The following is a 115,343-nucleotide window of genomic DNA, read 5'->3' as shown; positions in this document are numbered from 1 at the left end:
TCCCTTATGCAGCACTCGCCTTCAGCATGGGTTAAGTTGCGCTCTTTCGCAGCCACCCAATATATATTACTCATTAGAAGTCATTAATTTCGTGAAAATTGTCAGAATTTGTACCATAATTTATAAAAAATTCGTAATCCTGACTAAGCAATTATATTTACAACGAAATTTTGTAGCACCTCTAACGTTTGTAGATTTATTTCATGCCCCATGTCAAATTCGTGGTATTCTACCGCCACTTTTAGAGACTTTAGAGTTTCTCGTGCCTTCAAAGCAGCTTGTAGTGGGACAACTTCATCATATCTCCCGTGGCTGATTAAAATCGGCGGAATCCCTTTTTGATCTGCCGTTACTGCATCAGGATGTAAATACCCACTCATGATAGCTAAACCTGCTAGGGGCAATTTTGAGCCGACATCTAAAGTCATTGCCCCGCCTTGAGAAAATCCACTTAAAATAGTGCGTGACAAAGGTACGCCAGTGGTACTTTCTAAAGATTGCAAAAAATCTATTAGCAGTTGCCGACTTTCTGCCAATCCTTGATACATATTCTCCACTCGCAGGTCATACCATGCCCTGCCTACTGGAGAATAGGGATAAGGATAAGGTGCGTTGGGTAATACAAATTGATAATCGGGTAAGTTGAGCAAGGGTAACAAAGATGCTACATCTTCAGCATTAGCACCCCAACCATGCAAAGTGACAATTAAGCCTGCGGGGGGTTGAGAATCTCTCTTAACGGTGATAGCTTGTAAAGACAGAGGTTTACTCCTAAAATTCTACACTTTTCATAGATCCTATCTCTTCAAGTGGACTTAGTATTTAGCGGCATTTGCTGCTTGCCTAAAGAATGCCTACGTCGTCAAGTAATTTATGGAAAACACAAATCGGCAGTTTTGAGTTAACCGCGATTTACATCGACGATAGTGGTGAAATCATGATCCGCCAAGAAGACTTTATTTTAAAGCCAGCCAATGATGCTTCTGTAGTTTTTCGCACCCAAAGCTTTTTAGGACGGGAGTACCAATCTGACTTTTCACGGCATGTGGAAAAGGCCATTTTGAGGGTTTTCCAAACCCTGATTTTTCCGTTAGCTATTTTCATTAACTTAAAGCTATTGACAATTAGGCTGTAGAAAAAGTCACGTTTTTTCGAGGCTTGAAGACTTCCCGTGAAAAGTCAGAGTACCAATATTGTTTACAAACTCCCTCTGGTAAAGAACTCCACGCGCGATCGCTGGCTATAATAGCATTGAAAAATCGGATGCGAGTTGCTATTTTAGACACCTCGCAATCCGACCATTTCCTATTTTCTCTGCTTAGAGTGATAGAGCGCTAATCACAATTAAACAACCACAAAATTGTTTTTGGTTAGTGACAACCCACTCGAAAGTTGTCCAAATTGTACCTGAGTAAAGGCGATCGCACTGCCATCTTGGTCAAAGAACAATGCACCTGTAACATCGTTGTAAATAAATCGCTGAGTGCTAGTGGTTGCAGATGCTCCGATGCTAAACTGATTTGTCTTAAGTGAACCTGGTGATAACCCGCCACCAAAACCAGCAGCCGATACCCGAATGAGTTCATTAGTCGCGTTGAAGTCATAAATTCCATCAATGCCTTCATTGAAACTATTGAAAGCAAAGGTATCAGTACCAGATCCTCCAATTAGGCTATCATTACCTTTGCCACCTATGAGAGTATCATTGCCACTACCACCGTTGAGAGTATCATTCCCATTGCTCCCCAGAATCAAGTCATCGTACTGTGTACCTGTGATCTCTAATCGTTCGATATTCTTGTAGCTAACCTGATTCGTGCCAGCCGTAATTGCTCCTTCGTTAGTGATAGCATTGAATGTCGAAGTGATTCCCTCGCCCTCGGTATCACCGCTATCATTGACAATCAACAAATCGTCACCTTTGCCCCCATCTATTGTGTCATTGCCACGAATAACCTCAACGCTGGAATATTCACGATACCCGACATAGAAAGTAAAGTTTCCTATTATCCTATCGTTGCCATTGCTCCCCACAATATTGTCATCGGACTCTGTACCTGCGATCTCTAATCGTTCGATATTCTTGTAACTAACCCGATTCCTGCCTGCCGTAATTAAGCCAGTATTAGTGGTAACATCGAAAGTTGAAGTGATTCCCTCGCTACTATTGGCGGTATATGACAACAAATCGTCACCTCTGCCCCCATCTATCGTATCATTGCCATTACCGAACGTGGAGAGCGTATCATTGCCATTGCTCCCCACAATCAAGTCATCGTAGGATGTACCTGTGATATCTAATCGCTCGATATTTTTGTAGCTAACCCGACTCGCGCCCGCCGTAATTGTTCCAGTATTAGTAGTAGCATTGAATGTCGAAGTGATTCCCTCGCTACCATAGTTCAAAAACTTCAACAAATCGTCACCTGTTCCCCCATCTACCGTATCATTACCACTCCTGCCCGGATCGAGCGTATCGTTCCCATTGTTCCCCACAATCAAGTCATCGTCGAATCCACCTGTGATATTTAATCGTTCGATATTTTTGTAGCTAACTAGTCTCGTGGCTTCCGTAATTAAGCCAGTATTAGTGGTAGCATCGAAAGTTGAAGTGATTCCCTCGCTAGTATTGGCGGTATAGGACAACAAATCGTCACCTTTGCCCCCATCTATCGTATCATTGCCACTATAGCCCGGGTCGAGCATATCGTTGCCGTTGCTCCCCACAATCAAGTCATTGTACTCTGTACCTTTGATTTCTAATCGTTCGATATCTTTGTAGCTAACTCGGTTCGTGCCTAGCGTAATTGAGCCAATGTTAGTAATAGTATTAAAAGTCGAAGTGATTCCCCCGGTAATATCGTAGGAACTATCACTGGTGTCATAGGACAGCAAATCGTCACCTTTACCTCCATCTATCGTATCATTGCCACTGAAGTTCTTGAAAAACGTATCGTTGCCGTCACCACCATTGAGTAGGTTATTGGCTTTTGAAAAGTTAACAATCAAGTAATCGTCACCAGCGCCACCGTTGAGAGTGTTGTTACCAGAGGAGTAATTGTTGTTCCCGTTGCGGCTTTCGTAGCCTGAGGCAGAGAGACTATCGTTGCCATCACCCCCAGAGAGCAGCTGATCGCCTCCTACAAAAAAATCAAGATTTGAAGAACCAACATCCAAGCGATCGTCACCACTACCACCAAGAAGGGTATCATTGTCCGTACCACCAAGAAGGTTGTCATTGCCCGCATCACCCGACAACAGGTCATCCCCTTCACCACCGTTGAAGGAGTCATTCCCTTCACCACCGTTGAGGGAGTCATCCCCTTCACCACCGTTGAGGTAGTCATTTCCTTCACCACCAATGAGAGTATCATTGCCCGTACCACCGCGCAGCAGGTCGTTACCACTCAAGCCATCGATTTTATCATTACCCGCCTGACCATTCACCACATCATTTGAGTTGTCTAAACCTGTAATGTTGTTGTCAAGGTCATTGAGGAATGTCACTGTGTTCTTATTGAACAGGTTAGTTTGAGTGGAGTTGGCATTAAACACATCAAAACTGTCGGCGATGCTGGTTTGTCCATCAAACAGGATATTGCCAATAGCAGGTCGTGAAGAAATTGCTGGCAGATTATTCAGGTTTTCTAATTTGAAGTTTTGAAGGATGACTTTTGAATAAGCCTCCCCTTCAAAGGTGATTTCCAGATTGCTGCCGTTCTGAGTAAGCAGCAGATTTTGGGGAGTAAAATAATAGCCTTGGAATTGGATGGTATCCACTTCGGCAATGACTGCTGCTGAGGGAGTTACGCCTTTACCTACGCCACCGAAATCAGTAATAGTATCAGTATTGCTACTAGAGTAATAGTTTAAGTTGTAGACAAATTTATCCTTGCCACCGCCACCAGTCAGACTATCGTTGTCCTGATCAAATGAGTCGTTACCATTACCATTAATCGTATCTGCGCTGTTAGTGCCCAGTAGGGTATCATTCCCGTTGATTCCAATGATATTTGCCATAATTTTTTCCTACCTGAATCGATTTTTCGAGTAAATTAGGTTCTCAAGTTGCAGTTAGCGCTGTTTGAACGCCCAAAAATTCGCCAAATGTTGACGTTTCGACGTTCTTTCATGTCACCCTTGAGTCAGCTTAATCCAAGCACAAGCGAAATGTAACATCGCTAAGTAGTTACAGCAGATTGCAACAGGCGTGAGGTACAGATATTGTAGGGGCACAACATGTTGTGCCCCTACCCGTGTACTTCATTTACCTGAAATACGCTGTATCTACCTTCTTCTCCTTGCTAGCCCAAATTTTTCAATTACGGAGAACCTGTCTACCTCCTTTTGTTGCCACGCCACTACCGGATCTCAGAATGATGCCGAAAAGTCTTGAAGTGAACCAAGGCTTATGTAAAACTTGAGATCCTTCGCTTCTGGCCTACTTTTAAGGAATTGATCAATGGCGCGTCTAGCCCTGCTGAGTGTATCTAACAAAACTGGTTTAATTGACCTAGCCCGTAGCTTGGTTGAAGAATTCGACTTTGATTTAATCAGCAGTGGGGGAACAGCCCAAGCACTCAAAGATGCGGGACTCCCTGTTACCAAAGTTGCAGATTATACAGGTTCTCCAGAAATTTTAGGTGGTCGAGTCAAAACCCTACATCCCCGAATTCATGGCGGAATTTTGGCGCGGCGAGATGTTCCCGAAGATATTACAGATTTAGAAAATAACCAAATTCGCCCGATTGATTTAGTGGTGGTGAATCTATATCCTTTTGAGGAAACGATCGCTAAACCAGGGGTAACATTATCCCAAGCTGTTGAACAAATTGATATCGGTGGCCCTGCTATGCTAAGGGCATCATCGAAAAACTTCGCCCATCTGGCTGTATTATGCGATCCAGCCCAGTATGACGAGTATTTACAGGAATTGCGGCAAAATAACGGCGAAGCTTCCCTAGAGTTTCGGCAAAAGGCGGCTTTAAAAGGATTTTTACATACTGCTAGTTATGATCAAGCGATAGCGCAAGCGCTGACTTGTCAGTTCGCATCTTACGTGGCAGGAACACAACAGTACACCCTTAGCGGTACACAATTGCAATCTCTGCGTTACGGCGAAAATCCCCATCAAGCCGCCACCTGGTATCAAACTGGTACTACTCCAACAGGATGGACATCTGCGACAAAACTGCAAGGCAAAGAACTTAGTTACAATAACTTAGTTGATTTAGAAGCCGCACGCCGAATTATTGCTGAATTCACTGATACTCCAGCTGCAACAATTATCAAACATACAAATCCCTGTGGTACGGCATTGGGAAGCACTATTTCAGAAGCTTACCAAAAAGCTTTCAACGCTGATTCTACTTCTGCCTTTGGTGGTATTGTCGCGCTCAACCGCCCAATTGATGCAGCTACAGCTAGCGAGTTAACTAAAACATTTTTAGAATGTGTGGTTGCACCAAGTTGTGATGCAGAAGCTCAAGAAATCCTTGCCAAAAAATCTAACGTGCGGGTTTTGACTCTAGCTGATTTGAGCAGTGGCCCTAAGGATACAGTGAAAGCGATCGCAGGTGGTTTCCTTGTCCAAGCTAGTGATGACGTGATTGCTGATACCAGTCAATGGCAAATAGTCACCGAACGTCAACCCACACCCGACGAATTAGCCGAATTGCTGTTTGCGTGGAAAGTTTGCAAACATGTTAAATCTAATGCCATTGTTGTGACAAGCGATCGCACTACACTAGGAGTAGGTGCTGGTCAAATGAACCGCGTCGGCTCAGTTAAAATTGCCCTAGAACAAGCTCAAGAAAAAGCCAAAGGTGCAACTCTCGCCAGCGATGGATTCTTCCCCTTCGATGATTCTGTGAAAACAGCCGCAGCAGCAGGAATTACAGCTATTGTCCAACCAGGGGGAAGTTTGCGCGATAAAGATTCTATCATTGCTGCTAACGAACTGGGTTTGGTGATGGTCTTAACTGGGGTACGTCACTTTTTACACTAAATTATTGCTCATTAGGTGTGCAGTTTATAAAGTGTCACACAATATGCTTGCTTTTTGATTGAATTAATGATATGTTTTAGTCGTGTGTGAGGAGCAAGTTAAAAGTAAAAAGCGCCTGGGGTGGAAACACGGCAACACTCCCAAGCGCTTTTTAATTTGTCAAAAATTTCACTCAATATACTTGCCATTTGATAGAAGTAGTGATAATCTTTATTTGTGTGTGAGGAGCAAGTTGAGAATAAAAAATGCCTGGGGTGGAAACACGGCAACACTCCCAGGCATTTTTTAATTTATATATAGAAATATAAAAATTGGATTGTAGGTGCAGTTTTGAAAGTGTCACTCAATATACTCCCCTTTTGATAGAAGCAGTGATATTATCTAATTGTGTGAGGAGCAAGTTAAAAATAAAAAGCGTTTGGGGTGGAAACACGGCAACACTCCCAGGCGCTTTTTAATTGGTATGCAAAAAAAGTCCTTGCAGATTCGCCAGAATTATTGAGATAATCACCTAAAGTCCAAAATCCAGTCAACCCCACCCCCAATCAGAAATCATAGGTGCAAATTAATCGGCTGATATCATGTCCGCATAAATAGTTACGCTAACCACAGTCATTACACCCCACCCCCAACCCCTAAGAGCTCTTCGGGAGGGGAGACAAAGCATAGCTTTGGCGGGGTGGGGTTCTTCGGGTTTAATAAGTAATCAAGCGGACATGATATGACTCAACAAATTCAGTTCATCATCGAGATTGATAAATTGAAACAAGTGATGCGCCAAACCCTACTCACTGATGGGTCACGCCGAGAAAATAGTGCAGAACATTCTTGGCATTTAGCGGTGATGGCAAGTGTATTAGCAGAATATGCCCCGGAGGGTGTTGATATATTCCATGCCATCAAAATGCTACTAATTCACGATTTGGTAGAAATTAATGCAGGTGATACCTTCTGCTACGATGTGCAGGGTAATGACAGCAAGGCAGAACGAGAAGCACAAGCAGCGTTACGCTTATTTGGACTTTTGCCAGCAGATCAAGCTAGGGAGTTGCGTTTACTCTGGGATGAGTTTGAAGCAGGGGAAACACCCACCGCCAAGTTTGCCGCAGCTCTAGACCGTATACAGCCTTTACTGCACAATCAACAAACTCAAGGTGGGACTTGGCGCATTCATGGCATTAGGCGCGATCAGGTGATGAAACGGGTAGCGGTAGTAGAAACAGGTGCGCCGGAACTGTGGCCGTTTGTCATGCAATTGATTGATGATTGTGTGACAGCAGGGTATCTTAAAGATAATACTGCACTAATTACTCAGGATTTTCGCGTTGAAAATTATTAGCTATTTCCCAAGTATATAGGTTCTAAAATCGTTTCTTTAACTGTCTTATCTACTCTTTCTAAACAATAAGCTTTGGGTTGCAAACGTGAACTCACAACTTTTTCCAATTGCTCTCCAACAAAATGGAGAGCAACCCCATCGTCTACAGCATATCCAGAGCTAATAAGTCCTTCTGATAAAAGTTGATGGTAAGCAGGTTTTCTTCTTGGCTCACCGTCGTAATGAGGACAGTTACTACCTTTTAGAAAGCCAAGGCACTGTAATACAGTCATGTTCCCAGGAATAGAGTCTGTCACTCCCTCTTCAAACCAACAAATAGAGCCTGCACTCAAGCCAGAAAGAATAACGCCACTTTCCCAAGCTTCTCTCAAAATATGGTCAAGTCCCCACTCTTTCCAAAGAGCAATTAGGTTTTTAGTGTTTCCACCTCCTACATAAATAATGTCCTGCTCAAGAACAAAAGACCTAAAGTCCGATGTAAATGGGTTAAACAAGGACAAATGAGATGGCTGACATAGAAGCTGCACAAAAGCTGAGTAGAATTTAACAATATATTTGTCAGAATCACCACTTGCTGTAGGGATAAAACAAATCTTCGGTCTTTTCTTTTTGCATAATCCCAAGATATATCGATCCAGCAGAGGGTTTTCAGGTTCCATTGAAAAGCCTCCACCGCCCATTGCAATGATTTGTTTAGGAACTGAATTTGTACTCATTTTTAAATCCTGTTCTAAGTAGGTAGGCATGATTAAATATAAGATGTCATTGCGAGCGAAGCGAAGCAATCGCAAAGTCTCTGGGATTGCTTCGCTTCGCTGGCAATGACAGAACATATTATATTTATTTACGCCCATTTACTTATTTCTATCCCATTAAATGACCTGAGAACCAGCCTCCGAAATCGGTTTCGCCAAAATTTCCTCCCACTCAGACGGCGAGAGGGGTTTCACCTCTATCTGCATATCAAAACAATCACTAGCTGCGGCAACTAAAGCTGCAATAATCTTTTCAATACTCAGATTTTGAGGCAGTTGTACAGTCATAAAAGATTCTGCACCAAATACTTGAGTAAACAGTTCAGCATCCGGTTGCAAACGGATAGAACCATGTTGCAGAATTACCCCACCGCGTCGCAGTTGAGCGCTACCAATGAGTTTGGTACTATCTGGCAAAACTAAATCTGCACTGGTTGCTGTGCCAAAACAGTTAGGGTTGTGGATGTAACTTCGCCCAGCCGTACCGTAATGTAATTCTACGCCGAGCGATCGCCACCCTTGAATCAAAAACTCACAAATTTTCTCATACACTTGGAGGCGATTACCCGTAAGTCCAGATGTGACTACAGCGTAAGTTAAATCACCTTGGTGTAACACAGCCCGTCCACCAGTAGGACGCCGCACTAAATCCAGTTTTTGCCCTTGCCAAGTTAAATGTTGCCAATGTTCAGGGAATTGGCGTTGATGATAGCCGAGAGAAATGGCAGGTGGCGACCAGGTATAAAAGCGCAGAGTTGGCGGGTGCTTTCTTGAATAGTGCTGTTCTAGCAACCATCGGTCAATCGCCATCTGCACATTGCCGTCTGCCTCTAGCAAAGGAATTAGTCGCCAAACCTGGTTGCTATGCATCCGATGCAGCAGTTGCCCAATCTAAAATCCAAGTTGCGCTGAAAGCGCACCAAAGGTGCGACCTAAAATCGTTCGACTGAGCGTAGCCGTTCGCGTAGCGTTCCGCAGGAAAGTCCAAAATCGAAAATTCTTTAAGTTGCACCAAATTCAGTTTGTAAAGCTTCATCGTTATTATCAGCGATCGTTGCCACAATGGTAATGAGTCGAGATACTTCGCCAGGAGATAATTCCGCTAAGGTACGTGTTGAAATCACAACCACTCGGTTTTCAATAATACCGAAACGCGCTTCAAAGGTACTAGAACAGTTTAACTCCAAAAGATACCGCATCAACTTAGGTTCATCTTTGGCGGGTAAATTTAGCACCGTAGACCAAACCGTGATGGTGTCTTCATCGGTTGTCCCGTTGAGTTGGACAAATACTTCCACACTTCCATACTTAAACTTCCAGAGATAACCACCCTCTGGAGTGTGGCTAACCATCGCACTGTCATCTTGTTCCAAAGAATCGATGACATTTTCAATTACCTCCACATGGTTAATGCTTGCCGTCTCGGCGATTAGCTCATTAATGGATTCGTTACTAGGTATGGTTTCTTGGTAGCTTGTCATAGAGATTTTTTCCTCAACATACTTGCTGTCTTATCTACACATACTTTATAACTTGTGGAGGCAGTTAGTTTGAGCTTCCTTTTGGCCTACTTTCCAAATGCCTAAAGTGTGGGGCTGCGATTGCGATCGCCAGTTTATCCAAATACTTGTATAGCCTGACAAAGAATTTTTTCACCTTGGAACTGGTACTTGATTAATTACCGACGCAATTACCGCATCCATTTGTAAACCATCCAGCATCGCTTCTGGTTTCAAAATGAGGCGATGACATAGCAGTGGCGATGCAACTGCTTTAACATCATCTGGTGTGACAAAATCTCTTCCAGCCAACCACGCTAGGGCTTGAGATGTCTGCAACCAAGCACCGGCGGCGCGAGGGGATGCACCCAAAGTTAAATCAGGATATTGACGCGATGTTCTCACCAACGCCAATAAATAATCAACGATCGCTTCTGATACTTTAACCTCTTTGACTGCAAGTCGTGCTTGCAAAATGTCGGCTACTGTTGCGATTGGTTTCAAACGGCTAATATCCAAACGCCGTGCTGCAAAACCCGCCTGACGATTCAGCAACATTTGCTTTTCGGCAGCTTGATCTGGGTAATCTACCACCAGTTTAAATAAAAATCTGTCCAACTGCGCCTCTGGTAAGGGATAAGTCCCCTCAAATTCTAGGGGATTTTGGGTTGCAATCACCCAAAATAAATCTGGTAAGGGCAAACTTTCACCATCCAATGTTACCTGCATCTCTTCCATCGCTTCCAGTAGCGCCGCTTGTGTCTTGGGAGGAGTTCGGTTGATTTCGTCTGCTAGCAGCACTTCGCTAAATATTGGCCCTTTTTTTAAAGTGAAATTGCGGCTATTCAAGTCAAAAATATTTGTACCAGTAATATCTGAAGGTAAAACATCTGGTGTTAGTTGAATCCGGCGAAAATCCCCTTGGATTAACTGCGCCAACACTTTTACTAGGAGGGTTTTACCAGTTCCCGGTACTCCTTCTAAAATTACGTGTCCACCCGCTAGCAGTGCTACTAAAAGTTGTTGTATTAGGCTCGATTGTCCGACAATTACTTGATTAAGACCTTGACCAAGGCGAATTAAGATAGGATGAGTTTTGCTCATATTTTTTTATTGATAATTAACTAACGCAGAAATATAGCGCTTCTGGGTTGAGTCCAATACAGACCTAACCCCCAACCCCTTCCCTGCAAGGGAAGGGGAGTAAGATTCAAAGCCTTTCTCCTTTTAGGAGAGAGGTTAGAGTGTATTGTATACAAACGAGAACCGCTATATTATGCATAATTCTAAAAGCATTTCTAAGAAATAAATTATCCAAATTAACAAACCACTCCAGACGCAGAGAACACAGGGAGGAGAAATAGAGAGTATTTTTGTGTCAGTTTTGGGATATTTTTTATTTGGAAGTCCCAAAAAATTAATTACGAATTACGAATTAATCTAATGTTTCGCCATTTCCCCAACCAGCTTAACAGTTCTCGTTCACTGATGGATTGTTTGCGAGATTGTAGCTTTAAAACTGCATCTAGTTCTGCTGCACTTGCGCCTGTTTTTTGTATCCAGAAGTTGATCAAGGCTTCACGTTCTAAAGGTACTTGCCCTAATCCCAAGGCTTTTTGGAGTTGTAGTTGTTCTTGTTTACCCACTATCTCTACAACAAAGTCGGTGGTATCAGCTTTCTGCAACACTCCGGCTAAAGCTTGGATGTATGCCTCGCTGTTATCTACAACTGGTGTATCTAAAGCTACTGGCTTGCCAAAGCGGCGATTCTGCGCCCAGATTAACACTAATAGCAGGATACCTACTTGCAGCAATATTGGAAATACAGGAGTTTTAGCAAAAAAACTAGATAAATCTCCTTCGCTTTCTTTCTTCCTGACATCGGCATCTTTATAGCCGTGGATGTATTCATCGACAAATACTGTGTTACTTTTTTCAGTAACCAAATTGGCTAAATACTTGAAATTACTTAAATAATCTTGGTAGGCGTTGGCGGCTAAATAAGGAGTGGTAGAAAAAATTACCTTTCCCTTTTTGTAATTTTCTTCCCAGACAACAGCACCAAAGCGATCGCCTAAATCAACTTGCTTGGAGTTAGCTTTTTTATATCGTCTACGTGTATCAATTTTAATATCACCTTGGGGAGATTTTTGCATAGTGCTAAACTGGGCTTCTGTAACCCGCGCCCCCGCACCCAAAATTACTAAAGTATTTCCTTTTTCTACCCATTCACGCTTTTGACTATCCAGTGTCGTCTCCCTTAGATCGCTGCTTACCTGTAGGAAGGTAACAGGGTTGTTATCTGGCTGAATATCACTAAAAGGCTTTTGCCAGCGCTTGATAGAAATTCCCTGCTGTTGCATAAAAGCATACCAAGCACCATAGCCATCGGAGGCGCGGTTATAGGTAGAGCCAGTGTTAATTTTAGTATTATTGGGAGCCGCAAACAAACTAAGTAAAACGATCGCAGCGAGTGCGATCGCGGACATCCAAGCAAGGCGATTTGAACGTTTCATTTTTGACTTTCACTATAACTACTTCGTTTCAGTAAGCTGATATGCGTCTAAATTATATAAACATTCTTTATAATCGTTGACGGTTGACGGTTGACGGTTACCGGTCATCAGTCAACGGTCAACAGTCATCAGTCATCAGGTAAATGTACAAGTTAAATACGTAACGGTATATATAAGTTTTAATATTTACTTACTTTTCAGGTAAAGTCAAAAATATAATTAATTTTATCTCAGTTTCCCAGCATTACGCGCTTTCTATATGTGACTGCGATCTATGACATTTTACAGTATTCCCAAGAAAGCTTTCAGAGCAGTTTTATACCTCTTCTTCAACCGCTTGGAGACTAAACCACCTTGCTGAATCTGTGTAATAACAGCCATCGAACAAGTCCCTTTCGGAATAGGGCTACCAATGGTAATCAATCCAGCTAGTTGAGTAGCATCCATCTCACGAGCAAACTGATAAGCTATTACCGACTCATGGACTATAAAGCTTGGTATACCTGAACCTGGTAGGAGAACACAGGAAGTTTCAGAATTAGGTCTGCGGGTAGTGACATTGACGAACAGATAGTTGCTTTCAGAAGTTTGTGCAATTGCGATGTAGAGGTGTTCACTGTTGGGAGGCGTATCCAGCAAAAATGCATCTCCCAAATTAATGGTGATGCTAACCATTCAAAACCCCATCTAGATATGCTTCTCGAATGGCTTCTTGCTGAATTTCCCCGATTTCCTCGTCACTCTTGCCCACATTTTTGAGAATATCCTCTACCAAAATCGGAATGGCAGAGCCATGAGGGTTTTTCCACTCTGGAAGGTCATGAGTCCACTCAGCAACTTCAATTGGATCAAGATGCCCAAAAGTTTCATAAACCTGCTGAATGATTTCCTCTTCATCTTCACAAAGGTCTTCGTCTCCCGGATCACGCAACAAGGAAACATGATTTTCATTAAGAGGAGAAATGAACTTAGACCAGAGAGGTAAGGCATCATCAACGGGTTTTCCCTTGATTAGGTCATAAACGCCGCTTAGGACAGGGCCGTAATCCATCGACACATAATGATCACCAGTAATCGGTTGTTCCATGCGTTTCAATGCAACACGGTCAGCTATGTAAAGCATCTTAAGTAACCCTAAATACTTCATAGGCTTACCGTGCAGCTTTAAGAGTATCGCTGCGGCTTCAACGGCTTTTTCAGGATGAAACCGAAACTGGATTAGCATAAGCATTCTGAAGCGACTGCTTCACACTAGTACAATTTTATTGTAAACCCTTGCGATCGCTGATATCATGTTCGCATAATTAGTTATGATTTCCACAGTCATTGCACCCCACCCCTTAATCCCCTCCCCGCTTGCGGGGAGGGGAGACGAAGCGTAGCTTTGGCGGGGTGGGGTTCTTCGGGTTTAATAAGTAATCAAGCGAACATGATATGACACATTGCCAAGGGCAGGGAAATTTTCATTCTCGGTAACAGAAAAGGTTAAACTCGTTGTCGTTTCCATACGACAACGAGAAGAAAAACCTACCTAAGCCTCTCTTTACAGGCGGGTTTAACGGGGATACTATGGCTATTTAACCGCGCATAATATCACTCAAATTGCACAAGCGATCGCCCCGATACAATAATAAAACCGACAGAATCAAGCCTAATTTGGGGCTGACGAATTCCTTCTAGAATGGCTGCATTTAAAGCAGTTTCTATCTTCAATTCTTCAGCTAATGCATTATCCCAACTTTGCTGGTTCAGACGCAGCCGTAATTGTTCTACTCTATTGGCTAATTTCTTTTCGGCAACCTTAGCACAACTTTGGCATAAGTCAATAAAATCTGGACGATTAGAGAGTAATTCTGAAGAAGTATTACGCACTTGATAGCAGAAATTTTGCCATTTACTAGGGTCAACAAAATCGTCAATAATTCCTAAGCGCTCTTTTGCTAGATTGTAATCTCGTCCTTGATTGTTGTTTTTATCTTTATATGGACGTTGCAGGATACTTAAGAGCGCTTTATCTTCAACAGTGCGTATTGGCTCCTTGCGACCATCAACATAGATAGTTTCTATAATTGGTGGAAATAGAGCATCGACACGTCGCTGCAAGTTTTTGAATTGAGAATTATCTAGTTTGTTATCTAGTAAAACTTGTTTGGCAATTCTTAAATTTGCTTCGACTACATAATTGCATTGGAAACCGAACCACTCCTTTCCTTCTTTAGAGTCCCAAGATGCATCAGTGCGCCACATCGCAAAGGCTTCACCTCGGTCATCCCAGTTTATATAGTTCCAGAGTGCTTCAATAAATCCTTCCCCAACTCGAAAGAGTTTAATACCAGCATTCTGGTTTGCTACCCTGCGATTATAAGTACCAAATTGGTCTAGGGAACTCTCAGCAAAACGGTTTTTTAAGTCATTTATGGGAACCAATGTCCGCGTTGTCGGTTGATAACGTCGCATCTCTGATGAATCTGGATTATTGAGTCCTCTGAATCCCAGCGCGTCACAAATCCAGCCTTCAATTGCTCGTTTAATTTCTAAATGACAAGCATCGTAATTATCTAAATCTTGAAAATACTCGGTGGCAATTTCATCGTTAGCGTCAATTTCATCTAGAGCATTCTGTTCGCTAATTTTTGCTATTTCAGCTTCAATTTGCTGTTGAATTGGCAAAATCATCTCTAACAATCCAGCAGCACTTGATTGAAACAAAACTGTTTCTAATTCTGCAAGTTTCTCATCCACATAAAACTGGAGACTGGCAATTGATTGTTGGAATATACCAAACCCATCTTTCAATACTTTATACCAAGCATTGTGAGGGCTATCTTCCAAGTAGGGGCCAATTAAGGCACTAGATTGGACTCCAATTTTGCTGCCAATGCGGTCAAGTCTGCCAATTCTCTGTTCTAATTGATTAGGCGACCAAGGAAGGTCAAAATGAATTAACCAATCGGCAAACTGGAGGTTACGTCCTTCTTCTCCAGAGCGATCGCATACTAGAATAAAGCAGTTTGGGTTATTCTTGAACCTATTTAAGCCTTCCTCAACCTTGTCTGGTGATTCTCCAAATTGATGGCTGGCTACTGTCTCTGCACCAAAGCTATCAGATAAATACCGGACGATTTCACCACAAGTTTGCACAAAACTGGTAAATACAACAAATTTGGGCAGAATATCGCCAGTAATTGGTCTCTTGATTCTCTGCTGTATCCTCGTGATGAATTCCTTTTGATTCTTCCGAACGTTTGCGGGAATTTTGAAGTATGTACCTAGCTGATTCACCAGCACTGTTTTCAAATTCTCTGTCCGTTGTCCGTCCTCTTGAGGTTGACGAATAATTTTTAGCAAGGATTGCAGAATCTCTTCTTCGCCTGAGAATTTGAGGGTTGTAGTTAATAGGCGAATATCATCTTCTCTAAACTCGTGGATGAGTTTAGCATGAGGTTTACCAGTTAACCGGGCGGTAATTACCTGCTCTAAAATCCCTAACCAAGTACCAGAAGCTAGGAATAACAACAGAAAAATTCGCTGATATTGCTTTTCACCAGGGGCAACACTACGCCATTGATTGAGCAGTTGGTGGATATCAAGCGATCGCTCGTCTAAATCATACTCTTCTTTCGGCGTAAAATTGCGGTCAAATATCACATCCTCCACCGCAGCGCGACGGTTGCGAAGCATTCGCCGGTGTAGTCGATAGATATCGCTGACGTGGACACGAATCGCTTGCAGGATTTGCTCTTGCTCGGTAGAATTTGCTGGTAAATTTTCTAAATCATCCGCCAGCTTCAGTAAATACTCATCCTCAGCAAAGAGGTTTCGTAGTTGCTGCAAGTTGCTTTTGAGAACAAGGGGTTCCGCATCTTCTTTAAAAGAAAGGAGAACTTTACCAATTTGCTGACGGCTTTCAACTTTGGCGCGAAAACCTGCTAAATCACCAAGTTTATAGGTTGTCGGGTCGAGCAAGTGCAACATAGCCAGAAAATCTTGCTCATGGTTGAGAACAGGAGTGGCAGATAATAAGAGTAAGCGATCGCTTTTATGAGCAAGTTCTTTGCAAGTCTGAAAACGCTGGCGTACTGCTGCATCCTTAGAGGTCGCCATTGCTGCAATATGATGGGCTTCATCTAAAATTAAGCAGCCTATCTTCGCTTTCAGGTTGATTTTATGGATATCTTCAACCGCCAGCACCGCTACCCGTTTAGGGAAGTGGGAAATGTAAAACTTGTTTTCTAACTCAGTTCGCCATTGTTTGAGCAAATATTGCGGAACTATCACCACCGCACCTTTTTTCGGTTCATCGAGAAGAAATTGACGCAGAATCGCACCTGCTTCGATGGTTTTTCCGAGTCCCACCTCATCTGCTAGCAAGTAACGTTGAATTGGATCTTCCAGTACCCGCCGCACAACTTCAACTTGGTGAGGATAAAGATTAATATTTGCCGAAATTAGTCCTGTCATCCCACGACTGACAGCGCGTTGCTTAATCAAGGATTTGACGAAAGCCAATCTTTTGTCGTGGAAGTAGGGCGTTTCGTGACCCTTCATCGCCAGAGTTTCGATGGGGTCTGTGTTCGGTAGATTACAACGAACGTAAATGTCTTCTTCAGATGCGATCGCAGTTTTCTTATCTGGTAAATCAATTTGATACATTTCTGTATCTTCATCCCAGATGAAAACTCTGCCAACTATCCATTTATCCTGGGTTTGGGACTTAATATAGCATCGAGCCTGGGGTTCAAGCCTGACCTGAGAGAGCGAATTTAAAGGTAAAGTTTTTTGCAGACGTTGCCCTATGGAGCAGAAATACTCAACGTTTGCATTGGTATCAGATATTTCCGTAACTTTTCCTATACCCAAATAGTTATTCTGGGACTGTACCAATAAACCGAGCTTAATCATAGATCCAGTCCCCTGAACATACTAAAATAACCTTCCAGACTAGTTTGTTCGCCTATATCTGGCAGTTTTGTCGATCAACATTATAGATAATAAACTGGCATCACAGCTTTTTGTCATAGCGATCGCCATAGCCTAATACTTTTCGGTTAAGCAGGAAAGGCAAAGGGTTTAAATTTACCTTTATCCCTTATCCTTTAAGCTTTTTTCAGACCAAAAGGAAGATTGTTAGGCTTATCCGAAAAGTATTGCACAACAGCCAATTAGTAAAATCAGCCCAAACGTTGATTTTCGTTCTAAAAGTTTATAGGACTTACGCAAAAAACCTCTCAAACTCTTATTCCTCCGTGTCGCGCCAGTTGCTTCAAGTCGGGGAACCGCAAGGGCGCACTGGCTTCTCTGCGTCGCGCCAGTTGCTTCAAGTCGGGGAACCGCAAGGGCGCACTGGCTTCTCTGTGGTTCGATTTTCCATTCCTTGTACATAAGTCCTGGTTTATTTAAGCAGTAGCATTTTTAAATACAGGGCGGCGCATTGGCATTGTCAGGCAACGCATTGGCATTGTCAGGCGACGCATTGGCATTGTCAGGCGACGCATTGGCATTCTCAGGCGACACATTGGCATTGTCAGGCAACGCATTGGCAAATTTAATTCGCAACGAATTAATGAAATACTGTACTTAGGTGATTATGTGGCGCAATATATTCACGCTTTGCCTTGATCGCGCCACGATACAATTAAGATGATGTAGTTTTATTTACTATGAAGAAAATCAGAGACAACACAATTAAGTTAAATCAATATTTAAAGTTGATGGGTATAGTGCCAAGTGGAGGACAAGCCAAGCTGATGATTCAAGGTGGCGATGTCCAAGTAAACGGTATGCTAGAAACCCGACGAGGGCGGCGACTAGTACCGGGTGATAAAGTGACAATAGAAGGAAAGACTTTAGAGGTGAATTTGGACAACAATAAAGACCAAGACGTAGTAATAGATTCTCCCGAAGAAACTGAGTAAAGGATTTTTATCCTAAATTGAAAAGTTCCTCTTTTACCTTGTGAGTAATGCTGCAAATTTCCAACAAAGTTATTATCCCACAGAGTGAGATTGAAATTAGTGCAATTCGTTCGCAAGGAGCAGGAGGCCAAAATGTGAATAAGGTTTCCACTGCGATTCACTTGCGCTTCGATATTGCGGCTTCATCATTACCCGATTATTATAAAGAACAGCTTTTAAAGCTGAATGATCGACGCATCACCCAGGACGGAGTTGTTGTAATCAAAGCGCAGGAACACCGAAGCCAAGAGAACAATCGGGAGTCAGCTTTGAAACGACTTCAAGAACTCATTCAAAGCGCAGTTGTAGTGACGATAAAACGCAAACCCACGAAACCAACTCGCAGTTCTCAAAGAAAGCGCGTTGACTACAAAACTAAGCGCGGACAGGTTAAGTCTAACAGAGGGCAAGTGACAGATTATTGATTATAAATCAATACGCTTGGGTTAAAGATAATCGTAGGTTGGGTTGAGGCAATGCGTTACCCAACAATTATAATGCTTAATGCCTGATGTTGGGTTTCGTTCCTCAACCCAACCTACACAGGTTAAGGTTTTTTATGGCTAACTGAACGGTATTGGATTATAAATTAGACTTTGGCGCTCAATTTGGTTTCAAAATCTTACCAGAGAACTAAGAATAATTCCTTCTATTGACTGTGGTCAAGTTCATGACTTAGCTGGTTAGCTTGAGAGTAGCAACTATAAAAGGTGAAAAAGATGAATAAGACATTACTAACGATTTTGATGCTTGCACTCTTACTCTTATTCATCATCTCTCCTTTTGCTGCCCTTGCTAGTCTAATGCTGATAGTGTTCGTTTCGGCATTTTTCTCTTTACTAGGAAACTTGTTCCAAGTAATAATTGGTGGTGACACCGATCCTAAAGGCTCATAAAAGCAAAATTCCAAATGAAGATAGAGATTTCACAACTATTGTGATGTTACACGAAAAAGCCGCTTGCAAGCTGCGATCGCTTTGGCGGCTTTCTTATTTACACTCCCTACAATTGACGAGCTTTGAGCTTAAAAATCAATTTTCATCTTAAAAGAGATGCTACCAACTCGATTGATTGTCTCACTGTGAGCAAGAACTTCCCAGCCAAATCGTTTATATAAACCTACAGCTGGATTTGTCGCTCTGGTACTAAGTGATATTGATGGATAAGATGTTTTAGCTGTTGCTAACAAATGTGTGAGTAACTGCGTTCCTATACCTTTATTTCTATGTTGAGGAAGAATGGCAATAGCTAGTTCAGGAGTTTGATCATTAACATAGCCATATCCTTTATTTTCACCTGTCAATAGACGCAGCCATGCCGCTCCTACTGGTTGATTACTACTTTCTAAAATAGCGACAAAGCCGCTATCATCTTTATGTCCCCAATCTTTAACATATTTTGCTAAATCAGGATTATTTATTGCATCCTGCACTGTCAAATTACCTTCTTCTACCAGATGGGCTGCTTCGTAAAGCATTCGCCAAAGGAAAGGCTCATCTTCTTGTCTGAGTGGACGAATAGAATAATCCATAACTCATGCTACAAAGTCCGTTTTTGTAAAATTTAAGATAATTTACTCAGTGGTGTGGGTAAACCGTCAATGCTGACGAGATTTTTTTGTTGTTGATATTCTCGAACTCCCTCTTCACCTCTTTTACTAGCCCAGTTTACTAAAGTCTGGCGCTGACCTTGATATTCATAAAGTGGTACGCCAAAACCACAGGAAGTCTGTATTTTTTCAATGTCGGCGACGATAATTTGACGAGTTCCAGGCATCGGCACAAACAAAGAGTACAAGGAGTCCCAATCTGGAGAACTCGGTAAAATCGTCTTTCCTTGACCGTAAAGACGCAATATACAGGCGGGTTCCTCAAAGGCGCAAAACATGAAGGTTATTCGCCCATTCTCTTGCAAGTGGGCTGATGTTTCGTTACCACTACCTGTAAGGTCTACGTAACCTACTCGGTTGGGAGAGAGGATGCGAAAACAGTCTAAACCTTTAGGAGAGAGGTTAACATGACCCGTAGGACTCAAGGGTGCAGAGCCAACAAAGAAAAGGTGTTGGGCTGCAATAAAGTCTTGCAGTTGCTCGGTAATACAGTCAAAAAATTTAGACATAGACTGTCTGATTTATATTTGCAAATTTCTCATCTTCTCAGCCTATGTCTTAGCTAAATATCTAGCAAGGGCTAATTGCCGATGTCTAAGGGAGTGGGGAGTGGGGAGTGGGGAGTGGGGAGTGGGGAGTTAGGAGTTAGGAGTTAGGAGTTAGGAGCGGGGAGTGGGGAGTGGGGGTTAAGAAGTGTTACCTTTGCATATATCGACTAGCCATTTGGATGGCATCAGCGATATCGACATCACCATCGCCGTCAGCATCCAAGAAAGAATTCAGTACAGAATTCCCGCCAGCTTGCGGATTTTGAGCATTTGCACCTGATTGCAAAAAATTCAGTACTAAAGGTACTGCTAAAGGCAGCAATTGTTGAACCATACCAGCATCCAATCCAGTGCGCCCGGCAGCAACCTGAGCTACCTGTTGTTGTATCTGAGGAGAAAACAGCGAATTGACGGCTTGGGGGTTAGGTGAAGTCCCAGCATATTGATTAACTAGACTTTGTGCGGCTTCATTACCATCTGTGGCTTGCTTTTGTTGTAAAGCAGAACGCACTTGACTACCGACTATTGATAAAACTGATTGGATGGTAGACGGGTTTGTGCCAGTGCGATCGCTCAACTGCTGTACAGTGTTAACAATACTTCCCAATTGACCTAAGCTACCCTGTTGATTGGGATTAGCAACAGCACCAAGAATTTGATCGAAAAGTCCCATAAGTTTGTTTCTCTCTTTGTTCTCAAAAAAGTTGCCAAAACTGGCGTAAGTCCACTAAAAAGTTAGAAAACGCAAGCTTTATAATGAACGAATAAAATTTCAAAAGCTACTAGCTTAAGGATGATAAATCGGTTAAGCGATACCTGCGGTGGGTAGAGCCAACACAAACTCTGTACCTCGATTCAACTCAGATTGGCAAGTTATTTTACCCTGATGTTTTTCTACCACAATCTGATGTGCGACGCCGAATAGCCCGCCGCAGGCATCGCTAGCCCCAAACCAGTACCAATACCTCGTGGTTTGGTTGTGAAATCTGAACAACATCCCGCCCAGAACTTCAGTTCTGGGCTGAGAGCGAAAGTCCACTCAAGTGGACTAAACAAGCAATTCAGTCCACTTGAGTGGACTTCAGCTATGAGACTCGGAATGAATTCCGAGGTGGGCTAGAAACGCAGTGCAAGATTTAAAATTTTGTTACTCAAGGAGATGAGCGTTCTTGGTTGAATCAAAAGCTGCTTCTGACTACTCTGGTAAAAAATACTGAAACTATTAAAATCAGAAGCATCTGCCTACTGAATATCCACTAATATTTCCCAGCCATGCCTCTGTCACGCATAGTAACGCTGATTGTTGGTCTGATTGTCATTTTGGGACTAGCCCTATGGGTAATTGATTCTCTATCGCGCCTCTATTGGCAATTGTCCTATTCGCCGTTGCTAGGCAATTTGCTGCTGTTGCTGCTGATTGTCCTCATTGGAGCGTTGGTTGCCGCTTTTGTCTATTATGTATTGGTGATTCAATCTGGGGAAAAGCGATCGCGCCGCAACCCGAAGCGAGTAACTGCGGCGCAAATTCCTGCTGACAAATCTGACGCTGCTTCTACAACTCTCCAGGCTGTGCGCCAACAGGTAGCGCAAATTCAAGATGAAGTAACACGCCAAGCTTTATTAAGTAAATCACGAGAGATTGAAGCGAACTTAGCACGCGGTGAAATTCAAGTAGTGGTATTTGGTACGGGGAGTGCTGGCAAAACTTCTCTAGTTAATGCGATTATGGGACGCATGGTCGGTCAGGTGGATGCACCGATGGGTACAACCCAGGTGGGAGAAACTTATTGTCTGCGGTTGAAGGGATTAGAACGCAAGATTTTAATTACGGATACGCCAGGGATTTTAGAAGCGGGGGTGGCGGGAACGGAACGGGAACAAATGGCGCGAGAACTGGCGACGGAAGCCGATTTACTCTTGTTTGTGGTAGATAATGACTTACGGCGCTCAGAATATGAGCCGTTGCGGGGATTAGCAGAAATTGGGAAGCGATCGCTTCTAGTTCTCAATAAAACTGATTTATATACAGATGAAGATAAAGAATCTATCCTTGCAAGGTTGCGTCAACGGGTACGGGGATTTATTGCTACTAATGATGTGGTGGCGATCGCTGCTAATCCCCAACCTGCACAACTAGAAACTGGCGAAACCTTCCAGCCGGAACCCGATATTGTCCCTTTGCTGCGGCGCACGGCTGCTGTTTTACGGGCTGAGGGTGAAGATTTGGTGGCAGATAATATTCTTTTGCAATCTCTGCGATTGGGAGACGAGGCGCGAAAACTCATTGATGGCCAGCGTCGCCGTCAAGCTGACAAAATCGTAGAACGCTTTCAATGGATTGGTGCTGGCGTGGTATCAGTTACGCCTATACCAGTGGTAGATTTACTAGCGACAGCTGCTGTTAATGCTCAAATGGTTGTGGAAATTGGCAGAGTCTACGGCTGTGAATTGAATATGGAACGGGGACGAGAGTTAGCCCTTTCTTTAGCGAAAACCATCGCTAGTTTGGGCATTGTTAAAGGAGCAATTCAATTATTATCTACAGCTTTGCAACTCAATGTTGCCACCTTTATTATTGGTAGAGCAATTCAAGGTGTGACAGCAGCTTACTTAACGCGAATTGCTGGTAAAAGTTTTATTGAATATTTTCGTCATGACCAAGATTGGGGTGATGGTGGAATGACAGAAGTTGTGCAGCGACAGTTTCAAATTAATCGCAGAGATGAATTTATTAAAGCTTTTATTCAAGAAGCGATCGCGCGGGTAGTGAAGCCGTTAACAGATAAATCTGAAGCGATCGAAGAACAAGAAAGTAGAGAAGAACCTCACTAACTATAAACTTAAAAATTTTTATTAGTAATCTAAAAATTTATCGAAATATTAATATCTGAGAAGTTTAATAAATTTTGATAAAGTAAAATACGATTTTTTTAAGTAAAAGTACTGAAATAAATCAAGTTTGCATCCAAGTAGTTAAGTTCAGTAATATGATGTCCGCTTGATTACTTATTAAACGCGAAGAACCCCACCCCGCCAAAGCTGTGCTTTGTCTCCCCTCCCCGCAGGCTCTTAGGGGTTGGGGGTGGGGTGTAATGATCGTGGTTAGCATAACTATCTATGCGGACATGATATAAATCTATTTTTCAAGCATTCCGGAAACAGGAGGGAATGGCAGAAAAACTAAATAAAAGGACTTACTGAGTAACCAGGTCATGACCTACCACATAATCGGTAAATTACTACAAGGGCGTTACAAAATTATCCAAAACCTGGGTGCAGGGGTGTTTGGACAAACATACATAGCTGTAGACGTGGATTATCCAGAGCATCCCAAATGCGTTGTTAAGCAGATTAAGGTTAACAGTTCCGAATCTGGCTACTTGGAGATGCTGAGGTTACTGTTTCAGACTGAAACCCAAACCCTCAAGCTTTTGGGAAGCCATCACCAAATTCCTGAATTTATCGCCTGCTTTGAAGAAAACGAGCGATTTTATTTAGTCCAAGAGTGGATTGAAGGACATGCGCTGGCTGCGGAATTGCCCATCGATCAACAATGGGGGTGTCTGTGGAGTGAAAGGGAAGTTGTAGAATTTCTGATAGATGTCTTAGGTATTCTAGAATTTGTTCACTCTCAAGGCGTGATCCATTGCGACATCAAACCGGAAAACTTGATTAGACGTAATAGCGATGCGCTACGCAAGTTAGTTTTGATTGACTTTGGCTCAATCCAGTCTATCGATTTTGGCATAGGTGCGGAATTGCCCATTTATAGAATTCCCGTCACTTCATTAGGGTATATACCGCCAGAGCAATTTATTGGACAAACACAGCCCAGCAGTGATATTTATGCTTTGGGTATGATTGCTATCCAGGCTTTAACAGGGTTAGAACCACTACAATTAAAAGCTGATCCTTATACTAATGAAATTGTTTGGCGTTCTGAAAACACGCCAGTTAACGATTATTTAGCTGCTGTTCTCAGCCAAATGATCCGCTACGATTATCAAAACCGCTTCCAGTCTGCGGGTGAGGTGTTGCGGGTACTCAAACAAATAACATGGGAACAGCCACCAGAAATATTAGAAGCAGATGATCATTTTTTTATAGAGGCGGCGGTTGAAAATGATAATCCTACATCTGGGAAATCATCTCCGTTATTAACAGGAATGAAAGTAGGACTGGCGGCTAATTCTTTAGTGATGGGATTTGGTGTATATTCTTTAATTAATGCTGCACCTGCATACTCAGAAACAGAAACTTTATCTAAAGCCACACAAGAATATCAAGCAGGAGATTTACAAGAGGCGATCGCACTTGTTAAATCAATTCCCTCCCACAGCAATGTTTATCCAGAAGCGCAAGCCACTATTGAAGAATGGCAAGAGCAATGGCAAGTAGCTGCACAGCAATACCAAATAGCTCAAACAGCTTTCCATGATAGCCGATGGTCAGATGTTCTTGATGCTGTTGCTAAAATTCCAAATATTTTATATTGGCAATCTAAAACAGATAAACTAGTTCAGCAAGCATACGTCAACATTGAAGCACAGACGCAAGATTTATTAGCAAAAGCTTACGAAAGTGCCGATACAAAAGATTTTTCTACTGCATTACAATATCTGCGGCAAATTCCTAAAGAAAGTCGTGCGGGTGCTTTAGTTCAAGACAAGTTGGCTGAGTACAATCGAAAGCGCCAGATTAGAGCAGCTTACTTTTTACAGAAAGCCTATAAACAAGCATTTGTTGGTGATTTTGATCAGGCTGTAAAATTTCTCCGAAATATTCCTAACGATACTCTAGTTTATGCTCAAGCTCAAGTCAAATTAAATGAGTATACTCAAAAACAACGCCTGCTGGCTGGCAATCAAAAGGTAGCTTCTGCAAAAATAAAAAATTCATTTGTCTCTAAAAAATCAGCTACTAACATTGAATATCTGCAAGGAGTAAATTACCTGCAAGAGGTGAATATTCGCTAATCACAACAATTTTTTGATTCATAGACTGGTTAGATATAACACAATACACTTGGGTTAAGGATTTTTGGTATTGATTTTAGGTATGTAGAGACTAGCAATTGCTAGTCTCTTGCATTGGATTTGGGGCTTAACTGAACTGTACTAACATACAGCGTATTTCAGGTAAATGAAGTACACGGGTAGGGGCACAACATGTTGTGCCCCTACGATTATCTGTACCTCACGCCTGTTGCAATCTGCTGTATATAGGACTTATATGATGTCCGGGCAATTAAGCATAATACCCGAAACCCCACCCCGCAAAAGCTACGCTTTCACTCCCCTCCTGCTTGCGGGGAGGGGTTGGGTTCTTTTATTATGGGTAACTTGGCGGACATGATATTACGCATTGGCAGAAAACGCCAAAAATGCGAGTAAGGGCACAATATATTGTGCCCCTACGTGTTTCTTTTATGTAGTTTGCAAATTCTCATTTATCGGATGGGTAGTTCAATGATAAACTCTATGCCTTCACCTGGTTTGGAATGGTATGTGAGCTTGCCGTGATGATTATTAACCACAATTTGGTAAGCAATAGATAGACCTAGCCCTGTTCCTTTACCGACGGGTTTTGTTGTGTAAAAAGCATCGAATATTTTTGTTGTATCTGCGTTGTTTATGAACCGCAGAGGCACAGAGAACACACAGATAAAGAGAGAAAGATTACTAAAACTTGGTTTACTTAAGCATTGTTGACTTGATAGACCACTAGGGTGTGGTTTGCGGTGAATTAGTAGCATTAGGAAATGGGAGAACTGGCACAATTACAGGTTTAGGCTTTGATATTTCGCCTTGTAGTTGAATTTGGGCTTGATTGCGCCCGTCTATTGCTTGTTGGTAATTAGGCTTGTATTTTATTGCTTGATCGTAAGACGCGATCGCATCTTTAAACTGTTTCACATTTAATAACGCATTACCTCTGCTATACCAGCTTTCGGAATGGTCTGGTTTATAACGAACTGCCTTATTATAAGACGCGATCGCATCTTCGTATTTTTGCAAAATGTATTGCGAATTCCCTAAATTATACCATATTTTATAGTCTTTTTGCTTAAGTGTTGCTGCTTTTTTATAAGCTTTTATTGCTTCTTCATAGCGTTGGGTTTGATGCAGCGACCAACCCAGATTATACCATGCTTGATAATTACTGGGATTATATTTGATTACTTGATTAAAAGATTCAATCGCTTCTGGATAACGTTGTAAATTCAGCAGTACATTACCTCTCGATAACCAGGCTTGATAATAATTTGGCTTGTATTGCACAGCTTTATCATAAGCTGTAAATGCGTCTCGGTAGCGTCGCAAATTGACTAAGGAATTTCCCCAATTATACCAGGCTTGCTCGTAGTCTGGTTTTAAAGCCACGACTTTTTCATAAGCTGCGATCGCTTCTTCGTATCGGTTAGAATTTTGGAAAGCTAATCCTTTTTTATACCACGCTTCATAATTATCTGGTTTAAATTCAATCGCTTTTTCATAAGATTGAATTGCTTGGTCATATTGATTTAAGTTACTGAAAGCTTCACCCTTAGCATTCCAGACTTCCGAGCTTTCATTATTTAATTGTAAGGCTTTATCAAAAGAGGCGATCGCTTCTTGATATCGCTGTAAATTTCCTAATACAAAGCCTCGTCCACTCCAAGCTTCAAAATAATCTGGCTGAATTTGAATTGCTTTATCATACGCCGCTAGCGCATCTTTGTATTTTTTTAATTTATACAGCGTTTTGCCTTGACCATTCCATCCTTGAGCATAATCTGGTCTAATATTAACGGCTTTTTCATATACTTCTAATGCGTCTTGATAGCGTTGCAAATCAAAAAGGGTATTTCCTTGTTTGGATAATTCTATGGCGTTATTTGAATTAATGTTATTTAAAATAAATATTGATGCTACTCCGCTAACTCCAATTAAAAATATTGCTAGTAAAATTTTACCCAAAATACCTTTTTTCGGTTGAGGTTTGTTGATATTTTTTGGTGGAGAAATAGGAGTTAATGCAATTGTCTGGGTGGGTGGTTGTGTTAACTCTTTCAGTGCTTGTAATGCCACCGTTGCCGAAGCATAGCGTTGGCGAAAGTCGTAGCACACCATCTTATCTAAGAATTGAGCGAATTCTGGCGTTACCGTGGCTTGATTGTGCCAGATAATTTCATTAGTATCGGCATCTTTTACTATTTCCTCTGGTGATAATCCACTGAGAGCTTGAATAGCTATTATTCCCGTAGCATAGATATCACTGCTTAATTTTGGCGTACCATGAGCTTGTTCTCCAGGAATATATCCAGGCGTACCTATAGCAACAGTACCTTTAATTGAGCCTTCGGGAAGAATTACCTGAGTAGTAATTTGTTTAACTGCACCAAAATCAATTAAAATTAATTTGCCATCGGGATGGCGTCTGAGGATATTTCGCGGATTGACATCACGGTGAATTACATTCTGTTGATGGACAAATTCTAAGATTGTCAAAAGCTCTTGTAAAAGTGAAATTACTTGCTCTTGACTCCAAGTTTTACCTGGGATTAATTCTAGACTCAAGTCATGCCCTTCGATCAATTCCTGTACGAGATAAAATTCGGCGTTCTCCTCAAAGTAAGCTAAAAGTTGGGGAATGCGATCGTGAGTTCCTAATTTATACAGAACTTGTGCTTCTGTATCAAATAAACGCCTAGCTGTCTCCAAAGTTACGGGATCACTTGCCTGGGGTTTAAGTTTCTTAACGACACATGGAGGTGAACCGGGTAATTGGGTATCACTTGCCACAAAAGTTTCACCAAAACCCCCACCTCCCAAGTTACTAATAATTTGGTATCTTCCTACAAGTGTGTTTCCTAGCATCTCGTTTGCCTAGTTAAGTGCGATGCGATCTGATTTCAATCTTGCCACACGTTAAGGAGTGGGGGGATGAGGGAGATGAGGGGGATGAGGGAGATGAGGGAGATGAGGGAGAAGGGGAAGAAGAACTATTGATTATTGCCCAATGCCCAATGCCCAATGCCCCATGCCCAATGCCCCATGCCCAATGCCCAATGCCCAATGCCCCTAATCAATATGATTCCTATTAGTGATAATATTCGTTGTCGGAATAAACCGATTATTAATTACTGGCTGATTGGTATTAATGTTGCCGTATTTTTATGGGAGCTTCAACTAGAATTTAGTGGTGGATTAGGTTATTTTGTTAATATTTGGGGTGTAATTCCAGCCCAGATTAGTGGGGCAATTACAAATGCATTCTTATTCAATAACAATGCTGCTTGGATAATTGTAATTTGGCGGACATTTTCACTACTTATAGCAATATTCCTACATGGCAGTTTTAGTCAAATATTGGGAAATCTGTTATTTTTATGGGTTTTTGGTAAGACTGTCGAAAATATTCTAGGGCATAGACGGTATCTCGGATTGTATCTGGCTGCTGGCGCGATCGCTTCTTGTGTGCAAATTCTCGCGGAACCGAGTTTGACAGTACCATTGATTGGGGGCAATGGCGCGATCGCAGCTGTTTTAGGAGCATATATTATAAAGTTTCCTAAAGCTAAAATTGACACAATTTTACCGCTAATAATCTTGTATATCCCAATCCAACTTCCAGCTTTTTTCTATCTATTTTGGTGGTTTGTGCAACAATTATTTTATGGCATCGGCAGTTTAAATATTCCTCCTGTTGGCGTAAACCAATCGGGTGTTGTCTTCTGGGGACAGGTCGTGGCATTATTAATGGGTGCAGGTTTTATGCGTTTGAAGAGATAATTCTTTATTGAATGCAAAGTGTCTTGTCATCTGACATAGCTCTTAATCTCAGAAGATGTCTTTTGGTTAAAAGCTTATGCGCCTTTTGACAGATTACATTTTTTAGCTTAAAAATCGATACTGTTAAAGCTAGGGGATGCCTACTCTTCAAATCGGTATTGTTTAGTTATAAGCGGTGTGCAAGATGCCAAATGTTGATAAAATTAATTTTAAAGTCACTGATGAATTAGCAGCTCTGCGGCAGCGTGTAGCTGAGTTAGAGCAATCAGAAATATTTTATCAGCAAAGGCAAGCTGCGCTTGAGGGGCAAGTAATAGAGCTAGAAAAAAAACTGGCACTTGCATTAGAATATCCCCATATTCAAGCTGTCGAATATGATATCAAGCGGCATTTTGAACAGGGGACATCCACAACCTTAAATGTGTCAACAAATGTGGCAGTAACTTTAGAACAACTCCAACAAGAAATTGCACAGCGACAGCAGGTAGAAGCGTCGCTGAGGGAGAGTGAAGAACGGCTCAGGCTAGCCCTAGAGGTTTCCCAGATGGGCTTGTGGGATTGGAATATTGTTACCAATCAAGTCATCTGGTCTGAAAACTATGAATTGCTTTTTGGTGTGCTTCCAGGTAGTTTTGACGGGCCTTACGAAACGTTTCAGAAGTGCGTTTATCCTGAAGACAGGCAATCTGTAATGCAAGGGATCGCCCACGCTTTAAAACAAAAGACTGACTACAACGATGAATTTCGCATAGTTCGCTCAGATAAAAGTGTACATTGGATTTCTGCCAAGGGAAAATTTATCTATGACGATCGCAAACAAGCGGTGCGAATGATCGGCGTTTGTATGGAAACTACTGTCTGCAAGCAAGCAGAAGAAAGTACTCGAGAACTCACAACCCAAGTGCAAGAACAGGCAAATATTTTAAATGCCATCCTCACCGCCTCAGTTGATCACATTTACATCTTTAATCACAGAGGTTGCTATCAGTTTGTAAGTCATGATGGAGCTACCGTATTAGGCTTAAAGCCCCAGGATCTTGTCGGAAAAACTTTGCAAGAAGTGGATTTACCCGCAGACCTTGTAGAACAGGTAGATAATCAACGACAAGCTGTGATGAAAACTGGGCAGCCAATCAAGGATGAGTGTAAATATGTTACTGCTGATGGGGTGCATTATTATGAATACATCCTCTCACCATTACGCAATTCCCACCAAAATATTGAAGGCGTAATTACTGTTTCTCGTGACATTACCGAACACAAACGGGCAGAAAAATCATTACGCGAAAGTGAAGCCAGATTTCGGCGTTTGTTTGAATCCAACCTAATCGGGGTCGCTTTTTGGAATGTGGATGGCTTTATTGTTGATGCCAATGATGCCTTTCTCCAGCTAGCGGGCTACACTCGTGATGATGCCACCTTGGGTAGAATTAATTGGAGAGAACTTACTCCTATTGAGTATAAAGATTTAGACGATCGCGCCCTTTTGGAAGTGCAAACCACTGGAGTTTCCAGAATTTATGAGAAAGAGTATCTCCAACGCAACGGGAAACGAGTCCCAATTGTTTTGGGGATGGCCTTACTGAATAACTCCAAAAATAATGGTGTTGCTTTTGTACTAGATATCACCGCTCGCAAATCAGTTGAAAAAGAATGCGATCGCCTCCTCGAACGAGAAATGAAAGCACGCAAAGAAGCAGAAATCGCCAACACACTCAAAGATGAATTTCTGGCGGTTCTCTCCCATGAACTGCGAACCCCACTCAACTCTGTCCTGGGGTGGTCAAAATTGCTGCGGACTCGTAATTTCGATGAAAAAACCACTAAGCACGCCTTAGAAACCATTGAACGCAACGCCAAGTTACAAACTCAGCTAATTGAAGATTTGTTGGATGTGTCTCGCATCCTCCAAGGAAAATTAAACTTGAATATCTGTCCAGTGAACTTGGTAATGGTGGTTGAAGCCGCACTAGAGACAGTACAACTCGCAGCACAAGCTAAATCAATTCAAATTCAGACGATATTTGATCCCACTTTGGGACAAGTGATGGGCGACCCAAATCGACTTGGGCAAGTTGTGTGGAATCTACTCTCCAATGCGGTAAAATTTACACCAGCAGGCGGACAGGTAGAAATTCGACTCATGGAAGTAGGGAACCAAGCTCAAATTAAAGTCAGCGATACAGGTAAGGGAATTAGCCCAGAGTTTTTGCCTTATGTGTTCGATTACTTTCGCCAAGCTGATAGCACAATTACGCGGGCATTTGGTGGACTAGGTTTAGGATTAGCGATCGTGCGTAAGGTTATAGAGATGCATGGGGGAAGAGTTCAAGCCGAAAGTCCTGGAGAAGGATGGGGTAGCACCTTCACTGTTGAGCTACCGCTTTTAGTCAGAAGTGAACAGGTGACGCGTGAAGAGAATGAGTCTCTAGATTGTGAGCCTGAATCCTCGCTCCTTTCCGATACTCAAATTTTGGTCGTAGACGATGAACCAGATATCCGCGACTTAGTTAGCTTTATTTTGCAAGACTACGGTGTACAAGTAACTGCCGTATCTTCAGCACAGGAAGCATTAGAAGCGCTGTCTGAGTCAGTACCAGATGTTTTAATTAGCGATATTGGAATGCCAAAGACAGACGGTTATATGCTGATGCGTGAAGTGAGAGCGCGATCGCCTCAACAAGGAGGACGCGTACCAGCGATCGCTCTGACGGCTTATGCAGGCGAAATGAATCAGCAGCAAGCAATAGCAGCAGGATTTCAAATGCATATTTCTAAACCAGTAGATCCAGATGTATTGGTGAAAGCGATCGTTGATTTGATTAAGTAGTCATTAGTCATTGGTCATTGGTCATTTGTCATTGTTTTTTGGTACATACCGAGTGTTTCGTTGGCAAGAAAAACTTTTTTAAGGACTTATTCAAACCACGTTCAAGAGTGGGTGTGGTATATCAAGGGCTAATCTCTGGCGTTGCGGTTTGATTGAGCCAAGCTGATAGCTGATATAGGTAAACATCCGACTGGCTGTCCATCAGGGAGCATCCCAATGCAAGCAAATTTACCAAGATGATAGATTGTCATTGCGAATGAAGCGTTCGCCCTTGGCGTTCCCGTTGGCGCAGCCTCTCGTAGAGAAGGGTAGCGGAATGACAAAATATGTTTTTATATATCATGTTCGGCAAATCACTTATAATATGTCATTGCGTTCGCCCCTGGCGTTCCCGAAGGGTATGCAACGAAGTGGAATGAAGCAATCGCAAAGGTTTGGGATTGCCACGCTCCGCTCGCAATGACATAAGTATTAAGTCGAACATGATATTACACATTTGGGATGATCCCGTCCATCACGTTAATGTTGTGCCATATCTACTGCTTTCCTGCTAGACTCTGGATAGTCCCTATGCTCTTAGTAATTATGGCATCTGTTGAGCAAGTTATGAAAGAAGCCTTAGCTCTGCCCAGTGCAGCGAGAGCATTGTTGGCAGAAAAGCTGGTTGAAAGTCTTGAATTTGATGTAGACGAAACACTTCAAATACTGTGGACAGATGAAGCCAAGAAGCGTAGAGATGAAGTTCGCAGTGGTGCAATTGAACCCATTCCTGGAGAGGAAGCCCTAGCTAGGGTAAAACAATTTTTGGAGCAATGAAATACGTTTTTCATCCAGCAGCATTAATTGAATACGGTGAAGCAGTCAAGTTTTACGCAGAGCGTCGAGTTGAATTAGCACAAGCATTTATTAATGCGGTTGAGGATGCAATTTTCCGAATTATCCAGTCACCGACTCGCTGGGCTGTTGTTGACGAAGACATTCGTCGATGTCTAACGCGCAAATTTCCCTATGGAATTTTATACACCATTGAGGAAGATTACGTTTTAATTTTGGCGGTGATGCACTGTAGCCGCGAACCGGGATACTGGAAAGAGCGCCTCATAGACTAGCAGCAAGATTTCAAATGCATATTTCTAAATCGGTAGATCCAGATATATTGGCGAAGGCAATCGCTGATTTGATTGAGCCAAGCTGATAGCTGATATAGGTAAGCTTCTGTCAGCTGTCCATAACTTTAGTTTTGTATTAACATTGTAAGCCGAAACAATTGCATTGTTAGTCAAAACAATGGCATTGTCAGCCGTAACAATGGCATTGTCAGTCGAAACAATGGCATTGTCAGTCGAAACAATGGCATTGTCAGTCGAAACAATAGCATTGTCAGTCGATACAATAATTTCCCTTGCTAGCTTCTTTTACGGCGGCGGTTCGTTTAGGATTGTGAGACACCGCTACCTCCAAAACGCGATCGCCCAAGTTGATACACTACTAACGGTACTAGTTATCCCTTTGAGAATCGCTATAAGATGAGTAAAAGGGTCTTCTAGGTTTAGATGGAAATGACTGAGCAACGTGATTCTCAGCAATTGAGTGAACCGACCGATAAAGCAACTACCAAATCGGTCGATAATTCCTGGACAAACCGCATTGGCGGTGTCTGGAATAAAGCAACAACACATCTAACGCAACTCCTACCCGTAGAACAACTGGCACAGACGGTTGTTGAATGGTTTAGTGTGAGCGAAACTCAGGTTGCCGAGATTTTAGAGAAAATCCGAACCGAACTGCCAACTACAGAAGCGCTGCTGATTGGTAAACCCCAAGCTGGAAAAAGTTCAATTGTCCGGGGATTGACGGGAGTTTCTGCCGAAATTGTCGGTCAGGGATTTCGTCCTCACACGCAACATACAGAGCGCTATGCCTATCCTTCCAATGACCTGCCGTTACTGATTTTTACTGATACGGTGGGACTTGGTGATGTTAAACAAGATACTCAATTAATTATTCAGGAGTTAGTTGGCGATTTAAAAAAGGAGACTCGTTCCGCTAGAATCCTGCTTCTCACGGTCAAAATCAATGATTTTGCAACTGACACGCTACGACAAATTGCTCAACAGTTGCGCCAGCAGTATCCAAATATTCCCTGTTTGCTGGTAGTTACTTGCTTGCATGAGGTTTATCCTGTCGATACCGTCGATCATCCTGCCTATCCACCAGATTATCAAGAAGTCAACCGCGCATTTGCCGCAATGCAGCAAGCCTTTGCAGGAATAAGCGATCGCTCTGTACTCATTGACTTTACCCTAGAAGAAGATGGCTATAATCCGGTATTTTATGGCTTAGAAGCACTGCGAGATTCCTTAGCAGAAGTACTTCCAGAAGCAGAAGCCCAGGCGATTTATCAACTATTAGATCAAGAAGAAGCTGGGAAGCAACTTGGTAATCTTTACCGAGATGCTGCACGCCGTTATATTTTGCCATTTTCGATTATGTCTGCCACCCTGGCGGCTGTACCTTTGCCATTTGCGACAATGCCAGTACTCACTGCTTTGCAAGTATCAATGGTAGGACTGTTGGGTAAATTATATGGGCAGACAGTTACTCCATCTCAGGCGGGAGGCGTTGTGAGTGCGATCGCAGGTGGTTTTTTAGCACAGGCAATAGCACGGGAGTTAATTAAATTTATACCAGGTTTTGGTAGTGCGATCGCAGCCTCTTGGGCAGCCGCTTACACCTGGGCATTAGGGGAAGCAGCCTGCGTTTACTTTGGTGATTTAATGGGAGGTAAGAAACCCGATCCCCAAAGAATTCAGTTGGTAATGCAAGAAGCGTTTCAGGCGGCGCAAGAACGGTTTAAGGGAATCAAACGTTAAAACTCAAGAATCCGTTTCAGCAAACACTCACTGGATTTCCCACATAACGCCTATAGGCTGCTATGGGTTGATAACTCGCAGATTTATATAGCAGTCCTATTTGATTCGTGAAAAATATAAAATTTGAAAACGAACCGCAAAGTATTGGCTTTGGGCGCAAAGGGAAGAAAGAAGAAAGAGATATATAATTTTCACAAATGATTTAGGACTGCTATATGACCGAATCGCAGGTGGTTTCGATATGAGATTATCTGTGTGTGGAAAACAATAAAATCATGCAAAACCGAACTTGGCAACCACCGGAATTTCTTCAACTTAACGGTGAATTTGTAACACTCAAGCCCTTAATTCCCGAAAGGGATGTGGATACCTTGTATGCAGCTTCACACGGCACTCCTGAAAAGGAAGCCGTCTGGAATTATCTATTTTACGGCCCATTTGATCACCCTTCGACGATGAAAGACTGGATAGAAACGAACCTAGTAAGTAAATCTGACCCTCTTACTTGGACAGTCTTTGAAAACTCAACAAATATTCAAGTGGGAATTGTAGCATTACTTGCGATCGCACCAAATAATGGTCGTGCTGAAATTGGTCATGTATGGTTTACTCCCGCAGTCCACAAAAGTAAAGTCAATACAGAATCACAGTTTTTGCTACTTCAGCATCTTTTTGAGCATCATTCTTATCGTCGAGTTGAGTGGAAATGTGATTCCCTCAATCATGCGAGTCGAACTACCGCTACAAGGATGGGATTCATTTATGAAGGACGTTTTCGACAACACATGTTTGTTCGTGGAAGAAACAGAGATACCGATTGGTTCGCAATGACAGATAAAGAATGGTTACGCTGTAAAAGCAATTTTGAAAAATGGCTTTATTCCCACGAAAATATTTCATTAATGGAACTAAACAACAGCTAGGTCTATACGTGGCTTTGTTTCAGTCTGGGTCTAAATCCCCGACTGAAACAGTCTTTAATATCATGTCCGCATAAATAGTTACGCTAACCACAGTCATTACACCCCACCCCCAACCCCTAAGAGCTTGCGGGGAGGGGAGACAAAGCATAGCTTTGGCGGGGTGGGGTTCTTCGGGTTTCATAAGTAATCAAGCGGACATGATATAACTTACCAATTACGTTAGCGAGTATTTCGTACTCCTGCCCAGAAGCAAGCTACGCGCAGTACCTCGTAGAGAGCGTCATTACGAATTATTTTAAAGGAATTAAACGTTAGGGGTAGTTGTTTGGGTTTTCAACAAGTAGACCTTCACTTGCTGCGGCTGCATTCAATTCGGAATCAGCAGATACAAATGTCACCAGAGGTAAACTGTTAGCTATGCAGAGGGCGTTTACTGCACAGCCAGCCCCTAGCTGAACTGCATCGTAGCCTCGTAACCCATATACTTGAGCTAATACCATTGCAGAGTTGATGATACTCTTTGTGATTTCGACAACTTGGTATTCAGACCGTAGATCACTTTTGAACTGATTACATACTGCGATCGCATCAGTAGCAATGATACTTCCACCACGCGATCGCCGTGTAATTGCAGCGACAATTTCAACACTAGTAATAGCAGCAATCAGTACATCATTTTTCCGTAACGGGTCAAATAAACTCAAAACCCATGCTGAACCTATCTCACTGACGTAGCGTTTGACCAGCGCACTGCTATCTAAATAATAAGCTGCCATCTAGCAGCGTTCCTCAATGATTGTTTCAGAAATAGGCTTACCCTCTACCTGAATAAGTCGCTGTTCAGTTTGCTGATTGTAAACTGGTTGCTTGAGTTGTTTTACTAACCCAGAAGTTAACAGTGCTTCGTGAAATGTTGTCCGTTGAGTAACTTGTTTTTGTTCAACAAGATATCTCTGGATAGCCTGATTCAGCTGCTGTAGCTCCTCTGGCTCTAAGATATCAAGCTGATTGAGGATTTGGTTAAGGATTGCCTGTGGCATAGGCTTCTACTGTTTACCAGGGCTAGTTTGTCTACTATTCTACGGTGGATATAGCCCTACTTAATCATTTGTGAACAACTTGTAGAGGCGCACAGCAGTAGCAGTGCGCCCAAAGCGCGTGTTGCATCCAAAGGAGAACCACTATATTGTCTCTCCTACACTTTCTCCTTTGCTGCTGGCACAATCCCAAACTTATTTAAACCTGTATCGATTTCCTTAAGTAGTTTAAAATCCTCCTCTGGCAAGGGATAGCTACTACTGCTGAACAAACCCGCACTGACAGCAGGCTGCTTTTCCAAAAAAGAGAAAGCTTGGCGAAACTGATGCGGCCCGGCTTTAATCGGTGAATCAAAGTGGCAGGGAATAATCCACTCGAAGTCCCAACTTGCAACTTTATCAGCCCAGTCGATGGTTTCTTTCGGTGCGCGGTTGAGAATCAGCGTCTGTAAAATTGGTGCGACAAACAAACGCCCATCACCTCGCAGAGCATTAAACGATCGCTGCCAATCTGGATGCCATTTAAAGGGATACAATCCAAAATAAGCTTTCTTTGAGCGTTCTGGTGCTTTCAAGGCATCTTGCAATACCTGACTCCATTGGCGGATATTTAGTGCGTTTGGTTGAAAGTACAAAGCAAACAACGAGATACGCTGCCAACCCTTACGGCGATTTACTTGAATGTCTGCAACAATATCAGTAGCATGATCCTTGGCATGGAATAGTAAGGGATATGGATCTAATAGTGCGATCGCAGGTGGATCTTCTGGGATAGAAAGTACAGAATCTGTTACTAAAAGAGTATGCGATCGCTTGTGGAAAAAAGCAACTTCTGCAAACCGACCAGGGCCAAGCTCGATGGGCCCCAGCATTGCATAATCAAACTCGTCAGCAAAGGGTGTTTTGCTACTATCTTCTGGAAGTACTTGAGTTCGTTTCGGTGGTAAACCAAGCCAGCTAAGGGGGAGATTTAGCGGGAAACTCCACTGATGGGGAGCCACAAACACCTGTGCAGTCGGAAAGTATCTGGCGAAGGGGCCGACGAAGACTTTGTGTTCTATACCGGAGATAGTTGGCAGGATAATGTACTTAACATTACCGTGTTCCGCCACCAACTCATTCACAAGCCGGATACACTCTGGGGTTGGTGCAACAGGCGCATAGATGAGAAGACCCCCGGCTTCGAGCTTAACCACAGTCATGCGAATCGGCACAACAACGTAGAAAATGCCCTGAATCTGGTCAAAATTCCAAATTGTGTCCTTGACCACTTCTTTACGGATTGTCTGCCGCCTGCCATAAGGGTAGAGTGGCACAACAGGCCATAATCTCCACGAGAAGTCTTTTGGATTTATCTGTTGTGCATTGACTATGCGTTCATCATCAGCCACTCTGCAACCCCTCCAAATTCCCTGCTCAAATTGTTCTTATTTGCTATCCCTAAAGTTGGAGTTTAGCAAATTATTGAGATAATAATACCAATTCGTAATTCGTAATTCGTAATACTTCGGCTACGCTCAGTACAAGTTCGTAATTCGTAATATATTTCATTTAGGTTATTCCCGATAAAATCATGAGCAAATATAGAATTTTAAAACCTGAGCAAAGTTACACTTTTAGTCAATATTTTTTGTTACCTAACCCAACAATAGATGTAGTAGCTGAGTTTGAGTACAGCTACGATCGCACAGAGCTACAATTACCAAGATACTTTGCTGATATTAGCTATTTAGAATTTTTACAAAATTATTTACAGCGCAATATAAAGCTTTTTAACCCAACGGCTGAGATATCAATCAGAGAATTTATGATTGCTCCTATTCTTGCTGAAATCTGCGATCAAACAAAAGCTCAACTATATAGCGAGTATCCAATTAATGTGGATGAAAAGCTCAAGGGGACTTTGGATTATTACTTACATAAATCTAACTCTCTATTGGTGAGTGAAGCAAAACAATCAGATATCAGAAGAGGGTTTACACAGCTAGCAGTAGAATTAATAGCTCTGGATCAGACTTTAGATGAACAATCATCAATTTTATTTGGCGCAGTTACTAATGGAGATGACTGGAAATTTGGTACACTCAATAGACAACAGAAGCTAATTACAGAAGATATTAAGCTTTATCGTGTTCCTGAAGGTTTAGAAGATTTGCTACGAGTATTAGTAGGCATCCTTTCATCTGAAACTTGACAGAAGTTGAAAAAGAGGCAAGGGAGTAGGGAACAGGGAGCAAGGGGGACGCTCTAGGGCGGAAACTTTTTTTGATAAGTGATTAGGCAGATATGATATGACTCATTACATTTTAAAAGCTACCAAAGAAACGGTGCATCTGGGTGGTTTCTCCCATCTGCTAGAACCAGCGCTCATTATTAATTCAGGTGATACGGTTGATGTGGAAACTTATACTGGTTACTACGTTTATGACAAAGCACCACCTGAATTTGTCACACCAGAATTTCTCGATATCTGCCAAAATCTTCTACCAGAACGCAAAATTGCTGGGGGGCCACATTTACTCACAGGGCCGATTTATGTGCGAGATGCCGAACCAGGGGATGTTTTAGAAGTACAATTAGATGCGATCGCACCTCGTTTACCCATCGGTTTCAATGCCATTCGTACAGGTTGGGGAGCTTTACCACATCAGTTTCCTCAACCTGCTTTGAGATTCATTCCTCTAGATTTAGCAAACAATATCGCGGAATTTCCGGCGGGTACTGGCATAAAAATTCCCCTCAAACCGTTTTTTGGGATTCTTGGTGTCGCTACCCCAGAAACCTCTCGAACTTCTGTCCCACCAGGTTCTTATGGCGGTAATATCGACAACCGGGAACTGCAAGCTGGTTCTCGTTTATTTTTGCCGATTTTCGTATCAGGTGCATTATTTTCTATTGGTGATGGGCATTCTGCACAGGGAGATGGAGAGGTAAATGTCACCGCCATTGAAACTTCCATGAACGGTAGAATTACCCTCAAACTTCGCAAGGATTTACAACTGACAACACCAATTGCCGAAACTCCAACTCATATCATCACAATGGGCTTTGCCCAAACCTTAGATGAAGCTTTAGAACTGGCTTTAAAAAACATGATTAATTTTCTGGAACGCTTCATAAATTTGTCGCCAGAAGACGCTTATGTATTGTGTAGTTTAGCTGTGAATTTTCATATTACGCAAGTTGTCAACAGTCCCCAAAAAGGTGTGCATGGAATGCTACCCAAATCAATTTTGTCTAAGAGTGTGTTTTAAAAGTGGGGGACTATATTTTGTATTAGTCCACGGAGGTGGACTTCGCTTGTAAAGATATATTTCTCTTTATCTAAAAATAAATGTGAGTGAGAAATAGCTTTTAAAGGCTGAAAGCAAGACTGATTAAGAACACAGCAAATATTTGTTTCAAGAGATTATATTTCCTTAACCTTTAACTACTATCGATAATTTATTGATAGTGGTAATAATAAATTTGTAGTATGAAGTTTATCCACTTTGTAATACAACCAATTAATAGAAATAACCAGGGGATAAATTATGGCTCCGGTATCTGACATCGTTTTTGTACAAGACTTGACAGGATCATTTGGGGACGACTTACCTAATCAACAAGTCCTACTTCCAGCAGTAGTAAATCGGTTAAGCAACCCGATTTTGGAAACTATCTTTGGTGCTGACCTTAAACTTGGTCTTGCCTCTTTCAAGGATAAGCCAATTTCGCCTTTGGGTAGTCCCGGTGACTACGTTTATCGACCAGAACTCGCTTTGACAAATAATGTAACGGCAGTTAAGACGATAATCAATGGCTTTAGTGCCTCTGGTGGCAATGATGAGAAAGAATCACAATTAGACGCACTCTTGTACGCAGCTTTAGATAGCGGTGGTAGTCTCAGTTACAGAGTAGGTTCATTTCGCGTTGTTATATTAAGCACCGATGCTCCTTATCATGTTGCGGGCGATCGTGCAGCAGTTAGTCCAAGTACTACTATCCCTAATAACGGAGATAGTGTAATTAATCCTGTTGAAGATTATGCAACGATTTCACAAGTAAAAACTGCGCTAGAAACAAATAACATTATTCCAATTTTTCTAGCTACAACTGAAGATGTAGCCTCTTATAAGGCACTAGTCACCCAGCTCGGACGAGGAGGTGTACTGCCTCTTGGTTCTAGAAGTGAGAATGTTGCTGATGCCATAAAAGAGGCAGTTGTTCGAGCCCGAAATGTAGTTAGTGATAATCTGGGGACAGCTGAAGCCGATTTTATTAATGCTGCGTCTTTTTCTTCAAGAATTGGCCCTAAGGTTGTTTTTGTCGGGGACGGTGATGACAATGTTTCGCTCGCTGGTATTACTGGCAACCATTTCATTGATGGAGGAGCCGGTTCTGACGTCCTTTTTGGTGGATCTGGTGCGGACAAAGTAGATGGGGGCAGTGATGACGACAACCTCGTAGGGGGCAACGGTAACGATATTCTCTTTGGCAGCAGTGGAAATGATATTCTAACCGGGAACGGCGGCAACGATTACCTACAGGGTGATAGTGGCAACGACGTCCTAACAGGAGGCGGAGATTTAGATACGTTTGCATTTACAACAGGATCAAGGTTTGTTATTAGTGAACTTGGATCTGATACTATTCAGGACTTCACTCCTGGTGCAGACAAGATCCAACTATCGAAAACTACCTTTACCGCTCTAAGTAACTTGGTTTTCTCAACTGCATTAAATCTCGCAGACTTTGCCACGGTGACGACCGATGCTTCAGCAGAACTTAGTGGTGCGGAAATTGTTTACAATAGCGCTAATGGTAGTCTGTTCTATAACCCCAATGGTTTGACTGCTGGTTTTTCTGAAGGAGGTAGATTTGCACAATTGACTGGTACCCCTGCTCTAACTGCTGCAAGTTTCGAGGTCGTTGTGTGATTTAGTTTAATTTTAAACTTAACTCAAAGCGATCTTCTTATTAAAAGGATGTTTTAAAAGGGTCTTTTGCTCTCATATTTAGCACACTGAGGCATCTCAGTACATGGCTAAAACCTTAATTTTTGTTGCACTGAACCCAGTAGAGAACAGCAAAATTATACCTTAAGGAACTTTTAAAACATCCTCTGAACCCAGCGAATTGGAGTGAAGTATCTCGTTATGTGCCTAAAGCCGTATGTTCTTCGCTCCATTTCATTCATCTGAGAATGACAAAATTGTACCTTCTTAGTCATTACCACGCGCCAAAAGTTGACTCGTAAATTGCTGCTTAACTGTTATCATCAGACTCAATAGAAATCTATGAAATCAGTTATATTACAAAGAATAATTTAATTGAGCTTCAGCAATATCTTTGTTAAGCCATCGCCTAGCTTTTCAATAGATTCTTGCTGTTTAGGATCTACTAAAGTGCCATCAGGATTGAAGGCTTCGTAAGCTTTGGGTAGGGCTATTTGGTCGGGAAGTACCAAAACTTTGATGTTTCCCAAAATAGAGCGCAGGTGAACTAATCCCCGCAAACCACCAAGTCCGCCTGGGGAAGCGCTCATAATAGTAGCAACCTTACCTGCAAAAGCAGCTAATGGTGCTTCATTTGGGGCTGGACGGGATGCCCAATCAATGGCGTTCTTCAAAACTGCTGTGAGTGAACTGTTATATTCCGGCGAAGCAATCAGCAATCCTTGATGAGAAATCAGCAAATCCTTAAAAGTGCGGGCGTTGGCTGGTAGTCCTTCTTGAGCTTCCAAATCTTCATCAAACAGAGGTAGGGGCAAATCGCGGAGGTCTATATAAGTCACTTCTGCGCCTGCTGCCTGAGCGCCAGCCGCCGCGATTTTTACCAATTTTTTGTTGTAAGACTCAATGCGGGTGCTGCCTGCAAAGGCAAGGATTTTAGGTGTAGATGCCATAGTTATAGGTTGAATGGGAACAGCTGCATTATCCTGTTTTCAGGCGATCGCTATTTACTACCTTTAGATTTTCTTTATAAACTAAATCTGGAAACAATACGGTAGTATCTGAATAACCTAAGTTTTGTTGGACAAAGGCGGATTCATGTTCCAAGAGATTGCTGCTCAAATTGCTTTTTCTGACTCATTTCCATATTTAGTTACAGTCTTAGGCATTACTAGCACAGTGGGAATATTAGGTTTGCGGTGGTGGAAACAAAAGAACACTTACAAATCTCTACAGTCCTTTCCCTCTCCTACGAAACACTGGCTATTAGGAAATATTCCTCAAGTATTAGCAGCAGTGAAAGAGAAGAAATTCTTCCAATTATTGTTTGATTGGAGCCAGCAGCTAGGGCCAATGTATGTTTATTGGACTGGCTATCCAGTTCTCGTTTTGAGTAAGCCAAAAGTTATTGAAGACACCATTGTTAATGGGATGAGAGACGGTAGCCTAATTAGGTCACAGCGAGCGAGCAAAGCTTGGAACGACATTAGTGGGCCCATTCTTTTAGGTCAAAACGGAAGTGAGTGGCAGTACAGACGCAAGGCTTGGAACCCTGAATTCAGTTCTAGCGGTCTCTCCAAATATGTGGAAATTATTAGCCAAGCTTGCGAACAAGTAATTGAGAAAATTCAGTCAGCGGCCTCACCAGAAGTTCAGGTAGATCCTCTGTTTGTAGAACTAACAATGAGGGTGATTTCCTCTCTTGTATTAGGCATTCCTGTGGATAGAAACATTGCTAGTCATGAAGGACAACCCCTTGATGTTCTCAAGGTGTACGAGGCGATGTCTATTGTAGGCTATCGGTTCCTACGAGTAGCGACTGGCGAGAAGATATGGATGAAATATCTGCCAACTAAGAACTCACGAGATTATTGGGCAGCAAGGCGATATTTAGAGGAGTTTATTACTCCCCGTGTAGACTTAGCTTTACAGATGAGAGAACAAAATCAGACCGATTTACCACAGGTAAGTCCTTTGTTCCAGGAATCAATGTTGGTGAAAATAGCTGCCAAAGAACCAAAATACAATCGGGAAGCACTGATAGCAGAAGTTATTGAACTTTTAATAGCTGGTACTGATACCACGGCTCATACTTTATCTTTTGCAATAGCAGAATTGACCTTAAATCAAAGGGTTTTTCAGCAGGCACAGGTTGTTGTTGACCAAGCTTGGGAAAATCAAGGCAGTATTAATGCAGAAAGCCTTAAGGAATTGAATTACATCCGCGCTATTATCAAGGAAACTTTGCGCCTTTATTCAGTCGCTTCAGGCTCGACTTCATTGGAAGCTCAACGTGACACTGTTATCGAGGGTACGCTTATTCCTCGTGGCACGAAAATATTCTGGTCAATGCTTGCTGCTGGACGAGATCCTGAAGTCTATTCTCATCCCGATGAATTTCTGCCAGAGCGTTGGTTAGAGAAGAATAAGGAAAGTAGTCAACTGCCAATGATAGACTTTGGCTCAGGTTCTCATCGTTGCTTGGGAGAGCATTTGTCAATGCTGGAAGCAACGATGATGCTGGCACTACTGCTTTACTACTTTGACTGGGAGTTGGTCAACGGTCGATCATCTCTGGAACAATTACAGCAGAACCTTTTGATTTATCCGCCTGATAGAATGCCAGTGCGCTTTCGTTTGAGAAAGTAGGGATAATACTGTTTCACTTTAAAGGAAAGCAGGGGAAGAAGAAAAGCTTATCCAAACCGTATTGAAAGGCGATCGCTCTTAGTATAGTTTTGCGTAAAAGCGTAGCGTTTCCAATGCAGGGGAACGCATTGGCATTGCATTGAGATGCATTATAGCGGTTCCCATTCAGATGCGGTACAACATTACATCACGAGGTGTAGGGGCAAGGCGCAATGCCCATTGGTGTCAACTTAACGTGAAACCCTTGCAATGACGTTATATCAAGCCTACTCAATTACTAATTATGCCCTCGCAACCCCACCCCGCTTTTGTCTAGCGACAAAATCTCCCCTCCCCGTGAACGGGGAGGGGATTAAGGGGAGCCAGTGCGGTCTTGGGGTTCACCTGCGTGGAGCCGGATAGCGTGTGGGGTAAAACGCCTGTGGGATAAGCGTTTGAGTTTAAGTTGACACCAATGGGCATTGCGCCTTGCCCCTACGGGTGTACCTCACGTAAACGAGAACCGCATTAACAAGGCCGCCGACGCATTAACAAGGCCGCCGACACATTAACAAGGCCGCCGACGCATTAACAAGGCCGCCGACGCATTAACAAGGCCGCCGACGCATTAACAAGGCCGCCGACGCATTAACAATGCAAGCCGACGCATTAACAAGGCCGCCGACGCATTAACAAGGCCGCCGACGCATTAACAATGCAAGCCGACGCATTCATTGCCATTGCAGGGTATTGCCAAATTTAATTCGCTACTAATTAAGGAAATGCTGTACTTAAACCTCATCTAAGTTGAGAACCGTAGTTTTTGCCCTCACCCTAAATCCCTCTCCCAGATATGGGAGAGGGACTTTGAAATTCTGGCTCCCCGAACAATACGGTTCAGTTAAGCAAATTTATCTGTTAAGGCAGGCAGGGGGAGCAGGGGAGGCAGAGGAAGCAGGGGGAGAAAAAAAGCTTAACTGAACTGTATTGGCTCCCCGAATCCCAAATCTGGGAGAAGGGGTTGGGGGATGAGGGCAAATCCTTTTCATCACCGAAGAACTACAGGTTTCAAGATAGACGCGGTTTAGCTCGCTATCCAAGACAATTCTTGTTATAAATTGGTAGTTTGTGCGATCGCCATCCTGATTTATCTTTCTAATTAACGCTTTGCGATCGCAAATTCAGTGAGTGCGCTTTTACCTGCATTAACGTGAGTTCGACGACTCATGTAGTAATCACCTAACTAGCTTAAATATTGAAACCTCTAAGAAGGTTTTACTACGCAAAACCGTCCCTCTCCGAGTCGGAGAGGGACAGACTTGAACTAAAGTTCAAGGCAGGGAGAGGTTTGTCGAACTCACGTTGCATTAATGCCAAACGATCGCCCTGTTTTAGAAAAGTTTCAAGAATACAAAAAAAGCGGCAAATTCCTGATGTTCTAAAGCATTTTTTCCAAGAACTGTTTAGCGCGATCGCACTGAGGATTTTGGAAAAACTCGCCAGGAGTAGCATCTTCTGCTAAACTTCCCTGGTCGAGGAACATAATCCGATTGGCAACTTCTCTTGCAAAGCCCATTTCATGAGTGACGATCGCCATTGTCATTCCAGATAGTGCTAAACCTTTCATCACTTCCAACACATCCTTAACCATTTCTGGATCTAGTGCAGAGGTGGGTTCATCAAATAAAATCATCTCTGGTTCCATTGCTAATGCACGGGCGATCGCTACTCGCTGTTTCTGTCCCCCTGACAGTTTGGACGGATAGACAGACACTTTTGACTCTAAACCTACCTTAGCAAGCAATTCTAAGCCATGTTCTTGTGCTTTTTGCTTGTTTATTCCTTTCACCTTTATAGGCGCGTAAGTGACATTTTCCAGCACATTCATGTGGGGAAACAAATTAAAATGTTGAAATACCATCACCAAATGCTGGCGCACCTTAGCGATGTTTGCCTTGGGCTTGGTAATTTCTTGCTCATGAAAATAGATTCTTCCTCTGGTGGGTTGTTCTAGTAAGTTTATGCATCGCAGAAAGGTAGACTTACCTGAACCAGAAGGGCCTAGTATGGCAACCACTTCTCCCTGGTAAAACTCAGTGGAAATGTTTTTGAGTACGTCGAGTTTGCCAAAGGATTTACATAAGAATTCTGTGCGAATTACTACATTATTCACTTTCCCGTAACCTCCTTTCTAAAGCGGATGCACCCAAGGTCATACCCATTACTAAAACATAGTAGATTAACCCTGCAAATAGCAGTGGTTCAAAATAAATATACTTGTTTGCACCAACGATTTGGGCGCTGCGTAATATTTCCACCACCCCAATGGTTGACACCAGCGCGGAATCTTTGAGCAATCCGATAGTTTCATTCACCAATGCTGGGAGAATGTTCTTCAATGCTTGCGGTAAAATCACATCCCACATCATCAACCAATAGGGAACACCCATCGACATCGCCGCTTCACTTTGCCCTTTATCCACCGCCTGAATCCCACCCCTGATGGTTTCCGACATATAAGCGCCAGAATTCAGGGTAAAAGTTAGCACCCCAGCCTGCAATGCTGAAATGTCATAGCCTGTAAGCTGGGGTGTTGCGTAGTAAACCAACGCCAACTGTAATAGCAAAGGTGTGCCTCGAAAAACAGAGGTGTAGGCGTTAGCAACCCAGGTAAGCGGCTTGATGCCGAGAATTTTTAATAGAGACAGTATTGTTCCCCAGATTAACCCCAAGGATACAGATAATAGGGTAAACAACAAAGTTAAAGGGATTCCCCGAAGAATAAAGGGAATATCTGGAAGAATTCTGGTAAAATCGAGATTTAATCCGCCTTTGGCAGAAGTTGAAGATGCAGGATTGGCGGTGGTATTCTCTGAAAACCACTTGGTTACTAGTTTAGCCAATGTGCCATTGTCCTTCATTTGTTGAAGGACTTTGTTAAACGGTTCTACTAAAGAAGAACCTTTAGGAAAAGCGATCGCTGATCCACTTGCTTCCTCTGAGGGAATAATATTAAATTCTAAATCTGGGTTAGCTTGGGCGAATCCTTTAGCGACGGTATCCTCAACAATTGCTGCATCAATTCGCCCAGATTTGATTTCCTGAACTACTTCCGGCACTCTGTTGAGTTGCTTTAACTGAATACCTGCAACTTTTTGAGCAATTTTCTGAGCATTTTGTTCTTGTATCGTTCCTAGTTGTACACCAACTTTTTTTCCTGATAAGTCTTGGGGCTGCTTCAGGTTGCTACCTTTAGGAGCGACAATCGTATCTTTGGCTTCGTAATAAATAATTGAAAAGTCAATATTTTTCTGCCGTTCTGGAGTCGGAGTCATCCCAGCCATTACAAAGTCAGCGCGATTTGCTTGGAGTGCAGGAATTAATCCATTAAAATCGGATTCCATTATTTTAAGTTTAAACCCTAGTTTTTGAGCAAGGGTCTTGGCGATATCTATATCAAAGCCAACAATTTGGCGATCGCCTCCTTTAGTATCATAAAACTCATAAGGGGGATAATCTGGGGAAGTAATCATCGTCAGCGTGTCTTTATCTAAAGATGAGGCAGCTTTTAGAGAATTACTATGTCCTGTGATGATACTGATTACTGCTACAACCAGTATCGTTAATAGCCATACTTTTTTTTTCTTCATAAACTTGATAATTATAAAATTTACATTCCGACCTGAAACTTTCACATCAATCGAGCAGATAATATCATGTCCGCATAATTAGTTATGATTCCCACAGTCATTGCACCCCACCCCGCCAAAGCTACGCTTTGTCTCCCCTCCCGAAGAGCGGGGAGGGGATTAAGGGGTGGGGTTCTTCGGGTTTAATAAGTAATCAAGCGGACATGATATAATACCTGTGCCATGCAGCAAGGTAAAATTCTAATTTTAAAGGTTTTTTGTAGGCAAAGCGATAGAGAATTTCTTAAAAAAAAGAATATATCCAAAACATTTTAAATAAAAAATGGAGATTTTATTCCAATACGCTTGGGTTAAGGCTAAAACTCTTTATCAAAGTTGTTTTTTTTAACGAACCGCAGAGGCGCAGAGAAGCCAGTGCGCCCTTGCGGTTCTCCGACTTGTTCGCGCAGCGTCTCCCCTTGGGAGAAGCAACTGGCGCGACACAGAGAGAGAAGAAAGAGGAGGAAAAAATTGCTTAACTGAACTGTATTGGATTTTATTCAATTATTTTTTGCCACTGTGCAACTATACTGCCAAACCCAAACTACACTCAGAATTACAAGTTATATCATGTCCGCTTGATTACTTATTAAACCCGAAGAACCCCACTCCGCCAAAGCTATGCTTTGTCTCCCCTCCCCGCTCTTCGGGAGGGGTTGGGGGTGGGGTGCAATGACTGTGGGAATCATAACTATTTATCCGGACATGATATTATTTAATCTACGTTTTTTAGCATTAAATTTGAGAAGTTTGCAGGTTTTGCTGGCAAATACTTCTGCAATTTCGCCGACAACCTACTAGAGTTTCAATACCGTTCGGTTAAGGAATTTTTTGGTTGAGGCAGGCTGTTCTTGAGCAGGGGGAGAAGAGAAGCTGTTCTTGAGAGAAGAATTGCTGAACAATAACCTTCTTTCCTCAAGAGCCTCAAGAGCCTCAAGAGCCTCCCCTGCTTATCCGAACGGTATTGACTAGAGTTTAACTAGTTCCGTGGGTTTAAGTCCCCCGGTTCAATAAAAAAGCAAGTTTTGTGTTGGGGTTAAATCCCCATTACAAAACAAACAAAATTTACGAATTACGTTAGCGTAGCGGTAGCGATAGCGCAGCGTTAGCGAGGAACGAGCGTCATTACGAATTACGAATTACGAATTACGAATTATTTAGTAATACAGTAAAGATACTACCATGTGGATGATTATCTTCAATGGTAATCGTACCGCAATGTGCCTCGATCGCCATTTTGCAGAAAGCCAATCCTAAACCAATTTGCGAAACATCTGGCATCCGAGTTCCAATTTCATACTTCTCGAAAATCATTTGTCGTAAGTCTTGACGGACTCCCGAACCGAAATCAACGACTTGCACTTTCACACCTCCTCCTGCCAAATATTCTCCCCGTAGAGTTACTTGAGAATTAGACGGTGAGAACTTAATGGCATTGGAGAGTAAATTATCCAGCACTCGACGAAAGATAACTGCATCTACTGCAATAATCCTACCAGGTTCAGGTAATTCACATATCAGGGTCAGGTTTTTTTGGGCAGCGATCGCCTTAATATCTTCTACAGCTGACATACACAGCGCACAAATATCTACTTCTGTGTAGTTGAGAACCATTTTCCCAGATTCCAGCTTTGCCATGATCAGCAAGCTATCAATCAACGATTGTAGTTGTTGTGCAGCCAGGAAAATTTGATCAACTTTTCCTTGCTGCTGTTCAGGTGACAAACCTGCTAACCGAAGAATTTCTGTCCCTAAGACAATACTGGTAAGTGGATTTCGCAGATCATGCACAATCATATTTACCATGTCTTCTCGTAGTTTCATCAATACTTGCATACTGTCATACTGCTGCTTAATCCGTAACATGGAATGAACTCTGGCTCGTAATTCCACACCATTGATGGGTTTACTAATGAAGTCATCTGCACCCATCGCCAGACATCGAGCCAAATCTTCTTTAGCGGTTAATGCAGTCACCATAATAATCGGAACCGCTTGCCATTGTGGATCGGCTTTGATGCGCTGGCAGACTTCCATCCCATCTAGATGAGGCATCATTACATCGAGCAAAATCAGATCGGGTTGAAAACTTTTGAGGCGATTTAGAGCTTGTTGACCACTAAGAGCGTAGTATAGCTGGTAGTTTTCACCATGCAGCAAGGTTTCAACAACATCAAAGTTATCGGGTTCATCATCGATTACTAAAATAGAGGGTTGACTATGCATCGAGAATTTCCGCTACTTTCCTAAAAATTGTTGAATTCTGGCTACAAGCTGTTTAAGTTTTACGGGTTTAGTCAAATATTCATTAGCTCCGGCCGCGAAACAAGTTTCGCGATCGCCTGGCATGGCTAGCGCCGTTAGTGCAATCATCGGAATATCCACAAATTGCCGATCATCACGGATGCGGCGCATTGCTTCCAACCCATCCATTTCTGGCATTTGAATGTCCATCACAATTAAGTCGGGGCGTTGAACTTTAACAAGGTCGATAGCTTGTTGTCCATTGTTTGCCAAAATGAGATGATACCCTCGACCTTCAAGATAACCGGACATGGTATCAATATTTGCTTGATTATCTTCTGCCAGCAAAATCAAAGGTGGTTTCAGAGCGGCTTTTGGTAATACCAAATTTGGCGACTCGGAATGGGCAGAATGTTGTAGTTTATTTATAGTTGCTTGAAGTTGAGCGCGGGTAATGGGTTTGATCAGATATTCAAACGCTCCCTGAGCCAGTCCTTTGCTACGCTCATCCACGACTGAAATAATGATTACTGGAATATCTTTGGTTTTTGGGTTGCTCTTGAGTTGATTTAGCACGTCCCAACCCGATAGATTCGGTAGTTGCAGATCCAGGATAACTAGAGCAGGCTGAAGGCGCAGCACTTCTTCTACAGCTCCTTCACCTTTGGGATAAATGATGGGTTGCATTCCCATTTCGCTGAAGTAGCGAGCAATTTGGTCAGCCGCCGCAACAGAATCTTCCACAATCAAAACTTGAGCATTCTCAGCAGTTAAACTATAGCTGGGCAATGAAGCAGTTACTTGCCTTGTTAACAGATTATTGCTGGTATGGTAGGGAATGCGGACGGTAAAACAACTTCCTTCTTCAACTTTACTGCTAAGTGAGACTGTTCCTCCATGTAGGGTAACAATCTTTTGTACAAGTACCAAACCTAAACCAGTGCCACTGTACTGGCGGTTAAGGCTGCTGTCAAGCTGAATGAAGGGCTGAAACAGCTTACCAATTTCTTCAGCAGCGATACCAATGCCGGTGTCAGTGACATGAAAACAGAGCTTTGGTAAAGATGAGGCGGACAAGGCAGAATTTACTTCCCCTGCTCCCCCTGCTCCCCCTGCTCCCCCTGCTCCCCCTGCTCCCCCTGCTCCCCCTGCTCCCTCTGCTCCCCCTGCTCCCCCTGCTCCCCTGCTCCCCTGCTCCCCTGCTTCTTCCACCCGGACTTCTAGCGTTACAGATCCCCCTTCTGGCGTGAACTTGACAGCGTTACTCAGTAGGTTGATTAGTACTTGAGACAGGCGGCGATCGTCTACTTGGATGCTGTCAATATTTTCAGAAATATGAATACTAAGATGAATATTTTTTTTCAAAGCCATCTGTTTGACAAAGGCAAGGCTAGCATCACAGAGGCTCCTGACAGAAACATCGCTCAATTGCAGTTCCAGTTTGCCAGATTCGATTTTAGACAAGTCTAAAATGTCGTTGATTAGTTCTAGCAAATGTCTGCCACTGCGCTCAATAGTAGCGATCGCTTTTGCTTGTCTTTCATTAATGGAGCCAAATACACTTTCCTGTAAGCCCTCTGACATCCCCAAAATAGCATTGAGAGGTGTTCGCAGTTCATGGCTCATGTTTGCGAGAAATTCGTCTTTGAGGCGAGTGGCGCGGGCAAGTTCCACGTTGGTGTTAGCAAGTTGCTCATTCGTCTGCCGCAGTTGTGCTTCGGCAAGTTTACGATCGCGTAGCGCAGCTTGCTGTTCGCTGATATCAGTGATCCGCACTAAATTCATAGTACGTCCGGCTACAGTAATCGGTTTAACTGCAATGTTTCCCCAAAAAATCTTACCCTGAAGAGTAACATATTCAATCTCTCGGCTCCAAATACCTTTTGACTGCATATTTCTTACGATCGCATCCGTTTCGCTGGCAGTGAATGGATAGCGTTGGAGCGTCTGCCCATGAATATTGATCAATTCAGTTTTGTCAGCCGCCTCAAACAGTTCTACCGACTGCCGATTGCAATCCAAGGTGAGCAGTGTTTGCGGATCAATCAGAAAGATGGCATCGGCAGATTCGTTAAAAATTGCTTCTCGCAAATCTCTGTTGTGGATGAGTTCTTGTTCGGCTTGTTTGCGATTACTGATATCCGTTAGTGTACCGATATAACCGATAATAGCTCCACTGGCGTTAGTTTCAGGTAACACATAGCAGTGAAACCAGTTGATACTACCATCTGGGCGCAGATGCCTACCCTCGTTGTAAAAAAGTTCTGTTTGCTCTAATTGCACCTGATACCATTCTCTGAGGATGCGATCGCGGTCTTCTAGGTATATTGCTTCTGCCCATCCCATCCCCAATGCTGCTTGTGTTGGTCTACCCGTGAGATCGCTCCAGCGATCGTTAACGTAAATACAGTTACCAGCATTGTCAAGCCGGAAAATAGCCACAGGAGCCGCTTTTGTCAATGTTGCATAACGTTGTTCGCTCTCTTTGAGGGCTTCTTCTACTTGTTTGCGTTTTGTTATGTCAATATGGCAACCAATCATGCGAAGGGGATTGCCGTCTTGATCCCACGCAATGACACAACCGGAACAAATGACCCAAACGGTAGAACCATCCTTATGCCGATATCTCACTTCATTGTAATAGGGAATTTTTCCACGACTTTGGACATGTTGCTGGAAAATTTCCAGAACACCTGGTAAATCCTCTGGAAAAATCAGGCGTTGCCAACTCTCTGGTGTATTTGGCAACTCATGATCTTCATAGCCGAACATCTGCTTGAAGGTTAAGCTCAAGTACTCCTGATTGCCTGGAATATCCCAATCCCAGTAACCTGCTAGGACTACTTCAAGAATCTGCTCCATAAGATGTAATTCAATTTGCGGTATCTCTGCGTGCCGCCGCTCCTCTTCTGAGAGCTTGCGTTCTGTGATGTCAATTAGCACGCCCAGCATCCGCAGCAGTTGTCCGGTTTCGTCATAAAGTCCCCGTCCTTTTACCGATACCCAGTGAATGCTGCCATCTTGCCAGGTAACCCGGTATTCCACAGTATAATCAGTCTGTGTTGCGATCGCCTGCCTAAATTTCTGCTCAACCCATTCCCGATCCTCTGGATATACCTGATTGAGCCATTGTTTATAAGTTAGGTTTGCATCACTCGGCTCAGAACAAAGACAGTGAATTGCATTCTCGGTAAATATTTGATTGGTGATTGGGTTCCATTCCCAATAGCCAATAGCAGCAAAATTTAGGGTGAGTTTGAGTTTCTCTTCGCTGGCTTTTAAGGCTGCTTCTGTGCGTTGGCGTTCTGCCAGTTCTGCCTGTGCTTGCTGATATGCACTCGCCTGTTGAATAGCGATCGCTATTTGCACCGCTAGTTGATCTAACAAATCCAATTCCAACGATTGCCAGTGACGAGATGCACTACATTGGTGAGCAATTAATAATCCCCACAATTGCTCTTTGACCAAAATAGGTACTACCAGATTAGCTTTAACTTCAAATTGTTCTAGAAGATGCAAATGACAATTCGTTAAGCCAGCCTGATAAATGTCATTCATCGCCCGTTTTTTTCCCTGGCGATAATCCCTGCCGGCTCCCTGTTGAAGGTAGGTGTCCCGAATCTGTTTCCCCAGAGCTACCGTCCAACCAGGAAGCACTGACTCCGCCACAATGCTGTCGCTCATATCTGGCTGAAATTGATAGACAACTACTCGGTCTGCTTTGAGAAACTGCCGCGCTTCTGTTACTGTGGCACGCAGAATTTCTTCTACTTTAAAAGACTGACGAATCCGTAAGGCGATCGCGGCAATCAGTTGTTGTTGTTCCCGACTTTGTTCTAACTCTCGAGTCAGATACATCCGTTCAACGGCATGATGAATTGCGCCTTGAAGAACTTCAGCCGTGAGTTTATCTTTAACTACATAATCCTGAACACCATTTTTTATCATCCCACAGACAGCGATAATTTCATCGCCTTGTCCTGTCAGCATAATCACAGCAGTTTGGGTATTGCTATGGCATTCCCGAAATTGCTGAATAAACTTCAGGCTATCCCCATTAGGCAACACAAAATCCAGCAAAATGATATCTGGTATCTCCTGTTGACACCATTCCAGGGCTTGCGTTGCTGAATCAAACTCCAATATGCGATAGGTATATAGGCTGTCCTGCTGTAATAAGTGAGACAATTCCAGCCGATTTTCGGCGCAATCATCAATCAGCAGGATTGTAAGGCAAGAAGGATGACTCATAAGGTTAAAAATACAAATGCGATCGCGCCTCAAAAAATTATATCTCAATATTCGTCATGCTAATAACCTGCTGGTATCAATCGAGTGACATCTGGATAGAAAATTGAGATACAGAACAGACAGAATGCCTGAGATATCTGTATCTTGCCTTTGGGCACGATGTGTTCACCAAATCCCTGAAAATTTTCGGTGTAATGACTGTGGGAAGAATGGCACTAAGAAAAGCGTGAACCCATAATCTGACTGGATGAGAGGGTGTAAGGGTGTGAGGGTGTAGGGGTGTAATATCATGTCCGCTTGATTACTTATGAAACCCGAAGAACCCCACCCCGACAATCGTCGCTTTGTCTCCCCTCCCCGCAAGCAGGAGGGGTTGGGGGTGGGGTGTAATGACTGTGGTTAGCGTAACTATTTATGCGGACATGATATAAGAGGAAAACTAAGAACCTTTTGAAGAATACAAAACATACAACACTCCAGACCTGCAACCCCACACCCCTACCACCATGCAACCCAGTCACAGCAAGAGTTTTACGTTTACAAGCGTGACATTCGACTGTGGGAATCATAACTAATTATGCGGACATGATATAAGTCGTCGCTATATATCTGCCAGTCTTCCAGAACTTGTCCGTGTTAGCGTCCCGTAGGAAAGGAGCCAAAAAAGCTCTCAACCGAGTTCACGATACAAAATCAGGCTCCTGACTGGACTATTAAATTCTCACTTTGGTGGCCTCCAGCAGCTTGACGCTGGCATAAATAGCATCAATATAAGGTGTGGGAATTTGAGTAAGTTTTCCTAATTCTGCCACCGCGCCAACAATAGCATCTATCTCCGTAGCGCGTCCGGCTTCAATATCTTGTAGCATCGAGGTTTTATGGGCACCAACATTTTCTGCCCCATTAATTCGCTGTTCTAAAGTGATGCCAAACTTTATACCCAAATTTTCCGCGATCGCTTGAGTTTCTGTCATCATTTGCCGCGCTAGTTCACGGGTGAGGGGATAGCGACAAATATCCTCTAGAGTAGCACCAGTCAGGGCACTGATGGGATTAAATGCCACATTCCCCCACAACTTAATCCAAATTTCCGTGCGAATTTGATTGCGGATTGGTGCTTTGAGTCCTGCCTGTTTTAAAGTCTGTGCCAATAATTGGATGCGTTCTGTTTTAGTGCCATCGATTTCACCAAGAGTAAAGCGATCGCCTTCAATATGCTTAATCACACCTGGTTCAATTATCTCAGTTGCTGGGTAAACAACACAACCGATGGCGCGTTGGGCACCGATACTAGCTTCAATAATCCCATCTAGGTCAACCGATTGAATCCGCGTCCCTTCATACTCACCGCCATACTTGCGAAAGTACCACCAAGGAACGCCATTTTGGGCTGTTACCACCATCGTATGAGGATTGTAGAGTGCAGGGAGAGAAGGTGCGATCGCTGGAACACTGTGAGCCTTGACAGTTAAAATTACTACATCTTGTGGCCCTGCTGACTGGATATCGCTAGTTGCCAACGGAGTAACAATTTGGCTAGAACCGTCTGCCATGAGCAACTTCAGCCCATTTTTTTGAATTGCCTCCAAATGAGAACCACGAGCGATTAATGTCACGGCTTCACCTGCCAGTGCCAATTTCGCTCCTAAATATCCACCAATCGCACCCGCGCCAACAATACAAATTTTCATTTTATTTAAGGATAGTTAGTAAATAATTAACTAATTATTTACCCTCAAACAGGTAGGCTTTGCATCGCTTTCAGTAGGTCTTGATGAACAGATTTTGAGGCAGCTACTATCAATCCAGGCAGGCTATAGTTTTGACAAGTATGCAGTGGCGGTAAAGTCGAACCGTCGAGAGTAGTTACAATCCAGCCAGCTTCTCTGGCAATAAAAGCGAGTGCAGCACCATCAATAAATTTGCCCGATTTGATCACTGCTCCACTCAAGTCGCCACTGAAAATACCATTGAGATTGGGAATTTCAATATCACTAGAGTAATCAGTCGCTATATCGATTACTTTATATCGATCTTTTAATAAATGTGCGATCAAATTCATTCCCCATCCCAACAAAATAGAAGGTTTGACGGATGTTATGTGTAACGGGGCACAGGCTTCTAAGCTCATATCCAGCGTCCCTTTAAAAGCACCTTCGCCTCGGAGAGCGTAAAAATAAACATTTTGGGCAGGGGAAATAGCGAGTACTGCTTCAAAGTCATCTGAATTTAGAATACTGAGAATAATTTGGTAATTAGAATGTCCATCCATGTAAAACTTCGTGCCATCAATCGGGTCGAGTGTGACTAAATAATCACCTTCTGAGCCGAGTTCGGTAGAGCGAAAATACTTAGTATTGTTAGAACTTGCATACTCTTCCCCAAAAAAGCGAATCTCTGGGAAAGTGCCCAATAGTACTACTTCTACCAGATTTTGAATAGCCACATCTGCATCAGTAAGTGCTGCACTAAAAAAGTTGTTTCCTTGTTCTTTGGCGGGAAGTGCAGCAATTTTTGGTTGAAGAAAACGGGCATAGGCTGCTGCTACTTTGAGATGGGGGAGTAAAGTCTCCAAAATCAGGCGAGTAGTTGGTGTTGTGGACATTGCAGCAAACTCCTTTCAGAAATAATCTACCGTTGGCAGGGCGATAGAATTCTATATCTAGACAAAATTACGGTATCATTTTGATGCAATGATACCACCGTTGTTATATTACTCTAATCTGTGTGTTTAATTAAGCTGCACAATCCTTAAAAGTTTAGTTCCCACAGGGTTTGTTGTTCGTAATTGAAAGATGGCTGTTGTTGATTTCGGGTTAGCGATCGCCTAAAAAAGCGTAACCGTTCAGCAATACATAAACAAAAGTACTTGTACGTACATTGAACAGTGAATAATATGAAGAATATGCAAAGATGTGTCTTTCAGCAAAGACATTTACATAAATACGGTAGTATGTAGGTAGTATGTAGTTATTACAGAGTTATTTCGATGTTCTCCATTTTCAGGCTAGACACTCACGGGCAATAGCCCACAACCAGGTATAAAATTATTTTTGCCTATCAAGAGTGAACTCTTCTCTATTTTCACGGTAGTAGGACTTACCCATTGACAAAAAAACAAACTATAAAGTGTGAATTTTAGACATTCAATCTTGATTTTTCGAGCTTTTTTAAGCTTTTACGGTTGATTAAAGATGAGTAAAAAAAGCCTGAAACTATGTGTTTGACTAAATGCACGCGCTCATGAATTTGTATAGCGCTTAAAACTGTTGTTGTCCGAGATAGTTAGATTAGTGCTATCGAAAGGCCTTTTCATAAGGTGAATCTTTAATGAATATTACTGTTCCTAACTCTTGAGATATAAAATATGCCGAAAACGTCAAATTGAGGCGAATTTTGATGTCCTAAAACAGCAATAAACTCAAGGTTGAGAACTGAAGTTACTGAAAAAATCTATTTAGGTAGTAAAAGATTATGGCAAATATCATTGGAACAAAGGGTAATGATACGCTAGTGGGCAGCGAGTTAGCGGACACGATTAAGGGTCTTGCAGGCAACGATACCATTACACCTAACCAGGGCGACGACACCTTGACTGGTGGTGGCGGTAAGGATCAATTTGTTTACAGCTACTACTATGAGAGCGACACTGATACTATCACTGATTTCGGTGGCGTTGGTAAAGGAACAAACCCGACAGTAGCAGTCATTGCGGAAGTGGACACCCTAAAATTCGAGGGCAATGACTTGTTCAGTGCCAGAAATTTGTTGCTCACCCAAAATGGCAGCAATCTGGAAATCACCTTTGAAGATGTGTTTAATCGCAAGATCATTCTGCAAAACTTCAAATTAGAAAACTTGGAGAACCAGAAAGCAACTGGTGCAACACCAGCGATTGGCAATATCCTGTTTAATGGGCAAACTAGTATCACCGACAGCTTTGATGTCTTTGATGCCAACTCTACTGATACCAAGCTGGGCATCAAAAACACGGTAACCTTCCTCAATGACCTCTCCAACAACATTACGGGAAAAGATGACTCAGATGATGTGGTTAATGGTCAGGGCGGTAATGACAAAATCTACGGCTTAAGTGGCAACGACTTGCTGCGGGGTGGTACGGGAAATGATACCCTCATTGGTGGTGTCGGGAAGGATACCCTGATTGGTAGTACGGGCAATAACTCCCTCGTTGGTGGTACTAATGACGATGTATTGAATGCTGAATTTTCAACAGGCGATAACACCCTCAACGGCGGCGCTGGTAACGATACCCTGAATGCTGGGGCAACATCTGGCAATAACCTGCTCTCTGGTGGGGATGGCAATGACAGCTTTTCTTTGGGGTCTTCATCTACTGCCCCCTCTGACTTATTAACTCAAACGGTAGATGGAGGGACAGGTGATGATTTTTTACAAGCGTATTATACCAATGCTACGGGGAGAATGACTTCGACATTCAATGCAACCACTAACATTGGTTCGATTACAGCAGGCACGAATCGGGTTAACTACAAAAATATAGAACGATTAGAGATCAGAGGTACAACCTACGATGACTTGATTGTGGGGACTAATGGCAACGATGATCTTTTTGGCGGCAGTAGTGGAAATGATCCAAGTTATGGTAATGATACGATTTTTGGCGGTAAAGGTAACGATTACTTGTTTGTTGGTAATTCAACAAGCAATAACATTCTTAACGCTGATGTTGGTGAAGATCAATTGAATGCTGACTATTCAACAGGTAATAACCTGCTCTCTGGTGGGGATGGCAATGATTTGCTTTCTGTCTCTGACGCGAAGGGCAATAACACTCTCAAGGGTGGTGCTGGTGACGATGAATTGAATGCTAACTCTTCAACAGGCGATAACCTATTGGATGGAGAGGATGGTAATGATTCTCTTTATGCCTCTGTAGACTACACGCGAGATAAGCTTGCCTCTGGCAATAATACTCTCAAGGGTGGTGCTGGTGACGATAAATTGAATGCTAACTCTTCAACAGGCGATAACCTATTGGATGGAGGAGATGGCGATGATTCTCTTAATGCCGCTGTAGACTACTCCCCCAACCGCCGCCGAGGTGGTACTGCCTTAGGCAGTAATACTCTCAAGGGTGGTGCTGGTGACGATCAATTGATTGCTAACTTTTCAACAGGCGATAATCTCTTGGATGGAGGCGATGGCAATGATTCTCTTAATGCCTCTATAGACTACTCAGATAACAAAGGGTATGGTGCGTTTGATAATAACATTCTCAATGGAGGGGATGGTAATGATGACTTCTATTTGGTTACATATAATAATTCTCCATCTAACTTAGTGACTCAAATAGTAGATGGGGGGACAGGTGACGATTTATTGACGGTTTTGTATATCTATCCTAGGGGGGGAATCACTTCAACTTTCGATGCTGCTACTAACATCGGATCGATTACGAAGGGCACGAATCGGGTTAACTACAAAAATATCGAACGATTAAATATCTCAGGTACAGAGTACAATGACTTGATCGTGGGGAGCAATGGCAACGATACGCTTTCCGGGAGCATTAGTGGCAATGATACCATTGATGGGGGGACAGGTGAGGATTTATTATCTGTCTATTATGATCGTAGCAGCGTGGGAATCACTTCAACTTTCGATGCTGCTACTAACATTGGATCAATTACGGCGGGCACAAATCGGGTTAGCTACAAAAATATCGAACGATTAGAGATCAGAGGTACAGAGTACGATGACTTGATTGTGGGGAGCAATGGCAACGATACGATAGATGGTAGCGGTAGTGGCGGTAGTAGTGGTGGGAATGATACCATCGATGGCGGTGCAGGTGATGATATATTAAGTGCCGACTATGGTAATAAGGGTAATAAGCTGATTTCTGGGGGCGATGGCAACGATACGCTTTCTAGTGGTGGTAGTGGTGGGAATGATACCATCGATGGTGGTGCAGATGATGATTTGTTAATAGTCCGTTATTACAGCAATTCTACCGGGGGTGGGGGAATCACTTCTGCTTTCAATGCTGCTACTAACATTGGATCAATTACGGCGGGCACGAATCTGGTTAGCTACAAGAATATCGAACAATTAAATATTGGTGGCACAGAGTACGATGACTTGATTGTGGGGAGCAGTGGCAACGATACGCTCTCCACAGGCGCTGCTGGCAATGATACGATCAATGGGGGTTTGGGTGAGGATTACTTATCCGTAGATTTTAGGTATAGTGCTACCGCAGGAATTACTTCTACATTCAATGCTACTACTAATATTGGATCAATCACGACGGGCACGAATCAAGTTAGCTACAACAATATCGAACAATTAAATTTTGGTGGCACAGAGTACGATGACTTGATTGTGGGGAGCAATGGCAACGATACGATAGATTGGGGCAATGGTGGCAGTGATACCATAGATGGGGGTTTGGGTGACGATTTGTTGTCGTTCTATAACTATACTACTAGCGAAGGAATCACTTCGACATTCGATGCTACTACTAACATTGGATCAATTACGGTAGGCACGAATCGGGTTAGCTACAAGAATATTGAACGATTAGATGTCAGAGGTACAATCTACGATGACCTGATTGTGGGGAGCAATGGCAACGATACGCTCTTTGGGAGCTTCCAAGACAGGGATGGCAATGATACGATTATTGGCGGTGCAGGTAACGATATTCTTACGGGTGGCAGAGGTAATGATAGCCTAATTGGAGGAGCTGGTACTGACACCTTTGTTTTCAGTGATTACAGTGAAGGGATTGGTACTATTTATGACTTCAACGCGGCTAATGAATTGATTCAGGTATCGGCTGCTGGCTTTGGTGGCGGGTTGTCAACACCTTCACTTCAAGCAAGTCAGTTTACCATCGGAACATCTGCAACCACTACCACTCAGCGATTTATCTATAACAGCGCTACAGGTGGACTTTTCTTTGACCTTGATGGCAGTGCATCTGGGTTTACTCAGGTACAATTGGCACAATTATCTGGTGGAGTGACCCTAACCGAAAATAATTTTGTGATTGTTTAATCGGAATTAGCGCTTTGCCATCACCGATCGGTACGGTTTGCGAGGTGCTATTTTTAGCACTTCGCATTTGATCGTTCAATACAATTACTGTTAAGAAAAAGTATATCTTAAGTTTTGTTCCTCAACTTTCAGCATAGGTGCGGATAATTTGCAAGTGTTCTTGGCTGAGTCGGTTCGTCTCTGCGTTCGTCATTTTGTGAAGCGATAGCGATCGCTAGTCAACATCTAGATATATGCAGTTGCTGCAATCATTAACTCTCAAAACTTCTAGTTTCAGTCTTCTTGTGGGGAAGTAGTTGGTGGAAACTCATACAGCAAGTTGCCATTATTCATTCTTAACATTCATAGGACTTAGGCATTGACAAGAAATACCAAAGATGAATCAAGGTTAAAAACTATATGTTTCGTAAGGGCACAGCAAAGTTTAGCCCCTACAGCATGGTCTATTTACGATCGCACCTGCCGAATGTGGGTTGAAACGGAAGAAAGCTTTTTTTTGGGCGTTACATATTTGTGGAATGATTTAATAACTTCCAAAATTCCCCCCCTGCTTGCCCTAATTCATCCCACTGTTCTGCAACGCCATTTTTTGGATCTTCCTCAGCGATTAACAGTACTCATATCAGGGTAGCGATCGCCTGCGGTAATCCCCTTTGGTGCTATTGCTTCAATCCGACTTAGGTCATCTATAGTTAGAACAATCTCAGTTGCTGCGATGTTGTCTTCCAAATAAGTGCGCCGCTTTGTACCAGGAATCGGTACAATATCTTCACCTTGAGCTAGTAGCCATGCCAAGGCAAGTTGGCTAGGTGTAACTTGCTTTTCATCAGCAATTTCCTTGACTTTTTCAACTAATTGCAGGTTTTTAGAGAAATTATCGCCCTGAAAACGGGGATTATTTCTCCGGTAATCATCTGCTGCAAGGTCTTCAGGACGAGTGATGGCTCCCGATAAAAACCCACGACCAAGAGGACTGTAAGCAACAAAACCAATTCCTAGTTCTCGTACAGTAGGTAAAATTTCATCTTCTGGATCGCGGCTCCACAAAGAATACTCTGTTTGTAGCGCGGTAATTGGATGAACTGCCATAGCCCGTCGAATTGTCGCAGGGGCAGCTTCCGACAGCCCTAAATAGCGTACTTTACCAGCCTGTACTAACTGAGCCATTGCCCCTACAGTATCTTCGATTGGCACGTTTGGATCAACTCTATGTTGATAGTACAGGTCAATAACTTCTACTCCCAAGCGTTTAAGTGAAGCATCACAAGCTGTTTGGACATATTCGGGACTGCCATTAACTCCTTTCCAACCACCTTCTTCGGTACGAACATTGCCAAACTTGGTTGCTAGTACTACTTGCTCTCGACGATCCTTAATTGCTCTACCTACTAATTGCTCATTAGTGAAAGGCCCATACATATCAGCAGTATCGAGAAAATTCACTCCAAGATCCAAAGCACGATGGATAGTGGCGATCGCTTCAGATTCATCACGACCACTGTAAAACTCAGACATTCCCATACAACCAAGTCCCAGTTGTGAAACTTCCAGTCCTTGTTTGCCTAACTTTCTAGTTTTCATTGAAAATCTCCAGCTATTAAGTCTTATGTGAACATTAGTATTAAAACAAATAACGACATATTACCTAAATTATAAGAATCCGTCTTAGCTCTTTAGTAGTATTTTGAGCAATTCACCTACTGTTGGTTTTCTTTATAATTTCATTTGTATCTAAGAATGCAGTAATTGTTCACAAAGCTTCAAACCATTGGATAGAAATAATTGCATAAAAACATTTCTTATTTAGTAGGCATAAACCAGGCTTTTAAGATTGAATCGAATTAAGGAAATTGAGGCAAACAAGATCGCTATTAGACTATAATTTTTACCGTTAATTTGTCATCTTAAACATTGCTGATAACTTTTGTAATTGTGTTCGACAAAAACCTACCTAAAGAGCAAGACAGGGATGTGGCTGCTGCGTAGCATTTGGGCTGTAGTACTGCCAATGACTAAGTGCCGAATGCGGCTGTGTCCGTAGGCTCCCATAATCAGTAAATTGATATCTTGCTTTTCTACGTAGTTGGCTATAACCTTTTCTGGCTCGCCATGTATTATTTGACAAATTGGTGTTTAATTCAGTTAAAATCTTCCGAATCGATACTAGCTATCTATTAAGTGCATCCTCATAGCGAAATGGTATTAAAAGCTTTTTACCCAAATTAAATTACTGATTTCGGTACAACACCATCTGTCTATAGAATGAAGCACATCATCAAGAATGCAGCGTATCCTCTAGTGTAATTGGATAAAAACCTATCTGCTTACAAACAAAACTACTCAGTAGGATTTAGGTTTGACTTTTTACCAATTCAATCAAGAGGTACAAAATGGACGTATCACAAATTAAAGAACATCTGCCAGTTTATGCAGAAGGCCCAGGCGGTTTATCAGGAGCATCTGACACGCATATTGGGAATATCGACTCCGTGGAGGGAGGCAAGTACATCAAATTGACGAAGAATAATGCTCCTGATGGACAACACCACTGGTTTCCTATTGACTGGGTAAGGGCAGTAGATGAACGAGCCGTTTATCTGAAAAAAACCGTGGATGAAGTGATAAAAGAATTGCTCAATGAGGAGCCTGCTGGTGTTTAAAATTGTTAGTTGTTGAGTGGATAGCGCTGCATCATCTTCTACAAAGGCAGCGCTTGCCTATCCAGCATCCAGAATCAGTATCTTCTGTCCTTTATCCTACCAGCGAACCTAAATGGCGAATCAAGAGCTAGAAACGCTCAAAAAACTAGCTTTTAACCAATCTGAGCGCAGGTCAGAACAGCCGTTGTCACCGCAAGACTCCAACGCTAGCTTACCCAAAGAAAAGCCTAAGCGAAATATGAACTGGTGGTTTCTAAAGATAGCGTCTATTACAGGATTATTGTATTTACTCTTTATCGCACTTACTCCTACCCCAGTTCCTCAAGAAAACCGTAGAATTGGAAATACGGAAGTTATTATATTTAGTTTGATTTTGCTGTTTAACTCAGGTCTGCTAGATAACATAGATGATATCTCAATTTCAGGTACGGGAATTGCGCTAAAGAGACTCAAGCAAGAAGTTAGGGATGATATCAATAAGTTGCAAGATGAGCAAATCGCCGAACTGAATAGACAACAGAACCGGATTGACTTACTTCAGGAGCAACAATCAGCAACATTGCAATTTTTAGTTAGATATCTGATTGATGGCAATGAACTTAAGCATCTGATTAAGCTTAATTCCCCAGAAGAATTTAACTTTAAATTTGACGATGATTTAGCAATGGAACTGAAGCATCTTCGAGCTATGGGATTTATTAATAATTTTGTGGGCAAAGGAATTGAAAAAGTTCAACAAGATGGAGAAGGAGATTTAAAAAACTATTTTCACATTACAGAAGAAGGTAAATCGTATTTAGCTTTGAGAAAAACTTTAGGAATCAATGAAATCCCTGGACTGGGTGAAGATGGACGATGGCATCGAGACATAAGGGATTCAGCAAAAATATTGAACTAGAGAACTCTTAAAGAATAGCAAATTAAATATAGCGGTTCTCGTTTATGTGAGGTACATCGGTAAGGACACGGCAGCGCCGTGCCCTTACGAAAGACGTGGTTTTGAAACTTATACATGTTTGGCATTTATTCTCAATGCGTAAGTCCTAAATTTAGCCCTTTCAAGGTGAGTAAAAATTTTGCTTAATAAACTACTCTTTAACCTCTTAACTCTGTGTTATCTGTGCCTAATCAGGTTAAATAAAAGACTTTTGAACCGCACAGACGCAAAGAAGCCAGTGCGCCCTTGCGGTTAAGAGACTTGTACCCCTCCGGGGATCTTGCTACGCGCAGCGTCTCCCCGAATCCCATTCGTGAGAGGCTAGCGCCTGCCGTAGGATGCCCGAACGCGAACAGCGTCTCCTGTCTTGAGAAGGGCTGTAGGGAGAAGCAACTGGCGCGGCGCAGAGAGAAAAAAAGAGATTTTACCAGTCACCTTGAAAGGTTAGTCCTAAATTTATGCGATCGCAGTACTTTATGATTCAAATTCATAAAAACACGGCTTTCGATATTCTTAAAAGGTTCGATGGTTGGGCGATTGACTACCGTATTGGGCGAGAGGGCGCGATCGCAATGCGATCGCGCCCTAACTCCAAAACGCAAATAATGCTTCATTCTCGAAGAAACCTGCAAGTCCTATGTAGTTTTTATGTCATTTCTAGCCAGTTGTAGAGCGGGAACTGAACTCTTTTGAGTACTGTATCAATCATGCAGAGGCGTTCAACAGCACTCACACAACAACTGGCATAGAGCGGGAGAAGTGATGCAGGGTTAAAGCTGTCTTGCAAACCACAACTTCTTCACTGTCTAACGCTGTTGATATCTCCATTGAAGCTCCAGCAGCACAACATCAGTTGCCAATTTGCCGAAATCTATGACAAATCTTGTCTAGCATCAAGCTAATTGAAACTTTCATTCCCTCTCTTGGTTAAGTTTTTATCCAGTGTGGTTTATTTTGATTTTAGGTTTTTTACTCTTCATCTTCAGTCGGAAGAGAGCGAATTAATTCCCGAATTATATCGGTTGCTGGTCTGCCAGTGCTTGAGCAATATTTTTCCAATTTCTCAGCCTCACTTGATGTGAGATTGATTGTAAGTCGTTTAACAGCCCATTTCTTATTCATAATATTAGACAAGTTCGATTTTTCAACTACTTCTCTAATATCAATCACTTAATCTGTTACTACATGGGTATTATCAAGGAATTTTAATTCAAGAAATGATGAAGCAGACTAATATGTTTTTCCAAATAATAGTCAAGATGTAAAGTCTATTTTAGAATATAAAGTTTAACTCTCTTAAAAGTAGTAACTATAAAATAAGTATAAAAATAGTATAAAATAAATTTACATAAACTAAGTATTTTGCTCAAATATACGCTAGCCCATATCAGCAGCCCAAGCTACAGCACCACATTGGAGATATTAGGGCAATTGAGGAAGCGATCGCAATTAAACTAGACAACTGCATTTTGGCTCATTTGCTCACCCTTTTGCCTTTGGGTGAAGAACAGTAGCATTGTCATAACGAGCTATTTGCTGTAGCGTGACGCTCTTTTAAAAAACTTTCTGGTAATGACGGACGTAAACACAGTCGCTTTCTTGACCGAAGCGTATTAAGGTCTGATCCATAAGTCGATGGTCGATTAATTTGATAATTACCTGACAGGAGCAAAGGTTTAGCCGTAGCACAAAACCTGATACGTTGAGTAAATACGATCGCAATCGCTCCAAATTGCAAAAGACTCCCAACAGATATTTTGGCGAATTTCGTATGACTATTCCTCTCAACATAGTCATATAGGAATATGCTTCCCCACTCTAATCTCAGCAATTAGACAGTTTAAAAGAGCGTTTTAAATCTTTTAATATCATTAATGGATTTGCAATTAGATGCAAATTTATTCTCACGAGAGTACTCAGTCGTTTTTGTAAGTTAATTATTTGTAGCTAAGTAGCAATTAAAAATGATGCAAAATACATTGGTTGATAAAACTTTCCGCGACAACGAAGGCAACATTGTTATAGCTCAGATGCCAAATTTACCGCTTATTGTTTGGATAGTAACTAGTTTACTAACTCTAGTTTTTACAAGTGGTAAAATTAATACAGTGTTAGACGTACTCGCAAATGGCTCCTTGTTTACTTGGGCGTGGCTGGAATTATTTCAAGGCGTTAATTATTTTCGGAGAGCGCTAGGTCTTGCCGTATTTATTGGAATTATCGCTTTCAATATTCAGTAGGGATTAAGACTAAATAATTAAGCGAAATTATTTAGATATCTTTAGTGATAACTTCCATACTTGATTCGCATTGAGCGGAAGCGGCAGATAACATTGAAACGCAGCCAAAGTTTGTCGATTCATCTGATGCATACCTTTGCTAGGTAGCTACCTTCAAGACTCCTAGTCAAAATAATTCGTAATTTATAATTCGTAATACTTCGGCTTACCTCGGCTTCGCTACCTCGACTTACCTCGACTTACCTCGGCTTACCTCGGCTTCGCTCGGCACAAGTCGCTCGGCACAAGTCGCTCGGCACAAGTCGCTCGGCACAAGTCGCTCAGTACAAGTTCGTAATTATTACCCCACGACTGAAGTCGCTTGCTCTGAAATAAGGAATAAATTTATTTGTCTCCATAAACTTTAGTTAGTTGCTCTGTAGCTTTAATTACGAATTACGTTAGCGTAGCGGTAGCGAGGAACGAGCGTCATTACGAATTAGTAATTATTTGGTCAGCATAATCAACTTATCTAAATCGTCCAACACCATTGCTTTAAGTTCTTCTGTATGATAGCGATATCGGCGAGTAACTCAGGGATACTCAAGTGTTGGGTTGTAGATTTTATGAGTACTGTGACGCGTACTAAGGGACTTACAAAAAATAAATTATCCCAAATTATTTGTGGATTTGTAGGGGCGCAACACCTTGCGCCCCTACGATGGGATATTTTTTAACTGGAAGTCTCTAAGGTGGTGCTGGATAAATTTATTGGTAAGCTGAGATTGTAATGATTTCCAACAGCAGCCATTAATTGCGTAGGCGTAGCCCGTCGTAGACATCGCTACTTGAGCAGTTCAGCAGGCAGAATATAGCATAGGGCGACAATGCAAAAACTCCTTTTTAATGACAAAGATAGATTTAGAGCGCAGGCCCTATTCCTTGGTAAAGATATCAATTTACAGAACTTAGAGAATTACGTTTGCTTGGCGACTATGCCAGTAATCGTTACAGTCGGTGAACACGGCTGTGCGGTACTGCTGAAATATGGTGCAGTTGTCCTGTTTAACCTTGAGCCTGTGGAAAAGGTAGCCTTCTTGACCAAACTATCCTCTCAAGTTAGTGGCTCTTTTGCCAACCCAGAAACAGAAGAGGTAGAAATTCATCTCAATGTAGGAGAAAGTGAGCGAGTTAAGGAAGGAAAAATTTTGCTGCATGAATTTAGTGTAGAACGCTTGCAGATAGTAGCTGATATTCTCGCTAAGAGTGTTGTGCTGTCTCATTATGAAACTAGCCTAGCGACTGTATTTGATCAAATTGAACCGTTTGCAGCAAGTCTCCAGCGTGAAAACAGGAGTAGACGCCAGAGCCGGGAATTACTGCGTCAACTTGGGACTACTCTATTAGTTCAACATAAGATTGTCGGTCGAGTAGAGATTATCGATAAGCCGGAGTTACTATGGGAATCCCCACAGCTAGAAAACTTATATCTGCGCTTGGAGGATGAATACGAAATCCGTGAGCGTCACCATGCTCTAGAACGCAAACTAGAGCTAATTACCCAAACCGCACAAACAGTGCTGGAGTTCATGCAGCATAGCAGTAGCCAGCGAGTAGAGTGGTATGTGGTGATTCTGATTGTGGTGGAGATTCTGCTGTCACTGTATGACATCATTTTCAAAGGCTAACGCTAAATTTGGAGAGCGTAAACCTATTGGACTAACTGAAAACCGCTATATTCTACCAGACGATTTATAATCACCTGGGCTAAATGCAAAATGTTAATTAAAAACATTCTTCCCTACGAACGTGATAGAAAATACTTGTATGATTTATGATTTTTGACTCATAGTGTAAGGATTACAGATAATGCACGTTCTCAAAAGATCCATCAAACCAGCCACTTATATATCGTTCCTCCACATTTACCAAACTACTTGGGGAACTGCTGGTGATATTTGTTTAATCCGTGAATCTGTAGCTAATGAAAGTACATCAAAGTTTATCGGTCACAAAATCCAACTAGTAATTCCAAAAGGGTTGGAGCGCGATCGCATCGCCAACTGTCCGATAATCAAAGTCGCAGGTAATGTCGGCGACGGACATCCTAAAGAACACCCGTTGGAATGGGAGGTTTATGAAGGTGTAGATCCAGAAATCGCTTTAGCGGCTCTCAAACCTTGGGGCTTCAAGTTAATTGAGCTTTAATGTGGTAATCTGACAAGCTCAACTCGCTTTCGTTCTTCTGCTGAAACTATTTTTTCCCTAGCGCCATCAGACATTGGCTCAAATGGAAAAATTCATCTAATAGACATAGGAGTGAAATTAATTATGCGTTGTCCGAAATCCTTGGTAGGCATAATTCATAAATTGTACCTACGTCATTTTCACTCCTACGTCTAATGTACTAAACCAGGTTTCTAAATCCGCTTGAGCCTGAAAATCCAACAATGCTTCACCGAGATTTTCTAATTGTTCTAAAGAGAGAGTTTCAATACGGTCTAGCACTTCTTGGGGTAATTCTCCTACCCGTCGAGTCAGCAGACGGAGAATGAGCAATTGCCCTTCAGCTTTTCGTCCTCGTTGTTCTCCTCGTTGTTCTCCTCGTTGTTCCCCTTCTGCAAGAATTTCTTGATAAATCACTGACTCGCGCATTATACCCTCCCGAAACAGTTGTCTAATTAAGTCTTGATTGTATTTTAACCCCGCTAAGATTTGGGTGTAAGCGGAAATTTCTGGTCGTTGTCTTGGCTCAAGTTGATTAACTTTGACCACAACTTGTTGCAACAATGCTTGAGGTTGCGTAGTTGCGGCCAGTGGTGCTAATGGTAACAAAGCTGGATCATTGAGGAATGGTTCAGGATTTTCTTCCCACATGGAAATTACGCGATATTCGTGATGAGTAGTTTCGACTGCAAAGGCAGTTTCAATTACCGTTTCTGGTGCAGGGGGAAGCAATAATACGACAACTTGCGTTATTGGTAGACGATACAAACGATACAAGCGTACCCAATAATCTAGCATCCGCAAGGGTAGGGGTGGTGTAGATTCTAGTTTGGTTTGAAATTCCAGATGGAGAATGCGTCCTTGTAGTTGTAAAAATGTTACATAATCTGCGCGAATTGGTTCAATGCTCAATTCGGTTTTGAGGACTGTGACGCTGGTTTGCGGTGTACCCAAAACCCAACTGGCAAAACGTTCTGGATATTTTTCGGACAGGAGTTTGCAGAGGTTATCAAAAGACATTGACGATCGCTAACAATTGAACGAGGTATTGTTATTATCTCGTGCAGTGGTTTGAGTAGGCGATGTCTACGACGGGCTACGCCTACGCACCATCGCTCAAGGAATCTTATTATACTCTGGGCGTATCTTTTTAAATTCCTGTACTATTTACATTAATATTCCATTTCTAGCTAGGTTGAGTTATCAGACGATAAAAAGATAACTGTAGCGGTTCCTGATTTACTAGTAAAAACCTAACTCCCTTCTCTTTCCCTACCAAGGAAAAAGCAGAAACAGCCTTTATTACTAAAGAAATTACGAATTATACTAATGCATCTGCACATAATTAAAAGGCGATCGTCGCCCTTTTTCCTTTTTCCCTTTACCCTGCTGTTGACACTCCTCCTCGCCCTGCCTTGGGTAAGCGCGAAAGAACAGCTTAAGCCCAAACAAGAAGCGTGGCAAATTAACGGTATCATTGCTGCTTTGGATGATGGAGACAACCGAGTAAAGAAGCTCGCTTTTCAAAAATTCAATCAATGGTGGCGGCACTGATGAAGTCAAAACACTGCTGACATGGCTAGGTTTTCCTGACACTAAAACGATTCCTACTTCATTGAGTCATGATCAAGGTAATAAAACTCTTAAAATATTTGCCCAAGCCTGGGAACCGAGTCGAGATTTTGCACGATTACGAGAAGACTTAGCCAAGCAAATTGCTGTAGTTGCGAAAAAAGTCTCTTGGCGATCGCAAGACATTCCCATCCTAGAAACTCACTACAACAATCTCAAAAAGGCTGGATACAACGAAGCTGATTCGCTGCAATCAGTAATAGTTAACCTCAAGGGTTGATAGTGGTTTTTCAACGCCATAACTACTATTTTGATTCATGCTGCTTTTTGGCTTGCCCTCATCTTCGCTTACCCCAAATTTCCCCAAGTTCAAGCCATCTTTTTTTGGAACCGTTGGGTAATACCAATTCACGAAAATCCTGATACATATAGATTTCTTGTAGGGGCATGGCAATGCCATGCCCTTACCAGCGTATTGGAATCAGTGGAAAAAAAGATTGTGTCTGTCCTACCGCCAAGTAGAATCAATGCTCAGTTCACTTGAAACTAAGCTAATAAATAGGCAAAGGGATTAACCACGACCCCAGTTGCGATCGCGCTCATAGCGACGGTTATTATCACGAATGTTGCGAAGGTTATTATCGCGCTCATAGCGACGGTTATTATCACGAATGTTGCGAAGGTTATTATCGCGCTCATAGCGACGGTTATTATCACGAATGTTGCGAAGGTTATTATCACGCTCATAGCGACGGTTATTGTCACGCTCATAGCGGCGATTATAGCGACGATTATTATCGCGCTCATAGCGATCGTTATTGTCACGAATGTTGCGAAGGTCGTTCTGGCGGTAATAATCACCATTTCTGTGGTGACGACTGTGACGTTCGTAGTTCCCATCATCGTTGCGTTGATAGCCGTAGCTATCTAACTCAGCAAGATAAGACACTGGTGTATTAGCATCAGCTTTTGGAGAAATAGCCAAAGCTGATGCAGATGCTATCAAGCCGGCGAGCAAAATAGAGGTAAAGCGGTTCATGATGTGAGTCAAAAATTGTTGATTGTAATTTATGCAAGTCCAGTCTGTTTAGGAAAAGCAGATTCCACAAGTCTTTAAATCAATCCTAACAGTGTTGAATAACTCGAAAAGTTTTCTTGGGTGCGGTGATTGAGAAAAGTTTTGTTGTCTGTAATAATTTCTGACCTTCCAAATCCCGTGAAAAGTTAAAATTAAAATGAGTATTTGAACTGGATGAATCCACCTTTGAACTCCGTTAATGAGTATTTGAACTGGATGAATCCACCTCTGAACTCCGTCAACGAGTCTTTGATACTCGTGAATGAGTCTTTGAACTCCGTTAATGAGTCTTTGATACTCGTGAATGAGTCTTTGAACTCCATTAATGAGTCTTTGATACTCGTGAATGAGTCTTTGAACTCCGTTAATGAGTCTTTGAACTCCGTTAATGAGTCTTTGATACTCGTGAATGAGTCTTTGATACTCGTGAATGAGTCTTTGAACTCCATTAATGAGTCTTTGATACTCGTGAATGAGTCTTTGAACTCCATTAATGAGCCTTTGAACTCCATTAATGAGTCTTTGATATTAAATACGTTATATCATGTCCGCTTGATTGCTTATTAAACCCGAAGAACCCCACCCCTTAATCCCCTTCCCAAAGCATCGGGGAGGGGAGACAAAGCGTAGCTTTGGCGGGGTGGGGTGCAATGACTATGGGAATCACAACTAATTACCCGGACATGATATTACGTAAGCGTACCCTTCGGGAAGCAAGCTACGCGTAGCGTCTCGTAGAGAAGCTCGTCGTAGACATCGCACCTTTGCCAAAACCTACCAGCTAGCCAATAATCTGATCTACTAGACAAAACGCACACTAATCATAATTAGTGTGCGTCTGCGGTTAGATTTTAGAAGTTCTCGAACTTAGCGATCGCATCCTTCATCTTATCCACCACCTCATCTACAGGGATAACTCCCAATTCCCCAGAGGCGCGGGTACGGATACTCAAGGTGTTGGTTTCCACTTCCTTAGCTCCCACCACAGCCATCACGGGTATTTTTTCTTTCTCTGCATTGCGAATCTGTTTACCCAAGCGATCGCCACTAGTATCAACTTCTGCACGGATGCCCAACGCTCTCATTTTCGTTACCACATCTTTCGCAAAGTCTAGCTGTGTATCACCCACCGGCAGTAATCTAGCTTGCACTGGCGCTAACCACAAAGGAAAATCGCCTGCATATTCTTCAATTAAGATCCCAATTAGTCGTTCCAGTGAACCAAAAGGGGCACGGTGAATCATCACTGGACGTTTGCGAACACCATCTTCGGCGACGTACTCCAAATCAAAGCGTTCTGGCAAATTGTAATCTACCTGTACAGTTCCTAATTGCCACTCCCGTTCTAGGGCATCACTAAAGATAAAGTCGAGTTTGGGGCCATAAAATGCCGCTTCTCCAATCCCTTCAAAATGTTCCATCCCCAAAGTTTCAACTGCACGGCGAATTGCACCTTCGGCTTTGTCCCAAACTTCATCTGAACCGATGTACTTATCACTAGCTGGATCGCGGAAACTGAGTCTAGCTTTAAAGTTCTTCAGTTGCAGACTATTGAACACCGACAAAATCAAATCCACCACACTGAGGAATTCACTATCTAGCTGTTCTGGGGTAACGAACAGGTGAGAATCATCCACAGTAAAACCGCGCACCCGTGTTAAACCGCCCAATTCCCCTGATTGTTCGTAACGGTAAACAGTGCCAAATTCCGCCAAGCGCATCGGTAGTTCTCGATAAGAGCGTAACTCACTCTTATATATTTGGATGTGGAAGGGACAGTTCATCGGCTTCATGACGAAGCCCTGTTCCTGTGCAGCAGCTTCGGAGTTATCTGCCATCAAAGGGAACATATCTTCTTTATATTTCTGCCAATGTCCAGAGGTTTTAAATAAATCTACTCTGGCAATGTGAGGCGTTACTACGGATAAATAACCCCGTTTTAACTGTTCTTGCTTGAGGAAGTCTTCTAAAGTACTCCGTAACAGAGTGCCTTTGGGTGTCCACAAAGGTAAACCCGGCCCCACTTGGTCAGAAAATATAAATAATCCCAGTTCCTTACCCAGTTTTCGGTGATCTCGCCGCAGCGCTTCTTCTTTACGTCGCTTATATTCAGCGAGTTGTTCTGGGCTTTCCCAAGCGGTGGCGTAGATGCGTTGTAGTTGGGCTTTAGTTTCATCCCCACGCCAATAAGCACCAGCAACGCTTTCTAGTTCAATAGCCTTGGGGTTTAATTCACTAGTATTTTCCAGATGAGGCCCCGCACACAAATCCCACCATTCATTCTCCAGGTGGTAAATCGTGATTGGTTCCTCTTTGATATCTGCCAGGATTTCTAGCTTGTAAGGTTCGTTAATTCCCTGAATGCGGCGTTCGGCTTCTTCGCGGCTGACTTCTTCTCGAATAACCGCCAACTTGCGATTAATAATCTTCGCCATCTCTTTTTTGATGGCTTTGAGATCATTTTCGCTAAATGGTTCTGGATTGTCGAAGTCGTAGTAAAAACCGTTTTCAATCCAAGGGCCGATTGTAACTTGCGCCTTGGGAAACAGCTTTTGTACTGCCATTGCCATAACATGGGAAGCAGTGTGGCGAATCTTCTTTAAGTTCTCCGATTCGCTGGTACGCGGTAAATAAATTTTTTCAACTTGTTCTGACTGTTCGGACTGATTTGATGAATTTGGCGACATTGGCTGCTGAACCATTGGCGAAGTGATTACAAAAGGTGATTTATCTGAATCTGTAGGCTTATTCAACTATAACGACTTTGATTTTTGCTTTTTTCACCTTTATCTTCCAACTACTGACTTAATTTGTGATAGGGGATAAAGATAAATTTTTGATCGGTTCGGTAAGTATCAAATTCAGGATTCTACGCGTAGGCGTAGCCCGTCGTAGACATCGCTAAATTATCTTATGAATTGCAACTCGGTGTCAGCTATACCTATAGAAGCCTCTCCAAAGGAACTGTACAAACCCGGGATCAAGACTATATAATGAAATCTGTGTTCTTTGTTACAAATTTTTACATGCTCGAATTATGAGAGAATGGAAAAAAATGTTAAGAAACGTAAATAACGTTAATATTAGTAAGAAAGTTTGAAATATCCTTCCTATTTATGTCAGACTCAAATTTACCAGGGACAGATTTGCTAGAAACGGTTTTAGAACCCCTGCTGGAAGATTTTCAGCATTGGTTTACGCGATCGCGTCATTTACTCGAAACCGAGCAATTATCATTTATGAGTCACCAAGAGCAATCTGACTTGCTTTTGCGGGTTAAGCAAGCGCAGGATGAACTAAATACGGCGAAGATGCTGTTTACAGCTACTGATAAACAAGTCGGGATTGATATGGCAACGTTAATGCCTTGGCATCAATTAGTCACAGAATGCTGGAATGTTGCAATGCGCTTTCGCCAAGCGCGTGAAGCCTAAGCAACAGATGGGAGCATCTGTTAAATTTTGGCAGCCTTTTTAGCGATGTCTCAAGACTTGCCCCTTTGCGTCTACACAAGACGGTAAATCAGCCGTCAAAGAAATAGTAAATAACTCTTAACACTTTCTTAACATTCTTTGGATTAACAAAATAATGTATCCTATGCTACCGTAAGTGGAATAACGGTTGACAAATAGCTCCATATAAATGTAACTGCACAAAAAGTGCGTCAAATACTCGTCTTAACTGTAAGTCACAGTGTCGGCGAAACAAAGCGTTACAAAATCAAAATAAAGTTTTAAAAATTGCTGTCCTGGAGGAAAATCCAATGTTACACCTGCTTTACATTCTTGCTTTTACAATCCTTGCATTTATAGCTGTTGGCAACTTAATTCGTAACCTGATCATGTTCAGTTTTGATCGGGAGCGAACTTACCCGACGAATTCCTCGCCAATGAATAATCAAGGCAACTATGGTTATTATTCATCAAAAAAACAGTTTGTACCCCATCCAGAGTTATTAGATAGCGCTGGCAAGTTAATTAAAGAGCCACTTTTGGTAATGCGTTCGATTAACGTTGAAGATGCGCGTCAACATCTCGATGCACTTTACGAAGCATCCCCAGGACATAAGAGAGAAAATTCCGAAGAAGCATAACAAATAAAAGTCAAAAGTAGAGACGCGATTAATCGCGTGTGTTACTAGTTTGGGTGTAAATTATTGTTGTTTTTACATCCTTAACCCTTTTATTAGCAGAAATTTATTCCCATCTAAACCTCCGGGGTACTCCCGCCACATCGGTACTCCGATTGGCGGTGATGGGGCAATACCGTTCGGTTAAGGAATTTTTTGGTTGAGGCAGGCTGTTCTTGAGCAGGGGGAGAAGAGAAGCAGGGGGAGAGAAGAATTGCTGAACAATAACCTTCTTTCCTCAAGAGCCTCCCCTGCCTCCCCTGCCTCCCCTGCTTATCCGAACGGTATTGGGTGATGGGGGATAGGAGGGCTGATTGAGTGGGGTTCAATGCCCCCGAAATCAGCATTTTTCTTAATTACTGGGACTATTTTGTTTCTCAACATAAGACTTAAATTCATTGAGGGTAACGCCTCCACATGAGGCGACGAAGTACGCACCTGTCCAAAACACTGGCTTACTGTAAAACTGATTAACGTGTTCACTGAACTCCTTGCGAATTAAACGACTGGATACCGTTTTGATGTTGTTCACAAGTTTACTTACTTCTACATCTGGTGGGTAACTAATAACCAAGTGAACATGGTCTGACTCTGCGTTGTACTCTGTAACTTTGCTTCTCCACTTAGTACAGGTATTCTCAAATATTTCTTGTAGTCGTTTCAGCATTGCTTGATTGATAACCTTTCTCCGGTACTTGGTGACAAGCACTAAATGAATATTAAGACTAGCGAGAGTTGTCACATCAATCCAGTGAATGTAGATTTTTTGCATTTTGTTAAAAATACTCAATTGGTGGACGATTGAACTCATCGTTGCAAGGACTGCGATCGCAAGCGGATACAATTTTCATTCTTGAAGATGTGATTGACGATTTGAAACGAGTAGCACTGTTGTTAGGATTTTCTGGTTATCAGCCATTAGTCAGTGCTTAGATCGAAACAAAGACTCAGAGATGATCTTGAGCGACTTAAGGGTAATACTGTTTCTATTTAAGGAATTTTCAATTCTTTTTTGGCATTTTTCAACTGTCTCCAGAGGATGTGAATTTGTTTGTAAGCCTCTTCTGGGGAAAGTTTACCACTAGTTTGGAGGCTACAAATGTAGTTTACCCGTTGAGAAAAATCTTGAAGACTAGCGTTAAATACTAGATACTCTGGTTTAAATTGCCCATAATATGGACTACGAGGATATAGAAAATCACATAGTTCGGATAGCAAATCAGATTGTCTGTTCATAAGTATTTAGAGTATTACAGATTAGAAATTATCTAATTGGAAAATTTTAACAAAGCTTTCGCCGACCCTTTTGACAAGCATTACAAAAAGAAGTTTGAGGTTCAAAGTCAAGACAGCCGAACGCTTCCTCAGAACAAGCTTTAATTGGATGTACAGTACACTTAAGGCGATAGTCGTTAGTGAAATATTCACAAGCATGACAAGGAATTTGATGTAGCTTTTTTAAATGATTTATCCCTTGTTTTAAGGTAAACCAGATACTCAAAATAAAGAAAATCAAAGTGGCCCAAGCAAATGAAGCGCAAAAAATTGTAGCCAGCATAAGTCATCCTCCTAAAGATTAGAAAAAAATGCCCGCAGTCAACTGCTTTTAACGCAGGCATGAAATATTATTTAGCTGGTGTTGAGTGAAACTAAATTAACTGAGTCAGTAGGTAGACATAAATCAATATGTCATTGCCTAAGCAATCTAATTATTAACTTGACGCAATGAGCGCTAAGAATGCCTGGAGATAGCTTAAACTTTTAGACTTGAATAAACTGAATCTGAGTGATGTGGAGATTGCCAGAAATCGAGAATCTATTTTGCTACAAGAGTCGGTTGAAAGAAGCGAAAAAAATGCTGTCCTTGTTGACATTCCCAATAGCGATCGCCTTCCATTAAATAAGGTCGCCATCCTTGCAGAACCTCGCGTTCTACGATGATATCGTCAGTGCTACCACAAACCATTAAAGGTAAAGGTACAGGATAGCTCGGCACGTGTAGCCGTTTAAACAAGGAGTGAGGCGAGAGCGAGCAATCTAAGTCTTGCTCTAATTTCTTGTAAAGACGTAGAATGCTACGTCTTTACATCATGGGTACTAAATCACTAGATGATTAAATCGAGTTGATTGCGATCGCACCGAATAAAGTAACACTAGTCAATAGCAGATAAGCGAAGATTGCTCCACCAATTCCACCAATCAAAAAGCCCTCAGTAAATTGACTCCATTCAGCGACAGTATTGATGTTCTGTGGCACCTTGGGAACTGTTGCAACCGAAACTGGTCGTGAATAGATTTCTTGCTGTTTTTCGTAGCTGTTAGTGCCATAAAGCGAAAAACCAATTGTCAAGATGAGAATCAAACTGCCTGCGGCTAGTAAACCAACCAAGCTACCCACATTAAAATTGCGTAACAAACCTAATGATCCTAATGTGGCAAACGGACCAACCAACCAGTAACCATGAGCCATGCCAACTTCTAATCCCCGCCACAGAGAAGATATACCGGGGCGGTAAATTGGCAAGTATCTGAGAAACTTCAATGTCAAATCAGAAGAATTGACTGCGCTTACCTGATTACTTGTTTGGCGATCTACCCGTGGCGGCTGAACCATATCACCATTTTTAAGATCAAATCCGCCTGCGATCGCACGAGCGCGGAGAGCGTGCCAAATGTGACCTAACAGAAATATCAGCGCTAGGACAAAATGGAAAGTTACCAACCAACCACGAGCAGAAACTATACCAGCAGAAGTTTCTATAGCCCTAACTGGACCATAGAAAACTTCGGGATAGACAGTGTTATTGACCGACGCAAAATATGCTGCCAAAAAGCCCATGTATGCTACAGCACCAATGCTGTAAGACAAATACGCTTCCCCTGAATAAATCAAAATTCGACGTGCCCAAGCGAACGGCTTAGTCAAGATGTGGAAAATACCACCGCCAATTAACATCAAACCAACCCAGATGTGACCACCAACTACATCTTCCAAGTTATCAACCGCTGCCATTCCTTCCGGGCCCCAGGCCCCAAATAGGTAGCCAAAGATGCGGAATGGGTTGAGCGTCGGATGATTGATTACCCTTACGTCTCCACCGCCAGCAGCCCAGGGGTCAAACAGTCCACCCCAAAACACCGCCTTGGCAACTAAAGCCAAAGCACCCAAACCTAAAAGCGTTAGGTGAATGCCCAAGATTGTAGTCATCTTGTCTTTGTCTTTCCAGTCGTAGCCGAAAAAGCCAGCCCAAGTAGGATTGTCTTCTAACACCTCTGGCCCCAGCAGGGAGTGGTAAATACCACCGGCTGCCAGAATCACTGAAGGTATCAGATGTAAGACGCTGACTACAAAGTAGGGATAGGTGCTAATAACTTGCCCACCAGCACCGACACCCAAACCTAGAGTCGCTAGATGAGGCAGTATGATTAACCCTTGCTCATACATTGGCACATTAGGGTTGAAGCGTGACAGTTCAAACAGCGTCATTCCTCCAGCCCATAACAAAATCAATGCAGAATGGGCAACATGAGCGCCTAGTAATTTTCCTGATAAATTCGTGAGACGAAAGTTACCAGCCCACCAGCCAACATCAGGTATTTGTTGCTTGTATGGGCTATCTTCAATTACTGCTGTCATTTCTAGTACTCCTTGAGAATTTTTAGCAATTTATTTGAGTTTTTGCTTTCAAACAATTGCAAATATATTGCATTAAATTGAATTTAGCTAATTGGTTGGGGAATCACTGCCTCCTGACTCACCCTACCTTTGCGAAAATCAAACCCACGCGCCCGCAAGGCGTGCCAGATATGTCCTTGGAGAAAGAAGAAAGCTAACCAAAAGTGGGCATTAGCTAACCAAGTTCGAGCAGTTACAAGGTCAGGGTCAAGTGATGAAAAGTACGGCACAATATTCTGCCTAACCACGAGCGCCGGCCCATAAAAAACTTCAGGATAAACAGTGGTGTTTACCGATACAAAGAGAGTTGCAATAAAGCCCATCAGTGCCAAAGCACCCAGACTGTAAGAAAGGTAAGCTTCTCCAGACCAAACAAATAGTGGATGCGTCCAGGTAAAGGGCTTAGTTGCTATGTGAAAAAGTCCACCAATAATCAACATCGCACCAACCCAAATATGTCCGCCAACCACGTCTTCTAGGTTGTCAACGCCAGCAATCCAGAATTTACTAATTGCGCCAAACAGATAACCAAAAATGACAGCTGGGTTTAATGTTGGATTTGTAATTACTCGCACATTTTCAACATTTGGGTCGTACAAACCCCCAAAGTACATTGCTTTGGCGACTAACAAGAATGCACCACAACCCAGTAAAACCAGATGTATACCAAGGATTGTGGTCATTTTGCCCGTGTCTGACCAGTCGTAGCCAAAGAAAGGAACTCTACCCTCCAATTTTTCCGGGCCACGTAGGGAATGAAAGATTCCTCCGAAACCCAAAAAGGCTGAGGAAATTAGATGCAAAGCTCCAATTACAAAGTAGGGATAAGTATCCACGACTGCACCATTTGCGCCAACACCCCAACCTTGTGTAGCTAGGTGAGGTAACAAAATTAAGCCTTGCGTGTACATCGGTTCTGCTGGATTAAAGTGGGCTAGCTCAAATAAAGTCATAGCTCCTGCCCAGAAAACGATCAGACCAGAATGAGCAACGTGAGCGCCTAGTAATTTCCCTGATAAGCTGGTAAGTCTGGCGTTACCTGCCCACCAAGGCGAGTCAGTAAGGTCTTGCTCCACTGACAGCGGACTTGTAGAAGTTGTCATTTTACATCTATCCCTCTATTGAGAATATTATTCAATAGCTTTAAAAAGAGTCTACACCAAAATCTAAATTAATGAAATAAAGTCTCATTAATAATTTTGAATGCAAATGAAAAATTACTTACATCTCAATAGGTTTGGTGTTGGTGATATTTGACTCTGGGAGATTCTCCCTAACCATTCGTGAAAGATGAAGGTTGCGAGTATTTTGTCAATAAGTATTAATACTTATTTAGGTAGAGGTAACGCAAATTTTCAACTGGCGATGCCGAAGGCAAACCGCTTTGGGGACTTCCAGAAATTAAATTATTCAATTTTGTGAGCGAAGACGATCGTTAGATTCTTCCTCCCCTGCTTCAAGAGCGCAAGAACAGCTTCCCCTGCTGACCAAAGCGATGGGTATTTTTTTAGTTGGAAGTCCCTTGTGTCTACGCGTCAGATTAAAAGCACGATTCATTCTTAAAAAAAAAATTTAGTACCAAGCTTAATTTGATACTTCAATAATTAGTTTATTTAGAGTGCAATTACTATTGACCAAACTGATTTTGTCTTAACGTGTCACAAATGCGGCAGCGATCGCACTAAGCATAAAATAGGGAGTAGTAAATTCCCTACTCCCTAGTACAGACGCGATTAATCGCGTCTCTCCCTACTCCCTTCCTAAGCTTCAATAACTACGCGCAAATTACCGCGTTTTTTCGCAACGCGACAAGCAGTCGTAGTACCAGAACGCTCGAATTCTAAATCGAGGATGGTGGGGCCGACTCGTAAATTATGAAATGACAGACGATTAATCGATTCTGGCAAAGCGGGGTCGATTATTCGCAAGCAGTTATTTTGAGCATCAGGCACCAAGTTAACCATCATTTGCAGTAGTTGGAAAATACTACCAGTAGCCCAAGCTTGGGGAGTGCAGGCAACTGGATACTGTACAGGGGCATTATCACCGTTTCGTTCGTAGCCGCAGAAGAGTTCTGGAGGACGTTGATAAGGCTGCTGACTAGTCATGTCGAATAAACCTTGGAAAATTTCCAAGGCTTGATCGATAAGACCCAGCGATCGCAATCCCATTGCAATCAGAGCGTTATCATGGGGCCAAACCGAACCAGTATGATACCCCATTGGATTGTAAGCGGGTGACAAACTACTCAGAGTCCGAATGCCCCAACCATTAAACATATCTGGTGCCCGCAACCGTTCTGCGACACTATAGGCTCTTTCGTGGTTGAAGAGGCCCAATTGCAGACAATGACCAGGATTTGAGGTAATACTGTCTACTGGCTTGCCATCTCCATCCAAAGCCAAAGCACAGAAATCTAGGTCTTCTACCCAAAAATCTCGATTAAAACGAACCTTAAGATTTCTAGCCTCTTCTTGCCAACGATCTGCCAAATCAAGCCGCTTTTTCATCCTAGCGATTTCTGCTAGACGCATTTTTGCAGCATAGACATAAGCTTGCACTTCACAGAGGGCAATTGGGCCGTTGGCTAATTCTCCCTTGTGATCTACGATACAGTCGCCAGAATCTTTCCAACCTTGGTTAACAAGACCGCGTTTGGATTTACGGAAGTAACTGAGGTAGCTGGTTTCTTTCGTATTGCGATCAATCCAGTCCATTGCTGCTAGAGCATTTGGCCAAAGTTGCTCTAGGAGTTCGTGATCGTGAGTCCAAGCATAATGTTCGGCATACAGCATCAGCCACAGGGGAGTGGCATCAACTGTACCGTAGTAAGGTGTATGGGGAATTTCTTGACAACGAGCCATTTCTCCCAAACGTAACTCGTGCAAAATCTTACCCGGTTCTTCTTCGCGCCATTCGTCGTCGATTTTACCTTGGTATGTCGCAAGTAATATCAGCGTTTCTTTGGCGATTTGCGAGTTTAACATTAGGGCTTGAGAAGCTGTAATCAGCGAATCCCGCCCAAAGAGTGTCGAAAACCACGGTACTCCAGCCGAAACTGTCTTATGCTTACCAAAAGACTGACGCAACAAATACATATCTTGCTCGGCCCGTTCAATCACTCGATTGAAGGTGCTTTTATCTGAGCTAATGCGTGTAATTTGTTGTACCCAGTTTTGCTCCTCCATCAACTCAGCAGCTTTCGCCTGTCCTAAAGTGAAGGCGGCGCTCACGGTTGAACTAGACTGGTTGTTTTTCAACATGCTCACCCGGTAGCCCAACTTTTGAGTTTCGTGAGAAGCCAACTCTAGCTGCCAAACCGCAGTGTAACCCTTGAAATAGTCTGGTTGGCGATGCTGGAATAAAATACGGGATTCCATTACTGAGCCATCCAGACCTTGATAGGCGAGTGTTAAGGATTCTTCTCTAAAAATTTGTGGCTCTTTGGGTATAGACGAAACACCATCGGCTAGAGAAACTGTTCCTTCTTCAGACGTCGGTTCTACTAGACGTAAAAGCCTACCTCGTTTTTCTCTGTCATAGCCCCGGACTTCAAATAAATCAACAAAATCCGCATCAAAGCTGATGCTTAGTTCAAAATTGACAGTGGTTGTGCTGTAGTTAGATACTTCTATTTCTTCAAATAGTGCCCCATTCAGCACCATTTCCCGGCGAATTCCCACAGTTTCGGCTCTAAGGCGTTCGTCGATTTTGGGGTTGGTACACAAAGCTGAGAGTGAAAACCCTTTTTCAGCAGTGCTACTGAGGAGTACAGGCGATCGCCCTTCAATTTGCAACTCCAAGCGATTCAGAAATCTCGTATCACAACAAAACAGTCCCATGCTGGGATTGCCATCGTTGAGAGAACAGCCAGAAATATTCCCGATAGTATCCGTTACAAAAAATAAATCATCATCTTTAACCGTCAGTGTCGGTTGTGGTCTTTCACTCACAACACAAGGCCACTCCGGGATAGGTAATTGTTCGGCAGGAATAAAAGTTTTGCCATCTAGGGAAATTTTTTCCGGGGTCATTAGGGTATCCGGTGTCATTAGCAAAAGTTCCGTGTACAAGTCTATATTTTTGTGGTCTTCTGAGTAGAGGTTGCTGACCCTCACAACTTTCAAAAAAAAGACGCTTTCTAAAACTTGCTTGAGCCATTGGAGCCAAAATAATACTTACTTACTGCTGACAACATAGCAGCGCTCAAACCTGTATAAGTAAATATTTATAAACTTATATTTTATACCTCTATCAAGGCTGAAAACTGAGGATTTTTAGATAATTTACTAGTCATTAAACTTTATTAAGACACAAGGCACATAGAATACTCAGCAAAAAGGCGAAATTCACAGTTTTAGTTGGATATAGAGAGCATTTGTTATCTACTAATTATACAATTTTGTCTGAAATAGCTATGATATTTGATTAGACTAATTTATGATAATTAATGAATTGATTAAATTATGTGAATGTAACAGTAATAGTTTTTGGGTAAAAAAATTTATTTAGTTGGCATAAATTAACGTAGGTAAAGTAGGCGGTGTCTACAACGGGCTACGCCAACGCGTGGACTATCAATCACTAAGCAGTGTTTATTAGTGAATAAAAGATACAACTACTAGTTATTTGGTACTGATCTGTGAAATATTTTAGTTGTGCAAGCATATTTCAAAGTTGGTCGAGAATGTATATTGGGCGTAGTAGGTTGTCAATCAACAAATCAAGTTGTATGCACTCCTCCTAATTGGTAACGAAGTGTTGCGCCTGCTTTGGCAGAAAGTGCTTAAGCGCGTTCTTTACATATTGCAACTCTCTATTTAACTTGAGAGTCCCTTGGAATTTGTACAATGCAGCTGTGACTTTTGATCTTGTCGAGGTTGAGCGTTTAACAATAATTCATGAGCATTTCGACTTCTGTGCTGAGTGATCTGCTAAAGTCCCTACCATACTTGCGGCCCCAGCTATATTTTAAGGCTTCACTAACGGCGCTCTCCCATGCGATGGAAGATCAAGTTTTGGCTGCGACTTTAGCACAACCCCTTGTAATTGCTAGTTTCCAGCGAGAGCGATTCTACCGCCAAGAAGCTCATCGCTACCTGCGACTTGCCTTGCGGAGTAACCAAATATACGTATTAGCTGCTCCAGAAACGGATTTCATTAACAGTTCGGAACACTACGAAAAGATCGCTTTTGAGCCAACGGATGGCTTAAGCCATGAGTGGCATTTAGTAGTGATTGCCGACAATTATGCTACTTGTCTGGTTTGCCGAGAAAACCTTGGTTCTATTGCCAAAAACAAGCAACTACCAGAACTAAGCCCTAATCTGGATATAGACACAGCGCGAAGATTTGAGGGAGTTTGGACATCGGAAAGGGGAGTTAGCCTCAAAGCAGCCGAATTGCTGTTAGACAGGATTTTGGTTTACAGGCCAGAACTGGCAAGTAAAATTAACGAGGCACGTCAGAGGTTTAGCATAGGAGAGCCGCGAAGCCACTCTGGAGCAGAACAGATCAACGAATATGCTTGTGACATCGATACAGATCCCTTTGTGCAGCGCTTAGTAACTTACTTGCAAGCTAGTCAGTACAAATTGCACAAAGCCTACCGTTCCATTGCTGCCCAAGCACGAAAAGAACGATTAGTCAACTCGATTAGCACTGCCATTCGGCGATCGCTCGATCCTCACGAAGTTCTCCAGGTGGCGGCACAAGAATTAGGACAACACCTAGAAGCTTGTCGCTGTCTAATTTACCGCGCTCAAGCCACAGATAGCAAAGCCATAATTGAACACGAGTTTTTGAATCCCGGCATTTTATCGGTTCGTGGGCAAACCTGGGAGTTAGAGAAAAATTCTCTATTTCGGGACATAGTGCAACAAGGCGAAGGTGTTTGTATTAGCGATACACTCAATGACCCTCGTGTTAACAATTCGCCAGCCCTCTCCTTGATCGCCAAAAAGTTTGCCATTCGTTCTTGGCTGATGGAACCAGTATTCTATCAGGGGCGATTATTGGGCATCGTGGAGTTACACTATTGCCGAATGCCACCGCACGAGTGCCAACCTGGGGAATTGGATTTGGTAGAAGCGATCGCCACCCAAGTGGGAGCAGCTCTCATCCAAGCGGAAGCTTACGCCAACCTAGAAGAACTTAACCAGCAGCTAGAAGCCCTAGACCGCACCCGCAGCAACCTCATAGCCATTACCGGACATGAACTGCGTACCCCCCTATCCACCATTCAAGTGTGCCTAGAAAGCCTTGCTAGTGAGCCGGATATGCCTTTAGAGTTGCAGCAAATCATGCTCAACACTGCTCTTTCCGACTCAGAACGGATGCGAAAACTGGTACAAGATTTCCTCACACTTTCCAACTTGGAAAGCGGTCGGGTGGAATGGCATCCAGAATCCCTGACTTTACAAGAGTGTGTAGATTTATCACTCAGCCGAAATCGCACGCGTTCCTCAACTGAAAAGCCGCCCAAAATCAAAACTCAAATTGCCGAAAATCTACCTTTGGTTAGAGCAGACGGAGATTGGCTGGTAGAGGTACTGGCAAAACTCATAGATAACGCTTGTAAATTTACGCCACCCCAAGGAGAAATCACCATTAAAGCTATTTACAACAGCCATCAAATGGTCGAGGTGACTGTAGCAGACACTGGACGCGGCATTGAACCGAATCGTTTAGAAATAGTTTTTGACCGCTTTTATCAAGAAGAGGGAGCGCTGCGCCGCACCACTGGCGGGACTGGACTTGGTTTAGCAATTTGCCGTCAAATTGTTAATGGCTGGGGTGGGGAAATTTGGGCAGAGTCAACTGGCAAAGACCAGGGTAGTCAGTTTCACTTCACCATACCGATTGTTCAAAGTAGCCAAGAAGAAAAGCGCACAAAAGTCAAGAGTAGATAGGGATTGGGGATTGGGGATTGGGCATGGGGCATGGGGCATTGGGCAGGGGAGGCAGGGGGAGCAGGGGAAGCAGGGGAGGCAGGGGAGGCAGGGGAGAATGACTAATGACCAATGACTAATGACAATTGGACTTTGGACAAATGACTAAAAACTGTTACAGTCTATGACGCGATCGCAATATGATCGTGGTTGCGGTGTTAGGATTCCCTAAAAACGTTGAGAGAAAACTTATGGCAGAAACACTCTCTGGACAAACCCCGCTATACGGTGGCAGCACCGGTGGCTTGCTCACAAAAGCAGAAGTAGAAGAAAAGTACGCTATTACTTGGACTAGCCCGAAAGAGCAAGTTTTTGAATTGCCTACAGGTGGTGCTGCTACTATGCGGCAAGGTGAAAACCTGCTGTATATAGCTCGTAAAGAATATGGAATCTTTTTGGGCGGTCAGCAACTCCGGAAACTCAAAATTACAGATTACAAAGTTTACCGGATTTTACCTAACGGAGAAACCACTTTACTTCACCCAGCTGATGGTGTATTCCCCGAAAAGGTGAATGAAGGTCGTGACAAAGTGCGTTATGTAGACCGTCGTATCGGACAAAACCCCAGTCCAGCTAAACTTAAGTTTAGCGGTGTTTATACCTACGACGCTCCATAACTAGCTGTTAGTAGCTAATGGGTAATTAGTAATGGATAATTGGTAAGAAAAATAATTACCCATTACCCATTACCAATTACCTTTAAAAAATAATGATGTTTCCGGATTTCTCGCAGTTTTCGGCCCTAGCGCAACAAGGCAACTTCGTCCCGGTATATCAAGAATGGGTGGCAGACCTAGATACGCCCGTATCTGCTTGGTATAAAGTCTGTGCTGGTCAGCCCTATAGCTTTTTGTTGGAATCGATCGAAGGTGGGGAAAAACTGGGACGCTATAGTTTAGTAGGTTGCGATCCTCTGTGGGTTTTGGAAGCAAGGGGCGATCGCACAACCCAGAAAAACCGTGATGGTTCGCAGGTCGTTTTTGCAGGCGACCCTTTTACAGCTTTAGCCGAATGTTTAGCACCTTTTCACCCAGTCAAGTTACCACAGCTACCGCCAGGAATTGGCGGTTTGTTTGGGTTTTGGGGCTATGAATTAATTCGCTGGATTGAGCCGCGTGTGCCAATTCACCCACCAGATGAGCGAAATATCCCTGATGGGTTGTGGATGCAGGTAGACCACCTATTGATTTTTGACCAAGTGAAGCGGAAAATTTGGGCGATCGCTTATGCTGATCTACGTGACCCGAAAGTAGATTTAAAAGCAGCATATCAACAAGCGTGCGATCGCGTTACCCAAATGCTCGAAAAGCTATCTCTGCCCCTATCGCCAGAAAAAACTCGATTGGAATGGAAACCGCCAGGGAGCAGGGGAGCAGAGGAGCATACTTCGACTCCCTTCGACTACGCTCAGGGCAAATCGCTCAGTAACCGGGGGAGCAAAGGAGCAGAGGAGTACAATAGTAATTTCACCCGCCCTGATTTTTGTGCTAGCGTCCAAAAGGCCAAAGACTACATCAAAGCAGGCGATATCTTCCAAGTAGTAATTTCCCAACGACTATCAACAGCATACACAGGCGACCCCTTTGCCCTTTATCGCTCCCTACGTCAGATAAATCCTTCGCCTTACATGGCTTACTTTAACTTCCAAAATTGGCAAATCATCGGTTCCAGCCCTGAAGTGATGGTGAAAGCCGAAACAGATTCAGATGGTGGAGTTATAGCAACAGTACGCCCAATTGCCGGCACACGTCCACGGGGGAAAACCATCCAGGAAGATGCAGCCTTTGCGAAGGATTTACTCGAAGATCCTAAAGAAATTGCCGAACATGTGATGCTTGTAGATTTAGGGCGGAATGATTTGGGGCGTGTTTGTGAAAATGGTAGCGTCAAAGTTGATGAATTAATGGTAGTTGAGCGCTACTCCCATGTGATGCACATAGTCAGCAATGTTGTAGGGAAATTAGCACTTAGTAAAACAGCATGGGATTTATTGAAAGCTTGCTTCCCAGCAGGTACGGTAAGCGGCGCACCCAAGATTCGGGCAATGGAAATTATCCACGAATTAGAGTCTAGCCGTCGGGGTGTTTATTCAGGCGTGTATGGATATTACGATTTTGAAGGACAATTAAATACTGCGATCGCAATTCGCACAATGGTAGTACATGATAATACGGTAAGCGTGCAAGCCGGTGCAGGTTTGGTGGCTGATTCTGAGCCAGAAAAAGAATACGAAGAGACGCTGAATAAAGCCAGAGGTCTATTAGAGGCAATTCGTTGTTTGCGTTGAACTCGGTCTTGAAGACTAATAGCCCAATTCAGTTATTCTGGAAGAACCTCTCCCCCAACCCTAAAACGGTTGGGGTCTGGAAACTAGTGGTTCATGTCATTAATTTTGATAGGTGAATCAGCTTTTCAATTTTTCTTCTTTACCTCTTCCTTTGCGCTCTTTGCGTCCTTTGCGGTTCGTTCTCTTATCCCTCAAAATTAATGACATAGACTACTAGTACAGTGTGGCGGAAATTTGCCTACCTTTAACAATGGCATTTTGCCCCTTGTCTGCCTGTATAGTTACTTTCGCCAATTAATTGCACACTGGTTTTTGTTGGTTAATTGTAAAACCGGGCTTGATATAAGTACAGTAACAGTTCGATTTGCTGTATGAGAATCTAGACCAGACTTTAAAAGTTGATTTATCAATATCCTTCTATTTTGGATTACATAGGTTTTACTTTGAACTGCAAGATGTTTGGAAACAATTTGTGCTACTTCTAAACCCACATACCCACAATACCGTGACAAATTGGGAAGCTTTATAAATCCAATCAACATCAAACTTTTTCCAAAGCTAAAGAAAGTTTTTTATACGTATCGAAAATAAGTCCTGGTATTTAAATCCAAGACCTCAGTTGAAGTTACAACACACTAGAAATCAACAAACTTGACCATCCCAATTGGCTGAAGTAAATCGCCCAAAGAATTCCAGTTACCCCAATAGCGATTAAGAGGTTAGTGAAAAACCTGCCGAATTCAATTTCTTGTCCCAGCCCTTTGTCGTCTTGACCGGCAGTGAAAAACAATGACCACGCTTGATTTGCATTAATGGTCTCAAAGTTATTGAAATCAGGTCTAAAAACGACTGATCCAATCAAATCTTTTCTAGGGTAATTAAAATCAGTTTTCATAAGTTTGCCTCTAAATTGTTTTATTTGTCAACTGAAGAAAATTTGTAAATCTAAACTGTCTTCTCTACAGGCTGGTTCGCCATCCAATCAAACCCTGTCCTGTGAAAACTTCCAAGGCTATGAGTGAGACAAAACGAATCATTAAGCTGTTACGCATAAAACTAGTACATTTACCTGATGACTGTTGACTGTTGACTGATGACCGATAACCGTCAACCGTCAACCGTCAACGATTATAAAGAATGTTTATATAATTTAGACGCATATCAGCTTATTACCAAACGCCCATTGAGTTTTTCGGCATATTTGGTGAAGCCTGTCCGTGGGGTTTCATTAACATAAACCTTGTATCATTTTTTTGTTATTTATAAAATAATATAGATTATTGTAAATCTTTATTGCCAATACTTGACATAAAAATAAAAGTAGTAAAAGCCGTACTAAGCAAGTAGGGTATTTTGGATGTGTGCGAGAAGTAGGTAATGTCTATAAAGGGCTGTGACGCTCGAACGCGAACAGGGGCGATCGCAGAAGAAGACTCGGTTTAGCTTCTCCAAGAGATGCAATCGCTTTAGTTAAGGATTGTTTATCAAAATTTGATGCGTGTAGAGACGTGCGATGTCTACGACGGGCTAGACTTACGCTCTTGGAAGTGAATACGCATAAAGCCACTAAGTAAAACTTATATAAAACATAAATAGAACTTATTAAGTTATAACTGAGAAAGTCTTGCTTATTTGTAACGAAATTGTTATGTTTCTTTACATATAGATACAAAAGCAACATCAATGCGTTAAACCACTGTTGAACGAGGTTTTCTAGATAACTATGCAGTTGAACCTGCAATGTGCTTTGCCAAGTATCCAAACTCACAGGCAAGAGAATCGCTATGCCTTTGGTAAAGCGATGTCTACGCCAAGACTGCTGAGTGGCTTTGTTAACAGCTAAACGCATTTACTTTCCGTTTTTGCACATTTGATTTTCACATTCGATAGAACTGTAATTTTCTTTTGGGAACATCTGCTATGTCTTTTACCATCCAGTCGGCTCAAAGTATTTTTCCCGGCACTCTAGTTGCTGACATTGTTCCAACTGTTGTTGAATCATTCTCTCAGCTCAATGCTGAAGATCAACTAGCATTACTCTGGTTTGCCTATACCGAGATGGGTAGAAGTATTACGGTTGCTGCTCCAGGGGCAGCTAACATGATCCTCGCACAAGGCTTACTCGAACAAATTAAGCAGATGCCTTTTGAGGCTCAAACCCAAGTCATGTACGATTTGGCTAACCGTGCTGACACTCCCCTGTGCCGTTCCTATGCATCCTTCACCGTGAACATCAAATTGGGCTTCTGGTATCAGTTAGGAGAATGGATGGCTCAGGGAATTGTCGCTCCTATCCCAGAAGGCTACAAGCTTTCTCCCAAGGCTGCTGATGTGTTACAAGCCATCCGCAATGCTGATTCAGGTCAACAAATCACAATTTTACGCAATACCGTAGTGAGCATGGGATTTGACCCGAACGCTCCCGGTAGTTACAAAAAAGTCTCAGAGCCAGTGTCTCCTCCCATTGCACCAGCATTTCGGACTAAAGTCACTATTGACGGTATCAACAACGCTACAGTGTTGGGCTATATCAACAACATGAATGCCAATGACTTTGATGCTGCGGTTGCTCTGTTTCGCTCTGAAGGTGCTTTGCAACCACCCTTTGAAAGACCGATTGTTGGTCAAGATGCAATCCGCGCTTATATGCGTGAAGAATGCCAGGGATTAAAGATGATCCCAGAGCGTGGTATATCTGAGCCAGTGGAAGATGGCTATACCCAGATTAAAGTCACAGGCAAAGTCCAAACCCCTTGGTTCGGTGCCAGCGTGGGGATGAATATTGCATGGCGGTTTTTGATAGATCCCCAAGGCAAAATCTTTTTTGTAGCGATTGACTTGCTTGCTTCTCCGAAAGAACTGCTCAACCTAGTACGTAAATAAATCACTCTTTTAGGGGCACGGCAGTGCCGTGCCCATACGAAAAACTGTGATTCAATTAACTAAAAATAGCTGTAGACGTGGATGAGCGAAGCAGCGTAGGCGTAGCCCATCGTAGACATCGCCACCTCGGTATGCTTAAACAAAAGAAACTTAATAAAGGCTTATTTGGTATTTTCGTTGTGCGATCGCTATTGAAGCAACCGATTCCATCGGCAATATTGTAAAAGATTGTTAAATAATTTTAAGGTTGGTGCGGAGTTTTTAAAAGTCTCCGAATGAGAGCTATTTTTAGCAATATCGATTAGATACTGTAATTTTCAGGTGATAAATGGAGATTTGGGAGGCAGGGTGTATGGATGCTGATGAACTTCTCAAACGCTATTGTGCAGGAGAGAGAAATTTCCCTCAAGTAAGCCTGCACTTAGTTAACCTCAGCGAGGTGTGTTTAGCTGGAATCAATTTGAATCGAGCTAACTTGGCTAACGCGACTTTATCACAGTCCAACCTGCGCCAAGCAAACCTGATCGAAGCAAATTTGACTGCGGCGGTTCTCTGGAGAACCGACTTCAGTGGAGCAAACATGATTTTGGCAAACCTCAAGGCTGCTAATTTGATACGGGCAACTCTTAGGAAGGTGGACTTGCATAAGGCTTCCCTAATGAAAGCAGACTTACGTTTAGCAGACTTGCATGATGCTGACCTCAGTAGTGCAAACTTGGCTGGGGCAGATTTGCGCTATGCTAACCTAAGCGGTGCTTTTTTGGCTGGGGCAAATCTCAATGGTGCAAACCTGACTGGCGCAAAGTTGAGCAATACAGACCTGAGTCATGCTAGTCTTGCCAAAGCTATTTTGTACAAAACTGATCTAAGTTACGTTGATTTCACGGAAGTAGACCTGACTGGGGTCGATTTGCACCACTGCTTAATTAACGGAGTCACCCTACCTGAACGAAGGTTAATTGAAGTGGGTTGAGCGTCGCTGCGGTCTAATTAAAAATTCAAAAATCGTTTCAACAATTACTCGCTAGTTGCAAAATTACTCTGCACTATGATGTAGCTGAACTGAGGGAGAACGTAAAAAGTTTGGTCTGCCAAAAATATTGGGGATATATTAGTTTTTAGGGGGGATTGAAGCACACCAGCAGTCATGTAGAAACCTCTGATATAGTAAATTCACAAATTGAGTTAAACGGACAGTAGCGACAACTTACACCCGGATTTTGGGGAAATATTTGACTGAAATCAGCAGAATTTTTACGGTAGCGTCTCAAATCTTCTTGATGTCGTTGAGCTATTAAAGCGAGTTCTATCTGAAAAGCCTTAAGAGTGTTATATGTTGCGCTAATAGGTTCTGACCACTTACCATTTTCTAAGTTATAAAAAGACGCTACTGCTTTTTGCTGTGGATACCAGTAACTAGCAGCTAGTAAATAAATATACCCTTGTCGCCGATCAAAATCAGAGTGGCCAGTTTTGAAATCTAAAATGTGCAAAGTATCATCTTCTTCGGCAAACCAAACTAGAAAACGACCACGTTGAGCCAAGCGAGAAGGTTATCCGCTCGTTAGCAGAACATCTTAGTTTGAATGCAGAGCAGTTGATGTACCTAGCTGGACGCATGACTCAAAATGACTCGGAAGCTTTCGAGCAATTGCTTAAGGCAGAAAATTTTATTCCGAAGTGGCCTTTTGACGCTAGTTGTACTGCTGATGCTTTGGGAATAATGATTGACTGGCAAAGTATACTTCCTGATGATAAAGGAGAAATAGTAGCTAAAATAATTCCTAGAAAAGAACCAAAAATAGTACTTAACAAAAACATAAAAAAATTAGAATAAGAAGGTTTTCAAGCATCTACAATTGCTCATGAGATTGGACATTGGGTACTTCATATAAACCAAGATGTGGCCAGAGGTTCTGTGCAGCAGTTAGAGCTAACCCTAAGTATTGACTCAATTGAACAACAATTTCTATGTCGTAATGTTAGTGAGCAGATTTATAAGAGCCGTCCTGAAACTCAGGATGACTGGCGAGAATGGCAAGCTCAGTATTTTGTTAGCTGTCTGTTAATGCCTAAAGAAATTTTGGAAGCTAAACGAAAAGCACGTGATTTAACTAATTGGCATCACCTTTATGCAATGCAAAAGGATATTGGTGTAACCATATCTAATCTTGTTTATCGTTTGCAAGACCTTGGCTGGATTTACATTCCCAAGGGTTCTAAGCAGATATATCCCGGTAAAGCTACACCGAATGAACAGACAAATTTATTTAATAGGTAAAATGCGATCGCCATCATCTAATCATGCGATCGCACCCCACACAGCACTAAACTAGAAAGTAAGATGCTCAGAATAGCCTATGAACGCCACGACAACCACTTTACCTTCTACACTCAAATTGAAAATTGACTTAACTGATGATCAATTTTTCCAGATGTGTCAGAAAAACCGCGATTATCGATTTGAGCGCACAGCATCAGGGGAGTTATTAATTATGCCACCTACAGGTAGTGATACTGGCAACCGTAATTTTGATATGGTTGTTGAGTTAGGAATTTGGAATAAACAGACTAAATTAGGCAAAGGTTTTGACTCTTCAAGTGGCTTCACCCTACCTAATGGTGCAGAACGTTCTCCTGATGTTTCTTGGGTAAAAATTGAGCGGTGGAATGCTTTAACTCCAGAACAACAAGAAAAATTTGCCCCAATTTGTCCTGATTTTGTAGTAGAGTTGCGTTCTCGTACTGATTCCTTGAAAGAATTGCAAGAGAAAATGCAGGAGTATATCGAAAATGGCGCTCAATTAGGCTGGTTAATCGACCGAAAAAACAAGCGAGTAGAAATTTATCGTCCAGGTAAAGATATAGAGATATTAGACAATCCTGCTAGTTTATCAGGAGAAAATGTACTACCTGGATTTGTGTTGCATTTACAGCAGATTATGTAGCTTTATCGTAAATTTTTAAACCTTTTAAAATGAGACTGCTGAACTCTATTTCACAATTACCCTCTCCAAAAGCTTTGGGTAAATTACATGCGATCGCTACTTTTTTTCTTACAACAACCAAGCGGTAGCCTTCTCTCGTAGTGCAAGGCTCAAAATCACATTTTTCTAAAACATCCTGCAAATCTGGATGGTGTCTGATTAATTTTTATATTAAGTTATATTTAGTATTTGTTAAAATATTTGCTGTATTTTTATCGATATTTTTCACACAATCAAAATATGCCCAATCCTGGCGAATAGAATTCGGACTCCATCACCTGCGATCTGAAACCTATCTTCTTTTGAAGGAGACGCTAGGCGAACAGTGCTGGCTTTACAATGCACTGGCTTGGCTATATAGCGCTTTCTGCATCGATAAGGTACAGAAATAAATAATTAATAAAGATACTCGTAGGGGCGCACAGCCATCTATGCACCCCTACCGATGTACTACTGAACAAAGCACTAATTAAGCAAAGGCAAAAATTGGCGAATTAACCCAATTGTCACTGCTGGCAACTCCAACTGCGGTGTTAACCCCACATCTTCCAACTGTTGAAAAAATCGGATCGCTTGGGGATTAATTTCGGCAAGGCGGCGACCAACTGAGGGGCCTGTAAATTCTGACCTTTGTCCCCAAATAATGGCGGTGGGAGTGGTCAGTTGTTGAATGTAAAGGGATAAATCAAAGCATAAATCGCCACGGACAAAGGAGAGTGCTGCATACTCAGCATTAGGCTGTTGGGCAGATTGTAAATAAGCATCTACAATTTCTTGGTACACTCGATTAGATTGAGCAAATTGTCGTTGCTCTAAGAAGCTGCGAATACCCCCACTGGTGGCTACTCCAGTGCTGTAAAGTAAACGGTCAACAACGGGAACGCTGATTAACTGGGCAAAAAAACTACGGGAGTAGTCTTCGCCAAAGTCGGAAAGTCCGGCGGGGGTAGTGAGAATTAAAGATTTGAATAAATCAGGATGAGCTGATGCTACTCGAATTGTAAAGGCTGCGGTCAAAGAAGAAGCGATCGCTGTTACTGGCCCGGTACAAGTCTGCTCGAAAAACTCCCGAATCGTGGTTAAATAATCCTCAATCTCATAACTCCGTGCCGGATGCTCAGACCTACCCCAACCGATTAAATCTGGCGCAATGACCCGATATTCGGCGGCAAAAGCCGGATATACTTTCGACCACTCATAAGCAGAAGATCCACCACCAAAGCCGTGCAGAAACACTAAAGTTTCCCGATCATCTTTTGTTGTGAAATTGTCCTGCCAAGGTGATCCAGTGGCTGTATAATATACCATCCTACCTAGTGAGGTATTTATAGAGCGTTGTTCAAATCCTGGTGGTTGAAACATAAGTACTTTTTGTTGACTGTAGTAATTAAGTAGCACAAGTAACAGAATAGACCCTTATATGTGTGTACACGGAGAAAGCGTTTGATAATTTAATCCGCGTCACAAAAGTCGGCGAGTAAGCTTATTCCTTCAATGTATGGGATTAATCGCTACTCGCTGTCTTGATCATTAGTCAGTAATCATTAGTGCCGAGTCTACGAAAATCGTGAAAAACGTACTAATGAACTAATAACTAATGACTTCTTGACTAGATTTCTCCACGGCTTGAAGCTGTAGGTTGAGTTAACGCATCTCCTTTGATCACCTCAGAATACTTACCTATTTAGTTCAAACTCCTCACTCATTGTTATTATCGGCGAACCAATCACTTTAAGACTTCTTCCTACCATCAGATTAAGTAGATATAAAATTACTGAATTACTTGTAAAGATTTGGTAATTTTTTTTCATAATAAAAAGTGACTGAGCGTTGAAATTACTGTTATATAAGGTTTTTTCATGGTAGCAAGCATCACTAAAGCGTGAATATCACATAAGTTTTTATGCTAGTTTATCAAGAAACTCATAAATAATTATGAGCGTCAATAAAAGGAAAAACGCTCATTTTAACAAGCTATTAATTCTAGTTCGATATGTAAAAACATAGCTTTTGATGTATTACTAAATCTAATTATTATCTAAGTAATGGTAAGGCGGGATGTCATGGTACAGGCTACTCTTCAATTAAATAAACTACCAACGATTGAAGACGCTAAATTTGCGCTTGACTTTAATATACAAAGTGAAATTAAAGCTTCAGCTTGGGGGGAGCAGGTCGAGTCAGCTATTGACGCTGGCAGAGTGACTGTACCTACTTGTATTTGTTTAGACTTAGAAGATTTAAAGTGTTTTGAACCAGTAGAGCACCAGTATGAACGCTGGGGAGTAATTTTTCACAATTCTATAGCAATACAGCCATCAAATCCGGCATTTCCAGCCTATTCAGGGCTAACAGTTTTAATGGGAGCGCCCAAAAGCGGATTTTTAGAAGCTACTTTCTTGCGTCCGGTTAATTCGGTTAGCGCCTTTGTCACTAGTTCGCAACGGCTAGTGCTTTCCGCCTACGATCGCGATCGCCAACTCATCGCTCAAACTGCACTACCAAGCGCCAATCTTGCCAATTCAGACTCGGCAATTTCCCCCAATACCTTATTATCTATAACTGGGAATAACATCTACAGCGTTACCTTCTGTGCTTTTGATGGCCAATTTACCCTTGATAACTTTCGTTTTTGTCTTTAAAAACCCTTTATGCCCTTGCTCTGAGGCATTTAAAATGGTATCTTGATTTCCGCCGTCCTGAACTAGTCTACTATGCTGTCCTTAAAAACCGGGCATCTTCTGGTTTGGGTCTTCACCCTTTCTTCAACCGTAGTAAAACTTATACAATAGTTAATTTCGTAATCAAGTAGGTAAACACTGTGGCACAGGCTTCGTCTTCTTGGCAGCAATTGATCAACCAGATCCCCAACTGGAACTGGTCGCTTCCAAAGTTCAAGACAAAGGGAGCAACAAAGCAGCAAACATTTAAGCGCTTCTCTGGGCCTGGGGGCTTTCTTGGGTTCTTGACAATCGTCGTCGCCATGTTGTTGTGGAACTGGATGCTGCTATTGGCTCTTTTAATCGGCGTTGGGATAATGGTATTGGTTTACTCAATGCAGGAGTGGGACTGGCAATTACACTGGTCTAAGATACGTAAGTTCTTAAACAGTTCAAATCGTCGGTTAGCCTTAGCAGTCATAAGTGGTGGTCTTGCTACTGTCACTACTTACATGGCCGCTGCAATTTGGGTTGACTCTCACAGTTCCTGGATTGCTGCTGGTGCTATTGTGCAAGGTGTGGGAACACTGTTAACTTTAATTTTATTGGTCTGGCAAATTATCAACTTCTATGAAAATCGAGAAGAAGACCACCTCGATCAGTTGTTGGTAAATTTAACAGAAAAAGATCCATTAAAGCGGATGATTGCCCTACGTCAACTAACTAAAGTCATCAGCCGTAAGCGAGTTGATTCTTCAGTGCAGCAAGATGTTGTCGAATGCTTGCAACTCCTACTCTCTCAAGAGGAAGAAGTTGCGATCAGAGAGGCAGCTTTTAAAAGTTTACAAGCCTGCGATCGCCTACAAGTTCTACCCCCCAAAACAGCAGCAACTTTCACACCCGTATCAGCAAAAGTCAAACACCACGTTTATTAGTTATTTGTCCTTTGTCATTTGTCCAAAGTCTAATTGCAAATGACTAATGACTAATGACAAATGACTATTTTCGAGACAACTGTCCATTGCGAACTTGCACTACCGGATGATTGCATCGCCGTACCAATTGTTCATCGTGGGTGCTAACAATCACTGTAGCTCCAAAGGAATTTAACTTCTGGAGAATCTGAATCACTTGCCAGGAATTATCTGGATCGAGATTTCCAGTAGGCTCATCCGCCAACAGCAGGGGTGGTGTACCAACGATCGCACGAGCAATACTCACCCGTTGTTGCTCTCCTCCAGACAGTTGATCTGGAAAGCAGTCAGCTTTACTCAGCAAACCCACCAGCTTCAAGGTTGGTTCTAAACGTCGTTGAATTTCTTTACGGGTATACCCTTGAGCTTGCAGCACAAAAGTTACATTTTCTGCTACTGTTCGTTGGGTAATCAGTTTGTAGTCTTGAAACACAATGCCAATCCGTCGCCGCAATAATGACAAGCGATCGCCCCGTAAACCCGCAACATTACATCCATCAACAATTACTTCTCCCTGCGTCGGTAACTCCTGGCCATACAGCAGTTTCAAAAGCGTTGATTTACCAGAACCACTTGGCCCTGTGATAAACAGAAATTCTCCCTTTTTTACCTCAAGGTTCGCATTCAACAAGGCGTGAGTGCCATTAGTATAAGTCTTGGTTACAGATTGCAATTGCACCTTGACAGTAGTACTGCTAACGTGCTGTTGAGTTTTATTGTCCTCTCTATGAAGGGATTTGTCTTTCTTAACTTGAGTTGTTAATACTGGCATTGTTAAATTTTCCTTATCCCCACAACCAAATAGCTTACGGGTTTAGATTTGACATTCCCCTCAAAAATAAGGATTCCCAGGTTTCGCCTGGGAATTGAAAATTCAACAAAGAAAATTTAAAATTTTTGAAGACTTCAATACTAACTAAGTAATAGCACCCATAACTCTCCACTCCCCACTCCCCACCCTTGTACAGACGCGATTAATCGCGTCTCTCTCAACTAATTGCACCCCTTGCTGTCAAACGATAAACAAACGCTTTCACCGCAAACGCTGGCAAAGCCAACATCCGCCGCCAACGCCAAGGTTCTTGATAAAGCCGATACAACCATTCCAAATTATTATTTCCTAACCAGGCGGGAGCGCGAGTTTTAGTTCCCGACCAAATATCAAAACTACCACCAACACCAATCCAAATTGCTTGAGGACACAAATGGCGGTTTTCGGCAATCCATAACTCTTGACGTGGCACTCCCAAACCGACAAAAATCACTTGTGGCTGCAATTGAACCAGGGTTTCTCGCAATTGTGCTTCTTCTTCTGGGGAATGGTAGCCTGAGTGAGTGCCTACTATACTCAAATCTGGAATTTGCTGCTGCCAAAAATCTGCCGCAGTTGAGGCCACTCCAGGCGCTCCTCCGTAGAAAAAAACCTTTGCCCCTGTCTTCTGTTGCCCGATTTCTTGCAAAAGTTTTTCTGCTAGTTCAATCCCCGGAAAACGCTGCACTTTTTGCCATAATAGCCATCGCAAATACAGAACAACCCCGGCTCCATCTGGTATCACTAGTTCAGCATTTTTAATGATCTGAGCTAGGATTTTATTCTGCTCTGCCTGCATAGTCATTTCTGCATTGAGCGTTACTACATGAATCCCTCTCCCTGCACGCAGGCATTCTAACAACCAGCCTGGATAGTTAGCCATCACATGAACTGGTATTCCCAACACTGAAAATGCTTCATTGCCTTTAGACATAGCCTATTCTGGATTAACCTCACACCAGATTTACTTGAATGTTAAGTTTATCAAATTTTTTATATTAGAACTTAGGCACGAGAGATTCCCATTGCCCTGCAACAATAGAAAGCATAACTAATTAGTCTTGGGCACTTGTACTTGGGCTGAAACAGTCCAAATTTTATTGTTGAAGTGTAATATTCACTGAGTATAAAACGCTCAACTCGCAACTCTGGTTCCGGGAACAGAAGCCCCCACTATACTGCTTACAGTTAGTGTGGGAATATGTCACGAAACTCGACTTTCTGGTTAAGGTAGTGTAACGGGCTGAAGTTGGCTATGAGTAAAATTCGTATCGCTCTGATTGAAGATCATGACCTGACTCGTGTAGGTATTCGGACAGCACTACTACAAAAAGATTACATTGAAGTTGTAGGTGAAGCTGCCAATGCTGCTGAGGGGCTAAAGATGTTAAAAATGGTACAACCAGATATTGCCATTATAGATATTGGTTTACCAGATAAAGATGGCATTGAACTGACACGGGAGGTAAAATCTACTGCTAATGGGCAGCAGCTACTAACAAAGGTGTTAATTTTGACGCTGCGGGATAACAAAGAAGCTGTTTTGGCAGCTTTTGCGGCTGGTGCAGACTCTTACTGTATGAAAGATATCAAATTCGATAATTTGCTGGAAGCAATAAGAGTAACTTCCAATGGCAACGCTTGGATTGATCCCGCGATCGCTCGGATTGTATTACAACAAGCGCAACAAAATCCCCAAAAGTTAGAATCAGCTTTTGTAGATACCAAGACCATTGCCTCTAACCCTGATTATGTCGAGAATCTGGAAGGAATTCAACCTTACACCCTGACAGAAAGGGAATTGGAAGTGCTACAGTTGATTGTCGAAGGTTGTAGTAATGCAGTAATTGCCGAAAGGCTTTACATCACTGTTGGGACTGTTAAAACTCACGTTCGCAATATTTTGAATAAGCTATGTGCCGATGACCGTACCCAAGCAGCAGTCCGCGCCTTGCGTTCTGGGTTAGTAGGATAAGGTTAAATTCAGCGAACAGTTATCAAGGTTTGAAACACTGACAACTGATAATTGATAGCTGTTGAAAATGATTAGTTATTAATTTTTTGTTGATTCTCAGGTGGGATAAAAATTATATTATCTCGCCATTCAAATATGTGAAAACTAAAGTCAAATATGGCTGATATCGGAGTGGACAAACTTAAGCTCATGGTGGTAGATGATGAGCCAGATAACTTAGATTTACTCTACCGTACTTTTAGGCGAGATTTTCAAGTATATAAAGCCAATCATGCCTTTGGCGCTCTGGAAATCTTGGATCAGTTTGGTGAAATGGCGGTGATTATTTCTGACCAAAGAATGCCAGAAATGAATGGCACCGAATTTTTTAGTCGCACTGTAGAGCGCTTTCCAGACACCATTCGGATTTTGTTAACTGGTTTTACTGATGTCGAAGATTTAGTAGATGCGATTAACTCCGGTCAGGTATTCAAGTACATTACCAAACCCTGGAATCCTGAACGGCTGAGAGCTTTAGTTGAGCAAGCCACTGATACATATCGTCTAGTTAAGAAGCGCACGCAAGAGTTGGGTCGGGCCCTACAGCGAGAATCTTTGTTTAATGCTGTAACAACGGCAATTCGGGAGTCTCTAGACTACGACAGTATGCTGCAAAAAATTGTAGCAACTATTGGACAAACATTTGAAGCTAGCAATTGCTTGCTTAGACCAGTAGAGGGCGATCGCCTCACACGAGACCAGTTCTCATACCGCGATCCCAAATCCGATGTATCAGATTGCTTCTTCGACCCCAGTGTTTTAATGGAAAAAGTGCTGGAAACCCGTCATTATCAACTTGCTCAAGATGTATATGAGGGTAATCCTTCTCACCACCTAGTTGTGCCACTTAGCTATCAGCAGCATTTATTGGCTGTGCTGGTTCTCCATCAATGGGGACGCGATCGCCCTTGGCAAGACGAAGACATCCAACTAATTGCAGGTGTTGCCGAACAAGCAGCCTTAGCCCTCTCTCAAGCAAAACTCTACCAGCGCCTCCAAGAAAAGCAACAGCAGATTCACAATGAGTTAGAGGTAGCCCGCCAAATTCAATACAACTTGCTACGTCAAACTTTACCCGACATCAAAGGTGTAAAAGTACAAGCCTGCTGTTACCCAGCGCGGGAAGTAGGAGGCGATTTTTTTGAAGTTTTTGTCCATCCCAAAGGCGACTTGTGGTTGGCAGTGGGTGATGTCTCTGGCAAAGGCGTCCCAGCTGCTTTATTTATGGCTAGTATTATTTCAGTTTTGCGCCGGGAATTATCTCAAGAAGCACCAGCCGAGCCAAATGTGGTCATGCAGAACCTCAACCACGCTCTCAGTGAAGATTTGATTAGCAACAATTATTTCATCACTCTTGTGTTAGCCTGTTATACCCCTACCACTAAAGAACTCGTCTACACTAATGCTGGTCATATTTATCCACTGTTATGGTCACGCCAAGGTGCTTTAGCCAACAATCCCAATTACCTGAAAGTTCGCAGCGTTCCTTTAGGGATCTTGCCTAAGTGGCAGGCACAGTCTGGTCGTTTGGTTCTCGCTGCTGGAGACACATTGTTACTGACCAGCGATGGAATTACAGAAGCAATGGTATCAAATAATTTTGATTCAACAGTAAAAACCGAGTCTGGCGTTGACCCAGTTAACCGTTCTATGCTGAATCAAGATGGTCTTTGGCAACTCTTGCAACAAGAGCAACAACCCCTTTCTCTTAACCATTTACTAGCTCGCATCCAGGCAGACAACCACGTTCAAGAAGATGATCAAACTATACTTTCACTGGAGATTTTGTAAGTAATGAAAAGTGAACTTCATGTACCAAGTGACTTGAGTTTTCTTAATATTGTCGAAACCTGGCTGCTGGGATGTTTGAAAATCCAGTTAGGAGAATCTGTGGACTGGTCACGGCAATCAAGCCGTTTGAGGTTGGCTTTAGTAGAAGCCTACTCAAATGCAGTCCGTCATGCTCACAAGGACAAACCAAATTTACCGATTTTACTGCGCTTGGAAGTAAAAGACCGGGATCTTGCCCTCGAAGTTTGGGACTACGGCGAAGGCTTTAATATGTCTGATTACTATGCTCCAAACCCTATGGAAAAACAAGAAGGTGGTTATGGTTGGCTAATTATGAATCGTCTCATGGATAAAGTAGACTACCAGTTGCAGATTGATGGTGCCAACTGTCTGAAGTTAGAAGCTACTTTACCCGAATTACTGAATTAGACAAAAGTTACTACTTTTCAAGTAATGTGTTATGTGGATTTTCCGTGATTGGATTTTGTTTTGGGTACGATCAAATATTGCCTAAGCTTTTATACTTGTTTGCTAGTTTTCACGACGTAAAGAAAGTAACTCTTTGGGAGAAGCTAAAAGTTTGATTTTAGTATATGAAATTTGCCGTTGTTGGTTGAGGATAAATAACCACAAGACATTTACACTACACCATGAAGTTTGTGCTTTGCCTGTTACCTGGACTTGAATCGTAGCGTTTTCTAAAGCCTCAGCTATTCCACTGTTGGGATAAGCTTTAATGTTTTGGCATTCTTGTTTTAAGTAGGCTGCGATCGCATGTGTTCCCACAATATCAGATTCAAATGGTGGACGCATCACACCATCTTCCGCAAATAAGGCAGCAGTTGCCTCAAATTCTTCTGCATTTAAGGTTTCAAAATAACGCAGTACACTTGTTTCTGTAATTCCCTCAATCTGGAATTCTTCTTTCAATTGTTCAGCAGAGGTCACGTCGCTTCGCTCCGAATTCAAAATTCAAAATTCAAAATTCAAAATTCAAAATTAACAATCTCCATAAATAAATTTATGGCAATGTATCCTTTTTTACTGGAATCATAGAATTATCTGTATTATGCTACCTAAATATTAATTTCAATACAAAAATAGCTAAAAAGAAACCTGCTGTTGAGATATTGCCACATTTGTATAAATCTTCCTCACGATGGTTGAGATGTTGCAATATAGCGGTTCTCAATTGCATGGGAATACAGACCACTCGTAGGGGCACAGCATTGCTGTGCCTCTACCATATTTTGAATGCAAACGAGAACTGCTATAAAAAAATTTATATAAGGAAGTCGGCACAATAAAAGCAAACTGTGTGAATAAAAGTAAACAAGGCTCAAACCCTTTTTCCCCCAGCAAGAACTGCCCCCTACCCCCAGGGCTGTTTCATTCCCCAAAGAGCTTTAAAAATCAAGGGTTCTAGCAATTAAAAATTGATTGTTTTGTTACCTACGTGCCGATAGAATGAACTATTTTACTGATATTTAAGTGTTTAAATGTTCATCTCATCGTCACCCTTACTTACAATTTTCTCGCTAACCATCTTGACAAATCCTGTTTTAAATGGAATGAATCAGCCCTGCCCCTACCCCCTGCCTTATGCCAACGATAATTATTTATGCCGATCTACTTAGAATAAGCAACAAATGTTAATCAAAGGTATTGACTACGTAATGTAGAATTAAATCGCCTTTATTTAGGCAAAATCCAGATAAAAAAATGAATCAGTATTCCGTAACAAGCAGCAATGTAGTGAAAGAGAAAGCCGGCGAGTTGGGCTTTCACAAGGTTGGAATTGCTGCTGTAGATAAGGTAGATACCACAGAAGCGCAGAGGTTACAAGCATGGATTGAACTGGGTTATCACGCCGATATGGAATGGATGGCTAACCCAAAACGTCAGGATATTCGCTTAGTTATGCCAGAGGCGCGATCGCTAGTGTGTGTGGCGCTAAATTACTATACGCCACATCAACGTCCAGAAGGCGAGGAATACGCCAAAATTTCTCGTTATGGCTGGGGAAGGGATTATCACAAGGTGATGCATAAAAAACTCAAGCAGCTAGCCATCTGGCTAGAATCACTTGAAAAAGGTGTATTAGCTCGTTATTATGCAGACACTGGCCCGGTGCAAGATAAAGTGTTGGCTCAACTTGCCGGAATTGGTTGGATTGCCAAAAATGGTAATGTGATTACACGAGAATATGGCTCTTGGGTATTTTTGGGAGAAGTGTTGACCAATTTAGAATTAGAGAGCGATCGCCCACATACAGAACACTGCGGTAGCTGTACTCGTTGTCTTCAGGCTTGTCCTACGGGTGCAATTACTCAGCCTTTTGTCGTGGATGCTAATCGCTGTATTGCTTATCATACGATTGAAAATCGGGCAGAGGAATTACCAGAGGCAGTGACACCTCATTTACAAGGCTGGGTTGCTGGTTGTGATATTTGTCAAGATGTTTGTCCTTGGAATCAACGTTTTTCCCAAACAACTGATATTGCAGAGTTTCAGCCTTATCCTGGGAATATTGCTCCCAAACTGCTAGAATTAGCCCAAATCTCAGATCAGGAGTGGGATAAACGATTTCCAGCATCTGCCTTGCGGCGGATTAAGCCAGAAATGTTACGACGCAACGCCCTAGCTAATCTTGACGCATCCAGGCGAAATAATGACCCCGAAAGTAATTATTTTTGATTTTGATGGCACTATTGCTGATACAGTAGATGCCCTTGTAAGTATTGCCAATCGTCTAGCTGTAGACTTTGGTTATAGACACATAAGCCCAGAGCAATTATCCTTCCTTAAAAACTTAACATCTAGGGAAATTATTAAGTACTCAGGAGTTTCTCTATTTAAGATACCTTTTTTAGTTAAAAAAGTTAAAGGAGAATTAAAAAACAAAATCCCAGAATTAAAGCCAATTCCGGGAATTAAAGAAGCATTAATCGAACTCCAAAATGAAGGATATAAACTGGGAATTATCACTTCTAATTCTAAAGAAAATGTGACGCAATTCCTGAGAATCAATGATTTAAATCACTTATTTGATTTTATCTACTCAGGAATTACGATTTTTGGTAAAACAACCATAATCAATAATGTATTAAGGCAAAATCAACTCCAACCTCAAGAAGTTATTTATGTTGGAGATGAAACCAGAGATATCGAAGCATCAAAAAAAGCAAATATCCAAGTGATTGCAGTAACTTGGGGCTTTAATTCACCGGAAGTACTAGCCAAGCAAAATCCAGATTATTTAATTCAGCGGCCTAGCGAACTATTAGAAGTGATGAATGGTCGTCATTAGTCATTGGTCATTGGTCATTGGTCATTGGTCATTGGTCATTGGTCCAAAAGAAACCACGTCTATAAGGGACGTGGTTTGAATTAGTCTTAATTATTAGTTTTTTTCGCCCAGAAGGGGCGAGGTATGTACCAAAAACTCTTTATTAATAGTCATATCATGTCCGCTTGATTGCTTCTTAAACCCGAAGAACCCCACCCCGCCAAAGCTATGCTTTGTCTCCCCTCCCGAAGAGCGGGGAGGGGATTAAGGGGAGCCAGTGCGGTCTTGGGGTCTCCCCAAGTGGAGCATCTGGCGTGTGGGGTCTAATGACTGTGGTAAGCATAACTATTCATGCGGACATGATATCAAAAGTCGATAGTGAAAATCTTAACTATTGACGATTCACCAAAACAATAGAGTGGGCCATGTATATCAATGCCCACCCTACAAAATAGCAAAATATCAGAAAAACTTAATTTTTCCGTTCACCCTTTTCTAAAGCTTGTTTTACTAGATCATCACTGACATTAGTTACACCCTCAGTCTTAGAATTCCCAACTTCCTTTGCTAACTCTAAAAAATCATCAGGATTACCAGTTGACTGCGCTTGAGTTTTTGTCTCTTCTGGTTTAGAGGTTTGATATTTAGGTGCAGTGGCTGCTTCGGCTGCTGCTGCGCCTTCACCTGTGCGATCAACTTCACTAACGCTGAATTGTTGTGCAGTTGCATAATCAGCATCAAAATCGACGTTTGGCGCTTTTTCTTCACCACTAGCTATGCTTTCGGCAGCTAATTGGGCATCATGGGTGGGAGCTTCATTAACATTGGGCTTTACTTCATCAGGCATAATTAAAATCCTTAGGTTAAATTTTTTATTGCTTACTTGAAAGAGCATAGCAAAGTAATGAGCTACTTTGCTTGCTCCCTTGGGAGAGGCTTTACCTCTATTAAAAGATAGATTAAAGCTGCAATTGGCAATTAATATAACTCTTTCTCTCGATAGTAGAAGCTGATGCTCAAACTTTGGTAAGCCTTAGTTTGGCGTGTAAAATTTCTTTGGAAATAAAATTATGACTGCAAGTTACGATAAAACTATTTCTCAAGCCCAGAGCAATGAATCTCAAAATTTGGTAGATGGGTTTAATAATTTAGATACCGATGCAAAATTAGCTTGGTTCTATTTAGTTTATAAAAAAATGGGTGATTCTATCACACCAGCTGCTCCTGCTGCGGCCGAACCTGAGTTAGCACCACTTCTGCTAGGAGACTATTTTGAGTTATCAGATGAGCAGCAACTAGATATTATGCGGGATATAGTTAACCGCAAAGATACAGAATATTCCCGTGCTTATGGAGCGATAAAAGAAAACAACCAGCTGTTAGTTTGGTATGCTTGGGCAGTAGCTATGGGAGATAAGGTGGTTGACTTACCAGCTAGCTATGAACCAACTAAGGCAATTACTGATCTGGTTTCCCAGATTGAAGGATTAGATTTTGACGAGCAAATTTCGGTGTTTCGGACAATAGCTGGTGAAGTGGGTTACACCGATGTTAAGCCTATTAAGACGCAAGCAGAAACTGGAAAAACGTCTAGTTTGTAATCGTAACTGGCGACTAGTACCGCAAGGCAAAAGTCAAAAGTCACAAATGCTTTAATTTTGGGCTTTCTGGCTGTTTTGAACAGTTATCAGTTAACGTGAGTTCGACAAGTACTTTTCTGACCTCTCCCCCAACCCCTCTCCGACACGGAGAGGGGAGCAAAAAGCCTAATTTTTGGTTACTCCTCCCTCGGCTTGTAGGAAAGGGAGGTTGGGAGGGAGAGGTTCATCGAATTGACGTTAATTAAGTTATGACATAGCAACGCTACTCAAGTCAGATGGTGTGAGATTGGAGTGTACTACTTGACCATCACGGAACCAAACTATGCGCTGGGTTTGACGAGCAACTTCTGGTTCATGAGTTACCATGACAACGGTAATTCCACTAGCATTGAGTTCGCTAAAAATATCTAAGACTTCTTGGGTTGTGCGCGAATCAAGTGCGCCTGTAGGTTCATCGGCTAAGAGTAGCACGGGACGATTAACGATCGCACGCGCGATCGCTACTCGTTGTTGTTGTCCACCAGATAGTTGAGTTGGTTTGTTGTTGAGGCGATTTGCTAAACCTACTCGCGTCAGAGCTTCTGTTGCCCGATCGCTTCTTTCTTTTGGGTTCACACTAGCATACACCATTGGCAACATCACGTTTTCTAGGGCTGTTAGTTGGGGCAATAGATGGAATTGTTGAAACACAAACCCCAGCTTTTTATTCCGGATGTGTGCCAATGAGCGATCCTCCATTTGGGCTACATCGAGGTTATCTAAGTAATAATGTCCGTCTGTGGGACGGTCGAGACAACCGATAATATTCATGGCTGTGGATTTACCAGAACCAGAAGGCCCCATAATTGCACAATATTCGCCCTGTTCCACGATTAGGTTGACATCATTCAGCGCTCGTACTTCTGTTTCACCACTACCATAAATCTTGAAAATGTTTTCTAATCGAATGATTGCTGGTTTCGATACAGGATTAGGAACCAGGGAATCGGTAATTGTAATAGTGTTTGCCATAAGGAGATAGGTAATCTTGGACTGGGAAGAGAGTAGTTTATTATACGATTTTGGATTGTGAACGCCAGTGCGTCTCGTAGAGAAAGAGTTGCTGGTAATTGCTTTGAGCGCTCCATCTGTTGTAATCATTAGACCTCTTGCAAAAGTCCCTAACACCCCACCCCCAACCCCTCCCCGCAAGCAGGAGGGGAGACAAAGCGTAGCTTTGGCGGGGTGGGGTTCAAATTGTTTGATTTATGCAAGAGGTCTATTGCTCAAATTGGTATTATCCAATTATCACTATAATAACCACCGTCACAAGATAAATTGTTGGGTTGTCGTTGCGATCGCCGTACTGTTGGTAACAACCTTCGTGATATCAGCACTGAGCATATCACCTAAATCTGCGATCGTAACCACAGAGGTTTTTGCTTAGGAAATCATTGGCTGCAAATTCCTAACGTAAAATGCGAGGAAGTACCTTATAACTTTTGGATGCTACTTTGGAAATAATCACAAGAGAAACTATTTTAGTCTTCTGTAACATTTGGGTTCTAGTTTCAAGACGGAACAATGACACAAGCCAACTTATCTCAAACTTTAGCCGTCAATATTCCACCCACACTCACACTCACAGTCACTCACGATCAGTTTGTTCAGTTAGCACTGGCTAACCGAGATTTACAATTAGAACGAACTGCTACAGGAGAGTTGATTGTTATGCCACCAACCGGCAGTGATACAGGCAAGCGAAACTTTGACATTGCCGGACAACTCTGGTTATGGAACCGTCAAACAAAATTAGGTGTAGCTTTTGACTCATCTACTGGTTTTTATCTGCCTAATGGGAGCGATCGCTCTCCTGATGCTGCTTGGATACGTCAAGAAAGATGGGATGCTCTCACTCTAGAACAGCAAGAAATTTTTGCTCCAATTTGCCCTGATTTCGTGCTGGAACTACGTTCTAAAAATGACTCCATAGAAAAGTTACGCGCCAAGATGAGAGAATATATAGAAAATGGCGCTTGCTTAGGTTGGTTAATTGACCGGAAAAATCAAAAGGTGGAAATTTATCGCCAAAGTCGGGATGTAGAAGTTCTGAATAAACCTGCAAATCTGTCAGGGGAAGATATTTTACCTGGGTTTGTGTTGGATTTAACCGAAGTATGGAGTTAACCTTTATAGGCAGGGGAACTCTTAGCTGGGAGCAAGGGGGAGGATTTAAAATTCCCCAGCAATCAAGGGTTTCAGAGCAAATAAATTTATTTATGCTCAAAAATAAAGTAATTTATTACATATTTACAGCAGATTGCAACAGGCGTGAGGTACAGATAATCGTAGGGGCACAACATGTTGTGCCCCTACGTGTACTTGATTTACCTGAAATACGCTGTATAACTTTATGGCTACTTTCGATCCAAGCAATCTAAAGATGAAAAGTCTGTAGCAATATCCCGCAGGGTGCGGCGGTTTTTGGCGACGCCGAATAGCCCGCACTTCGGCTGCGCTCAGTGACCGCCGCAGGCATCGCTTCTCTACGAAACGCCCTGGCGTTCACCAAGCAATACGGTTCAGTTAAGGCTTAAATATTAGTCAAAGTCAATTTTTTTAACGTAGACGCTGCATCGGCTTGCCGGAGGCTACCGCAAAGGACGCAAAGAACGCAAAGGAAGAAAAGAAAGAAATGCTTAACTGAACTGTATTGGTTCACCAAGCGCAAACAGAATTTTCCAAGACGAAAATTTGAAATTTGAAATTTCTGTTATGAGTCAGCAATCAGGTGAATTAAGAAAGCAAAATGCCTTTTTGCTTGCCCAAAACACTAAAATTAATGCGTGATCTACTGAAATGAGAAAGCAAACTGGGGTTTGAGAAAGCAATATGCCTTTTTGCTTGCTGAATCTACCGAAATGAGAAAGCAAACTGGGGTTTGAGAAAGCAATATGCCTTTTTACTTGCTGAATCTACCGAAATGAGAAAGCAAACTGGGGTTTGAGAAAGCATTTAGTCTAAATGCTTTCTCATTTCGGTATTTTGTTTATTAACGACAAGCCGGGAGGCTCCGGGTTAGGACTTTGCGTCTACGTCAAGCATAATGCTTCAATACTGCAAGCCGAGTATCCTAAGTATTGTGGCTTCTTTGGTGCAACAGTAGCGATGCCTGCGGTTCTTGCTAGCCTACGCCAAAAATGTGCCAAGTAGAAGCAAGCCAGGAGTAGCATCAGGCTTTTGCGTGGAAAAAAAGAAAGCGCAACCTCACTTGTAGTCTGTCTGGTGGCGAAGTTTTACCTAACAATGTGGCTAAAGTCACCCATTCAGGTGAAGCCATACAGGCATGTAACACGTATTATGAAGTAAGATTAAGCAACATGAAGCTAACTATGCGTCTAGTTGTTAGTTTTTTAATAAAGATTTAATCCAAAAACTTTAACAACTCCTTATTCCTGCACCTGCCCTTTAATGTTTATGTCCGCTCAATTAACCATAGTTAAGAGGAACCCCCAACCACTCCCCACAAGCGCAAAGGGGAGCAAAAGCGCAGCTGTTTGCTGTGAAGGGGTGATTTTACTATGGGCAATCCGATGGGCATTATATAATAACAAGCTACTCCCATAAATTAAGATTTATAGGCTTTTAGATATGGCTACGAACATAGAAATTCCTGTTATTGGCAAAGTTAAATATCCATTACGCTGGCTGATGGGGGTGATAGCAGGGGGTGTCTTGGTTGTTGGTACAGCCACAACCTATACTTTGATAAACCAAGGGACAAAAGAAGACATTGCTCAATTGACTGTGCCAGTAGCAGCGAAAAACGTCACCTTGCGGATTACAGCTAGTGGCAAAGTTGTGCCAGTTCAGAGCGTAAATATTAGTCCGAAGAACCCTGGAGTGCTGTCGCAATTATATGTAGAACAAGGCGATCGCATTCAACAAGGGCAAATTCTCGCCCGTATGGATAGCGCAGGTATTGAGGCTCAAAGAAGCCAGTACCGTGCTAACTTAGCCCAAAGTCAAGCACAATTAGCCGAAGCCCTTGCTGGTAGTCGTCCTCAAGAAATTGCTCAAGCAAGGGCGCGATTAGCACAAGCTCAAGCCCAGCTAGCCCAAGCTAAGGCTGGTAATCGTCCCCAAGAGATTGCTCAAGCTCAATCTCAAGTGGATGCGGCTCAAGCAAAGGTGAATTACACCAGTGGACAGGTAAAGCGTTATCAATACCTATATCAACAGGGAGCAGAGAAAAGACAATTACTCGATCAAGCCATCAGCGAAGACAAAAGTGCTAGAGCCAGTTTAGAAGAAGCTAAAAAACGATTGTCGTTACTCCAAATTGGTACTCGGACTGAAGAAATCGCCCAACGTCAAGCAGCAGTTAATGAAGCACGGGCAGCATTGATACTGTTAGAAGATGGCACTCGTTCTGAAGAAATTGTCCAGCGTCAAGCAGCTGTTGCAGCTGCTGAGGCTCAGTTGAAGGGTGTGCAAGTGCAGTTAGATGAGACTATTATTCGCGCTCCTCTTTCGGGAATTGTCACCCAAAAGTATGCTAACGTGGGTGCTTTTGTCACACCCACAACCTCTGCTTCTACTAGTGCGTCGGCAACTTCCAGTTCAATTGTCGCTGTCGCACGCGGGTTAGAAATATTAGCTCAAGTTCCCGAAGCTGATCTTGGCAGAATTAAACCGGGACAGCAGGTGGAAATTGTCGCTGATGCTTATCCCGATCAAGTTTTTAAAGGTAATGTGCGCCTAATTGCTCCAGAAGCTGTAGTGGAACAAGGTGTGACATCCTTCCAGGTGCGGGTTGCTCTGAATACTGGTACAGATAAACTGCGTTCTGGCTTAAATGTGGATCTTACCTTCCTGGGCGATCGCGTCAATGATGCCTTGGTGTTACCAACGGTGTCAATCGTCACTGAAAAGGGTCAAACTGGCGTACTTGTACCAGATGCAAACAATAAACCCCAGTTCCGCGAAGTTACAGTTGGGGCACAAATCCAAAACGAAACTCAGATTTTAGGTGGAGTTAAAGAAGGCGATCGCGTTTTTGTTAATCCACCCAAAGACTACAAAAAAGAACAAAATAATTCGTAATTCGTAATTCGTAATTCGTAATTTTTAAGACATGAATTTTTTAGAAAGTATTCAAATGGCGGGGAAAACTCTGCTGTCGAATAAACTACGTAGCGCTCTCACGATGTTGGGTATAGTTATTGGCAATGCCTCAGTGATTGCCATGATTGGCATTGGCGAAGGTGGGCAAAAATACGTTAATAAACAGTTGGAGTCATTAGGGCCAAATGTGCTGTTTGTACTGCCAGGTAATCGAGAAACTCAGCGTATCTCCTTTGAAGTGCCAAAAACTCTGGTGTTACAAGATGCTGAAGCGATCGCCTCTCAAGTCCCAACAGTAGTAGGAGTTGCACCGGAGTTAAACAGAAGACAGGTAGTTGTATACCGCAACAGAAACACCGATGTCAACATTATTGGCACAACTCCTAGCTTCCTGTCGGTGCGGGATTTTGAAACTGCTAAAGGCAGATTTTTCTCTGAGGTAGACATCAAGGGAAGTAACCAAGTTGTTGTGCTAGGTGGAGACTTGGCAGAAAAACTATTCGGTAATAATAACGCTATCGGTCAGCAATTGCGAGTTGGAAATACCAGCTTTCAAGTGATTGGGACGTTAATAACTAAAGGTTCTAGCGTGGGAGCAGATTATGATGATGCTGCGCTAATACCGATCACGACTTCAGCAAACCGACTTGTGGGAAAGAATTCTCCTTATGGTATCGCCTTAGATTATCTTGTTGCTGCGGCTCGTGATTCAGAGAGTGTGGATGCAGCAGAGTTTCAAATTACTAATTTACTGCGTCTACGGCACAAAATTAATGGTGAAGATGACTTTACTATCCGTTCTCAAAAGGATGCTTTGCAAACTGTCGGTCAAATCACAAGTGCATTGACAATTATGCTAGCTGCGATCGCTGGGATATCTTTGTTTGTCGGCGGCATTGGGATCATGAATATTATGCTTGTTTCCGTCACCGAACGCACTCAAGAAATCGGATTGAGAAAAGCGATCGGCGCAACTGAGCAAGATATTTTGCTACAGTTCATCATTGAGGCAGTGATAGTTTCCGCAGCTGGCGGTTTAGTTGGGACTGCGGTTGGCATCAGTGGCATTCTATTAGTGGGAGCCTTGACTCCCTTAGAAGCGGCACTTTCTCCAACAGCGATTACTATGGCAGTTGGTGTCTCTGGTGGTATTGGTTTATTCTTTGGTGTTGTTCCTGCACGTCGCGCTGCTAAACTCGACCCGATTGTGGCTTTGAGAAGTGCTTAGTGAGCAACAAGCTTATCGCAAGCCACCCCATCCCTACGCCTAATCGCATCCAGTTCTTATCGGATTTATAACTCCTCCCGTATGAAAGAATCATAATCCTGTCCCCCGTAAAAAGCGCCGTGGATGATTACCCGGTCGGGTTCTACGGAAAAAGCGATTGTTACCCGTTTGGCATACCCGATAATCCGCAAATTCGGTCTGAGATCATCGCGTTTGGTTCCGCGTTCCGGGAAGGTGGAAAGACTCTGGCAAAAGGCAATGATGCCACTGATGTAATGCTCTCTCTGCCTGTTCCTCCCCGCCACGGTCGGCGATATAGGCATAGAGACTGCCAAGTTGTTGCTCTGCCCGTGGCGAGAAGATGACGCTGTATTGTTTCATCTAGCGTTACTCTGCTGTTGTCCGCTTGCGGTACTGGGAGCGGATACGCGCTATAACCTGTTCTGCGGGGACACCCAGCGTTGCATCAGCTTCACATTCGTCATAGCTTTTAACAACTTCTTCGCGCAGCCACTTTTCCACAGCAGCGTCACGCGCCTGGAGAGTACGCAGACCATCCCGGATAACTTCACTTTCTGTCGCATATTCGCCAGAGGTGACTTTAGCCTTGACCATCTCCAACATGTCATGGGGCAATGTGATAGTGAGTGCCTGTGTCGTTCTCATAATAAATTCTCCTGCGTGACGTACCTACACTTCTCTAACGAGTAAGTGTAGGCTTCTCAAAGACTCCTCATTGAGGACATAATTTGAGCTTTTAGATCGTGCGCCCCACGATTCTTTATGTTGATCGCCGCATTCAAATCTC

107 protein-coding genes and 5 pseudogenes are annotated in these 115,343 nt (G+C 42.5%); 55 read left to right on the top strand and 57 right to left on the bottom strand.

Annotation, left to right across the window (positions count from 1 at the left end):
* Positions 1-143: 143 nt before the first annotated feature.
* A complete protein-coding gene (locus tag LC586_RS13810) occupies positions 144-746 on the bottom strand; it encodes an alpha/beta hydrolase (RefSeq protein WP_438822898.1) in 603 nt (200 codons plus the stop codon).
* 104 nt (positions 747-850) lie between these two features.
* On the opposite strand from LC586_RS13810, the gene LC586_RS13805 reads away from it, so the two are divergent.
* Entirely contained in the window at positions 851-1,135 is a 285-nt protein-coding gene (locus tag LC586_RS13805; RefSeq protein WP_229485364.1) for a hypothetical protein, read from the top strand.
* On the opposite strand, the gene LC586_RS13800 is transcribed toward LC586_RS13805, so the two are convergent.
* Together LC586_RS13800 and LC586_RS13790 are read right to left on the bottom strand one after the other, a co-directional pair.
* A complete protein-coding gene (locus LC586_RS13800) occupies positions 1,125-1,286 on the bottom strand; it encodes a hypothetical protein (RefSeq protein ID WP_229485363.1) in 162 nt (53 codons plus the stop codon). The two genes, LC586_RS13805 and LC586_RS13800, sit on opposite strands and share 11 nt — an antisense overlap.
* A gap of 58 nt (positions 1,287-1,344) precedes the next feature.
* Positions 1,345-4,020 (bottom strand): annotated as a pseudogene (locus tag LC586_RS13790) (beta strand repeat-containing protein); the annotation flags it as partial.
* Positions 4,021-4,462: 442 nt separating this feature from the next.
* Here LC586_RS13790 and purH point away from each other — a divergent pair.
* Both purH and LC586_RS13780 read left to right on the top strand, forming a co-directional pair.
* Positions 4,463-6,007, top strand: coding sequence for a bifunctional phosphoribosylaminoimidazolecarboxamide formyltransferase/IMP cyclohydrolase (gene purH, locus LC586_RS13785; RefSeq protein WP_229485362.1), 1,545 nt, complete (start codon positions 4,463-4,465; stop codon positions 6,005-6,007).
* A 721-nt stretch (positions 6,008-6,728) separates the two neighbouring features.
* Positions 6,729-7,346, top strand: coding sequence for an HD domain-containing protein (locus tag LC586_RS13780; protein ID WP_229485361.1), 618 nt, complete (start codon positions 6,729-6,731; stop codon positions 7,344-7,346).
* Here LC586_RS13780 and LC586_RS13775 read toward each other — a convergent pair.
* From LC586_RS13775 to LC586_RS13735, 9 genes are all read right to left on the bottom strand, one after another.
* The gene (locus LC586_RS13775) at positions 7,343-8,092 is read right to left on the bottom strand and encodes a Type 1 glutamine amidotransferase-like domain-containing protein (RefSeq protein ID WP_229485360.1); all 750 of its coding nucleotides are present in this window, start codon (positions 8,090-8,092) and stop codon (positions 7,343-7,345) included. The two genes, LC586_RS13780 and LC586_RS13775, sit on opposite strands and share 4 nt — an antisense overlap.
* A gap of 126 nt (positions 8,093-8,218) precedes the next feature.
* Positions 8,219-8,971 (bottom strand): lipoate--protein ligase family protein, encoded by a 753-nt coding sequence (locus LC586_RS13770; RefSeq protein WP_229485359.1) that lies wholly within the window; start codon positions 8,969-8,971, stop codon positions 8,219-8,221.
* A 131-nt stretch (positions 8,972-9,102) separates the two neighbouring features.
* Positions 9,103-9,582 (bottom strand): YbjN domain-containing protein, encoded by a 480-nt coding sequence (locus LC586_RS13765; RefSeq protein ID WP_229485358.1) that lies wholly within the window; start codon positions 9,580-9,582, stop codon positions 9,103-9,105.
* A gap of 171 nt (positions 9,583-9,753) precedes the next feature.
* Positions 9,754-10,704 carry an AAA family ATPase gene (locus LC586_RS13760; protein WP_229485357.1) on the bottom strand — a complete coding sequence of 317 codons (951 nt, stop codon included), beginning with the start codon at positions 10,702-10,704 and terminating at the stop codon, positions 9,754-9,756.
* 317 nt (positions 10,705-11,021) lie between these two features.
* Positions 11,022-12,116, bottom strand: a complete 1,095-nt coding sequence (locus LC586_RS13755) for a DUF4350 domain-containing protein (RefSeq protein WP_229485356.1) — start codon at positions 12,114-12,116, stop codon at positions 11,022-11,024.
* Between the two features lie 282 nt (positions 12,117-12,398).
* The gene (locus LC586_RS13750) at positions 12,399-12,791 is read right to left on the bottom strand and encodes a hypothetical protein (protein ID WP_229485355.1); all 393 of its coding nucleotides are present in this window, start codon (positions 12,789-12,791) and stop codon (positions 12,399-12,401) included.
* Positions 12,784-13,341 (bottom strand): Panacea domain-containing protein, encoded by a 558-nt coding sequence (locus LC586_RS13745; protein ID WP_229485354.1) that lies wholly within the window; start codon positions 13,339-13,341, stop codon positions 12,784-12,786. Before LC586_RS13745 ends, LC586_RS13750 begins: the two co-directional genes overlap by 8 nt.
* Before the next feature lie 368 nt (positions 13,342-13,709).
* Positions 13,710-17,018 (bottom strand): protein DpdE, encoded by a 3,309-nt coding sequence (gene dpdE / locus LC586_RS13740; RefSeq protein ID WP_229485353.1) that lies wholly within the window; start codon positions 17,016-17,018, stop codon positions 13,710-13,712.
* 494 nt (positions 17,019-17,512) lie between these two features.
* On the bottom strand, positions 17,513-17,653 hold the full coding sequence (locus LC586_RS13735) for a hypothetical protein (protein WP_229485352.1): 141 nt from the start codon (positions 17,651-17,653) through the stop codon (positions 17,513-17,515).
* A gap of 123 nt (positions 17,654-17,776) precedes the next feature.
* On the opposite strand from LC586_RS13735, the gene LC586_RS13730 reads away from it, so the two are divergent.
* The 3 genes from LC586_RS13730 (at position 17,777) to LC586_RS13720 (ending at position 18,966) form a co-directional block, all read left to right on the top strand.
* Positions 17,777-18,031 (top strand): RNA-binding S4 domain-containing protein, encoded by a 255-nt coding sequence (locus tag LC586_RS13730; protein WP_229485351.1) that lies wholly within the window; start codon positions 17,777-17,779, stop codon positions 18,029-18,031.
* A 47-nt stretch (positions 18,032-18,078) separates the two neighbouring features.
* Positions 18,079-18,495 carry an alternative ribosome rescue aminoacyl-tRNA hydrolase ArfB gene (gene arfB, locus LC586_RS13725; protein WP_229485350.1) on the top strand — a complete coding sequence of 139 codons (417 nt, stop codon included), beginning with the start codon at positions 18,079-18,081 and terminating at the stop codon, positions 18,493-18,495.
* Between the two features lie 294 nt (positions 18,496-18,789).
* Positions 18,790-18,966, top strand: coding sequence for a hypothetical protein (locus tag LC586_RS13720; protein WP_229485349.1), 177 nt, complete (start codon positions 18,790-18,792; stop codon positions 18,964-18,966).
* A 128-nt stretch (positions 18,967-19,094) separates the two neighbouring features.
* On the opposite strand, the gene LC586_RS13715 is transcribed toward LC586_RS13720, so the two are convergent.
* From LC586_RS13715 to LC586_RS13700, 4 genes and pseudogenes are all read right to left on the bottom strand, one after another.
* Positions 19,095-19,601, bottom strand: a complete 507-nt coding sequence (locus LC586_RS13715; RefSeq protein ID WP_229485348.1) for a GNAT family N-acetyltransferase — start codon at positions 19,599-19,601, stop codon at positions 19,095-19,097.
* 32 nt (positions 19,602-19,633) lie between these two features.
* Entirely contained in the window at positions 19,634-20,188 is a 555-nt protein-coding gene (locus LC586_RS13710; RefSeq protein WP_229485347.1) for a pyridoxamine 5'-phosphate oxidase family protein, read from the bottom strand.
* A gap of 187 nt (positions 20,189-20,375) precedes the next feature.
* A complete protein-coding gene (locus LC586_RS13705) occupies positions 20,376-20,900 on the bottom strand; it encodes a DUF937 domain-containing protein (RefSeq protein ID WP_229485346.1) in 525 nt (174 codons plus the stop codon).
* A 132-nt stretch (positions 20,901-21,032) separates the two neighbouring features.
* A pseudogene (locus LC586_RS13700) lies at positions 21,033-21,211 on the bottom strand (ATP-binding protein); the annotation flags it as partial.
* A gap of 288 nt (positions 21,212-21,499) precedes the next feature.
* Between LC586_RS13700 and LC586_RS13695 the strand changes: the two are divergent.
* Positions 21,500-23,059 (top strand): YcjF family protein, encoded by a 1,560-nt coding sequence (locus LC586_RS13695; RefSeq protein WP_229485345.1) that lies wholly within the window; start codon positions 21,500-21,502, stop codon positions 23,057-23,059.
* Positions 23,060-23,439: 380 nt separating this feature from the next.
* The gene (locus LC586_RS13690) at positions 23,440-25,203 is read left to right on the top strand and encodes a serine/threonine-protein kinase (protein WP_229485344.1); all 1,764 of its coding nucleotides are present in this window, start codon (positions 23,440-23,442) and stop codon (positions 25,201-25,203) included.
* Positions 25,204-25,676: 473 nt separating this feature from the next.
* On the opposite strand, the pseudogene LC586_RS41110 reads toward LC586_RS13690, so the two are convergent.
* Together LC586_RS41110 and LC586_RS13680 are read right to left on the bottom strand one after the other, a co-directional pair.
* A pseudogene (locus LC586_RS41110) lies at positions 25,677-25,862 on the bottom strand (ATP-binding protein); the annotation flags it as partial.
* A gap of 88 nt (positions 25,863-25,950) precedes the next feature.
* Positions 25,951-28,086, bottom strand: a complete 2,136-nt coding sequence (locus LC586_RS13680; RefSeq protein WP_229485343.1) for a serine/threonine-protein kinase — start codon at positions 28,084-28,086, stop codon at positions 25,951-25,953.
* Positions 28,087-28,127: 41 nt separating this feature from the next.
* Between LC586_RS13680 and LC586_RS13675 the strand changes: the two genes are divergently transcribed.
* From LC586_RS13675 to LC586_RS13665, 3 genes are all read left to right on the top strand, one after another.
* Positions 28,128-28,313: a histidine kinase gene (locus tag LC586_RS13675; RefSeq protein ID WP_229485342.1), complete on the top strand. Its 186-nt coding sequence runs from the start codon at positions 28,128-28,130 to the stop codon at positions 28,311-28,313.
* Positions 28,300-29,001: a rhomboid family intramembrane serine protease gene (locus tag LC586_RS13670; RefSeq protein WP_229485371.1), complete on the top strand. Its 702-nt coding sequence runs from the start codon at positions 28,300-28,302 to the stop codon at positions 28,999-29,001. Before LC586_RS13675 ends, LC586_RS13670 begins: the two co-directional genes overlap by 14 nt.
* Before the next feature lie 184 nt (positions 29,002-29,185).
* Complete coding sequence (locus LC586_RS13665; RefSeq protein ID WP_229485341.1) at positions 29,186-31,831, top strand: hybrid sensor histidine kinase/response regulator; 2,646 nt, start codon at positions 29,186-29,188, stop codon at positions 31,829-31,831.
* 128 nt (positions 31,832-31,959) lie between these two features.
* On the opposite strand, the gene LC586_RS13660 is transcribed toward LC586_RS13665, so the two are convergent.
* On the bottom strand, positions 31,960-32,154 hold the full coding sequence (locus tag LC586_RS13660) for a hypothetical protein (protein WP_229485340.1): 195 nt from the start codon (positions 32,152-32,154) through the stop codon (positions 31,960-31,962).
* 262 nt (positions 32,155-32,416) lie between these two features.
* Between LC586_RS13660 and LC586_RS13655 the strand changes: the two genes are divergently transcribed.
* The 5 genes from LC586_RS13655 to LC586_RS13635 all read left to right on the top strand — a co-directional run bounded on the left by LC586_RS13655 (position 32,417) and on the right by LC586_RS13635 (position 35,627).
* Positions 32,417-32,647, top strand: a complete 231-nt coding sequence (locus LC586_RS13655) for an addiction module protein (RefSeq protein ID WP_229485370.1) — start codon at positions 32,417-32,419, stop codon at positions 32,645-32,647.
* On the top strand, positions 32,644-32,940 hold the full coding sequence (locus LC586_RS13650; protein WP_229485339.1) for a type II toxin-antitoxin system RelE/ParE family toxin: 297 nt from the start codon (positions 32,644-32,646) through the stop codon (positions 32,938-32,940). The genes LC586_RS13655 and LC586_RS13650 overlap by 4 nt, the downstream gene beginning before the upstream one ends.
* A gap of 178 nt (positions 32,941-33,118) precedes the next feature.
* Positions 33,119-33,361, top strand: coding sequence for a hypothetical protein (locus tag LC586_RS13645; RefSeq protein ID WP_229485338.1), 243 nt, complete (start codon positions 33,119-33,121; stop codon positions 33,359-33,361).
* 29 nt (positions 33,362-33,390) lie between these two features.
* Positions 33,391-34,704, top strand: a complete 1,314-nt coding sequence (locus LC586_RS13640) for a GTPase family protein (protein WP_229485337.1) — start codon at positions 33,391-33,393, stop codon at positions 34,702-34,704.
* 275 nt (positions 34,705-34,979) lie between these two features.
* Complete coding sequence (locus tag LC586_RS13635) at positions 34,980-35,627, top strand: GNAT family N-acetyltransferase (RefSeq protein ID WP_229485336.1); 648 nt, start codon at positions 34,980-34,982, stop codon at positions 35,625-35,627.
* 311 nt (positions 35,628-35,938) lie between these two features.
* Here LC586_RS13635 and LC586_RS13630 read toward each other — a convergent pair whose 3' ends face one another.
* The 3 genes from LC586_RS13630 to LC586_RS13620 all read right to left on the bottom strand — a co-directional run bounded on the left by LC586_RS13630 (position 35,939) and on the right by LC586_RS13620 (position 38,055).
* Positions 35,939-36,403 (bottom strand): type II toxin-antitoxin system VapC family toxin, encoded by a 465-nt coding sequence (locus LC586_RS13630; RefSeq protein ID WP_229485335.1) that lies wholly within the window; start codon positions 36,401-36,403, stop codon positions 35,939-35,941.
* Positions 36,404-36,667 (bottom strand): hypothetical protein, encoded by a 264-nt coding sequence (locus LC586_RS13625; protein WP_229485334.1) that lies wholly within the window; start codon positions 36,665-36,667, stop codon positions 36,404-36,406.
* 155 nt (positions 36,668-36,822) lie between these two features.
* Positions 36,823-38,055: a DUF4336 domain-containing protein gene (locus tag LC586_RS13620; RefSeq protein ID WP_229485333.1), complete on the bottom strand. Its 1,233-nt coding sequence runs from the start codon at positions 38,053-38,055 to the stop codon at positions 36,823-36,825.
* 182 nt (positions 38,056-38,237) lie between these two features.
* Here LC586_RS13620 and LC586_RS13615 point away from each other — a divergent pair, with 182 nt between their 5' ends.
* From LC586_RS13615 to LC586_RS13605, 3 genes are all read left to right on the top strand, one after another.
* Positions 38,238-38,858 (top strand): hypothetical protein, encoded by a 621-nt coding sequence (locus LC586_RS13615; protein ID WP_229485332.1) that lies wholly within the window; start codon positions 38,238-38,240, stop codon positions 38,856-38,858.
* Positions 38,859-38,955: 97 nt separating this feature from the next.
* Positions 38,956-39,918: an acetamidase/formamidase family protein gene (locus LC586_RS13610; protein ID WP_229485331.1), complete on the top strand. Its 963-nt coding sequence runs from the start codon at positions 38,956-38,958 to the stop codon at positions 39,916-39,918.
* 279 nt (positions 39,919-40,197) lie between these two features.
* A complete protein-coding gene (locus LC586_RS13605) occupies positions 40,198-41,583 on the top strand; it encodes a hypothetical protein (protein ID WP_229485330.1) in 1,386 nt (461 codons plus the stop codon).
* 389 nt (positions 41,584-41,972) lie between these two features.
* Here the strand turns inward: LC586_RS13605 and LC586_RS13600 are convergent, their stop codons facing one another.
* Together LC586_RS13600 and LC586_RS40610 are read right to left on the bottom strand one after the other, a co-directional pair.
* Positions 41,973-42,551, bottom strand: coding sequence for an NADPH-dependent FMN reductase (locus tag LC586_RS13600; RefSeq protein WP_229485329.1), 579 nt, complete (start codon positions 42,549-42,551; stop codon positions 41,973-41,975).
* Positions 42,552-42,579: 28 nt separating this feature from the next.
* Positions 42,580-42,705: a hypothetical protein gene (locus LC586_RS40610; RefSeq protein WP_267921668.1), complete on the bottom strand. Its 126-nt coding sequence runs from the start codon at positions 42,703-42,705 to the stop codon at positions 42,580-42,582.
* On the opposite strand from LC586_RS40610, the gene LC586_RS13595 reads away from it, so the two are divergent.
* Positions 42,697-44,247: a cytochrome P450 gene (locus LC586_RS13595; protein ID WP_229485328.1), complete on the top strand. Its 1,551-nt coding sequence runs from the start codon at positions 42,697-42,699 to the stop codon at positions 44,245-44,247. The genes LC586_RS40610 and LC586_RS13595 overlap by 9 nt on opposite strands.
* A gap of 1,417 nt (positions 44,248-45,664) precedes the next feature.
* On the opposite strand, the gene LC586_RS13590 is transcribed toward LC586_RS13595, so the two are convergent.
* The 6 genes from LC586_RS13590 to LC586_RS13565 form a co-directional block, all read right to left on the bottom strand.
* Positions 45,665-46,399, bottom strand: a complete 735-nt coding sequence (locus LC586_RS13590) for an amino acid ABC transporter ATP-binding protein (protein WP_229485327.1) — start codon at positions 46,397-46,399, stop codon at positions 45,665-45,667.
* Positions 46,392-47,876: an ABC transporter permease subunit gene (locus LC586_RS13585; protein WP_229485326.1), complete on the bottom strand. Its 1,485-nt coding sequence runs from the start codon at positions 47,874-47,876 to the stop codon at positions 46,392-46,394. The genes LC586_RS13590 and LC586_RS13585 overlap by 8 nt, the downstream gene beginning before the upstream one ends.
* Positions 47,877-49,061: 1,185 nt before the next feature.
* Positions 49,062-50,141, bottom strand: coding sequence for a hybrid sensor histidine kinase/response regulator (locus LC586_RS13580; protein ID WP_229485325.1), 1,080 nt, complete (start codon positions 50,139-50,141; stop codon positions 49,062-49,064).
* Positions 50,142-50,153: 12 nt separating this feature from the next.
* Positions 50,154-54,410: a response regulator gene (locus LC586_RS13575; RefSeq protein ID WP_229485324.1), complete on the bottom strand. Its 4,257-nt coding sequence runs from the start codon at positions 54,408-54,410 to the stop codon at positions 50,154-50,156.
* Between the two features lie 713 nt (positions 54,411-55,123).
* Positions 55,124-56,101, bottom strand: a complete 978-nt coding sequence (locus LC586_RS13570; protein WP_229485323.1) for a 2-dehydropantoate 2-reductase — start codon at positions 56,099-56,101, stop codon at positions 55,124-55,126.
* A 44-nt stretch (positions 56,102-56,145) separates the two neighbouring features.
* Complete coding sequence (locus tag LC586_RS13565; protein ID WP_229485322.1) at positions 56,146-57,015, bottom strand: inositol monophosphatase family protein; 870 nt, start codon at positions 57,013-57,015, stop codon at positions 56,146-56,148.
* 869 nt (positions 57,016-57,884) lie between these two features.
* On the opposite strand from LC586_RS13565, the gene LC586_RS13560 reads away from it, so the two are divergent.
* Both LC586_RS13560 and LC586_RS13555 read left to right on the top strand, forming a co-directional pair.
* A complete protein-coding gene (locus LC586_RS13560) occupies positions 57,885-61,457 on the top strand; it encodes a calcium-binding protein (protein WP_229485321.1) in 3,573 nt (1,190 codons plus the stop codon).
* Positions 61,458-61,815: 358 nt separating this feature from the next.
* On the top strand, positions 61,816-62,088 hold the full coding sequence (locus tag LC586_RS13555) for a hypothetical protein (protein ID WP_229485320.1): 273 nt from the start codon (positions 61,816-61,818) through the stop codon (positions 62,086-62,088).
* Here the strand turns inward: LC586_RS13555 and LC586_RS13550 are convergent.
* Both LC586_RS13550 and LC586_RS13545 read right to left on the bottom strand, forming a co-directional pair.
* Positions 62,058-63,038, bottom strand: coding sequence for an aldo/keto reductase (locus LC586_RS13550; RefSeq protein WP_229485319.1), 981 nt, complete (start codon positions 63,036-63,038; stop codon positions 62,058-62,060). The two genes, LC586_RS13555 and LC586_RS13550, sit on opposite strands and share 31 nt — an antisense overlap.
* A gap of 366 nt (positions 63,039-63,404) precedes the next feature.
* On the bottom strand, positions 63,405-63,572 hold the full coding sequence (locus LC586_RS13545; RefSeq protein WP_308189058.1) for a universal stress protein: 168 nt from the start codon (positions 63,570-63,572) through the stop codon (positions 63,405-63,407).
* Positions 63,573-63,847: 275 nt separating this feature from the next.
* Between LC586_RS13545 and LC586_RS13540 the strand changes: the two genes are divergently transcribed.
* The 3 genes from LC586_RS13540 (at position 63,848) to LC586_RS13530 (ending at position 65,725) form a co-directional block, all read left to right on the top strand.
* Complete coding sequence (locus tag LC586_RS13540) at positions 63,848-64,117, top strand: DUF2171 domain-containing protein (protein ID WP_229485318.1); 270 nt, start codon at positions 63,848-63,850, stop codon at positions 64,115-64,117.
* 112 nt (positions 64,118-64,229) lie between these two features.
* On the top strand, positions 64,230-65,015 hold the full coding sequence (locus LC586_RS13535) for a hypothetical protein (protein ID WP_229485317.1): 786 nt from the start codon (positions 64,230-64,232) through the stop codon (positions 65,013-65,015).
* Between the two features lie 515 nt (positions 65,016-65,530).
* Positions 65,531-65,725 (top strand): hypothetical protein, encoded by a 195-nt coding sequence (locus LC586_RS13530; RefSeq protein ID WP_229485316.1) that lies wholly within the window; start codon positions 65,531-65,533, stop codon positions 65,723-65,725.
* A gap of 298 nt (positions 65,726-66,023) precedes the next feature.
* Here LC586_RS13530 and LC586_RS13525 read toward each other — a convergent pair whose 3' ends face one another.
* Positions 66,024-66,176, bottom strand: coding sequence for a ribbon-helix-helix protein, CopG family (locus tag LC586_RS13525; RefSeq protein ID WP_229485315.1), 153 nt, complete (start codon positions 66,174-66,176; stop codon positions 66,024-66,026).
* Positions 66,177-67,021: 845 nt separating this feature from the next.
* Between LC586_RS13525 and LC586_RS13520 the strand changes: the two genes are divergently transcribed.
* The 3 genes from LC586_RS13520 (at position 67,022) to LC586_RS13510 (ending at position 69,481) form a co-directional block, all read left to right on the top strand.
* Positions 67,022-67,294: a hypothetical protein gene (locus LC586_RS13520; protein WP_229485369.1), complete on the top strand. Its 273-nt coding sequence runs from the start codon at positions 67,022-67,024 to the stop codon at positions 67,292-67,294.
* Positions 67,295-68,160: 866 nt separating this feature from the next.
* A complete protein-coding gene (locus LC586_RS13515) occupies positions 68,161-68,961 on the top strand; it encodes an RMD1 family protein (protein WP_306423248.1) in 801 nt (266 codons plus the stop codon).
* 181 nt (positions 68,962-69,142) lie between these two features.
* The gene (locus LC586_RS13510) at positions 69,143-69,481 is read left to right on the top strand and encodes a hypothetical protein (protein ID WP_229485313.1); all 339 of its coding nucleotides are present in this window, start codon (positions 69,143-69,145) and stop codon (positions 69,479-69,481) included.
* Positions 69,482-69,649: 168 nt separating this feature from the next.
* Here the strand turns inward: LC586_RS13510 and LC586_RS13505 are convergent, their stop codons facing one another.
* Positions 69,650-70,519, bottom strand: coding sequence for a DUF4351 domain-containing protein (locus tag LC586_RS13505; RefSeq protein ID WP_229485312.1), 870 nt, complete (start codon positions 70,517-70,519; stop codon positions 69,650-69,652).
* A gap of 306 nt (positions 70,520-70,825) precedes the next feature.
* On the bottom strand, positions 70,826-71,095 hold the full coding sequence (locus tag LC586_RS13500) for a hypothetical protein (RefSeq protein ID WP_229485311.1): 270 nt from the start codon (positions 71,093-71,095) through the stop codon (positions 70,826-70,828).
* Between the two features lie 19 nt (positions 71,096-71,114).
* Here LC586_RS13500 and LC586_RS41105 point away from each other — a divergent pair, with 19 nt between their 5' ends.
* Positions 71,115-71,351 carry a hypothetical protein gene (locus tag LC586_RS41105; RefSeq protein ID WP_306423247.1) on the top strand — a complete coding sequence of 79 codons (237 nt, stop codon included), beginning with the start codon at positions 71,115-71,117 and terminating at the stop codon, positions 71,349-71,351.
* A gap of 30 nt (positions 71,352-71,381) precedes the next feature.
* The gene (locus LC586_RS41100; RefSeq protein ID WP_306423246.1) at positions 71,382-71,615 is read left to right on the top strand and encodes a hypothetical protein; all 234 of its coding nucleotides are present in this window, start codon (positions 71,382-71,384) and stop codon (positions 71,613-71,615) included.
* 27 nt (positions 71,616-71,642) lie between these two features.
* Here LC586_RS41100 and LC586_RS13490 read toward each other — a convergent pair whose 3' ends face one another.
* On the bottom strand, positions 71,643-72,122 hold the full coding sequence (locus LC586_RS13490) for a hypothetical protein (protein WP_229485310.1): 480 nt from the start codon (positions 72,120-72,122) through the stop codon (positions 71,643-71,645).
* Between the two features lie 201 nt (positions 72,123-72,323).
* Here LC586_RS13490 and LC586_RS13485 point away from each other — a divergent pair, with 201 nt between their 5' ends.
* Complete coding sequence (locus LC586_RS13485; protein WP_229485309.1) at positions 72,324-72,716, top strand: hypothetical protein; 393 nt, start codon at positions 72,324-72,326, stop codon at positions 72,714-72,716.
* A 284-nt stretch (positions 72,717-73,000) separates the two neighbouring features.
* Here LC586_RS13485 and thrS read toward each other — a convergent pair whose 3' ends face one another.
* A complete protein-coding gene (thrS, locus tag LC586_RS13480; protein WP_229485368.1) occupies positions 73,001-74,851 on the bottom strand; it encodes a threonine--tRNA ligase in 1,851 nt (616 codons plus the stop codon).
* 414 nt (positions 74,852-75,265) lie between these two features.
* Between thrS and LC586_RS13475 the strand changes: the two genes are divergently transcribed.
* Entirely contained in the window at positions 75,266-75,583 is a 318-nt protein-coding gene (locus LC586_RS13475; protein ID WP_229485308.1) for a DUF2605 domain-containing protein, read from the top strand.
* 329 nt (positions 75,584-75,912) lie between these two features.
* A complete protein-coding gene (locus LC586_RS13470) occupies positions 75,913-76,242 on the top strand; it encodes a DUF2973 domain-containing protein (RefSeq protein ID WP_100897881.1) in 330 nt (109 codons plus the stop codon).
* A 388-nt stretch (positions 76,243-76,630) separates the two neighbouring features.
* Here the strand turns inward: LC586_RS13470 and tnpA are convergent, their stop codons facing one another.
* Positions 76,631-77,050 (bottom strand): IS200/IS605 family transposase, encoded by a 420-nt coding sequence (tnpA, locus tag LC586_RS13465; RefSeq protein ID WP_229485307.1) that lies wholly within the window; start codon positions 77,048-77,050, stop codon positions 76,631-76,633.
* A 29-nt stretch (positions 77,051-77,079) separates the two neighbouring features.
* Here tnpA and LC586_RS40605 point away from each other — a divergent pair, with 29 nt between their 5' ends.
* On the top strand, positions 77,080-77,211 hold the full coding sequence (locus tag LC586_RS40605; RefSeq protein ID WP_267871612.1) for a hypothetical protein: 132 nt from the start codon (positions 77,080-77,082) through the stop codon (positions 77,209-77,211).
* A 57-nt stretch (positions 77,212-77,268) separates the two neighbouring features.
* Here LC586_RS40605 and LC586_RS13460 read toward each other — a convergent pair whose 3' ends face one another.
* The 6 genes from LC586_RS13460 to LC586_RS13435 all read right to left on the bottom strand — a co-directional run bounded on the left by LC586_RS13460 (position 77,269) and on the right by LC586_RS13435 (position 84,006).
* Positions 77,269-77,514: a DUF7219 family protein gene (locus tag LC586_RS13460; protein WP_229485306.1), complete on the bottom strand. Its 246-nt coding sequence runs from the start codon at positions 77,512-77,514 to the stop codon at positions 77,269-77,271.
* A 46-nt stretch (positions 77,515-77,560) separates the two neighbouring features.
* On the bottom strand, positions 77,561-77,836 hold the full coding sequence (locus LC586_RS13455) for a hypothetical protein (protein WP_229485305.1): 276 nt from the start codon (positions 77,834-77,836) through the stop codon (positions 77,561-77,563).
* Between the two features lie 258 nt (positions 77,837-78,094).
* Complete coding sequence (locus LC586_RS13450; RefSeq protein WP_229485304.1) at positions 78,095-78,274, bottom strand: hypothetical protein; 180 nt, start codon at positions 78,272-78,274, stop codon at positions 78,095-78,097.
* 117 nt (positions 78,275-78,391) lie between these two features.
* On the bottom strand, positions 78,392-79,915 hold the full coding sequence (locus LC586_RS13445) for a chlorophyll a/b binding light-harvesting protein (protein WP_229485303.1): 1,524 nt from the start codon (positions 79,913-79,915) through the stop codon (positions 78,392-78,394).
* An 83-nt stretch (positions 79,916-79,998) separates the two neighbouring features.
* Complete coding sequence (locus tag LC586_RS13440) at positions 79,999-81,057, bottom strand: chlorophyll a/b binding light-harvesting protein (protein WP_229485302.1); 1,059 nt, start codon at positions 81,055-81,057, stop codon at positions 79,999-80,001.
* A 657-nt stretch (positions 81,058-81,714) separates the two neighbouring features.
* Positions 81,715-84,006: an amylo-alpha-1,6-glucosidase gene (locus LC586_RS13435; protein WP_229485301.1), complete on the bottom strand. Its 2,292-nt coding sequence runs from the start codon at positions 84,004-84,006 to the stop codon at positions 81,715-81,717.
* Positions 84,007-84,855: 849 nt separating this feature from the next.
* Here LC586_RS13435 and LC586_RS13430 point away from each other — a divergent pair.
* The 3 genes from LC586_RS13430 (at position 84,856) to trpE (ending at position 89,191) form a co-directional block, all read left to right on the top strand.
* Entirely contained in the window at positions 84,856-86,865 is a 2,010-nt protein-coding gene (locus LC586_RS13430; protein WP_229485300.1) for a DICT sensory domain-containing protein, read from the top strand.
* Positions 86,866-87,095: 230 nt separating this feature from the next.
* Positions 87,096-87,521 (top strand): photosystem I reaction center subunit II PsaD, encoded by a 426-nt coding sequence (locus LC586_RS13425; protein ID WP_229485299.1) that lies wholly within the window; start codon positions 87,096-87,098, stop codon positions 87,519-87,521.
* 92 nt (positions 87,522-87,613) lie between these two features.
* Positions 87,614-89,191, top strand: coding sequence for an anthranilate synthase component I (gene trpE, locus LC586_RS13420; protein ID WP_229485298.1), 1,578 nt, complete (start codon positions 87,614-87,616; stop codon positions 89,189-89,191).
* Positions 89,192-89,816: 625 nt separating this feature from the next.
* Here trpE and LC586_RS13415 read toward each other — a convergent pair.
* From LC586_RS13415 to LC586_RS13405, 3 genes and pseudogenes are all read right to left on the bottom strand, one after another.
* A complete protein-coding gene (locus LC586_RS13415; protein ID WP_229485297.1) occupies positions 89,817-90,086 on the bottom strand; it encodes a hypothetical protein in 270 nt (89 codons plus the stop codon).
* 266 nt (positions 90,087-90,352) lie between these two features.
* Positions 90,353-90,424: pseudogene (locus LC586_RS43405) on the bottom strand (high light inducible protein); the annotation flags it as partial.
* Between the two features lie 148 nt (positions 90,425-90,572).
* The gene (locus LC586_RS13405) at positions 90,573-91,040 is read right to left on the bottom strand and encodes a hypothetical protein (RefSeq protein ID WP_229485296.1); all 468 of its coding nucleotides are present in this window, start codon (positions 91,038-91,040) and stop codon (positions 90,573-90,575) included.
* 71 nt (positions 91,041-91,111) lie between these two features.
* Here LC586_RS13405 and LC586_RS13400 point away from each other — a divergent pair, with 71 nt between their 5' ends.
* The 3 genes from LC586_RS13400 (at position 91,112) to LC586_RS13390 (ending at position 93,047) form a co-directional block, all read left to right on the top strand.
* Positions 91,112-92,074 (top strand): orange carotenoid protein N-terminal domain-containing protein, encoded by a 963-nt coding sequence (locus tag LC586_RS13400; RefSeq protein WP_229485295.1) that lies wholly within the window; start codon positions 91,112-91,114, stop codon positions 92,072-92,074.
* 77 nt (positions 92,075-92,151) lie between these two features.
* Complete coding sequence (locus LC586_RS13395; protein WP_229485294.1) at positions 92,152-92,298, top strand: hypothetical protein; 147 nt, start codon at positions 92,152-92,154, stop codon at positions 92,296-92,298.
* A gap of 128 nt (positions 92,299-92,426) precedes the next feature.
* Complete coding sequence (locus LC586_RS13390; RefSeq protein WP_498072179.1) at positions 92,427-93,047, top strand: pentapeptide repeat-containing protein; 621 nt, start codon at positions 92,427-92,429, stop codon at positions 93,045-93,047.
* A gap of 172 nt (positions 93,048-93,219) precedes the next feature.
* Here the strand turns inward: LC586_RS13390 and LC586_RS13385 are convergent.
* Positions 93,220-93,588: pseudogene (locus LC586_RS13385) on the bottom strand (PD-(D/E)XK nuclease family protein); the annotation flags it as partial.
* Between the two features lie 68 nt (positions 93,589-93,656).
* Here LC586_RS13385 and LC586_RS13380 point away from each other — a divergent pair.
* From LC586_RS13380 to LC586_RS13370, 3 genes are all read left to right on the top strand, one after another.
* On the top strand, positions 93,657-93,911 hold the full coding sequence (locus tag LC586_RS13380) for a hypothetical protein (protein WP_229485292.1): 255 nt from the start codon (positions 93,657-93,659) through the stop codon (positions 93,909-93,911).
* Positions 93,912-93,977: 66 nt separating this feature from the next.
* Positions 93,978-94,355 carry an ImmA/IrrE family metallo-endopeptidase gene (locus tag LC586_RS13375; protein WP_229485291.1) on the top strand — a complete coding sequence of 126 codons (378 nt, stop codon included), beginning with the start codon at positions 93,978-93,980 and terminating at the stop codon, positions 94,353-94,355.
* Between the two features lie 79 nt (positions 94,356-94,434).
* Positions 94,435-95,022 carry a Uma2 family endonuclease gene (locus LC586_RS13370; RefSeq protein WP_229485290.1) on the top strand — a complete coding sequence of 196 codons (588 nt, stop codon included), beginning with the start codon at positions 94,435-94,437 and terminating at the stop codon, positions 95,020-95,022.
* Here LC586_RS13370 and LC586_RS13365 read toward each other — a convergent pair.
* Positions 95,015-95,203, bottom strand: coding sequence for a hypothetical protein (locus LC586_RS13365; RefSeq protein ID WP_229485289.1), 189 nt, complete (start codon positions 95,201-95,203; stop codon positions 95,015-95,017). The genes LC586_RS13370 and LC586_RS13365 overlap by 8 nt on opposite strands.
* Positions 95,204-95,526: 323 nt before the next feature.
* Positions 95,527-96,423: an alpha/beta fold hydrolase gene (locus LC586_RS13360; protein WP_229485288.1), complete on the bottom strand. Its 897-nt coding sequence runs from the start codon at positions 96,421-96,423 to the stop codon at positions 95,527-95,529.
* Positions 96,424-97,106: 683 nt separating this feature from the next.
* On the opposite strand from LC586_RS13360, the gene LC586_RS13355 reads away from it, so the two are divergent.
* Both LC586_RS13355 and LC586_RS13350 read left to right on the top strand, forming a co-directional pair.
* Positions 97,107-97,703: a hypothetical protein gene (locus LC586_RS13355; RefSeq protein WP_229485287.1), complete on the top strand. Its 597-nt coding sequence runs from the start codon at positions 97,107-97,109 to the stop codon at positions 97,701-97,703.
* A 179-nt stretch (positions 97,704-97,882) separates the two neighbouring features.
* The gene (locus LC586_RS13350) at positions 97,883-98,656 is read left to right on the top strand and encodes an armadillo-type fold-containing protein (protein ID WP_229485286.1); all 774 of its coding nucleotides are present in this window, start codon (positions 97,883-97,885) and stop codon (positions 98,654-98,656) included.
* Between the two features lie 64 nt (positions 98,657-98,720).
* On the opposite strand, the gene ftsE is transcribed toward LC586_RS13350, so the two are convergent.
* Positions 98,721-99,467 carry a cell division ATP-binding protein FtsE gene (gene ftsE / locus LC586_RS13345; protein WP_229485285.1) on the bottom strand — a complete coding sequence of 249 codons (747 nt, stop codon included), beginning with the start codon at positions 99,465-99,467 and terminating at the stop codon, positions 98,721-98,723.
* Between the two features lie 217 nt (positions 99,468-99,684).
* Positions 99,685-100,440 carry a WecB/TagA/CpsF family glycosyltransferase gene (locus tag LC586_RS13340; protein ID WP_229485284.1) on the bottom strand — a complete coding sequence of 252 codons (756 nt, stop codon included), beginning with the start codon at positions 100,438-100,440 and terminating at the stop codon, positions 99,685-99,687.
* Positions 100,441-100,761: 321 nt separating this feature from the next.
* Here LC586_RS13340 and LC586_RS13335 point away from each other — a divergent pair, with 321 nt between their 5' ends.
* The 3 genes from LC586_RS13335 to LC586_RS13325 all read left to right on the top strand — a co-directional run bounded on the left by LC586_RS13335 (position 100,762) and on the right by LC586_RS13325 (position 103,740).
* Positions 100,762-101,481 carry a response regulator transcription factor gene (locus LC586_RS13335; RefSeq protein ID WP_229485283.1) on the top strand — a complete coding sequence of 240 codons (720 nt, stop codon included), beginning with the start codon at positions 100,762-100,764 and terminating at the stop codon, positions 101,479-101,481.
* 156 nt (positions 101,482-101,637) lie between these two features.
* Positions 101,638-103,311 (top strand): SpoIIE family protein phosphatase, encoded by a 1,674-nt coding sequence (locus tag LC586_RS13330; RefSeq protein ID WP_229485282.1) that lies wholly within the window; start codon positions 101,638-101,640, stop codon positions 103,309-103,311.
* A 3-nt stretch (positions 103,312-103,314) separates the two neighbouring features.
* Entirely contained in the window at positions 103,315-103,740 is a 426-nt protein-coding gene (locus LC586_RS13325) for an ATP-binding protein (protein ID WP_229485281.1), read from the top strand.
* A gap of 102 nt (positions 103,741-103,842) precedes the next feature.
* On the opposite strand, the gene LC586_RS13320 is transcribed toward LC586_RS13325, so the two are convergent.
* Positions 103,843-104,259, bottom strand: a complete 417-nt coding sequence (locus LC586_RS13320) for a ketosteroid isomerase family protein (RefSeq protein WP_229485280.1) — start codon at positions 104,257-104,259, stop codon at positions 103,843-103,845.
* A gap of 774 nt (positions 104,260-105,033) precedes the next feature.
* Between LC586_RS13320 and queG the strand changes: the two genes are divergently transcribed.
* Entirely contained in the window at positions 105,034-106,008 is a 975-nt protein-coding gene (gene queG, locus LC586_RS13315; RefSeq protein ID WP_229485279.1) for a tRNA epoxyqueuosine(34) reductase QueG, read from the top strand.
* Positions 105,983-106,621, top strand: coding sequence for an HAD-IA family hydrolase (locus LC586_RS13310; RefSeq protein ID WP_229485278.1), 639 nt, complete (start codon positions 105,983-105,985; stop codon positions 106,619-106,621). The genes queG and LC586_RS13310 overlap by 26 nt, the downstream gene beginning before the upstream one ends.
* A 451-nt stretch (positions 106,622-107,072) precedes the next feature.
* Here the strand turns inward: LC586_RS13310 and LC586_RS13305 are convergent, their stop codons facing one another.
* Positions 107,073-107,447 carry a hypothetical protein gene (locus tag LC586_RS13305; protein WP_229485277.1) on the bottom strand — a complete coding sequence of 125 codons (375 nt, stop codon included), beginning with the start codon at positions 107,445-107,447 and terminating at the stop codon, positions 107,073-107,075.
* 223 nt (positions 107,448-107,670) lie between these two features.
* On the opposite strand from LC586_RS13305, the gene LC586_RS13300 reads away from it, so the two are divergent.
* Complete coding sequence (locus LC586_RS13300) at positions 107,671-108,201, top strand: orange carotenoid protein N-terminal domain-containing protein (RefSeq protein WP_229485276.1); 531 nt, start codon at positions 107,671-107,673, stop codon at positions 108,199-108,201.
* A 246-nt stretch (positions 108,202-108,447) separates the two neighbouring features.
* Here LC586_RS13300 and LC586_RS13295 read toward each other — a convergent pair whose 3' ends face one another.
* A complete protein-coding gene (locus LC586_RS13295; protein WP_233715576.1) occupies positions 108,448-109,212 on the bottom strand; it encodes an ABC transporter ATP-binding protein in 765 nt (254 codons plus the stop codon).
* 552 nt (positions 109,213-109,764) lie between these two features.
* On the opposite strand from LC586_RS13295, the gene LC586_RS13290 reads away from it, so the two are divergent.
* From LC586_RS13290 to LC586_RS13275, 4 genes are all read left to right on the top strand, one after another.
* Positions 109,765-110,367, top strand: a complete 603-nt coding sequence (locus LC586_RS13290) for a Uma2 family endonuclease (RefSeq protein ID WP_229485275.1) — start codon at positions 109,765-109,767, stop codon at positions 110,365-110,367.
* An 837-nt stretch (positions 110,368-111,204) separates the two neighbouring features.
* Positions 111,205-111,393 carry a hypothetical protein gene (locus tag LC586_RS13285; protein WP_229485274.1) on the top strand — a complete coding sequence of 63 codons (189 nt, stop codon included), beginning with the start codon at positions 111,205-111,207 and terminating at the stop codon, positions 111,391-111,393.
* A gap of 438 nt (positions 111,394-111,831) precedes the next feature.
* Positions 111,832-113,286 (top strand): efflux RND transporter periplasmic adaptor subunit, encoded by a 1,455-nt coding sequence (locus LC586_RS13280; protein ID WP_229485273.1) that lies wholly within the window; start codon positions 111,832-111,834, stop codon positions 113,284-113,286.
* 31 nt (positions 113,287-113,317) lie between these two features.
* Positions 113,318-114,535 (top strand): ABC transporter permease, encoded by a 1,218-nt coding sequence (locus LC586_RS13275; RefSeq protein ID WP_229485272.1) that lies wholly within the window; start codon positions 113,318-113,320, stop codon positions 114,533-114,535.
* Between the two features lie 65 nt (positions 114,536-114,600).
* On the opposite strand, the gene LC586_RS13270 is transcribed toward LC586_RS13275, so the two are convergent.
* Positions 114,601-114,858 (bottom strand): type II toxin-antitoxin system RelE/ParE family toxin, encoded by a 258-nt coding sequence (locus tag LC586_RS13270; protein WP_229485271.1) that lies wholly within the window; start codon positions 114,856-114,858, stop codon positions 114,601-114,603.
* A gap of 64 nt (positions 114,859-114,922) precedes the next feature.
* Positions 114,923-115,201, bottom strand: coding sequence for a type II toxin-antitoxin system ParD family antitoxin (locus LC586_RS13265; RefSeq protein ID WP_229485270.1), 279 nt, complete (start codon positions 115,199-115,201; stop codon positions 114,923-114,925).
* Positions 115,202-115,343 lie beyond the last annotated feature (142 nt).

It is taken from the genome of Nostoc favosum CHAB5714 (genome assembly GCF_020829495.1).
In the GTDB taxonomy this organism is placed as follows: domain Bacteria; phylum Cyanobacteriota; class Cyanobacteriia; order Cyanobacteriales; family Nostocaceae; genus Nostoc; species Nostoc favosum.
This window is presented reverse-complemented; position numbering and strand designations above follow the sequence as displayed.

Coding starts and splice junctions, on each gene's coding strand:
- LC586_RS13595 (WP_229485328.1), top strand. CDS start 42,697: ATGTTCCAAGAGATTGCTGCTCAAATTGCTTTTTCTGACTCATTTCCA.
- LC586_RS13670 (WP_229485371.1), top strand. CDS start 28,300: ATGATTCCTATTAGTGATAATATTCGTTGTCGGAATAAACCGATTATT.
- LC586_RS13680 (WP_229485343.1), bottom strand. CDS start 28,086: ATGCTAGGAAACACACTTGTAGGAAGATACCAAATTATTAGTAACTTG.
- LC586_RS13580 (WP_229485325.1), bottom strand. CDS start 50,141: ATGCATAGTCAACCCTCTATTTTAGTAATCGATGATGAACCCGATAAC.
- LC586_RS13515 (WP_306423248.1), top strand. CDS start 68,161: ATGCAAAAACTCCTTTTTAATGACAAAGATAGATTTAGAGCGCAGGCC.
- LC586_RS13530 (WP_229485316.1), top strand. CDS start 65,531: ATGATTCAAATTCATAAAAACACGGCTTTCGATATTCTTAAAAGGTTC.
- LC586_RS13455 (WP_229485305.1), bottom strand. CDS start 77,836: ATGCTGGCTACAATTTTTTGCGCTTCATTTGCTTGGGCCACTTTGATT.
- LC586_RS13650 (WP_229485339.1), top strand. CDS start 32,644: ATGAAATACGTTTTTCATCCAGCAGCATTAATTGAATACGGTGAAGCA.
- tnpA (WP_229485307.1), bottom strand. CDS start 77,050: ATGCAAAAAATCTACATTCACTGGATTGATGTGACAACTCTCGCTAGT.
- LC586_RS13550 (WP_229485319.1), bottom strand. CDS start 63,038: ATGAAAACTAGAAAGTTAGGCAAACAAGGACTGGAAGTTTCACAACTG.
- LC586_RS13460 (WP_229485306.1), bottom strand. CDS start 77,514: ATGAACAGACAATCTGATTTGCTATCCGAACTATGTGATTTTCTATAT.
- LC586_RS13290 (WP_229485275.1), top strand. CDS start 109,765: ATGACACAAGCCAACTTATCTCAAACTTTAGCCGTCAATATTCCACCC.
- LC586_RS13485 (WP_229485309.1), top strand. CDS start 72,324: ATGAATCCACCTTTGAACTCCGTTAATGAGTATTTGAACTGGATGAAT.
- LC586_RS13400 (WP_229485295.1), top strand. CDS start 91,112: ATGTCTTTTACCATCCAGTCGGCTCAAAGTATTTTTCCCGGCACTCTA.
- LC586_RS13440 (WP_229485302.1), bottom strand. CDS start 81,057: ATGACAACTTCTACAAGTCCGCTGTCAGTGGAGCAAGACCTTACTGAC.
- LC586_RS13370 (WP_229485290.1), top strand. CDS start 94,435: ATGAACGCCACGACAACCACTTTACCTTCTACACTCAAATTGAAAATT.
- LC586_RS13285 (WP_229485274.1), top strand. CDS start 111,205: ATGCTTTCTCATTTCGGTATTTTGTTTATTAACGACAAGCCGGGAGGC.
- LC586_RS13560 (WP_229485321.1), top strand. CDS start 57,885: ATGGCAAATATCATTGGAACAAAGGGTAATGATACGCTAGTGGGCAGC.
- LC586_RS13780 (WP_229485361.1), top strand. CDS start 6,729: ATGACTCAACAAATTCAGTTCATCATCGAGATTGATAAATTGAAACAA.
- LC586_RS13525 (WP_229485315.1), bottom strand. CDS start 66,176: ATGAATAAGAAATGGGCTGTTAAACGACTTACAATCAATCTCACATCA.
- LC586_RS13760 (WP_229485357.1), bottom strand. CDS start 10,704: ATGAGCAAAACTCATCCTATCTTAATTCGCCTTGGTCAAGGTCTTAAT.
- LC586_RS13575 (WP_229485324.1), bottom strand. CDS start 54,410: ATGAGTCATCCTTCTTGCCTTACAATCCTGCTGATTGATGATTGCGCC.
- LC586_RS13415 (WP_229485297.1), bottom strand. CDS start 90,086: ATGAAAACTGATTTTAATTACCCTAGAAAAGATTTGATTGGATCAGTC.
- arfB (WP_229485350.1), top strand. CDS start 18,079: ATGCTGCAAATTTCCAACAAAGTTATTATCCCACAGAGTGAGATTGAA.
- LC586_RS13265 (WP_229485270.1), bottom strand. CDS start 115,201: ATGAGAACGACACAGGCACTCACTATCACATTGCCCCATGACATGTTG.
- LC586_RS13600 (WP_229485329.1), bottom strand. CDS start 42,551: ATGGCATCTACACCTAAAATCCTTGCCTTTGCAGGCAGCACCCGCATT.
- LC586_RS13270 (WP_229485271.1), bottom strand. CDS start 114,858: ATGCCTATATCGCCGACCGTGGCGGGGAGGAACAGGCAGAGAGAGCAT.
- LC586_RS13540 (WP_229485318.1), top strand. CDS start 63,848: ATGGACGTATCACAAATTAAAGAACATCTGCCAGTTTATGCAGAAGGC.
- LC586_RS13340 (WP_229485284.1), bottom strand. CDS start 100,440: ATGTCTAAAGGCAATGAAGCATTTTCAGTGTTGGGAATACCAGTTCAT.
- LC586_RS13565 (WP_229485322.1), bottom strand. CDS start 57,015: ATGTCCACAACACCAACTACTCGCCTGATTTTGGAGACTTTACTCCCC.
- LC586_RS13730 (WP_229485351.1), top strand. CDS start 17,777: ATGAAGAAAATCAGAGACAACACAATTAAGTTAAATCAATATTTAAAG.
- LC586_RS13310 (WP_229485278.1), top strand. CDS start 105,983: ATGACCCCGAAAGTAATTATTTTTGATTTTGATGGCACTATTGCTGAT.
- LC586_RS13665 (WP_229485341.1), top strand. CDS start 29,186: ATGCCAAATGTTGATAAAATTAATTTTAAAGTCACTGATGAATTAGCA.
- LC586_RS13435 (WP_229485301.1), bottom strand. CDS start 84,006: ATGACACCGGATACCCTAATGACCCCGGAAAAAATTTCCCTAGATGGC.
- LC586_RS13715 (WP_229485348.1), bottom strand. CDS start 19,601: ATGGATTATTCTATTCGTCCACTCAGACAAGAAGATGAGCCTTTCCTT.
- LC586_RS13645 (WP_229485338.1), top strand. CDS start 33,119: ATGGCATTGTCAGCCGTAACAATGGCATTGTCAGTCGAAACAATGGCA.
- LC586_RS13475 (WP_229485308.1), top strand. CDS start 75,266: ATGTCAGACTCAAATTTACCAGGGACAGATTTGCTAGAAACGGTTTTA.
- LC586_RS13770 (WP_229485359.1), bottom strand. CDS start 8,971: ATGCATAGCAACCAGGTTTGGCGACTAATTCCTTTGCTAGAGGCAGAC.
- LC586_RS13325 (WP_229485281.1), top strand. CDS start 103,315: ATGAAAAGTGAACTTCATGTACCAAGTGACTTGAGTTTTCTTAATATT.
- LC586_RS13755 (WP_229485356.1), bottom strand. CDS start 12,116: ATGAAACGTTCAAATCGCCTTGCTTGGATGTCCGCGATCGCACTCGCT.
- LC586_RS13615 (WP_229485332.1), top strand. CDS start 38,238: ATGAGCAAATATAGAATTTTAAAACCTGAGCAAAGTTACACTTTTAGT.
- LC586_RS13605 (WP_229485330.1), top strand. CDS start 40,198: ATGGCTCCGGTATCTGACATCGTTTTTGTACAAGACTTGACAGGATCA.
- LC586_RS13295 (WP_233715576.1), bottom strand. CDS start 109,212: ATGGCAAACACTATTACAATTACCGATTCCCTGGTTCCTAATCCTGTA.
- LC586_RS13585 (WP_229485326.1), bottom strand. CDS start 47,876: ATGAAGAAAAAAAAAGTATGGCTATTAACGATACTGGTTGTAGCAGTA.
- LC586_RS13735 (WP_229485352.1), bottom strand. CDS start 17,653: ATGCGTTGCCTGACAATGCCAATGTGTCGCCTGAGAATGCCAATGCGT.
- LC586_RS13750 (WP_229485355.1), bottom strand. CDS start 12,791: ATGGTTAGCATCACCATTAATTTGGGAGATGCATTTTTGCTGGATACG.
- LC586_RS13280 (WP_229485273.1), top strand. CDS start 111,832: ATGGCTACGAACATAGAAATTCCTGTTATTGGCAAAGTTAAATATCCA.
- LC586_RS13610 (WP_229485331.1), top strand. CDS start 38,956: ATGACTCATTACATTTTAAAAGCTACCAAAGAAACGGTGCATCTGGGT.
- queG (WP_229485279.1), top strand. CDS start 105,034: ATGAATCAGTATTCCGTAACAAGCAGCAATGTAGTGAAAGAGAAAGCC.
- LC586_RS13390 (WP_498072179.1), top strand. CDS start 92,427: ATGGATGCTGATGAACTTCTCAAACGCTATTGTGCAGGAGAGAGAAAT.
- LC586_RS13805 (WP_229485364.1), top strand. CDS start 851: ATGCCTACGTCGTCAAGTAATTTATGGAAAACACAAATCGGCAGTTTT.
- LC586_RS13640 (WP_229485337.1), top strand. CDS start 33,391: ATGACTGAGCAACGTGATTCTCAGCAATTGAGTGAACCGACCGATAAA.
- dpdE (WP_229485353.1), bottom strand. CDS start 17,018: ATGATTAAGCTCGGTTTATTGGTACAGTCCCAGAATAACTATTTGGGT.
- LC586_RS13765 (WP_229485358.1), bottom strand. CDS start 9,582: ATGACAAGCTACCAAGAAACCATACCTAGTAACGAATCCATTAATGAG.
- LC586_RS13720 (WP_229485349.1), top strand. CDS start 18,790: ATGAATAAGACATTACTAACGATTTTGATGCTTGCACTCTTACTCTTA.
- trpE (WP_229485298.1), top strand. CDS start 87,614: ATGATGTTTCCGGATTTCTCGCAGTTTTCGGCCCTAGCGCAACAAGGC.
- LC586_RS13330 (WP_229485282.1), top strand. CDS start 101,638: ATGGCTGATATCGGAGTGGACAAACTTAAGCTCATGGTGGTAGATGAT.
- LC586_RS13510 (WP_229485313.1), top strand. CDS start 69,143: ATGCACGTTCTCAAAAGATCCATCAAACCAGCCACTTATATATCGTTC.
- LC586_RS13695 (WP_229485345.1), top strand. CDS start 21,500: ATGCCTCTGTCACGCATAGTAACGCTGATTGTTGGTCTGATTGTCATT.
- LC586_RS13300 (WP_229485276.1), top strand. CDS start 107,671: ATGACTGCAAGTTACGATAAAACTATTTCTCAAGCCCAGAGCAATGAA.
- LC586_RS13535 (WP_229485317.1), top strand. CDS start 64,230: ATGGCGAATCAAGAGCTAGAAACGCTCAAAAAACTAGCTTTTAACCAA.
- LC586_RS13635 (WP_229485336.1), top strand. CDS start 34,980: ATGCAAAACCGAACTTGGCAACCACCGGAATTTCTTCAACTTAACGGT.
- LC586_RS13745 (WP_229485354.1), bottom strand. CDS start 13,341: ATGCTAATCCAGTTTCGGTTTCATCCTGAAAAAGCCGTTGAAGCCGCA.
- LC586_RS13505 (WP_229485312.1), bottom strand. CDS start 70,519: ATGTCTTTTGATAACCTCTGCAAACTCCTGTCCGAAAAATATCCAGAA.
- ftsE (WP_229485285.1), bottom strand. CDS start 99,467: ATGCCAGTATTAACAACTCAAGTTAAGAAAGACAAATCCCTTCATAGA.
- thrS (WP_229485368.1), bottom strand. CDS start 74,851: ATGGTTCAGCAGCCAATGTCGCCAAATTCATCAAATCAGTCCGAACAG.
- LC586_RS13405 (WP_229485296.1), bottom strand. CDS start 91,040: ATGCGTTTAGCTGTTAACAAAGCCACTCAGCAGTCTTGGCGTAGACAT.
- LC586_RS13275 (WP_229485272.1), top strand. CDS start 113,318: ATGAATTTTTTAGAAAGTATTCAAATGGCGGGGAAAACTCTGCTGTCG.
- LC586_RS13425 (WP_229485299.1), top strand. CDS start 87,096: ATGGCAGAAACACTCTCTGGACAAACCCCGCTATACGGTGGCAGCACC.
- LC586_RS13570 (WP_229485323.1), bottom strand. CDS start 56,101: ATGAAAATTTGTATTGTTGGCGCGGGTGCGATTGGTGGATATTTAGGA.
- LC586_RS13625 (WP_229485334.1), bottom strand. CDS start 36,667: ATGCCACAGGCAATCCTTAACCAAATCCTCAATCAGCTTGATATCTTA.
- purH (WP_229485362.1), top strand. CDS start 4,463: ATGGCGCGTCTAGCCCTGCTGAGTGTATCTAACAAAACTGGTTTAATT.
- LC586_RS13705 (WP_229485346.1), bottom strand. CDS start 20,900: ATGGGACTTTTCGATCAAATTCTTGGTGCTGTTGCTAATCCCAATCAA.
- LC586_RS13655 (WP_229485370.1), top strand. CDS start 32,417: ATGGCATCTGTTGAGCAAGTTATGAAAGAAGCCTTAGCTCTGCCCAGT.
- LC586_RS13690 (WP_229485344.1), top strand. CDS start 23,440: ATGACCTACCACATAATCGGTAAATTACTACAAGGGCGTTACAAAATT.
- LC586_RS13445 (WP_229485303.1), bottom strand. CDS start 79,915: ATGACAGCAGTAATTGAAGATAGCCCATACAAGCAACAAATACCTGAT.
- LC586_RS13470 (WP_100897881.1), top strand. CDS start 75,913: ATGTTACACCTGCTTTACATTCTTGCTTTTACAATCCTTGCATTTATA.
- LC586_RS13305 (WP_229485277.1), bottom strand. CDS start 107,447: ATGCCTGATGAAGTAAAGCCCAATGTTAATGAAGCTCCCACCCATGAT.
- LC586_RS13630 (WP_229485335.1), bottom strand. CDS start 36,403: ATGGCAGCTTATTATTTAGATAGCAGTGCGCTGGTCAAACGCTACGTC.
- LC586_RS13775 (WP_229485360.1), bottom strand. CDS start 8,092: ATGCCTACCTACTTAGAACAGGATTTAAAAATGAGTACAAATTCAGTT.
- LC586_RS13430 (WP_229485300.1), top strand. CDS start 84,856: ATGAGCATTTCGACTTCTGTGCTGAGTGATCTGCTAAAGTCCCTACCA.
- LC586_RS13335 (WP_229485283.1), top strand. CDS start 100,762: ATGAGTAAAATTCGTATCGCTCTGATTGAAGATCATGACCTGACTCGT.
- LC586_RS13355 (WP_229485287.1), top strand. CDS start 97,107: ATGGTAAGGCGGGATGTCATGGTACAGGCTACTCTTCAATTAAATAAA.
- LC586_RS13710 (WP_229485347.1), bottom strand. CDS start 20,188: ATGTCTAAATTTTTTGACTGTATTACCGAGCAACTGCAAGACTTTATT.
- LC586_RS13520 (WP_229485369.1), top strand. CDS start 67,022: ATGCAAAATACATTGGTTGATAAAACTTTCCGCGACAACGAAGGCAAC.
- LC586_RS13360 (WP_229485288.1), bottom strand. CDS start 96,423: ATGTTTCAACCACCAGGATTTGAACAACGCTCTATAAATACCTCACTA.